Genomic DNA, 113,474 nt, shown 5'->3' with positions numbered 1-113,474 from the left:
TGGATATTCAGTCCAAGCAGGTGACGAAGGCGGTGGGGCTGACCGTACCTCAGGTGGTCATCCTGAAGACGATCAAGGACAACGGGCCGACCACCTCGAAACGCCTGGCCGAAGGCGCAAACCTTTCGCCCGCGACCGTGGTGACGATCCTCGACAAGCTGGAAGCGAAGAGACTGGTGGAACGCCGGCGTGACACGCGTGACCGACGAGTGGTCTACACCAGCCTTACGGATGCCGGAGAAGAAGCGCTCAGAACGGCACCGCCATTACTCCATCACGCCTTCTCCGCACGCTTCGACAGGCTTTCGCCGGAAAGGCGCCGACAGATCATCGAAGCATTGGAAGACGTGGCGGAAATGATGGGCGCGAAGGATATGGAAGCGGCGCCGGTGCTGCACGCCGCTTCACTGGAAAGCATTGCAGAAGCAACGTGATCCTGCCGGCCAACTCGCGTTCTCGTCAGGACTCGATCATTGCGCAATGACCGTCAACGGTCCAATTCGGATGCCCCGAGGTCCGTGGCGGGCGCGGTTTTATCCGCGCGAACGGCATTGCGGGCCATAACAACCCAAGCATGGCAGATGGCCGCAAAAAGAAAACAGACCCATCCCGACAATTCGAAAATTTCCTCAAGATGCTGGCTGTATTGAAGGGTCAGGATTTTCTTGTCGAGGAAATCGCCCACCAGAACCGAAGCGGCCCCTACGACGAGGAAGAAAAAACGCCACGTGCCGGCGAAATCAAGAAGCGTTCGTTTCCTGTTCGGAATTTGCGTGAACCAGACGCGCGCCTGAAAAGCCAACGACACAAGGATGCCCGCGACGATAACGATTTCAAGCCCGCGCGTCAGGGCGAAAGGCACCCCGTAAATGCCGCCCCAGGCAATCTCTCTTCCGCAGAACCATATGGCGAAGCCGGTCAGAACGACGCCGAGCCAGCGTTCGAACATGCCTATTTCCGCCCGCCGAAAAGCGAGCATCCAAACACCGGCGGAGAGCACCAAGACCAGCGCCTGAGCCGTTTCGAACGGCCCGGTTTCGGAAGGGTCCCAACCCGCACCGGTCGAAATCTTGTAGAGAACGGCGTTGAACGCCAGCACCGACAAGATGAAAAGGCTCGCTCTATTTCGGCCCATATGCACGTATTCTCATAAGCTTCCGGCCCGCGGATTCGCTTTTTCATAATTGCAAGGACGACTGACAACGCCCAAGGGATGCTATTTTCCGTCGACGGCTAACAGTCACAAATGCCAGGCAACGTTCACGTTTAGCTGATTCGTCAAGGCGCGATCGATCCACGCCCCATATCCGCAAAACAGATCGAACCGCCGTCGAAGGTGCCGCGGCAAGCCCGGCTCTCGGTCCGGTTCATCCAGAATATCGTGAACGGTTCGGAATATTCCGGCAATCCCGGGAAGCACCGACAATTACGGTGCCGCTCGCTCAACGATATCCGGGAAAATTGGTGGAGCCGAGGGGAATCGAACCCCTGACCTCTGCAGTGCGATTGCAGCGCTCTCCCATCTGAGCTACGGCCCCACTTTGGATGTGGCGGCATTTAGGGGAGTGCCGCCACACCTGTCAAGGGAACATTTCCGTCACGGCGCGACGTCGGCGAGCGCATGAATTTTCCCTCGCTGCTTGCAGGCGCGGCCCACGACCGCTACATGAATGAACAATCCAATTCGCCTTGTTTCCTGCGGGAGTTCCCCGGTCTATGCGTGCAATCCTCGACGTCCTTCTCCTGGTGCTTGATCTTTACACCTGGGTCATTATCGCCAGCGCCATTTTCTCCTGGCTTTACGCATTCAATGTCGTGAACCCGCGAAATCAGGTCGTCTCGATGATCGGCCAGGCTCTCTATTCCCTGACAGAGCCGCTGCTGCGGCCCATTCGCAATATCATTCCCTCAATCGGCGGGCTTGACCTTTCCCCCATCGTTTTGCTGCTCGGCGTCTTTCTCGCGCAAAACGTCATTATCCGTTACGTCTACCCGAATGTTTTCTAGCTGGCCGTGACAATCACGTCCGGGCGTCCCTGGCAGGAAACGGACCGCGGCGTCCGCCTTTTCGTGCGCGTCACGCCGAAAGCCGCGAAGGATGGGATCGACGGGATAAGGACGCTCGACGACGGGCGGGCCGTCATTCAGGTTCGCGTAAGGGCAGTTCCGGACAAGGGCGCCGCCAACAAGGCCGTTCTGACCGTGGTTGCCAAGGTGCTTGGTTTGTCGAGGTCCTCGGTAACGCTGGAAAGCGGATCCACATCGCGGATCAAAACACTGCGCGTTGACGGAGATGCGCAACGAATTGCCGCATCGCTGACAGCCTTGACGGGATCGGGCTGAGTAGGGTGCCACATCGTTCGGCCCGAGCTTTCGAAGCCTCAAGGCCGCAAGCACCATGCCGTTTCAGGAGATACGCATGACCGCCAAAGTCATCGATGGAAAAGCCCGTGCCGCAACTATCCGCGAGTCCGTCAAGGCGGCAGTAGCAGCCATCAAGGCCGGCCACGGGTTCGAGCCCGGACTTGCGGTTGTGCTGGTCGGCGAAGATCCGGCGAGCCAGGTCTATGTCTCGAGCAAGGTGCGCCAGACAGAAGAGTGCGGAATGCGCTCGATCGAGCATCGCCTCCCGGCGGATACGCCCGAAGCCGAATTGCTTGCGCTCGTTCGCTCGCTTAACGAAGACCCCTTCGTGGACGGCATTCTCGTGCAGATGCCGCTTCCGTCCCATATCGATTCCGATGCTGTGGTGCTCGCTATCGACCCGGCCAAGGATGTCGACGGTTTGCATCCCGAAAATGCCGGACGCATCGTGCTTGGCAAATCCGGCCTCGTGCCTTGCACTCCGCAGGGCTGCATCATCCTGACCAAAGACGCGCTTGGAGACGATTTATCCGGCATGAACGCCGTGGTGCTCGGCCGCTCGATCCTGGTCGGCAAGCCGGTGGCACTTCTCCTGCAGAACGAAAATTGCACCGTAACGATGGCGCATTCGCGCACCAGGGACATCCCGGCGCTTTGCCGGCAGGCGGATATCCTCGTCGCCGCGGTCGGGCGGCCCGCGATGGTCAAGGGTGACTGGATCAAACCGGGAGCGACGGTGATCGACGTCGGCATCAACCGCGTCGCGGCACCGGAAAAGGGTGAAGGCAAGACAAAGCTCGTCGGCGACGTTGCCTATGCGGAGGCAACCGATGTGGCAGGCGCCATCACGCCCGTGCCCGGCGGCGTGGGCCCAATGACGATCGCCTGCCTGCTGGCGAACACGGTGCGGGCTGCATGCCGGATCCGGGGAATTGAGGAACCAGCCCTTTGACCCGATGCTCGGCGCCTCACTCGTCCTCGAGCTTTCGGGCCTCGTCCGGCAACATAATGGGAATGCCATCGCGCACCGGATAGGCAAGCTTCGCCGCGCGCGAGATCAGCTCCTGCTTTTCGGCATCATACTCAAGCGTCGTCTTGGTGAGCGGGCAGACAAGCAGCTCAAGAAGCTTCCTGTCGATCGGCCTGGGGGCCGCGCCTTCCGGCGTGGCATCGGTATCACGCATAAGAACCTCGCTCCCGATAATATTTTCTACTGCAGACGGCCGCCATCCTCGCCACCGCGCGCAAGATGCACTTCCGTCAACGCAACGAGAGCATCCGCCCGCGCCTTCAGATCCCCGGCTTCGAGAAGCATCTGCTTTTCCGCGGGTCCGTAAGGGCTCATCATCGAAAGGGCGTTCACGAGCACTTCGGTGCCCGCGCCACGGATGCTTTCCCAATCCGCTTCCAGGTCGTTGGCGGTTAGGTAATCATCCAGCGTCTTGATAAGCGCGTCGCGATCCACCTGATTTTCGCCATGGCCGGGGCGGAAATCGTCGGCAAAACGCTCAGCCGATATGGACGCTATGCGAAAAGGAGTTACCGATTCCAGTTCCTCCACCACATCGAAACGGGCAATGCCCGTGAGCGTAACAAGATAGCGCCCGTCACCCGTTTCCTGAAAGGCGACGATCCGTCCCGCACAGCCCACCTTGCGCAGCGGCGGAACCTCCGCGCTTACGGCACCCTGCACTTCGTAATCCGGCTGGATCATGCCGATGATGCGATCCCCCTTCAGTGCGGCATCGATCATCGCCACGTAGCGCGGCTCAAAGATATTGAGCGGCATCTGGCCCTGCGGAAGCAGCAACGCCCCCATCAGCGGAAACAGCGGTATCGTCTGCGGTAGATCCGCCGGCTTGTCAAAGCTGGCATTGCCCGCAAGCATCGAATTCTCCTCAAGGTACAGCCAGGCGCACAGCAAAAAACGCTAAAGACGAAATGCAGCGCCGTCAGCACCCGATACGATTACGAAAACAGAATGGACGACAATTTGCGCCGGCCATAGTTCGTCGCCGGATCCTTTGCGCCCCAGGCGTCGAAGAACTGAACGAGCTGCTTGCGAGCCTCATCATCGTTCCATTCCCGGTCTCGGCGAACGATTTCAAGAAGATGATCGACCGCTCCGGTCTTGTCACCGCGTGCATTCAAGGCGACGGCAAGGTCGAATCGCGCCTGATGGTCGCTCGGATCGTCTTCGACACGCGCCTGCAATTCCGCAAGATCTCCCAGAGACTCCGCCTGTTCCGCCAGTTGGATCGCCGCGCGGGCGGCAGCCACGCTCGGGTCGTCCGCAGCCGCCTCCGGCACCATCCCCAGGGTTTGCTTGGCGCGTGCGAAATCGCCAAGCCCAAGATAGCATTGGGCAAGCCCTGCAAGCGCCGTCGGGTTTTCATTTTCCATGGACAAAACAGCGCCATAAAGCTGTGCGGCTTGGCTCCAGTCCCGAGCCGCGCGGGCGGCCTCGGCTTCCTCCAGAAACTTTTCGGCATCGGAAGGGCCGACCGGCCCCGCCAGTTTCTCGATAAAGCTCTTGACCTGGCTTTCCGGCTGGGCGCCCATGAAAGCATCGACCGGGCGACCATCCTTGAATGCCACGACGGCGGGAATCGACTGGATGCCCATCTGGCCCGCGACCTCGGGATGCTCGTCGATGTTCATCTTGGCAAGAACGACAGCGCCCCTGGCGTCGTTCACGGCCTTTTCCAGCGTGGGCGTCAACTGCCGGCACGGCCCGCACCACGGCGCCCAGAAATCGACGAGGACCGGGCGGGAGTGCGACGCTTCGATGACGTCCTGCATGAACGTCTGCGTCGTTACATCGCGAACCAGGTCGCCACCGCCTCCGCCGTTCGAGCCGGAGCCGCCTCCGTTCATACCGCCGTTACCCAGGGTCCCGCCAAGGGAGCCGCTCACTGAAAAGCCCTGACCGCTCATCGTCTTTACTATCCTGTGGATCCCGGAGCGCGTCTCGACCATGAGGCAACGGACGACGCGCGTCTCACTCGTTGACTTTTCGCATACACCTTGCCCAAACAGGAAACCGATTTGGACAAGCAAGCTTCAAAAGAACCGCGCATCTCGCTTCACGCGGCGAATTGTTCAAGGCCTAACATGGGGCGAGAGCCGTTGAAATACAAACCGGCGTCTTTTCGATCACGACGCCGAATGACTAACGGCGATGACAAGCGGGTCGTGACCGCAGGCACGAACGAATTTCAGGAGATCTTCATTCGATATGGCCGTCGTCGCATCGTTTCGCAGCGGGTGATAGTTGAGCAGAGGCTCTCGCATCATCGCTTCATCCAGAACAGGCGTGACGCGCCGCGCATCACGATCGTTGATCAGGGCGAACGGCGTTACGGACCCGGGCTCCACACCAAGCGTTTCCATCAACAAATCCGCCTTGCCGAATGACACCCGGCCCTGCGCACCGATCTTCTGGTGGATCGTCTTCAGGTCGACTTCCGCGTCGTGCAGCAGAACCACGAGGAAAAGGCGCCCCTTCTTGTCCTTCAGGAACAGGTTTTTCGTATGTCCGCCCGGGATTTCCGCGTGCAAGGCCGAAGACTCCGCCACGGTAAACACCGGTTCGTGATCGACGGTACTCGTTTCGATTCCCAAGTCGGCCAGAAACGCAAGAAGATATTCCCGGGTGGACGGCATGTGGCAAACCTTGTTCTTTTCAGCGCAGCAGTCTTCGAAAGCCGCCCGACATTGCAAACTGTGGAGTTTTAGCCGTTGCGGCTTGCCCTCATCAAGCCCCGGCTGAAGGAGCCCAGATAGGGCAATCCGAAAATGTCCACCGTTCATCCACAAGCGAGAACGGATTGCTTATTCGTGAAAAATGGTGGTTGCATTCACGCGCGGCTTGGTTCATATACAGCCCACTTCGGCGCGGACATGACGCCTTGCCGGACGGAGCGTGCGGGTGTAGCTCAGGGGTAGAGCACAACCTTGCCAAGGTTGGGGTCGTGGGTTCGAATCCCATCGCCCGCTCCAAATTCCTTTCCCAGAATTCGGTATATTTACAGACTCGCAATACATTTGCGGGTCGTTTTTGTATTGTCTCCGATGGATTGCAGCCGGATTTCGTCGACACAAAAAGAAGCCTGCACATCCAGCGCACGAGCCTCCATTATCCAGTCCCACGCTTCAGGCAGGCAGTGCCAAATTTCAGTTCCCAGCCTTCGTCGTCGCGACTCGAGGTTCCCCTAAAACGAGGACCGAGGCAGCGAGAAGCCCGGCAGAGTACAGCGCACACTCCGACCGCGCGGCCAGGCGAGTACCTGACGCCGCATCCAAATGAAAACCGCCCGCCGGTTACCCGACGGGCGGTCGAAAAATCGCAGGATCTGAGACCCTTCGGGCGATTATTACTTCTTCAGAAGCTCAACCGGATCAGCGTCTTCGACGTTGGTCCAATGGTTGTTGGCTTCCTTGATCTTGCCCGGGATGTCTTCGTGCCACAGCTCGACGACCTTCTCGTTCAGGTTCAGGTAGAGCTTGCCGTCGACGATCTTCCAGAGGCGCGGGTCACCGTCGAACTTCAGGCCGAGGGACAGGCCGTAGGCGCAGTACCCGCCGTACTGCGGAGCGTACTTGGCCGGATCGGCGTCGAAGGTCGCCTTGTTTTCCTTGCTGGTGAAGCGGTAAACGGCACCGTTGTAGACCGAGGTGATGTCGGTGCGGCCGTCCTGCGGCTCACCGGCCTTGAAGTAGGAAACCGGATCGACACCGCGCAGGGCGAGGCCCGTGGAGGTGGCGTTGACGTCGAAACCTGCGGCCCAGGCGTTGACGGTGAAAGCGGCGACGGCGGCAGCCGTGATCAGACCGGTGCGGATGAAGTTCTTCATCTGGAGTTCCTTTCCGACGGCACCTACCCGCCCAAGGGCGAACGCGATGCCGCAATTGTGTACCAAACGGTTCCGAATTGGTCGTGCAATTCGACCGAATTCGTGGCACAAACTATCTTTAGGAACCATTCGGTACAAAACACATGCGCGTGATTTCGATTTGTAGCTCCCAATCCGATGCAGGCTTGTCGTCAGCCCGCCTCTCGCGCTTGCCGAAATCTCGTATTTTCACAAAATGGTGGGAAGAAAGGCGAAACGGGCGATCCTCACCCCTCACGCCGGAGCCGCCTGCTCATATTGGAAATTCAGATGGGTCGACCGCGCCAATTCGAGACTGATGCCGCCCTTGAACTGGCGATGCGGGTGTTCTGGTCGAAAGGTTACGAAGCGACGACGCTTCCGGACCTTCTCGGCGCCATGCGGATATCCCGCGGTTCGTTTTACAAGGCTTTTCATGACAAGCGAGCGGTCTATCTCGCGGCATTGGAGCGGTATAACCGAACGAGGGTCGAAGAGACCGTCACCATGTTGCAGTCGCCGGGCACGGGAACCGGAAAGGAGCGCATCGAATCGCTTTTCAAGGCGCTTTCCGAACGTCCGGACAGAAGCGGCTGCTTTCTTTGCAACGCCGCCGTGGACCGAGCGCCGCACGACCCCGAAATCGAAGGACGCGTCAACGCGATGGTGCAACGCCTGGAGCAGGGGTTTCGCCGTGCGCTCGAAGGGGACAGACCGGATATCGAACCTTATTTACTCGATGAGGCCGCGAAATCGCTTGTCGTGAGCTATCTTGGCCTGCAGGTGCTCGATACTGCCGGGCTGAACGCACAAATGGCGGAGAGCTGCCGTTTGCAGGTGAAGAGGATGCTGGAGGCGGCCGTCGGAGAGGGCAAGACCGCACAGAGGTCGGCAGCAACTGCGGTCAACGCAAATCCTTCAGGAAATGATAGCGCCTGATACCACCGCCGACCGTCTTGTTGTTCGCGGCATCGGCGACTTCTTCCCTCGCAAGCGTATATCCGGCTTTTTCATAGAATTTCAGCGCCGCTGGCTGCAATTCGGATGTGCTTAGAACCAGGCGGCCGAACCCCTTGTCCCGGACCACATCCTCGGCATGCGAGATCATGCGGCTTGCCAGTCCGCTGCCTCTAAATTTCGGCGCGAGATACATTCGCCGAAGCTCCATCTCGCCGCTTCCGGCTGGCTCAAGCCCGTAAAAGCCGGCAAGCTGACCGCCACTTTCCACGACCCAGAAGCTACCCTGACGCTCACCATAATAGTCTTCGATCCGGTCGACCTCCGCGGCCAGGGACAGTTCGATATAGCGTTCGAACGCGTCCTGCCTGTCCGAGGGGGCAAGCTCCCTGTTGATGAGAATAAAAAGCGCCCGAACATCTTCCGAATCCGGGCGCTGAAACGGGCGTATCGATATTCCGTCCATATAAGCCCTCGCTGTCGCCGCCATAAAATGCGACAGGCGAAAGCGGGAAGCGAAACACAATCAGGCGATCATCAGCCTGGCAGCGGGATAGGCGAGGTATCTCCAAGGATCGACCAGCCGCGCTGGACCGAGGGACGATTCGCAATTTCGACATACCACCGGCGAACGTTCGGATATTCGTTCAGGTCGACCGTCTGCATGGGATGGCGAGCAACCCAGGGCCAAATCGCCATATCCGCGATCGTATAGTCCTCGCCCGCGGCATAGGCGGCTTCGCCCAGGCGTCGATCGAGAACGGAATAAAGCCGCTTTGCCTCGGTCAAATAGCGATTGGCGGCATAGTCGGATGCGCCGGGGTTATAGTGAATGAAATGCATGGCCTGGCCGAACATCGGCCCGACACCGCCCATCTGCCACATGAGCCACTGGATGACGCTCCAGCGTCCCGCTTCATCTTTCGGCAGGAACTTCCCGCTCTTTTCGGCGAGATAAAGCAGGATCGCGCCGGATTCGAAGATTGTTTGCCCCGTGTCGCGATCGCGGATCGCGGGAATCTTGTTATTCGGGGAAAGCAACGTGAATTCGGCCGAATACTGCTCGTTCTTCGCCAGGTCCACGCCCTGAATCTCATAGGCAAGGCCCATCTCTTCAAGCGCGATGGAAGGCTTGCGCCCATTTCCGGTGGTCCAGGTGTAAAGTTCGATCATGTGAAAGCTCGGCTCCGGCTGCGGATTGACCCGCCACAGCACGACAGGCGGACATCTCCTGTGGTCATGACGGCAGTTTCACAGGCACTTATGGGATTATGGTTTCTATTGTAAACTTGATATATGTCTGATATCGCAATTTCGTGTATCCGGCCGGTAACCGGAATTCCGTCGGCCCGTTCATGAAGGAAAATCGGCATGCCGCTCAAAGTCCGCAAGAACCGTGGCCCCAAACCACCTCAAGAATGCGCCCTCACCGAATGCATGACGATTATCGGAGGGGCCTGGACCACGAACGTCATCTGGAGCCTGCGGGCAGGGCCGCGCCGTTTCAGCGAGCTGAAGATCGATATTCCTCCCATTTCGCCGAAGGTTCTTACCCAGCGGCTGAGGGAGCTCGAGGAGCGAGGCGTCATATCACGGCAGGTCAAGCCCACCTCGCCGCCCTCCGTGGAATATTCGCTCACCGAACTGGGCGCGGAGTTAATCCCCGCCATCGAGGCGATCGTCAACGTCGGATACAAGCTGAAGCACGAAGGGCGGATGCCGAATATCCAGCCGCAAGCGGCGGAATAGAAAGGCGCCGCCCCCCACGCGCGAACCGGCGCCTTATGTAAGCCGCGCGGCTTCAGGCCGGCGTGGTGTGGAATATCTTGGTCAAAAGACGCCAGCGACCATCGATCTTCATCAGCGTGATCAAGTCGACATAGCCAGTCGAACCAAGGACGCCGCTGACACGAGCAAAAGCGGTGTTCGGGCCTCCGAATTCGATGGAATGTATCGTTGCGATCTTCTCTTCTCCCCGGCTTGCCGGGGATTCACGCTTTTCGATAACGGGGATGTATTCATCCATCGTGCGCGTCATCACGCCGCCGGCATCGGTCGACATGGCGTATAGCGCGCTCTCGTGAAACACTTCCGCGATACGTTTTTCGTCGGTGTGGTGCAGAGCATCCAGGTAGGTTTCAAGAACCTGCAGGACTTGCGAATAATCGTTGCTCATTGAGGAACTCCGGAAATTTCGAGAAGTCGATCCGCCGGAGAGCTAGGCAATAAGCTTTATAATGTAAACTTGGTTTCCATTGGAAATTGCAGAATCGGGTATCCGCCGGGTAACGCGTTCTGAGCAGCCCAAGGGCAACATCAAAGCCTTCTCAATCGCGGGTTCCCGGGCGGGCTTTACTGTCCACCGTGCGCATGAGCCAGGCTTCCGTTTCCAGAAACAATTCGGGCCGATTCGTCGCAATGGCGAGTATCATCGCACCTTGCAAGCTGGCGATCACCTGCCCCGCCTTTAGTGAAGCCGCAGGCTGGTCCGAGCCCGCGGGGATCAGGGCTTTTTCCGTCCAGCCGACAAGCCAGTCGAAATATGTCCCGATCCTTTCGGCCAGAGGCTTCGGCAGGTCGAGCGCCTCTCCCCCCAACACGCAGGCGAGGCAGACCTTGCCCTCCTTGAGCGTGGCATCGTGATAGCTGGCACAAAGACGGGAGATCCTGTCGGCAACCGTCTCGTCAGGATCGTCGGGCGCACCTATCTGCGCGGCAAAACGTTGCTGATACCGCTCGATGACCGCATGGCCGAGATCCACCTTATGCGGGAAGTGGTAATGCACGCTTGCGCTCTTGATGCCGATCGCCGTTGCGATTTCGCGAAAGCTGACCGCCTCGAATCCACCCTCCCGCATGCGCGCTTCCGCCACATCGAGGATTTCCGCCGGCCGTCCTGAATAATCTGACAAGGTCATCCCAAAGGTATCTATCACCCGATAGGTGTTGACAAGAGGCTGCATTTGCGCATTTTATCTACCTATCGATAGATAGTTAATATCGATGGAGAAAATTCCCTCATCATCACAGGAGTTTAGCCAATGAAACAAGGATGGCTACGCTCGCTATTCCGGCCGAATCCAACAACCAAGGAGAAGCAGATGAAGGTTTACGAGTTCAAGGGTTTCGCGAATCCGGCGCGTGTTCGCATCGCACTTCACGAAAAGGGCCTGTTCGACGAGGTCGAATTCGTTCACGTCGACGTACCGGGCGGCGAGCATCGCACGCCCGAGTTCCTGGCGAAGAACCCGTCAGGCGTCGTTCCCGTCCTGGAGCTTGCGGACGGGACGCAGATTTCCGAAAGCACGGCGATCACCGAATACCTCGATCATGCCGCCGGCGAGCCGACCCTGACCGGCAAGGGTGCAAAGGAGCGCGCTTATATCCACATGCGTCAGCGCAAGATCGAGGCCGGGCTTCTGGAAGCGATTTCCCATTATTTCCACCATGCGACCGAAGGCCTCGGCCCGCAGAACTACGCCCACAAGAACAAGGAATGGGGCGAATACCAGAAGACGGTCGTCCTCAAGACCATGAAGGCGATGGACGAATATCTTGCAAAAAACGCATATCTCGCCGGCGGTGAATTCAGCGTCGCGGACATCACGGGAATGGCGGGCTTCGCGTTTTGTGATTTCGTCAAAGTTGAAACCCCGGCCGAACTGACGCATCTGAACGCATGGAAGCAGAAGGTCTTCTCGCGTCCGAGCGCGAGTGTCGCCGCATAAGGCAACGATAGCCGAGGGAACAATCAGCCATGGAACTCAATGCCGATTTCTCGAAACGTGTCTCGATGCACGCCGAGAAGATCGAGTGGCAGGATTCGCCAATCAGGGGCGTATCCCGCCGAATGCTCGACCGGATAGGCGACGAGGTCGCCCGTGCGACGACGATCGTGCGGTATGACCCGAACAGCAAGTTCTCTGCCCATGTGCATACCGGCGGAGAGGAGTTCATCGTCCTGGACGGTGTTTTCCAGGACGAACATGGCGATTATCCCGTGGGCACCTACGTGCGCAATCCACCGCAGTCGAAACATACGCCAGGGTCCGAACCAGGTTGCACGATCATGGTAAAGCTCTGGCAGTTCGACCCGCAAGACCGCACCCACATCCGCATCGACATGAACAAGATCGGCTCCGTTGCGGACCCTGATCGGCCCGGCGTTTGTGTCACGCCTCTTTTCAAGGACGAGCGCGAAGACGTGCGCCTGGAACACTGGGCGCCCGGTGCGGAGGTCACGGTCGAGGCGGATGGGGGGGCGGAGCTTTTCGTCCTTGACGGGAGCTTTGAGGAAGCCAGAGAAACCTTCAGCCGCCATTCATGGCTGCGGGTGCCGATCGGCGGCACGGCTACCGCCAAAGCCGGCCCGGAAGGTGCGAAGGTCTGGATCAAGACGGGCGGCCTGAGGTTCGTCGAGCCGCCGAAGGCCGGTTGAGGAACGATATGGACGAATGGCGCTGCAAAGGCCGTTCGTCCTTGTCGGCGTTGACAAACTTCGCTGATAATACGGCATGACACGCCGTAATCTACCATCATTCAAAAAGCTGCGCGCCTTCGAGGCCGCCGCACGCCACCTCAGCTTCAAGCTCGCGGCGGAAGAACTTGCCGTAACGCCAAGTGCTATAAGTCATCAGATCCGCGCTCTGGAGAGCGAACTGGGCGAAGCCTTGTTCAAGCGCCATACGCGTGCCCTGAGCCTGACCGATGCCGGCGCCGCCTATGCCAACTCATTGAAAGCGGCATTCGACGACATCGATGCAGCAACGGCTCGAATTCGCGCCCATCCGCGACGCACCTCGCTCCGCGTTGCGCTCTTGTCCTCTTTCGCCACCAACTGGCTCGTTCGGCGCCTGGGCGCATTCAGCGCCCTCCATCCGTCGATCGAGGTTTTCTTGCTTCCCTCTGTCGGCCTGGCACGCCTGGAGCATGGCAATGCCGATATCGCGATACGTTACGGTAAAGGCGATTGGGCAGGGCTCGATGCCCGCCTTCTAGCTGCGGAAACCCTTACGCCAGTGTGCAGTCCAGCCTACAGGAGCGCCAACGGGGGGATGCGAGCCGTCGAAGACTTGAGCAATTGCACGCTGCTTTTCTCCCATTCCGAAAATCCGATGGAATGGCCGTCGTGGTGCGGGGTGGCGGGCATTGAACTCGCCGGCGCAAAATGCCGTTATCTCCACGACTACAACATCGTCCTTCAGGCTGCGGAAGACGGACTTGGCGTCGCCATGGGCCGGCGCTGGCTGATCGGCGACCGGATTCGAAAAGGCAGGTTGGTCGTGCCGTTTCCAGACATGACATTTGGCGGAAAGATCGGACATTGGATCGTAACAAGCGGCAAACCGACGCCGGAAGCCGCCATGTTCGCCGACTGGATCTCCAAGGAGGCAGCAAACGTGACGAGTGAACTGGATTTATCCGTTCCCTGAAAACTTCGCGTTCGTCGCATGAAATGAATTTCCATATGGTCTCTCCGAGTTTCCCTGGAGAAAGATCATGCCAAGTACCATTGCCGCCCGGCTCGAATCCCTGGGCCATCGCCTCCTCTCGGCCTCGGCGCCGGCAGCGAACTACGTGCCGACCACGCGTCATGGAGGGCTTCTCCTCGTTTCCGGCCAGATCTGCCAGGAAAACGGCGAAGCAAGGTACATCGGGAAACTCGGCAAGGACATTTCGCCCGAAGACGGCCGCAAGGCTGCCGAACTCTCAGCCCTCAACGTGATCGCCCATATCGATGCCGCGGTCGGTGGCGATATCGAACGCGTCGAGCAGGTGCTGCGCCTCGGCGGCTTTATCAATTCCACACCGGAATTCACCGCCCAACCGCAAATCCTGAACGGCGCATCCGACCTGATGGTCGACGTGTTCGGCGAGCGTGGACGCCACGCACGAACGACCGTTTCGGTCGCATCCCTGCCGCGCGGCGTCGCGGTGGAAATCGATGCGATCGTGGCGATAAGGAACTAGGAATATGACCTTGTCCGAAAACGATGTCGAGCGGTTGCGAGCGGACACGCCCGGCGTCGAAAACGTCACCCATTTCAATCATTCGAGCTGCTCTCTGCCATCGAACCAGGTGCTCCGGGAGGTTGTCGGCCACCTGTACCGGGAAGCCGCATCCGGACCGAGCGAAGTGGGCATTCTGGCGGCTGCCGACGTGCAGGCGACGCGCGATGCCGCAGCTCAGCTTCTGAATGCCTCTCCAGGCGAAATCGCGCTTACCGGCAGCGGATCGCAAGGGTGGGGTGCCGCATTCGCCGCCTTGCCGCGCCTGAAGCCCGGGGACCGGCTGCTGACCTCACGGCACGAGTGGGGCGGCAATCTTTCCATGATGAGGCGGGCCGCCGAGCGTTCGGGAGCAACCGTCGAATTCATTCCATGCCGCACGGACGGAACCGTATCTCCCGAAGCGCTCGCGAATATGATCGATGAACGGGTGAAACTGGTCGCACTGACATGGCTGCCGGCGAATGGCGGCCTGATCAACCCCGCCGCCGAACTGGGAAGGATTACCCGCGCCGCCGGAGTTCCCTATTTCGTGGATGCCGGCCAGGCACTCGGGCAGTTGGAAACCGACGTGAATGCGATCGGCTGCGATGTCCTGAAGGGGGCCGGGCGAAAGTTTCTGCGAGGGCCGCGCGGCACGGCGATCCTCTATGTACGGGATTCGTTTCTCCGTTCGCTTGACCCGATGACCTGCGACGTCCTTTCGGCGCCCTGGCTGGATGGAGGACCCAGGCTGAGGGAGGATGCAAGGCGCTTCGAAACATCCGAAAACTCCTTTGCCTTGCAACTCGGCCTTGGCGAAGCCATCAGGCAGGCGCTCGAAATCGGCATCGCGAACATCCGCGACCGGATCGAGACGCTTTCGCAGAAACTGAGGGCCGAGTTGTCGGAGATGGCAGGCATTGCTCCGCTTGATCTTGGAACCGAGAAATCGGGGATCGTGAGTTTCTCGATTCCCGGCATGCCGGCGGCGGAAGTGCGAGGCCATCTTGCGCGCAACAACATAAACGTTGCAGCGATCGCCGCCGCATATTGCCCTGTGGACATGGCCGAGCGTGGCCTTTCAGAAGTCGTCAGGGCATCGGTCAGCTACCTTACGACGGAGAGTGAGATCGACCGCCTGACGGACGCCTTGCGCCAACTGCGGGCAACCCGATCCCGCGACCTCGCCCCGCAATCTCAGTAACCCGCCGCCAATGAGCCCTGCCTGCGCGGATCGCTGGCGCCTTGCAGGAAATCCTCACCGATCAGGATCGACTGCGTCGAGCCCATGGCGTTCTTCACTGCAATCGTGTGGCCCATCGCCTGAAGCTTTTCGATCGTATCGGGCGAAATGCCCTCTTCGACACGAATTTCGTCGGGAAGCCACTGATGGTGGATACGCGCCGCCGCCGTTGCTTCGGCGACATTCATTCCGTGATCGACCACATTCATGATGACCTGAAGGACGGTCGTTATGATCCGGCTGCCGCCCGGCGAGCCCGTCACGAGGAAGGGTTTGCCATCGCGAAATACGATGGTCGGGCTCATGGAGGAGAGAGGACGCTTGCGCGCCTCCACCGCATTGGCGTCACCGCCGATCAACCCGTAGGCGTTGGGCACGCCCGGCTTTGCGGAAAAATCGTCCAGTTCGTTATTGAGCAGAACACCGGTTCCCGGTGCCATCATCCGTACGCCGTAGGAGAAATTGAGCGTATAGGTGTTCGAAACCGCGTTGCCTTCGGCATCGACCACGGAAAAATGCGTCGTCTCGTTGCTCTCGTAAGGTGTCGGGTCGCCAGGCTTTATTTGCGCGGATTCCGATGCCGCGTCAGGATCGAAGTCGCGCATCCTCGCTTGCGCATATTCGGGTGAGGTCAAGCCTTTGACCGGGACGTCCACAAAATCGGGATCACCCAGATATTCGGATCGGTCGGCATAAGCACGCGTCATGGCTTCGGCCATCACATGAATTGTCTTCGCCGAGTTATGGCCGCTGGACGCAATATCGAAGGGCTCGAGCATGTTCAGGATTTCGACGATATGCACACCGCCCGAGGAAGGTGGCGGCATGGAGGCGATCTCATAGCCACGATAGGAGCCGGTGACGGGCTCGCGCCAGACGGTTCTGTAATTTTGCAGGTCTTCGGCGGTCATTACCCCGCCGCCGGTCTGTACCCGTTCGGCAATTGCCCTGGCGACCTCTCCCTCATAAAAGGCCGCTGGGCCGTCCTGCGCAATTTTTTCAAGCGTATTCGCCAGATCCGGCTGCCTCAGAATATCGCCTGGCTCATAAAATCCACCGGGCTTGTAAAAAACGTCGCGCGCAGCTTCATCTCTGGAAAGCTGCGTGAACACCTGCTTGAGAGAGCCGGAAAGATCGTCCGATACCGTAAATCCGTCTCGTGCAAGCTTGACCGCCGGTGCAATCACTTCAGCCAACGACAGCCTGCCGCTTCCGAATCTGCGATGCGCCTCGTAAAGGCCCATCACCGTTCCGGGCACTCCGACGCCAAGGCCCGAAAAGCGTGACTTCTCGCTGTCGGCATTACCCTCCTCATCGAGAAACATATCCCGAAAGGAAGCCACAGGCGCCATTTCACGATAATCGAGCGCGAGCGTTTCACCGGTTTCCGCCATATGGACGATCATGAAACCACCGCCGCCCAGGTTCCCGGCCCGGGGCAAGGTGACCGCAAGCGCAAAACCCACGGCAACCGCCGCGTCCACCGCGTTGCCACCCTTTTTCAGGATTTCGACACCAACCTTGGTCGCAAGCGCTTCCTGGCTGGCGACCATGCCGTTCTGCGCAAAAACCGGGTGGAATCTATCAAGACCGGAAAGGATCGGAGTTGATTGCGTGAAGGCGGGAGAGGGCGCCAAGGCGACGCCGACGATTGCGAACGCAGCGAAAAGTTTCCTGATCATTGGTTTCATGAAACGGCTTTCCTCATCCCTTGCGTGAATAAATATGCGGCATCGGGAAAATCCCAGCGGATCGATTTTGACATTTGGCACCCATTCGCAGTTGGACTCGTGATCAAATGTCAAAATCAAAAGATCCGCTGGAAACAAATATTTAGCTAGTGGTTTTTGAAATTCCAACATTTGCAATAGAGTTCGCGGGAGGGGAATGCAAATGTTGGAATCAAACCACTAGTCTGTCGCGAGCGGCTATCGCAGGCTACCCTTGGTATGAATTTTCGCTTGTTGTTTCGTTCGGCAATGGAGTCCTGAAATGCGTCTGCCAGACAAGGCAAATTTCTGCATCGACCTTTCTCGCGAACTGATATTCGCCGCGGCGGTATTCGCGCTTTTATCAACATCGGTGGCCGAAACATGGGCAGCGGGCGACCCCGCGGAGGGCGAACGCCTTGCCCGGCAGTGGTGTTCTGCTTGTCATGTGGTCGCCGATGATCAGAAGAGCGGGACGGAAGCCGTGCCGAGCTTTACCGAAATTGCCGAAACACGCGGCTTCAACGAGGCGACACTGGCAGGCTTCCTAGCCGATCCGCACCCGAAAATGCCGGATATGAGCCTGACCACCCGTGAAATATCAAACCTCACAAGCTATATCCTGAGCCGCGCCAGATAGCCCCGAAACCAGCCGCGCGGCAACTTTTCTGCAAACCAAAAGGGGCGCCGATGGCGCCCCAAATGATCCCGTGACCGTGCATGGTCAGCCGTTGGCGTAATACTGGCCGCCGTTGATCGACATCACCGCGCCCGTCATGAAGCCTGCCTCATTGGAGGCCAGATACCGGACGGCCGCGGCGATTTCCTCCGCCTTGCCGAGGCGCCCGACCGGGATACCGGAGATGATACCCTCAAGCACTTTTTCGGGAACCGCCGCCACCATGTCCGTATCGATGTAGCCGGGGCAAATCGCGTTCACGGTGATACCCTTGCGGGCATTTTCCTGCGCAAGCGCCTTGGTGAAACCGATAACGCCCGCTTTCGCCGCGGAGTAGTTCGCCTGGCCAAGCTGGCCTTTCTGCCCGTTGATCGAGGAGATATTGATAATGCGGCCATGGCCGCGCTCACGCATTCCCTCGATCACAGGCCGCGTCATCGTGAACATGCTGTCGAGGTTGGTGCGGATCACCGCCGACCAGCTTTCGTAGTCCATCTTGTGGAACCAGCCGTCGCGGGTGATGCCGGCGTTGTTCACCAGAACCTCGACCGCACCCAGATCCGAAACGACCTTTCCGACGCCATCGACGCAAGCCTGCGGATCCGAGACGTCCCACTTGTAGACGTGGATGCCCGTTTCGGCCTTGAAGGCTTCCGCGGCTTCCGTGTTGCCGGCATAGGTCGCGGCCACCGTGTAGCCGCCATCCTTCAGACCCTTGGAGATCGCGGCGCCGATGCCTCGCGTGCCGCCCGTGACGATCGCAACGTTACTCATTCCGTTTCCCCCTGAAGGCTGATTGTTTGCCGGGTGTAAATACCCGGTTTTTCTGGCGGGAGCGGTTCACCCCCGCCATGACTTTTGTCAAACCCGGCTGATACGAAAGGCTATTTTCGCCCTACCGCTCAACGCAAAGGGCGATGCCCATTCCACCGCCGATACAAAGGGTGGCAAGGCCCTTCTTCGCGTCGCGCTTGCCCATCTCGTGCAGGAGCGTCACGAGAATGCGTGCGCCGGAAGCCCCGATTGGGTGACCTATGGCGATCGCGCCGCCGTTGACGTTCACGATATCGGGGTTCCAGCCAAGGTCATTGTTGACCGCGCAGGCCTGGGCGGCGAATGCCTCATTCGCTTCGACGAGGTCGAGATCGTCGACCTTCCATCCGGCTTTCTCCAACGCCTTGCGCGAAGACGGGATCGGCCCTGTACCCATGATCGAGGGATCGACACCCGCCGTCGCCCAGGATGCGATGCGCGCAAGCGGGGTGAGGCCACGCCTGGAAGCTTCAGCCGCCGTCATGAGAACAAGAGCCGCAGCGCCATCGTTGATGCCCGAAGCGTTGCCGGCCGTGACGCTGCCGTCTTTCGTGAAGGCGGGACGCAGCTTCGTCATGCTGTCGAGCGTCGCGCCATGGCGGATATATTCATCGTCCTCGACGAGCTTCTCGCCCTTGCGTTCCTTGACGGTGACCGGGACAATCTCGTCCTTGAACCGTCCCGCCTTTTGCGCGGCTTCCGCCTTGTTCTGGGAGGCAAGCGCGAATTCATCCTGCGTGTCGCGCGACACCTGGAACTTCTGAGCGACGTTTTCCGCCGTCTGGCCCATGTGGTAGCCGTTGAAGGCATCCCATAGGCCATCCTTGATCATTGTGTCGATCATCTTGTAGTCGCCCATCTTGTGACCGGCGCGAAGATGCGCGCAATGCGGCGACATCGTCATGTTTTCCTGGCCGCCGGCAACGATGATCGACGCATCGCCATTGGCAATCTGCTGCATGCCGATCGCAACGGTGCGCAGGCCCGATCCGCAGACCTGGTTGAGCACCCAGGCGGTGGAGCTTTCCGGAAGGCCGGCGGCGATCGCCGCCTGGCGGGCCGGGTTCTGTCCCTGTCCGGCCGTCAGAACCTGGCCGAATACGAGCTCGTCCACTTCCGCAGCGTCGACCTTGGATCTGTCGAGCGCTGCCTTGATCGCAACGGCTCCAAGTTCATGCGCCGGCATATTGGCAAACGATCCGTTGAACGATCCGACCGGCGTGCGCGCGGCGCCCACAATCACAATGTCATTTGAAGCGCTCATGAAAACCTCCGCAATGATGTCCTCCCGGGACGCGGGCACGCCGCCCCCTTGTTCTGTTTTCGCAACGCACCCATCCCTTCGACTAGAGACCGTCGGCCCGAGTTAGTCAACCTGATGTGCGCAAGGTCCGTCGTTGATATTCCGTCGCCCGCCTTATCCTCTTTCCTGCCTTTCCTCGCCTTGCCGCGCCATTCGCAATTGATCGCGTTCGCAAAGCGGGTGCTGAAAAGATATGTAAAAACTATGGTGCGAACGGCCAAGGTTGGCTTATCGTGGCCGTGGAGGAAGCAGGACGGTCGGCAACGGCGCGATCCGGACCTGCCTATCGAAACGCCTGGAACGCGCAGGATCGGATCCGAAGAAACATGGCCAAGACGAAAGAGCCGACAGTCATCAAGAAATACGCCAACCGGCGACTCTACAATACCGGAACGAGTACTTACGTCACGCTTGAAGACCTGGCGGTGATGGTAAAGGACGAGGAGGATTTCATCGTCTTTGACGCCAAGACCGGTGAGGATATTACACGTTCTGTCCTAACTCAGATCATCTTTGAACAGGAGAACAAGGGGCAGAACCTTCTGCCGATCGCTTTCCTGCGCCAATTGATACGGTTTTACGGCGACAGCCTGCAAAATGTCGTGCCAAGCTACCTGGAATTTTCAATGTCGGCACTAACGAAAGAACAGGACAAGCTTCGCGAGCAGATGTCGCAGGCTTTCGGCACGACGGCACTCGGCGCGATGGAAGAGCAGGTCAAGCGCAATACGGAGATATTCGAGCGCGCGATGCGCATGTTCATGCCCTTCGGCGGTGCCGGCGACGATGCGGACAAGGCGGCAACGAAATCGGGCGGGGAATCCGCCGACGACCTTGACGATCTGAAGAAGCAACTTGCCGACATGCAGAAGAAGATCGACGCGCTTGCGGGCGACAAGAGCTGAGCGATGCCACCAGGCCGTTCGCCTGGCGGCTATTGAAAGATGTCTGTCAGCCGCAGTCAGGCGTCTTTCCTATCGCCTCGATGCCGGCTACGGCAGCCGCCTCGTCGTTATCGGAAGTATCGCCGCTGATCCCGACCGCGCCGAGGGCTTCTCCGCCTTTGCCGTCGCGAATGAGCACACCGCCGGGAACGGGCACGATCGCGCCGCCGGATGCGCCATTGAGCGCCTGGACGAAATGCGGCCTCGTTTCGGCATTCGCGTTCAGCCAGCGCGTGCCGGTTCCAACGGCAAGAGCGCCATAGGCTTTGCCGGATGCGATCTGCGGACGCATGATCGACGAGCCGTCCTGCCTGGAAAGGGCAACCAGATGCCCACCGGCATCGAGCACGGCGACGGTCAGCGGCTTGAGTTTCAATTCCGCGCCCTTGGCGAAAGCGGCTGCAATCACCTTTTCCGCCATGGAAAGAGTGAGTTTGCTCATCGGCGATTATCTCCTTAGGGTCCAGGCGTTAATGTCATTGTGATCCCGGCGGTCTGGCTATCAGTTCGCAGGGGTCGGTGACAGACTGCATTTCGAAAAACAGTCGTTCCCGGCCGGAACGAACAACAACAGGATAGAGGTCGGATATGCGCGATTTCCATGCCCCCGGACGTTCGGCGGTCTACGCGGCGAATGCAATGGCGGCGACATCGCATCCCTTGTCCACAACAGCGGCACTGGAGACACTTCAGGCCGGCGGCAACGCCGTCGATGCCGCCGTTGCCGCCGTAGCGGTGCAATGCGTGGTCGAACCGCAAATGACCGGCATCGGAGGCGATTGCTTCGCCATAATCGCCGAACCGGACGGAAAACTCCATGGCCTCAACGGCTCGGGACGCGCGCCGAAAGCCGCCAGTTCGAAAAAACTGATCGAGCTTGGCGAAACCGCGATCGAATTAACGTCTCCGCATGCCGTTACCGTGCCCGGCGCGGTGCGCGCGTGGGAAGCCATGCTTCAGCGCCATGGCACGAAGTCGCTCGGCGACGTTCTCGTCCGCGCGATTCAATATGCTCGTGAAGGATATGCCGTCACGCCTCGCGTTGCTTTCGACTGGTCGAAAAACGTCGAAAAACTCTCCGCCGACGAAGGCTCGAGAGCGGCTTATCTCATTGACAGAAAGCCCCCTCGCACCGGCGACGTCATGCGCCATCCGGCGCTTGCCGATACTCTGCAGCGCATCGCCGAGGAAGGCTCAAAAGCGTTTTATGAAGGCGCCGTCGCCGAGGATATCGTAGCGGCTCTGCGCGCCAAGGGCGGCCTGATGACCATGGAAGACATGGCGCAGATGCAGGTCGACGACATGACGCCGGTCACCCGTGACTATCGCGGCCTGACCATCGCGGAGCTGCCGCCCAACGGCCAGGGCTTCATTGCGCTCGTCATGTTGGGAATTCTCGAGAGGTTCGACCTTCAAAAGCTCGACCCCAACGGCGCGCAACGCTTTCACCTCGAGTTGGAAGCAGGCCGCATCGCCTACTCGCTGCGCGACCGCTTCCTTGCCGATCCTGATTTCATGCCCCACGATCCGGCGGAACTTCTGAGCGACGAACATATCGCCCGGCTTGCCGGGCTCATCGATCCCAACTCCAGGATCGCCGATCTTCCACCGAGTGTTCTCGGCCCGCGGTCCGATACCGTTTATCTGACGGTCGTCGATGAAAACGGGCTGGCGGTCTCGCTCATCAACTCCGTCTACAAGGATTTCGGATCGGCGATAACCGCGCCGAAGTCCGGCGTTCTTCTGCAAAACCGCGGCGCTTGCTTCCGTTTGGAGCCCGGCCACCCGAACACCATCGAAGGGGGCAAGCGTCCTCTGCATACGATTATCCCGGCGATGGTGATGGCGGAAGGCCGCCCCTATATTTCCTTTGGTGTCATGGGCGGCGGATACCAGCCCTGTGGCCATGCCCATGTACTGAACAACATCGTCGACTTCGGGATGGACGTTCAGGAGGCGATCGATGCGCCTCGCATGTTCTTCGATGAAAAGAGCTATGCGTTACACGCCGAACGGTATGTCCCAGAAGCAACATTGGAAGGGCTCAGCGCCCTCGGTCATACCGTCGAGCGTGTGTCGGGTGCAATTGGCGGCGCGCAGGCAATCCGCATCGACCGTGCCCGAGGCATTCTCGAAGGCGGGTCAGACCCTCGCAAGGACGGAATGGCCGCAGGCTATTGATATGGAGGCGGCACCCTAGTGGTTTGATTCCAACATTTGCATCTCCCTGCCGAAAGCTCGGTCGCAAATGTCGGAATCTTTAAAACCGCTAGCTTAACATCTGTATCTAGTGGATCTTTTTGATTTTGACATTTGATTGAGAGCCCAACTGCGAACGGGCATCAAATGTCAAAATCGATCCACTTGGGGCGCCGCAGCCATTTTTTAGGCCGAACGGGCGAGCACGCGCCCTGCCCGCATCCGGCGCGGGCTCGCTTCCGTTTCACGGTAAAGACGTACAGCGGCTTCAGGCTCCGATTTTCTGCGAAGCCGAACGTCCGGCCAGTCGTCCCGAACGGCGATAAGCTGGGTCAGGAATGCGGAATTAGGCCGGTATCGTTGGAAGGAAACCGGTGCATCGCCCGCAACCGGCTGGACGGGAGAGGCCGAAGCCGGAAGATTCTTGCGGACAGTGCCTTTTTCGGTCGCCCCCGTAGCTTCACCGCCGCCGGCATCGTCACGTCGGAATTCCTGTCTCGCGTTGGTGCGGATTACGGGATCGATACGCATTGTCGCCTCCGGAACCGTCCCAAATCGGGACGGATTTTCTTCCTTTGGCGTTCACAATGCGATTCCCGTGCCGAATTTTAAGATTTGATTAAGATTTTCAGGACGAACGGGTCAAAGGCGGGGATTACCATGGCCGAAGGCGATATCCCGGCGAGCACCGGCAATCGTGATGCTGAAGCCCGCCACCACATCTATGAGCGCAACAACCGTCAGAATGAAGAAGACCGAATGCGCGGCTTCCCGCACGGACAGGAATTCAACCAGATAGGCGACGAAAACCAGCACGGAAAGTATGTGGTCGACCATCGCGACTACCCCGGTCCGGGTCGCTTTCAGGATCTCGACGAAAAGCAGAACGAGCGCGGCGATTATCATCAGGTCGCCAACGATCAGCGTGAAGCGCGCACCTGAGACCAGCTCAGCGGTGAAGATCGGCGCAGTCCATGGATCTCCGGGAAAAGACCCGAGAACGCCGAACGCAATGATATTGTAAACGGCCAGCGGCACGAGTGTCAGTGGAACGGATACGATCATCGGCATGAAGCTCTCCGGCGGTGCACAGCGGTTCCATTTCTGGATTTATAGTCAATTTGCGAAATTGCCATGATGCGAGGCTTGCTTCTTCCGGGATCGAAAACACGAAAAGGCCGGCGCGGGGCCAGCCTCTCGTTATTTCGATCCGGCAACTGCCAGCACGCCGGAGCAAATCCTGGCCGCCAAATCCGATCCGGATTTGGCGGGACATGCTCTAGCGCGGCAACGCCTTGCTCGAAATCCTCTTCGCTCAGACGTCGTCCTTCGGCTGAAGGATCTGACGGCCCCGGTACATGCCGGTCTTGAGGTCGATGTGATGCGGACGGCGAAGTTCGCCCGAATCCTTGTCCTCAACATAGCTCGGCTGCTTCAGGGCGTCCGCGGAGCGACGAAAGCCGCGCTTCATACGCGACGTTTTTCTCTTCGGAACAGCCATTGTTATTCTCTCCGTCGTGCAACGTGTCCCTGACCCGGACCGGGACAACCCGGGGCGCAAGTACGTGCAGGGTGCAGGAATGGCGGGCGTTATACCGAACCTCGCCGCACTTTGCCATCCCCTTCATGGAAAATTCTTCGCATCTATTCCCGCACCCCGGAGAAGATACATTCCACATGCGGGCCGATGGCCCGCGCGCGCGCCTGATTTGTTCGCGCAAGGCGCCCATGTCCCGGCGAAGGCTTGGCCGGATTTCTGGTCAGCGGACTGGGAAGGGCGGTGGCAAGGCGCGCGGCCTCATTGGCCGAGAGCTTCGATGCAGGCTTGCCGAACCAGGCCTGTGCGGCGGCTTCGGCTCCGAATATACCCTCCCCCCATTCAGCGACATTCAGATAAAGCTCCAGGATGCGCCGTTTCGGCAGTATCGCATCGATCATCAGGGCAAGCGGCAGTTCGAGCCCCTTGCGGACATAGCTTCGGTCGCTCCAGAGGAAGAGGTTTTTGGCAAGCTGCATCGTGATCGTCGATGCGCCACGCGGGCTTTCGCCCTCGCCCAGAGCCTCGAACTGCGTACCGAGAGCCTGCCAATCCGCGCCGTTATGGGCGCAGAATTTCGCATCCTCGGAAGCAACGACGGAGCGGATCAGATGCGGCGAAATGCTTTCCAGCGGCACATAGATACGCTCGACCCACAAGAGGCTCGCGTAACGGGCAAGCATGAGCGTGCTGACCGGTGGCACGACGGCATATAAAATGGTGAGCGCAACGGGCAGAAGCAGGATGGTGACTGCCAGGCGAAAAAGCCATTTGCGAATGCGTGCGGAAGATGTTCGCGAGGTGGCTTTGGCGGCCTTTTTCACGGCGCATACTCCGGGCAAGGGACCGGGCGGCCACTTTTTCTCGCGGACATTCTCAAGACGTTCAGTTTCGCTTTTTCCAACGCTGTCAGATCCGCATCGATGCCTACGACCGCATATTCGCTTTTTGCATAGCGGCTGGCGAGTTGGCGCACAATCGCCATGGAAATGACGCCCGCGCCGTTTCCGATCCACGCAGGTCGAAGGATCAAGCGTTTTATCGCGATTAGTCCGTGGGGGGAGATTGTGCCGGAAGGGGCTGCGGCCTGAGGCGGCGAGCCCCCCGCTCCTTCGGCACGCCGGCCACGACCGGCTCATCTCCGACGTAGGTTCGCCGCACGATCGGGATTGCATCGCGCTCATTCGAAAGAATCAGTTGGAAGACCATATGCGTGTCGTTGAGAAAACTCAGTTCCGCGCCTATCAGGTATGTTTCCCACATCCGGCAGAAGCGCTCATCGTAGATCTGTCGCGCCTTTTCCCGGTTCTTCTCGAAGCGCCGGCGCCAGTGCCGCAGCGTATAGTAGTAGTGCAGCCTCAGGATCTCGACGTCGGACACCCATATGCCGAGCCGCTCCAACGCGGCGAAGGTTTCCGACAGCGCCGGGACATAACCTCCGGGGAAAATATATTTGCGTATGAAGGGACTGGTCGTTCCCGGGGGAGAACTGCGCCCGATGGAATGAATGACGGCATGCCCGCCGGGAGCGAGCACCTCCTTCACTTTCCTGAAGTATTCCTCAAGGTGGCCGATGCCGACATGCTCCATCATTCCGACGGATATCACCCTTTCGAACTGGCCCTCAAACTCCCGGTAATCCTTTAGAACGAAGTTCACACGTCCGTCGACGCCAGCGTCCCTCACGCGTTCTTCGGCAATCGCCACCTGCTCCGGAGAAACGTTGAGCGAGGTGACATGCGCGCCGGCCCTGGCCATCTCTATCGCGAGCGAGCCCCAACCGCCGCCGATTTCGAGCACTTTCATCCCCGGTTCGATCGCCATCTTGTCGACGAGGCGCGCCAGCTTCAACGCCTGCGCATCCTCCAGGCTGTCCTCCGGATCGTTGAAATAGGCGCAGGAATAATTAAGGCCGTCATCGAGGAACAGACGATAGAAATCCGTGTTCAGGTCGTAGTGATGACGCGCTTGCTTTTTTGCCCGGTCGACGTCGTTCTTCTGCTGATGGCGGCGAAAGACCATCCAGAGCCTGTGCAGCGCGGTCTGGATCGGGTGGCCGTACAGGCCATCCAGATTGACGGAATGCAGGTAAAGCAGGTCGTAAATGGTGGTCCCGTCTTCCAGCGTGAGCCGGTCGTCCATATAGGCTTCCGGAGCGTAGAGTTCGGGGTTGAGGAACAAGGTATAGGCAAGCTTCCGGTCGTGCAGCCGGACGGTTGCCGTCGGACCGTTTGTTCCCGGTCCGAACTCATGCAACTCGCCATCAGCATCGAATACTCTGAGCCGGCCGCGTTTCACGAAGCTGCGCAACAGGTTCGCCAATAACCACATGGTCGCGGAGTCCCCATTCGAGTTTCCGCTAAGATAGAGGCGAAATGATGCGTATGGCAACCTTAAGACGCTTATCGTAAAGGCAATTCGCCTTCCAGTACGATTCCCGAACCACAACCGGGCGGCGCTGTTGACGTCCGCGAAATTTCATATCACTGAGACAGCAATGACGATCCGCGATCCGGACGGTGAAAATTGACGATCGATCTCGAATCCCTCTTCGAAGCCACCGCAAGCACCATGAACAGGCGGCTGGATGCGGTACTTGACGCCCGGCCGCATGATGGCGAGCGTGAACGGCCCGCAAGGCTCGTCGAGGCGATGCGTCACGCGGCACTCGGCGGCGGCAAGCGGCTTCGCCCTCTCCTCATGATCGAGACGGCAAGAGCCTTCGGACGGTCCGACCACGGCGTGCTGACGGCAGCTGCCGCCCTTGAATGCGTCCATTGCTATTCTCTGGTGCATGATGACCTGCCGGCGATGGACGATGACGACATGCGGCGCGGCCGCCCGACCGTGCACAAGACCTTCGACGAGGCGACCGCGATCCTGGCCGGCGATGCCCTGCTGACCATCGCTTTCGACCTGATAGCGGATGAAGAAGTCCACGCCGATGCCGGCAAGCGGCTTGCGCTTTCGCGGGATCTCGCCCGCGCGGCGGGGCTTGGGGGCATGGCGGGGGGGCAGATGCTCGATCTGGAATCGGAAAATCGCGCGAGAAGCGAGGACGAGATCCGAACCTTGCAGTCAATGAAGACAGGAGCCCTGATCCGCTACGCAACGCGCGCAGGCGCAAGTCTCGCGGATGCCAGGCCGGATGATGTCGCCCGCATGACGCGTTTCGGCGAATTGATCGGTCTCGGATTTCAGCTTGCCGACGACCTTCTCGACGTTGAAGGCGATTCCGTGACGCTTGGCAAAACCGCCGGCAAGGATATTGCGGCGGGAAAGGCAACGCTCGTCGCCCTCAAAGGCGTCGACTGGACGCGCAACGCGCTTAAGGAACTTGTCAGCGAGGCGGATAGCCTTCTGTCTCCGCTCGGCGAGAAAGGCGCAAGGCTCTCGGCGGTTGCGCATTTTGTGGCGGAGCGCCGCGCCTGACGGGTTCAGACGCAGCGCCTTCACACTCTAATTCTTCCGGCTGACGAACCAGACATTGAGCGGGTCGTGATCGAAGACGTGCTTTTCGATCGACGCGAACCCGGCCTCTTCCAGCGTTCGTTTCGCCGTTTCCCAGCCCCACATCGTCCCGAGCCCTTCACCGCCCTGCCCAAGCGAGACAGGCATGCAATGGCAGCACGAGACGGTATAGAGAAACGCGGCCATTGGGAAATCGAGATTGTTCTCAAGTCTCGCCGAACCGGCGATGTCCTGCATCAGATAGATACCGCCGGGCTTGAGCGCATCATGGAGCGAACGGACAAGCGCGGCCGGGTCTTTCTGATCATGCACCGCATCGAAGCTGGCGATGAAATCGTAGCGCTCCTTTTCGTCATAGCTCGATAGATCCCGTTTCTCGAAATGAATGTTCTCAAGGCCTTTCGAACGCGCTTCCGTCTTGGCGAATGCGATCGCATCCCCGCACAGATCGTATCCGACGAACCGGCTTTCGGGATAGCGCCTTGCCAGTTCGATCAGGGCGAGGCCGCGTCCGCAGCCTGCGTCGAGAACGTCGATACCGTTGGCGAGGCGGCTTTTCAGATCCGGCGCCAACGTATCGAGAAGTCCATCGATCTGCGCGACGACCGTCTGCCCGCTGTCCTCGGCCATGAAGTCATGAAAGCACGGATAGTCGGAGTAGGACGTGCCTTCACCAGTTGCGAAGCAATCGATGATGCGTTCCTCCACTTGACCGAGCAGCGCGATCGTCTGGGCGTAGACGGCCAAGTTGCCAAGCTCCCCGGAGCGGGTGATCGAAGCCGCGCGGCTGGCGGGCAGGCGGTAGGTCTTCGATGCCGGCTCGTAGGAAACAACACCACCCGTCACCATGGCGGCAAGCCATTCCCGGACGTAGCGTTCATTGAGGCTGGCGGCATCGGCGATCTCGGTGCTCGTTGAGGCAGGCAGCCCGGCAAGCGTGTCGAAAAGGCGGGTTTTGTGGCCGATGGAGATCATGACGGCCAGCGCGCCGTGGTTCAGAATCTCGCCGATACGATCCGCAAAGGCTTCTGCGGCAACGGTTTCTTTCGGCTCGAATTGGTCCAGTGCAAGTGACATGGCGGGTCTCCGTTCGTCGTTGTCGAATGCGGACGGACCTTGCTTGCAAACGCCATGGCGGTTGAGTGCCGATCGGGACATAATCGGGCCGATCGTGCCAATCGGGAGGATGAATCCGGTGCAGCGCATTGCTCGAACGCCCGTGTCGGTCTGCCTTATCGCCCTGCCGGAAACGACCCCGGCGGCCCTGTTTTCGCTGTTCGAGGTGCTGTCGTCGGTCGGTCTTGCATGGCCGGCGGTAACCGGCGAAGGCGAACCTCACCCCGGCTTTGGCGTCCGAATCGTCGCGCAGACGGGCGGTGTGGTTAAATCCGGAATGGGTATTCCCATTTCCCCGCATGCCGCTTTCGACGACATAGAAAGCTCCGATATCCTCATTGCCACCGACCTTGATATCGTCTCGGGAATGGACCCTCGGGGGCGCTGGCCGGAGGCCGTCGCCTTCATCCGCCGCATGCACGAAGGCGGCGCACTCGTCTCATCGGTGTGCACCGGCTCGCTCCTGCTCGCCGAGGCAGGGCTGCTGGACGGACACGAAGCGACAACGCATTGGGCGGCGGCGGGCATGATGGAGACTTGCTACCCGAACGTCTGTCTGCGGCCCGAACGCATACTCGTTCACTCAGGCGAAGCGCATGGCGTGGTGACGAGCGGCGGCGCATCGTCCTGGATCGACCTCGCGCTTTATCTCATCGCACGCTATTGCGGGCGGGAAGAGGCGATCAGGACGGCGAAAATCTTCCTTCTCGGCGATCATTCGGAAGGCCAGCTTCCTTATTCCGCTTTCATCCGCCCGCGCGCGGACGGGGATGCCGTCGTCACCGAGGCGCAGGGCTGGCTGGCCGACAATTATCAAAAGCCTCACCCGGTCGCCGAGATGGTTCGCCGTTCGGGCCTTGCCGAACGCACCTTCAAGCGGCGCTTCAAGCAGGTAACCGGTTATTCTCCCGTCGACTACGTTCAAACACTGAGGATCGAGGAAGCCAAGCAGATGCTGGAGACGGGCGACCTGCCGGCGGATGCGATCGCCTATGAGGTCGGCTACGAGGACCCCGCCTTCTTCCGGAAGCTCTTCAAACGCATGACGGGCGTCACGCCTTCACGATACCGCCGTCGCTACCAGACGATCGTCCAGCGCCTGGACGCTGCGGAATGATCGCGGATTAGCCGATACCGTTCAAAAAGGCGGTCATGTGGAACTTCGCCTGACCCGGCGATTGAAGGAATTCCCGACCGAACGGGCAGGCGCGCCGGGCGAGGCAACCGGAAAAGCAATCGGCTTCCGGGTTTCTTGCCAGATGATCCCGGCAACGGGGCACGTCATAACCCGCTTCAGCCGACAGCGCCCCGGCTGGGCAGGCGGAAAGGCAGGGCTTGTCCCGGCATGTTTCGCAAGGGCCGGGTTTTCCGTTCAACTCGAATGTCCCGAAAACCTCCGGCGACAGGAATGCGGCGCGAAACCCCGCCCAGGGGCCATAGGTCTCATGCGCCAGAACACCCATCGGCGATGGGGAGAAGCCACCGGCCTTCATCGCCCATTGCTGGAACGGGTGCCACGGCGGGCCGTCGAAAGGAAAGACGACGCCGAAGCCAAAGTCCCCGGCGATCTTGCGCAGAACCCTTGCGGTATACCGGTCGAGAGGATCGGGCACGCCGTCAGATGCTTCGGGCGATTTTTCAAAAAGCTGGAAGAGCGCCGGTCCGGCGCTGCCGATCAGGAGCAGGGTTCGCGTCGGCATTCCGCCTGCCGCATCCGGCACGCCATCTTCAGGCTGCGGATGAAACCCGCCGAGCCCGAGAAAACCCGCGCGAGCAAGGGCTTTTGAAAGCGCCGTCGCCCGCGCGATATCCATGACGCTTCAGCCGCGCTTGTCGCGCTTGGCGAGCGTGCGCAAGCGCAGGGCGTTCAGGCGGATGAAACCAGCGGCGTCCTTCTGGTCGTAGGCGCCGTGGTCGTCCTCGAAAGTGACGAGCTCTTCCGAATAGAGCGAATAGGGCGACTGGCGCCCGACGACGATGACATTGCCCTTGTAGAGCTTCAGGCGCACCTCGCCGGTCACCTTTTCCTGGCTCTTGTCGATCGCCGCCTGCAGCATCTCGCGCTCCGGCGAGAACCAGAAGCCGTTGTAAATCAGCTCCGCGTAACGCGGCATCAGCTCGTCCTTGAGGTGGGCCGCACCCCGGTCGAGCGTGATCGATTCCATGGCGCGATGCGCATCGAGCAGGATCGTGCCGCCGGGCGTTTCGTAAACGCCGCGCGACTTCATGCCGACGAAGCGGTTTTCGACGAGGTCGAGCCGGCCGATGCCGTTGTCGCGGCCATAGTCGTTGAGCTTCGCGAAGAGCGTTGCCGGAGACAGCTTCTCGCCGTTGAGCGAAACCGCGTCACCCTTTTCAAAGCCGATGGTGATTTCCGTCGGTTGGTCGGGCGCCTCCATCGGATCGATCGTGCGCTGGAAGACGTAATGGGGCGGCTCTTCCCAGGGGTCTTCAAGCACTTTGCCCTCGGACGAGGAGTGCAGCATGTTGGCATCGACGGAGAACGGCGCTTCGCCGCGCTTGTCCTTCGGCACCGGGATCTGGTGCTTTTCGGCGAAGTCGATCAGGTCGGTCCGCGACTTGAAGGTCCAGTCGCGCCAGGGCGCGATCACCTTGATGTCGGGATCGAGCGCATAGGCAGACAGTTCGAAGCGCACCTGATCGTTGCCCTTGCCGGTCGCGCCATGGGCGATGGCATCGGCCCCGGTTTCATGGGCGATCTCGATCAGCCGCTTGGAAATCAGCGGACGGGCGATGGACGTGCCGAGCAGGTAGACGCCTTCATAGACGGCATTGGCGCGGAACATCGGGAAGACGAAATCGCGGATGAATTCCTCGCGCAGGTCGTCGATGTAGATTTCCTTGATGCCGAGCATCTCCGCCTTCTTGCGGGCGGGCTCCAGCTCCTCGCCCTGGCCGAGATCGGCGGTGAAGGTCACGACCTCGCAACCGTATTCCGTCTGCAGCCACTTGAGAATGATGGAGGTATCGAGGCCGCCCGAGTAGGCGAGCACGACCTTCTTGATGTCACCTTGCGCCATTTGCCTTCGTCCGATCGCGTGCGTTTGTGTTTCTTGAGCCGGTTTTGCGGAATTCGGCGCAATCTAGCGGGACGTGGCGGCAACGCAAGTGTGCAGTTCGGCGAAATCGCCGTGCGTGGCGTTTAGAGCGCGTCTTGTTTAATCGGACTCACCGGACGCGCTCCATCTATTTGATAGTTCGCATGTCCTTGTCCCGAAACCGGTTCCCACTTTTGGGGGACATGCTCTAATGGAAGTTGCGCCCCTTGGGCATGGCGGCGCGCGCACCGCGCAATCCTTCCACGTCGGCTGCGATTTCCGGCACGTCCTGCATGAGTTTCACAAGCGTTGCGGCGGGGCGCACCTTGTGGCGCTGCTCGGGAACGGGGTGCTTCACCTCATCGGCCCGGGCAAGGCCTTCGTCGCAAAGCGCATCTTCCGAGAGGGCCGAAAGCAGGGGTGTCGCATCCTCCAGCCGGTTGGCGATCACGTGGATCACGCCCTGATCCGACTGCACCTTGCCGGAAACCCTGATGAACCGCGCGCCGAGAACGACGGCGCGGAACCGCTCGAACACCTTCGGCCAGACGACCACATTGGCAATTCCCGTCTCGTCCTCGATGGTCATGAAGATGACGCCGCTTGCCGTGCCCGGGCGCTGGCGCACCAGCACCAGGCCGGCAACGCTCGTCCAGTGGTTGTTGCGCATGGTCCGCAAGCCTTCGCAGCGCAGAACCCGCATGGCATCCAGCTTCGGGCGCACGAAGGACGCCGGATGCGCCTTCAGCGACAGCGTCAGCGTGCGGTAGTCGGCCACGACATGCTCGCCCGGCGGCATCGGCGGCAGATCGGCATCGGGCTCCTTGCGCAAATCGCCAAGAGCCGCCTTGTCGAACAGCGGCAGGCGCTGCAGGGTGCTGCCTTCCTCAAGCCCCTGCGCCGCCCAAAGTGCAGCCCGCCGGTCCAGCCCGAGAGAGCGAAAGGCGTCCGCCTCCGCCAGCCGCTCGATAACGGAGCGCGACAGGTTCGAGCGCAGCCAGAGATCGCGCACGGAATCGTAACCGCGCCCGCGATTTTCCACGAGGCGGCGCATATCCTCCTGTCTGAGGCCTTTCACCTGCCGGAAGCCGAGGCGCACCGCCTTGTCGCTTTTCACCGTGGCACGCATTTCGGCATGAACGGGATGCAGGCGCCCGGCCGCGCGCACGCCCGGCTCAAGCGTCGCGTCCCAGTCCGACAGGTTGATGTCGACCTCGCGCACCTCCACGCCATGCTCGCGGGCATCGCGCACAAGCTGCGCCGGAGCGTAGAAGCCGAGCGGCTGCGCGTTCAAAAGCCCGGCCAGGAAGACATCCGGATAGCGCGCCTTTATCCAGGCCGAGGCATAGACGAGCAGCGCGAAGCTTGCCGCGTGGCTTTCGGGAAAGCCGTATTCGCCGAAACCCTCGATCTGGCGGAAGCAGCGCTCGGCGAAATCGCGCTCATATCCGTTGGCGATCATGCCCTCGATCATCTTCGTCTGGAAGGTGCCGATGGTGCCGACCCGCTTGAAGGTCGCCATGGCCCGGCGCAGGCGGTCGGCCTCGCCCGGCGTGAAGCCCGCCGCGACGATGGCAATCTTCATGGCCTGTTCCTGGAAAAGCGGCACCCCCTTGGTCTTGCCGAGAACCTCCTCCAGTTCCTTTTTCGGGTAGGTGACCTTTTCCAGCCCCTGCCGGCGGCGCAGATAAGGGTGCACCATGTCGCCCTGGATCGGGCCGGGACGCACGATCGCCACCTCGATGACGAGATCGTAGAAATTGCGCGGTTTCAAGCGCGGCAGCATGGTCATCTGCGCCCGGCTTTCCACCTGGAAAACGCCGACGGAATCCGCCCGGCACAGCATGTCGTAGACTTGCCCCTCCTCCGGCGGGATCGTGGCGACGGAATAATCCTCGCCGTAGTGATCCCGTAAAAGATCGAGCGCTTTTCTCACCGCCGTCAGCATGCCGAGAGCCAGCACGTCGATCTTCAGCATGCCGAGCGATTCAAGGTCGTCCTTGTCCCATTCGATGTTGGTGCGGTCCTCCATCGCGGCATTCATCACCGGCACGACCTCATCAAGCCGCCCGCGTGTGATGACGAAGCCGCCGACGTGCTGCGAAAGATGCCTTGGAAAGCCGATGATTTCCTTCGAAAGCCTAGCCACGCTGGCAAGGCGCGCATCGGCCGGATCGAGGCCGGCTTCCTTCAGTTCCTTTTCCGCGACGCCGCCCGACGACCAGCCCCAGATCGTGCCGGAGATGCGCGAGAGCACATCCTCGCTCAGGCCGAACACCTTGCCGACCTCGCGCACGGCGGAGCGCGAGCGATAGGTGATCACGGTGGCGGCGAGACCCGCGCGCTCGCGCCCGTATTTTTCGTAGATGTACTGGATCACCTCCTCGCGCCGCTCATGCTCGAAATCGACGTCGATATCCGGCGGCTCGCGCCGCTCCGGCGAGATGAAACGCTCGAAAAGAAGGTCTGCGCGCTCCGGGTCGACCTCGGTGATGCCGAGGCAGAAGCAGACGACCGAATTCGCCGCCGAGCCGCGCCCCTGGCAAAGGATGCCGCGCGAGCGTGCGAAGCAGACGATGTCATGGACGGTCAGGAAATAGGGCGCGTATTCAAGCTCCGCGACGAGCTTGAGCTCGTGGTCGATGGCGCGCGAAACCTTTTCCGGCACGCCGCCGGGATAGCGGCGCCTCGCCCCTTCGCGCGCAAGACGCTCAAGCTCGGCCTGCGGATCGACCCGCCCGCCCCAGGATTCGTCCGGGTATTCGTACCTGAGCTCGTCGAGGGAGAAATCGACCTCCCGCATGACCCGCATGGTTTCGGCGACAGCGCGCGGCGCCTCGCGGAAGAGGCGAAGCATTTCCGCCTCGCCCTTCAGATGGCGCTCGGCATTCGCCTGGAGTTTTCGCCCCGCAGTTTCCAGCGTTTCATGCAGGCGGATGCAGGTGATGACATCCTGCAAGGGGCGACGCCCGGGCACATGGTAGAGCACATCGTTGGTCGCCATGAGCGGCACCCCGCCCGCCCCGGCGATCTTCCCAAGACGCGCAAGCCGCCTTTGGTCGAAAGCGCCGTAACCCAGATGAACGGCAAGCCGCACGGCCTTGCCGAAGCGCTCCGTCAGCCTTCCGAGCAGGGCCGGCAGGGCCGCGTCTTCTTCCGGGACTGGCAGGGGCGCAAGGACCATCCCCTCGCCCCAGGCAAGAAGATCGTCGAGCGCAAGATGGCACTCGCCCTTGGGCGCGCGCCGGTTGCCGACGGTGAGAAGCCGGGTCAGGCGCCCGTAGGCCTCGCGGTCGCACGGCCAGGCGAGAATACCGGGCGTTCCATCGACGAAAGACAGCCTGCAGCCGACGACGAAGGCAAGGCCCGCTTCCTTCGCCGCCATATGCGCGCGCACCACGCCGGCAAGCGAATTGCGGTCGCAAATGCCGATCCCGGCAAGCCCCAGTTCGGCGGCGCGCGACACCATCTCCTCCGGGTGCGAGGCCCCGCGCAGGAAGGAGAAATTCGTCGCAGCGCAAAGTTCCGCGTAAGCCATGGCGCTCACCCGAACAGCCCTTGCAGATACCAGCGCGGCGCCTCCGTTTCCCGCTCGTAAAGCCCCTCGCGGTAAAGCCAGAAGTGCCGCCCGGCCTCATCCTCGACGCGGAAATAATCCCGCGTGAAGAGGCTGTCCCCGCCGTGCCCGCCCGGCCACCACGGCGGGGCGATGCGCTCCGGCCCCTCGGATGCCGCAACCTCGTAAAGCGCCTTGCGCCAGCGAAACCTTAAAGGAGGGCCTTCCGGCACCATGGCGATCGCCTCGACCGGCTCCGGCGGATCGATGAGCCTCAAGGGGCGGACAAGCGGCATATCCTCGCCGTCGGGCGCCTCGCCCGACCAGACGAGCACATCGTCACGCACCGTCGCGGCGGGCACGAGCGCCTGACGCGCTTCCGGCAGATGCCGGTCGCAAGGCAGGAAGCGGGCGACGCGCGCGAGGCCGAGCCTTGCCCCCAGCCTGTCGACAAGATCGGCGAGATCGTCTTCAAGAGCATCTCCCCCGGCCATATCGGCCTGGGACGGATCCTCGCGCTGCGCCTCGATCACGCCGAGGCGGATGAGATCGAAACCGAAGCCGGCGTCAAGCTCGTCGCCGAGATTGCCGAGCTTTTCGCTGAAAAGCGAAAGCACGCGCTCAGGCGTGCGCAACGGCCGGCTGGTCCCCACCATGACGCGGCTGACCACCCCGTCGACGCGGAAAAGCGCAAGCTCGAAGGCCCGTCCGCCCTCACCGCGCCGCTCCAGCGCACCCGCCAACTGCCGGGCAAGGGAAAGGAGGACGCCCTTCACATCTTCAGTGCGCGAAACAGGTTCGAAGAAACGCCGCTCGGCGGCAAGCGCAGGTGCGGCCAGACGCGGGGAGATCGGCTCATCCTCACCCCCCAGCGCCTGGTCGAGACGGCGGATGAGGCCGGTGCCGAACCGCGCAGCGAGCGGCGCGCGGGGGCGGCCCAGAACGTCTTCCACGCGCTTCAGCCCGACCCGCTCCAGCCGGGCGCCCGCATCCTCTTCCAGGCGCAGGGCGGCGAGCGGCAGAGGGGCTATCGCCTCGCGCGCGCCACCCGGCGGAACAATCGTGACAGGAGCGCCCGCTCCATTCACGGGGAAACGGGCAACGGCCCATGCCGCACCGACCGTGTCGGCGATGCCGATACGCACCGAGAACCCCTGGGTACCGAGGCGCGAGGTGCAGTCGGCGGCAAGCGCCGCTTCGCCGTCTTCGCCGTCCTTTGCGAAAAGATGCGCACAGCCGGTGATGTCGAGCAAAAGACCGTCCGCCCCGTCAAGCGCAACGAGCGGCGTATAACGGTCGCACCAGTCGGCAAGGGCGGCGAGAAGAGCGGCATCCGCAGCCTCGTCCGCCTCCTCGACAAAAAGGGAAGGAATGCGCGCGCGCGCATCGGCCAGCGCCTCGCCCTTTCTCAGGCCAAGCTTCACGGCAGCCGCGTTCAGGGCGTAAATGCGCTCGGCATTGCGGATACGGCCGGAGATCGCGCGTGGGCGCGCCTCGGCATCAACCGAGTTCCTGTCATGGAAACGATCTGGCGAACGCCACGACCTGCCCGCCTGCCGGCGCTCCAACCGGTCGGTCGGGAGTGTCGGAAACCAGAGGCTCAAGATCCGCTGGCGTGACGAAGCTGCGGCGCGCATGATCCCACTCCAACTCCACCTCGCCGGGCCGCCCGTCCCGGTTCTTGGCAACCAGCACACGCCAGCCCGGCCGTGCGACCGGCCGCGCGCGGCCCGCACCTGCCACGCGGGGACGAATGCGCGGCGAAACACACAGGCGGGTCGTTGCCGCCGTCGGGTCTCCGGGGCTTGCATGACGCAGCAGGAACACCGTCGTCCCGCTCGACTGCGCCTTCAGCGCAAGCCTTCGCGTCGCCGTAAGGTCGAGCGCTTTCGGCGCGCCATGCACCTCTCCGGCAACGGCGAGGATTGCCCGCGACCTCGCCCCCTCCTCCAGTGCCCAGAGCGCATCCTCGACCCGCCTTGGCGTCACCAGCAGGATGCGCGCCGGATCGAGGCCGAATTCGGCAAGCCCGGCGGCAAACGGCGTGCCGGCCTCGCGCATCGCCTGCGGATCGGCGACCCAAAGCAGATCGCCCTCCCGCTCCCGCGACAACAGGCTCAGGAGGCCCGCGGCAAAGCCGGAAAGCGCGCCCGCCGTCCGGGTCTCGGCAGCCGTTATCTCATGCAGCGTCCCGCGGCAGAGCCCCGGCTGCGCGAACAGGCGGTCGAAACCATCCACCCCTGTGGGAAGACGTGCCGGCCCCTGCGTCATTGCGGCGTCGGCAGGGGCCGGCGCGAACTGCGCCTTGAGGGCGGGGCGACCCTCGATCGCCGCGATGCGGCGGCGCAGTTCGGCAATATCCGTCCGTTCCGGGATGGGCATGTCCACGGCAATCGCTATGCTGTTTGTTCCTGTTATGTTCTTATTGATTCCGCCATTTGCCCCAAGAGTCAAGCGGCCATTTTCCTCATCGGCATTCAGCCCGCTGCCAGCGGGAATGCCCGGCCGCAAATCTTCAAGCAGATGTGAACTCAGACGGAAGAAGCAGATCATCGCCAAAAGTACGGAAATTTAATCCCTCCCGGCTACCCTGCGGAAACCTCACCCGCGGAAGGTGAGGCAGAGAGAGGGAATTTTGTTGCGCGTCTCTCCCGCCGCATGGGCTGAACGCATTCTGCCCTCGTCCGTGCACATACGGGCGCGGCCCCATCTCGCGCGCCTGGAAACGATCCTCAATGGCACGGATGACCGCGACGGCGCCCAGCGCCAGGCGCTCGTCGTCTTCGCCATCCGGGTGATGGGCGCATTACTTGCCTATGTCTCGCAGATGATCCTCGCTCGTCTGATGGGCGGGCACGAATACGGCATATTCGTCGTCGTGTGGACGCTTGTCGTAATCTTCGGAATCATCTCGCCGCTTGGCTTCTCCTCCTCGGTGGTGCGGCTCATTCCCGAATACCGCGAACGCGGCAACCACGCCGCGCTGAACGGCCTCCTCAAGGGCAGCCCTCTGTTCGGCCTCGCCTCCGCCAGCCTCATCGCCGGGCTCGGATGCCTCGGCATCTGGCTGTTCGGCGATTTCGTTACCTCTTATTACGTGCTGCCGCTATATCTCGCCGCCATCTGCCTGCCGCTCTTCACCTTCGGCAGCATCCAGGACGGGATCGCGCGCGCCAACGACTGGATGCTGACCGCAATCCTGCCGACCTTCATCTGGCGCCCGCTGGCGATCCTTGCCGGCATGCTGGCCGCTGTCGCCCTCGGCGCGCCCGCAACGGCCGAAACCGCCTGCCTTGTCGCCATCGCCGCGACATGGGGCGTGGCCGTCATCCAGATGCTCGTGCTCCAGCGCCGCCTGAAAGGCGTGACCACTCCTGAAAAACCCAGTTATCCGGTCGGAAACTGGCTCGCCATTTCCCTGCCCATTCTGCTCGTGGAAGGTTTCTTCCAGCTCATCACCAGCGCCGATGTGGTCATGGTCAGCTTCTGGCGGCCGCCTGACGAAGCCGCGGTCTATTTCGCGGCCTCCAAGACGCTTGCGCTTGCCCATTTCGTCTATTTCGCCGTGCGCTCGGCAACGGCGCACCGGTATTCGCGCCTTTATCATTCCAACGATCGCCAGGCTCTTGCCGCGCTTGTCGCCGATACCGCGCGCTGGACATTCTGGCCGACGCTCGCGCTCGGCATCGCGCTGCTCATCGCCGGTCCATTGCTGCTTGCGCTATTCGGCCCCGGCTTCGAGGCGGGCTATCCGGTGCTCGCCATCCTCATGGTCGGCGTGATGGCGCGCGCTTCCGTCGGCCCGGTCGACGCGCTGCTGACGATGGCGGACCAGCACAAACGCTGCGCCGCCGTCTATGCCGCCACTTTCGCCCTCAATGTAGCCTTCAACATCCTGCTGATCCCCCGCTTCGGCATCATGGGAGCAGGTGTCGCCACGGCCGCCGCCATGGTTTTCGAAGCCACCGCCCTCTACCACCAGGCCCGCGCGCGCCTTGACCTTCATACTTTCGCTTTTCACCGTCCCCCGTCGCGAGAGGCGGGCCGATGAGCGCTTTCGAGACGCTCGCCCTCGATCCGGGCGAAGCCGCGCATCATCGCGCCGCATGGGCCGCGCTCGCTGATAGCGCGGTTTCGCCAAACCCCTTCTTCGGACCCGATTTCCTGCTGCCTTACCTCGATGGCATGGCGAACCGCCCCGCCCGCCTTCACGTCCTCAAGCGGACTTCGGATGGCGCGTTCCTTGCCGCCGCGCCTTTCGCGCGCAGGCGTTTCGGCCTCGTTTCGCTGGTCTTGAGCGCGGAAGCGGGAGACTATGGCCCGCTTGGCACTCCGCTCGTCTCGCCGCAATGCCCGCAGGATGAATTCGGCCTCTGGCTTGAGGCCATCGCCAACACGGCGAAAACCGAGCTTCTCGTTTTTCCCTATCTGAGATCCGATGACGCCGCAGCCCGGCTTCTCAAGGAGGCAGCCGGCGCGAGCGGCTGGACCATAGAAGAATGCGAGAAGGAGGAACGCGCCGGACATGGCACCGGCGAAGCGGGAGAAGCCCAGGCAAAGGGCATCGCCAAAACCCGGCGAAAGGAACTCGACCGTCAGTTTCGCCGCCTGTCGGACATGGACGAAACGCATTTCGAAAGCATCGAAAGCCCGGATTCCGTTATACGGGCCTTCAAGACGTTCCTCACTCTGGAAGCAAGCGGATGGAAGGGCCGGCAGGGCACCGCACTCAACGCCACGCCCGAACGGGCACGTTTCGCCCGCGAATTTGTGGAAAAGACTGCACGAAACGGAAACATCCGTATCGACGCGCTTTTTCACGGCGGCGAAGCCATCGCCATGCTCGTGCTTGTACGTTCGGGATCGCGCATCTTCGCCTGGAAGATCGCCTATGACGAAACTTTCGCGCGTTATTCGCCCGGCGCCCAGCTGGCGCGAATGTCCATGCGCGCCAATCTCGAATCTTCCGAAATCGAGGAAGCCGATTCGCTCGCCATTCCCGGACATTCCATGATCGCCCCGCTCTGGCGCGGCACGGTCCCCTATTCGACGACTGTGATCCATAAAGGTGCCGTCGCAACGCTGCGCGCAAAGCTTTTGCGCCGCGATATTGCCGCCAGGAAAGCGTTGAAGCTCAAAGCCAAGGCCATCTTGAAGCGATAGCCCGTTACTCCTCGTCGGTTCCAGCCTCGATCCGCGCCCGGTCGCGCAAAACGCGGCGGATCACCTTGCCTGTCGTCGTCATCGGCATGCTGTCGACGAAGGCGATTTCGCGTGGATATTCATGCGCCGACAGCCTGTTTCGCACGAACTCGCGAATCTCGTCCTCAAGCTCCGGCGAAGGCGAAACGCCTTCTTTCGGCACGATATAGGCCTTCACGATTTCCGTACGCACCGGATCCGGCTTGCCGACGGCGGCGGCCAATGCCACGGCGGGGTGCGAAATCAGGCAATCCTCGATTTCCGCCGGCCCGATACGGTAGCCGGCGGACGTGATGACGTCATCGTCCCGGCCGACGAAATGGAAATAACCGTCCTCGTCGCGATAGCCCTGATCGCCGGTGAGCAAAAAGCCGCCCGCGAATTTTTCGCGCGTCGCATCCGGACGGCCCCAATATTCCAGGAACATGACCGGGTCCGGACTGCGGACCGCAATCTGGCCGAGCTCGCCGTCGCCAAGTTCCCTGCCCGAATTATCCACGATCGACACCTCGTGGCCTGGAACCGGCTTGCCGATGGCACCCGCCCGGCTCACGCCCAGTGCAGCGCAGGAGGCGAGCACCGCGTTGCATTCCGTCTGGCCGTAGAATTCGTTGACCGAAAGCTTCAGACAGGATTCCGCCCAGTCGAAGGTTTCGCGGCCCAGCGCCTCTCCGGCGGAGCCGATCGTGCGCAACTTGAGATCATGCTTTTCAAGCGGCGCCTCGACCGTTCTCAGCATCTTCAACGCGGTCGGCGGAATGAAGGCATTGCGAACGCCAAGCTCGGCCATGAGCGCGAATGCCCTTTCCGGGTCGAACTTGTCGAACCGATAGGAGACGATCGGCACGCCGAAGTGCAGCGCCGGCAAGAGCGCGTTCAACAACCCGCCCGCCCAGGCCCAATCCGCCGGCGTCCAGAAGAGATCGCCTTCAAGCGGCATGAACTCATGCACCATCCCGATGCCCGGCAGATGACCGGGAAGCACGCGATGACCGTGAAGCGCGCCCTTCGGCGGGCCCGTGGTGCCGGAGGTGTAGATCATCATCGCCGGATCGTCGGCGAGCGTGTCTTCCACCTCCAGGCTTTCCGACCCGCCATCGATCAGCCCCTTGAAGCCGACGGCGCCGTCCTCCGGCCCATCGGTGGAAACCAGAAGCCTGAGATCCGGCAGATCCGAGCGGATCTCTGCAAGCTTGGCAAGGCCCGCCCGATCCGTAAGCACCGCTTTCGCCCCGGAATTCGCAAGCCGATAGCGCAAAGCCTCCACACCGAAAAGTGCGGCAAGCGGCACCGCGACGGCCGCAAGCTTGTAGATGGCAAGATGGGAAATCGCGGTTTCCGGCATCTGCGGCAGCAACAGCGCGACGCGGTCGCCCCGTGCCACACCATGCGCTTTCAGCGCATTTGCCAGCCGGTTGGAACAGCTCATCAGCCGGCCATAGGAATAGGTCTCGATCCGGCCATCCTCGTGCCGGTGCAGGATGGCATCGCGCTCCGGCTCGGCCCTTGCCCAACGGTCGCAGACGTCCGCAGCGATGTTGTAGTGCCGCCCGAGGCGCCAGGCGAACCGGCTCCTCAGGCCGTCATATGTGTCAGCGTCCGGCAGCATGTCTCACGTCCCGGCTGAAATTACGGTGGTCACGGCGCTGCCAGAACCAGCGACCAGAAGACCTTGTACTTGGAGCCCGGCACATAAGCGGTGGCAATGCCCATGCGGGTCGACTTTTCGTCCAGCATCACGGCGTTGTGCTTGGGCGATTCCCGCCAGCCGGAAAACGCCTCCGCGAGCGTACGGTATCCCGCACTCACGTTTTCAACCGCATGAACCTGGCCGACGCCTTGCCTCACGAGGCGTTCGGACAGTCTGTTGCCCGGCTGCAGCGAGGCCTTGACGTCATTCGCGTTCGCCATGGCCTCGGCCTGCGCGCTGGCGACGCGCTGCAGGGCGGGATCGATGGCGACGGGCGATAGCCCGTTGTTCGTGCGGTAGTTGGAAATCATCCGCGCGGCGGCGTTCACGTCGATCGTGGCCGTGGGAGATGCCAGGTCCTGATAGAAGGGCGGCGTTGGCCCGGTCGGGCCGGCGCAGGCGGCGAGTGCCAGCGAAAGGGCGAGCAAGCAAGCTCGCGATAAAGTGTTTGTCATGCGGGATCTTTTCCGGGTGCGGGCGGTTCTTGCGCCCGTTGAGGGGTCATCATGGATTCCAGCCGGTCCATGTCGCGAAGGTGCAGATCCCGCTGCGGGAACGGGATCTCGATACCTTCTTCGCGCAAACGTTTGAAGATTGCGAAACGAAGGTCGGAGCCGACAGTCAAAGCATAGTCGATATTTCCCAGGTAGCAGCGCAGCTCGAAGTCGAGCGAGCTTTCGCCGAAATTCATGAAAAAGACCACGGGCGCGGGGAAAGCGAGAACGAGGTTATGATCGCGCGCGCAAGCAAGCAGGATTTCCTCCACCTGCTGCGGGTCGCTGTTGTAGGAAACGCCAACCGGCACCGAGACGCGGCCCATTGCGTTTCCATGCATCCAGTTCTTCACGACGCCGGAAATCAGGTTCGAATTCGGGATCATCACCGTGGAGCGCTCGAACGTCTCGATTTCCGTCGCCCTCACGTTGATCTTTCGCACATAGCCCTGGTCCGTGCCGACGACGACCCAGTCGCCAACCTTAATCGGGCGCTCGGCCAGCAGGATAAGGCCGGAGACGAAATTGTTGACGATCCCCTGCAGGCCGAGACCGACACCCACCGACAATGCACCTGCCACGATCGCGATATTCTGCAGATTGAGGCCTGCGGCGGACAGCGCCATCAAAAACGCGATTATATAGCCGACATAGCCGAAGCTCGTTGATATCGAGCTCTTCAGTCCCACGTCGAGGCGCGTGTGCGGCAGAAAGCTGTTTTCGAGCCATCTTTGCAGCGCCCGCGTTGCCGCGACGATGATGACAAGCAGCAGGATCGCGCTGAAAACGGCGGAAAGCGAAAGCGTGACGGAGCCGAATTGCAGGCCGTAGACGATCCTGCGGATCATGCCGACAAGATCGCCGGAACTGAAGCCCCAGGGGATACTGATCGCAAAGACGGCGATCACGATCAGGACGAGGCGGCCGAGCCCGCTGAGGACCACGCCGATCTGCTCGATACGATTGCCGCGAAGCGCCAGCGTTTCGCCGAGCGTTTTCCCGATCCGCGACGACGGCTTGAAGCCCGCCGATATCGTCGTGTCGGTCACGAGCAGCAGAAGATGCATCGTGCCGAGCACGATCAGCGTCCAGGCGATCTGGATCGCGACGTACCAGCCGAGCCAGATATAGCCGACAAGCGGAGCGGCGAGCGCGGCAAGGGATGCCGCCCAGAAAACGGGAACCAGCCAGCGCCAGAGATAAGATATGCTGGATTGTGTTTCCGGAAGATCCTCCGCGGCGCCCATCCCCCTGGCAACGACGCGCAGGGAGCGCATGACGAATAGCGCCACGGCAACCGCCAGGATACCGCTCATCAGGAGCTTTATTTCGCTTTCGGCGGAAACGACGTCGAGCACCCCGGATATGAGGACCGACAGGGCGGAAACCGCGCCCGCGCCCAGGATCAGCCAGGAAAGGTCGCGCGCCGCGGCATCGTCCACATGCACGATCCGCCAGGCCGGCAGACCGGGCGCGAAAAGCGCGCGCGTCAGTCCGTGCACATAGGCGTAGACGACGATCGCCGTGAAGACCGAGCGCATCACCTTGTCCGCGCGGTCGGGCGAAAGATCGAAGGCGTTGAGACCGAAGTAGATCGCAAGCCCAAGGGCAAGCGGCAAGGCGGTTGCAAGCAGGGTGATTGCCAGGGCTGAGACGGCGCGGCGATGATCCTGTGGATCCGTTATCGCTTCAGGGCGGTTGCCGAGGCCAAGAAGCCGCCGCCGGACAGGCCAGACGAAAACGACCGCCGCAATCAGCAGCAACACCGTGAGTATGGCGGCGAAGGGCCCCGCGCGGGCCGAAATCAGCTTTATCCAGTCCTGGAAGAGCTGCGACAGCCCGGTTGCAACTTCAGGCGATTCCTCAAGCGCGGTTTTCCAGAGGCCCGGATCGGCCAGGCTCTTGGTCGGAATGAACAGAAACTGCTCCAGCAGCGTGCGCCGTTTGGCCGCGATACGCGTGACGAGATCGTTCGCCTGAATCTCCAGGACCTGCGCCTGCTTGATGAAGGCGGTCAGCACGGAGCGGGCCTGGTTAAGCTGCTGACGCTGTTGGGCAAGGGTTTTCGTATCTTCGACGCCGTCTTCCGGCAAGGCCAGCCCCGCGAGCCTGCGCTCTACCGATTCCAAGAACGGCCTCAGTTGCGAGACAAGTGTTCGCGCCTCATCGGCGATCGCAAAGACGCGCTCCTGCAGGTCGGCGAGAGCGCGAAAGGAAACATCGTCGCGCTGCAAGGCAAGCTCGATGGAGCTGAGGCGCGTCTCCCACCCCGAAATGCGGAGGCCGACCATGTCGGCCGCGCTCTGGTCGATAACCGTAGAGCCGCTCAAAAGGCCGCTCAGATCGAGGCCGGTGCTCCTTCGCGTTGGCGACCTCTGATTTTGCAAAGCCGGGGACAGGCTGTCCTGAGGGGAGACTTCCCCCGGCTGCTCGAGGGACGGTAGAACCGTTTGCGGGCGTTCGATCGTGCCGTCAGGCCGAAGCGTGCCCGCCCCCTCCGAGGATTGCGCCACCGCGCCTGGCTCTGCCAGCACCATGAAAAAAAGTGCGGCGCATGCGCCGATCAGGCGATGGACCAGAATTTTTCGCATCGCGCTCCGGCGTCCGCCCATCATTGTGAAACCACGCAGAATTTCAAATCTTCACCACCGCTTCCAGGCTTCGCATCAAATCTCAGGGTGCGGATGATAGCGACCATTCCAGCAAAAAAAACACCGGCCTTGTGAAAAGGCCGATGCCGAGGCTGCAGAACGTGCTTTTTCTTCTCGTCAGGAGTGTTTGGAGGCCTCCAGGACGTCTTCGAAAGTGCGCAGACCCGTCGTCGGTGCGCTTACCAGCACCGCCATGTTGCCGGGTGCATGCTGGTTCTTCCACATTTTGGTGTGCGCCTTGGGGATCTGCTCCCAGGGGAACACCTCCGACATGCACGGGTCGATACGCCGGTCGATCACGGCGTTATTGGCTTCCGACGCCTGCTTGAGATGCGCGAAATGCGACCCCTGGATGCGCTTTTGCCGCATCCAGACATAGCGCGCGTCGAACGTCAGGTTGAATCCGGTCGTCCCTGCGCAAAAGACGACCATGCCGCCGCGCTTCACCACGAGCGTGGAGACCGGGAAGGTCACCTCGCCAGGGTGTTCGAACACCATGTCGACGTCGTTGCCCTTGCCGGTGATGTCCCAGATAGCCTTGCCGAAGCGGCGTGCTTCCTTAAGCCATTCGGCGTATTCCGGCGAATTGACCTTCGGCAGCTGGCCCCAGCAGTTGAAGTCCTTGCGGTTGATCACTCCCTTGGCGCCGAGCGAGAGCACGTAATCCCGCTTGTCTTCATCGGAGATGATGCCGATGGCATTGGCGCCGGCGGCCGCCGCAAGCTGGACGCCGAAAACGCCCAGACCGCCCGACGCACCCCAGACGAGCACGTTCTGACCGGGGCGCAGCTGATGCGGCTGATGACCGAAAAGCATGCGATAGGCGGTGGCGAGCGTCAGCGTGTAACAGGCGCTTTCCTCCCACGTCAGATGCTGCGGGCGCGGCATGAGCTGCTGCGACTGCACCCGGGCGAACTGTGCGAACGAGCCGTCCGGCGTCTCGTAACCCCAGATGCGCTGGGTCGGCGAGAACATCGGATCGCCGCCATTGCATTCCTCGTCGTCGCCGTCATCCTGGTTGCAGTGGATGACGACCTCGTCGCCCACCTTCCAGCGCTTCACCTTGGAGCCCACGGCCCAGACGATGCCGGACGCGTCGGAACCCGCGATATGGAAGGGCTGCTTGTGAACGTCGAACACGGAAATCGGCTCGCCGAGAGCCGCCCAGATGCCGTTGTAGTTCACGCCCGCCGCCATCACGAGGACAAGCACCTCGTTGCTGTCCAGTTCCCAGGTCGGCAGAACTTCCAGTTGCATGGCCTCTTCCGGGGGCCCGTGCCGCTCACGGCGGATCGACCAGGCGTACATGTTCTTCGGAACATGCCCGAGAGGTGGAATTTCGCCGACTTCATAGAGGTCTTTCACCGGCGCCTCCACTGCTGCCTGCCGATTGTCGTTGGCTTCGGCGGCTTGGCTCATCGTCATATTACCTTTCCCGTCCGTTTTATGGCTCCGGCCGCATGTCTCAGCCGGTTTGCGTTGAGCAGGCGCGGCGTCCGGCGATATTGCAACGCATCATCTACGCAGCACCGATTTCGCCTGATCGCGAAATTATCGTGCGAGAACACCCGCTCACGCTATAAGACTATTGCTTATATTGCCCAATTACCCAAGACTGTTTTTTGCATTGCATATAAATCTGCCTGTGGGGCAGGCCTGAAATCCTTCGCACTTGCAGCAAAACAGCAGAAGTTTCAGGCGTCTGACGGACACCTTCGCCGGGTGCCGCCGAAAGAGAGGAGAAAGGCTGGGAAATGAGCGAGAAGACCATTGGAAGCCGCGAGAACCGCCACGAACGCGACAGGCCGTGGATCTTCCGCACCTATGCCGGGCATTCCACGGCCGCCGAATCGAACAGGCTCTATCGCTCCAATCTCGCCAGGGGCCAGACCGGCCTTTCTGTCGCCTTCGACCTGCCGACCCAGACCGGCTACGACCCGGATCACGCGCTGGCGCGCGGCGAAGTGGGCAAGGTCGGCGTTCCGGTAGCGCATCTGGGGGACATGCGGGCGCTGTTTGCCGAAATACCGCTGGAGCGGATGAACACGTCCATGACAATTAACGCTACGGCACCCTGGCTGCTCGCGCTCTACGTCGCCGTGGCGGATGAGCAAGGCGCGGACCGCAAGCTTCTTTCCGGCACCACGCAAAACGACATCATCAAGGAATATCTTTCGCGCGGCACTTACGTGTTTCCCCCCGCGCCCTCCATGCGGCTGACGACGGACGTGATCGCCTGGACCTACTCCGAGATGCCGAAATGGAACCCGATGAACGTGTGTTCCTACCATCTGCAGGAGGCGGGCGCGACGCCGGTGCAGGAGCTTTCCTTCGCGCTGGCCAATGCGATCGCCATTCTCGACGAGGTAAAGGCTTCCGGCGCAATCTCGGATAAGGATTTCCCGAAGGCGGTCGGGCGCATCTCCTTCTTCGTGAACGCCGGCATGCGCTTCATCACCGAGATGTGCAAGATGCGCGCCTTCACAGAGCTTTGGGACGAGATCTGCCGCACCCGCTACGGCGTCGAGGACGAGCGCTATCGCCGGTTCCGCTACGGGGTGCAGGTAAACTCGCTGGGGCTGACCGAACAGCAGCCGGAAAACAATGTCTACCGTATCCTGATCGAAATGCTGGCCGTCGTTCTGTCGAAGAACGCGCGCGCCCGCGCCGTCCAGCTTCCGGCCTGGAACGAGGCGCTCGGCCTACCGCGCCCGTTCGACCAGCAATGGTCGCTGCGCATGCAGCAGATCGTCGCCTATGAGACGGACCTTCTGGATTACGCCGATATCTTTGACGGATCGCGCGAGGTCGAAGCGAAGGTTGAGGCACTGAAGGCCGAAGCGCGCGAAGAGCTTGAGCGTATCGAGGCGATGGGCGGCGCGGTTGCGGCGATAGAATCGTCCTACATGAAGCAGAAGCTCGTCGAATCGAACGCTTTGCGCCTTGCCGGCATCGAGGCGGGCGAGCAGGTGGTCGTCGGCGTCAACCGCTGGACGGAAAGCGAGCCTTCGCCTCTTTCCACCGGCGAGGACGGCGGCATCCTGACGGTTCCCGAACATGTCGAGGAGGAAGCCGTCGGCGCTATCAAGGCCTGGCGGGAAGCCCGGGACAATAATGCCGTGAAATCAGCGCTCGCCGAGCTTCGTTCCGCCGCGGCGGAGGGTCGCAACATCATGGACGCCTCCATAGCAGCGGCGAAGGCGGGGGCCACGACCGGGGAATGGGGCGCGACCTTGCGCGAGGTCTTCGGCGAATACCGCGCACCGACCGGCGTCGGCAAATCCGCCCGCGACGACGGGGCCCAGCTTAGCGACGTGCGAGAGGCCGTCGAGGCGGTTTCCTCGAAACTCGGGCGGCGTTTCAAGTTTCTCGTCGGCAAGCCGGGTCTCGACGGCCATTCGAACGGTGCGGAGCAGATTGCCGTTCGCGCGCGAGATTGCGGCATGGAAGTCGTCTATGAAGGCATCCGCCTGACACCGGCGCAGATCGTCAACGCCGCGCTTGAGGAAGGGGTGCATGTCGTCGGCTTGTCGATCCTTTCCGGATCGCATCTGGCGCTCGTGCGCGAGGTGATGGAGCGCATGCGCTCAAACGGTCTTGACGACGTACCGGTCGTTGTCGGCGGCATCATCCCCAACGAGGATGCGCAGGCCCTGCGCGCAATGGGCGTCGCGGCGGTCTATACGCCCAAGGACTTCCAGCTTACCGACATCATGGCCGATGTTGTCAGGATCGTCGAAGCGCGTCTCGATCAGGCCGCCTGACCGCCGCAAGCAAATGCGTGCTGGTGGGGGATAAGACCCCCATCAATTAGCCTCGCCCTCCGATTCCGGCTCTTCCGTATTCTCTACGGGCGGACTATCGGGCGAATCTGCCGGCTGCTCGTCGGACTCGCCCGCGCTTTCATCGAGACGGTCCATCCAGTCGAACGAGCCAAACCAGTATTCGCGTGCTTCCGCAAGCCGGCCGCTCGCCTGGTTCTCGATAATCCAAGCGTTTATGAAATTCACGAAACGCTGGGAATCGGGCCTGACCGCCACCGCTTCCGACGTGCCGAACAGACTGTCGCTGCCAAGCAGGAAACGGTCGGGATTCCTCAGCATGATATAAGTCGGATAGGGCGTTGGGACGATAATCGCATTGAGTTCGCCCTTCTCGAAGGCATCGCGCGCAGCCGCCTCGTCGGCAAGCGCAACGATCTCGGCCTGATTGAAAAGGCGTCCGGCGAGCGTCTCGGCAATGGAATCATCCATCACGCCGACCTTGTATCCTTCCACGTCATATTCACCCTCGTCGGCACCTTCCGGCAACGTGCTCTTGTCGACGACGAGCCAGTAATCGGTTTCCCCATAAGGAATCGAGTAAAGCAGGGAGCGTGCGCGTTCAGAGGTTACCGAATAGGCGGAGACGATCACGTCGATATCTCCGATGAGAAGGTGATTCGAAAGATCGTCGAACGGCAGCTCGACGAAATCGGCATCGACACCCAGCACCCCGGCAAGATCGCGCGCGACATCCACTTCGAAACCCAGAAGGGTACCATCCGCGTTCCGGCCAATCCACGGCAGGAAGTTTTCCTCGGCGATACCGATGCGCAGGCTGCCGCGCTTGATCGCATCTTCCATTGCATCGGCATGGGCGCTCCCCGCCATGGTCATGGCCAGCAACGCCGCGCCGGCCAGCCCTGCGATCGTATGTCTTGCGGCACTCAAAAATCGTTTCATCTCGTTGATCCTTCGAAATCAAATCCTCAAGCCTTAACGGCGGCGTCCTTGGCCCCGCCCACTACTGGGACGCGGCCTGCCTCCACCGGGGCGCGCACCGGGCCGATTGCCGCCGGGCGGCCTGAAATTGGGAGGCCTTTGGCCGGGTGGACGAGCTGAAGGCGGCCTTGGGCGTCCGGGTGGGCGCGCACCGGGCGGTCTTTGCCCCGGCGGCCGCGCTCCAGGTGGCCTCGGCCTGTTGGGCGGCCTTGCTCCCGGCGGGCGCTGACCCGGCGGGCGGGCTATCGGATGTTCGGGTCTCGGAGGCCGCCAGCCGGGTGGACGCTGGCCCGGTGGTCTCCAACCCGGCGGACGGTTGCCGGGCGGCCTCCATCCGGGCGGCCGATGGGGAGGCCGGTAAATGGGTGGCCGGGGACGATAGATCGGCCGGTAGACCGGATAGGAATCCCAGAAAAGCGGCAGCCCAAGGGTCAGCCCTATCGCGGGAAGCGCACGGCCATAGTAAGTGCCCTGAACCGCGTAGTTCAGATATTTGCCTGCCACATAGCCGCGCTGTCCGGCAAAGTCGATATCGCACCAAGAATAGCCGGAATTGCAGGAATAGACGGTAACGCTCGCGCCGGCGGGAACCGTGGTAAGCACCTGGTAGTTCGTGCCGGGGCCCGCCCGGAGGTTGACGCTTGAGGATGCAGTGGCAAGCTCCGCGGCGAGCGAGGGCGCGGAGGACAAGACACATAACGACAGGCTTAAAAACTTCACGTAAGCGAAAGGATGTCTACACCATACATTTTGAAACATCTTGTCGCCTCCAGAACACATATAGAAATCAATACGAAGTGGCAGTTTACATAAGTATAGTGAATTGAAGAATACGTAATCCGCCATAGCGGACCGTCTGGCAATCGCGCCGGAGCGACCCATCTTCTGGCAATGGCACGCGAATTATGCTGGAGGACGGGCCGATGAAACGCACCACCACCGAATATCCGCCCATCGGCAGGCGCGCATTCCTGCTAGGCGCGGGCGCAAGCCTCCTGAGCCTGCCCGCACTTGCCCACCATGGCTGGCGTTGGGCGGAGGATGGCCAGTTCGAACTGACCGGATTGATCAGGGAAATCTACATCGGCCCCCCACATGGCATTCTCGAAGTCGACGTCGATGGAGAAATGTGGCGTGTGGAACTCGGCCCCTCGTCGAGAATGCGCGGCGCAGGGCTCGAGGAGGGAACGTTGAGCGCCGGCCAGGAGGTGCTGGCATCCGGTCACCGCTCGAAAGACCTTTCGGAAAACAGAATGAAGGCGGAAAGAATCACCGTGGCCGGTGTAGTCTACGACATGTATCCTAGGGTCTATTGAAAATCAGGTTTCGGGCGTGGCGCGTGATGGATTTCGGATCTGAAAAGGCGAAGAGAACGCCGTGATGCATTCCACCACAAGGGCGCTTCAACGCATTCAGAGCCAAAATCCACCGCGTCCCGAAGGGATATGGCGAAAATCGCTCATCTTGGCGTCGCGGAACCTTGAAAGGGGCGGCCCTTCCGGCGGTCCCGATCCTGAAGCTGAACGATTTTCGCTCATACCACGCTCCAAATCCTGATTCTCAATAGACCCTAATCGATCCGGCTGATTCCCTTGGACCTTTCCACTCTCGCAGACGCGCTGCAAACCTCCCAGGCCGCCCTCCTCATGAAGAGCGAGCCGTGGCTTTATCCGTTCGTAAATTTCGCGCATATCCTCGGGATCGCGCTTCTCTTCGGCGCGATCCTGCCGCTCGATCTGAGGCTCATGGGGCTTTGGCGGTCGATCCCCCTTGCCGAGTTGAAGCGAATTCTGGTGCCAGTGTCCGCGTTTGGGCTGCTTGTCGCGGTTTCGACCGGCGTCCTGATGATCTCGGTGAAGGCGTCGGAATATCTCGCCATGCCGGTCATGCAGGCGAAACTCGCGTTGATCGCCATCGGCATCCTCAATGCGCTTGCGCTCAGGATCGTGCCGGCGTGGCGCCTGCTGGCTCAGGTGGATTCGCGCGGTACGATCTCGCGCTTTCGCTGGGCCGGGTTCATGTCCGCCACGATCTGGATCGCGGTGATCGGCTGCGGGCGGGCGATCGGCTATCTCTGAGACATCGCGAATCACGCGTGACAACGGGGACGCCTCGGGCTATTCAACGCCCATGTTGCGCCGCCTCTACGACTGGACCATGTCACTCGCCTCCGGCCCGCGTGCACCCGCGGCACTTGGCACGGTGTCCTTTGCGGAAAGCTCCTTCTTTCCCATCCCACCGGATATCCTGCTGATTCCGATGGTGATCGCCCGGCGCGAACGGGCCTTCGCCTATGCCACGATCTGCACGGTGACCTCCGTCGTCGGCGGAATGTTCGGCTATCTGATCGGCGCGTTTCTCTTCATCCAGTTGGCCCAGCCGATACTGGAATTCTATGGCTACCTCGACAAGTTCGAGCACTTTCGCGAAGACTTCAACGCCTACGGCTCGTGGATCGTCTTCATCGCCGGCCTGACACCCTTTCCCTACAAGGTGATTACCATCGCCAGCGGGGCCACAGCGCTGAACCTGCCCGTCTTTATCGTGGCGAGCATTCTTTCGCGCGGCATCCGTTTTTTTGCGGTGTCGGGGCTTCTCTATCTGTTCGGACCCCCGATCCGCGATTTCATCGAAAAGCGGCTCGCACTGGTGTTCACGCTCTTCGTCATCGCCCTTGTCGGCGGCTTCGTGGCGATCAAATATCTTTAATGGATCGAACTGCATGACCTCGCCGCAAACGTTGAGATTGTCCTCTCTTGTCCTTCTGATCCTCGCCGGCTCCGCGACCATCGCCGCCGCCTGGGGGTTCGAGCTCATCGGCGGTTACGTGCCCTGCAGGCTATGTCTGGAACAGCGGGTGCCGTATTACGTCGGCCTGCCGGTGGCGCTTCTGGCACTTGGCCTGATCTTGCGAAACAATGCGGCGGCGTTGAGCAGCCTGCTTCTTCTGGTCGTTGCCGGCGTCTTCGCCTATGGCAGCGGCCTCGGCATCTACCAGGCTGGGGCCGAATGGGGCTTCTGGCTCGGGCCCAGCGACTGTGGCGGCGGCACGGCGGCGCCCACCTCCGCCGGCGACCTTCTGACCGCGCTTTCGAACACCCGCGTCGTCAGCTGCACCGAAGCGAGCTGGCGGATGCTGGGCCTTTCCTTCGCGGGGTGGAACGCGGTCGCATCCGGCGCGGTCGCAGTGCTTGCCATTATCTCGCTTGTGGCGCACCGTCGGGCGAAAGCCTGAAATCCGTTAAAGGGGCGCTATTGCGATGACCAGCCGCGACGAACGCCATCGGCAAAAGGTGGAAGAGGCCAAGCGCGCGCTTGAGGCGGTTCACCGCGACAGCGACACGATAGGCCAGTCGGCGCTTGCGCGCACCGCCAACCGCGTGCGGGATCATTTCGCCGCCCAGGACAAGGAAGAGGACGACCCGATCGAGGTTTGGGGCTCGCGTATCGGCAGATTGGCGGGCCTGATATTCGCGATAGGCCTCGTGATTTATCTCGCCGTCACCTATCTGTGAAAGATGAAAGACGCAGCACGGTCCTGGGCGGAGAAAACCGCGCCTTCGGTGGACGATTTCGCTGAAATCGCCGAGGCGGCGTTCAATGGCCTGCCGGAAGAATTCCGCGAGCTCTGCGGCGATATTCAGATCACCGTTTCCGATTTCGCGGAAGACGACGTTTTGGAAAGCCTCGACATCGAAGACCCGTTCGGCCTCCTTGGCCTGTTCGAGGGCGTGGGGCTGGCGCATGGCGGGGCAAACAGCTTCACCGGACAGATGCCGAACCGCGTCTGGCTCTACCGCCGCCCTATCCTGGACTATTGGGCCGAGCATGACGACACCCTCGCTGAGGTGATCGCACATGTCCTGATCCACGAAATCGGCCATCATTTCGGCCTGTCGGACGAGGACATGGAGGCGATAGAAGCAAGTGCGGATTGAACGCCTGCCGCAGAACGCGCGGGGATGAGCCGGGTGCATGACCCAGGCAGGCCGGATCAACCGCGCTCCATGCCCATGTCATGCAAAAGGGTTTCGCCTTCTTGCAGGGCGCTTGCGGCTTCCGCCCCTTTTCCTTCCATCTTGAGCAGGTTCCCCAGTTTTTTGAGGCAAAGCGCATAGAGCGGCCGCATGCCCAGAGCTTCCGCCGCATCCTTTGCCGCGCGCAGATGCGAGATCGCATCTTCCCGGCAATCCTCCACCGCCATGGACGCACCCAGCAGGTATCTCGCCCACGCTCCATGGGAAACTTCGCCCGTCGCGCTGCAATGGCGGTATAGCCGCTCGGCGATATCGCAGGCCTTGGAAGTCCGCCCCGCGTTCAGCTCGACTTCGCCGATCCAGCGCAGGCAAAAGGAACGCATCGCGGTCAAATGCATGGATTCGGCCTGCCGAAGCGCTCGTTCGGCGAGCTTTTCGGCCTCCTCGAACCTGCCTTCAAGGCTATAGGCATAAGCCAGAGAGGCGGTCACGCGCGGAACGAGGATCTGGATGTCGACTTCCTCGCAAAGCGCAAGCGACTCCTCCAGAAATGGCAAGGACGGCTTCGCTTTTCCGCGAATATGGTCGACGTGGCCGAGCGCCAGGTACCCCTGGATCACGTCGAACGGCCGCCCGTACTGCCTCGCGATGGCGATCGCTTCGTTCACCGGCGCCTGGGCATCCTTGAATAGGCCCTGCTCGGCGAAGCAAAGGGCGAGATAGCAGCGTGAGACGACCGACGGCAGTGCGAACATCCCGAACCTGTTGCCGACCTCCCGGCCTTCGAGGTCCTTCACGTTCGCGCTCAGATAGTCGGCGGCGGTCTTGAATTTGCCGGTCGAGTAGTTCGAGATGCCGAGCGTGAAGCGTGTGGTCACCATCAGACCGAAATCATTGAGGTTTCCTGCGATATCCAATGCCTGCCGGCCCTCGCGGATGGCATCTTCCCACTCGGCGACGAGCCAGTGATAATGCGAAAGATAGGAATGGGTTCTGGCGATCCTCGAACGGTCGCCGAGCGTGGTGGCGAGCGCTAGGGCTTCGCTCAGGTGCGGCAGGATCTCATCATGTCGGCCCAGCGGCATCAGGGCGTTGCGCAGATCCAGCCTGACATCGATCGCATCCTCCATCACGGCCTGCTTGTCCGGCATCCGGTTGATCACCGACAGGCAGTCCTCGAAGCATCTGGACGCCTGTTGGCAGGCGGAACTTGCCATGGCCCGCCGCCCGGCGGCCCGAAGATAGTCCCTGGCCTTGACCAGATCGGCCGCGTGCTCCGCGTGAAAGGCAAGCTTGTTGAGGACCGTATCGCTTTTATCCCGATAAAGCTCTTCCAGTGCCGCCAGGATCTTTGCATGTATCTTCCTGCGGTCTCCCTGCACCATGGTGTGATAGGCGACATCATGGGTCAGTGGATGCTTAAACTTCAGAAGCGTTCGTTCGGTCTGCGCTTCGATCATCAGAAAGTGCATCTCGATCAGATGTTCCAGGATCGGCCAGATGGACTCGTCGTCCAGGTCGGCGATCCTCGCGAGAAGGTCGCTCTCGAATTCGTAGCCGAAGGCCGCCGCATCCTGCAAAAGCCGTTTTTCAACGGCCGGCAGACGGTCGATGCGCATCGCGATCACATCCTGAACGCGTGGCGGAATGGTCTGTTCGCCTATTTGCCGACTGAGCTCGAATTTGCCGTTTTCCGAAGAAAGATATCCCTCTTCAACGAGCGACCTTACGCTTTCTTCCAGGAAGAACGGATTGCCGCCCGTCCGTTCGATGAGGGAATTGCGCAGATCCTTCAGCGCCGCTTCCCGACCCAGCAGCGCATCCAGGAATTCATCGGCCGATCCGCCTTTCAGGCAGTCGAGCGGGATCTGAAAATAATGCAGATTGCCATGCCAGCCGTGGGAATATTCCGGGCGATAGCCCAGGATAATCAGAACGCGGAGGTCGAAGATGAACCTGATCGTTTCTCCGACGATCGCCTGGCTGTCGGCGTCGATCCATTGAAGGTCGTCGATCACGATGACCGCCGCAGCCGATCGGCTGACCTTGCCGAGAAGCGAATAGAGGATATGCGCCAGACGCCGCTGTCTCTGATCGGCCGTCAGCGCCTCCCAGCCCGCACCTTGCTTGACGTTGTAAAGCGCCAGAAGTGTATTCGTGAACTTGTCAGTCGCAAGATCATATTGCTGCAGCTTTTGGGTCACTTTCTCCCGGATGTGCCGCTCGTAGTTGTCCGTCTCTCGAAATTTCTCGTGTTCGAAACCGAAGATCCGGTCCAGGATTTCCTTCACCCCGGCATAGGGCGCCGGCTTGTTGTGGGAAATGCCACAGACCTTCATCGTCACCCATTCGCCAGGGGCCCGCATACGCAGGAATTCGCCGATAAGACGCGACTTGCCGACCCCCGGCTCGCCTACGATCGAAACCACGCGGCCTTCCCCCGAAGCCGCCTGCGACGCCGCGTGATTCAGAATGCCCAGTTCCGCTTCGCGGCCGACGAAGGCAACCGCGGGCCCCTGCAAGGACGTCCGCCCCGCCGAGCTGTCGACCGACAATAGCTCGTAGATCTCCACCGGATCTTCGAGGCCGCGGACCTCGACTTTACCTTTCGAGGTCGCCTGCGCCCGGTCGCGCACGAGGCGCCATGTATTTTCCGAAACGAGGACCGTGCCGGGGGACGCCATCTCCTCCATCCTCGCGGCGAGATGGGCCGTGCGCCCGAAGGCGGCATATTGCAGATCAAGCCCCTCTCCCCGCTCGCTCACCACAACCTCGCCGGAATTGATGCCGACGCGAACCGAAAGCGAGCGCGCCCCCTTCCCGGGCTTGCGAGCGAACTCTTTCTGAATGGCGAGGGCGGCGTGACACGCACGAAGCGCATGGTCCTCATAGGCGAGCGGCGCGCCGAAAATGGCCATTATGCCGTCGCCCATCGCCTGAACGACCGTGCCTTCGAATTTGCGGACAGAGCTCGTCAGCCGGTCCAGCACGCCAACAAGCAGTTCCTTCGCCTTTTCCGGGTCTCTTTCGAGCAGCCGGAAGGAGCCGCTCAGATCGGCGAACAGGATGCTGACGATCTTGCGCTCCTCGGCGAGCGATCCCTTGCGGAGATTACGCCAGGATACAACTCCGGGCTGGGCTTTATGACCAAGTTCGACTCCGCAATCGGAACAGAATTTCGCATCCGCTGCGCAGCGCGCGCCACACGCGGGACAAATGCGCAAGAGCGGCGCTCCGCAATTGCTGCAGAACCGCCCCGTATCCGGATTTTCCGACCTGCACGCATTACAACGCATGGTTTCACCTGCGGCAGTTCCCGGAATTTTCTGATCATTGACGGGAATGTACGTTTCATAATACCATTTATTGTAATCTTAGCATGAAATTCAGCAGTTTAAATAGTCGGAGGAAAGTCAATGTTCTCGTTTCCTCGCATGGTAAATTTACTGGCTATGTGTTTTTGTCTTGCTTATGCCCAACCGGCATCTGCGCAAACTCAGACGCTCAGTGAAGAGCTTGCCAAGGAAATCGTCGCAATCGTGGATACCCGAACAGCCTTCGTTTCCAGCTATGTGGCCGGCGACGTCGACGGCATAGTGGCGGCATATGACGACGACGCCACATTTGCGGGAACCCTGCAGCCGTTCTGGCTTGAGGGGCGTGACGCAATTGCCGATCTCTGGCAGCGCTATTTCGCCGCCTGGCCGCAGCGCAATCTGATTTTCCGCCAGCCTGCGGTGAGGTTTTACGGCGATGCTTCGGTCGAAACGGGCTACATGGAAATGTACATGAGCCGCCCCGAGGCCGGTACGGTCGCGACATACATCCGCTATTCGATAACCCGGATCAAAACCGACGAAGGATGGAAGATCGCCAACATGCATGTCACGAAGCTGCCGGGCACCAAATAAAACACGCCGGCAACCCGCCTGAGCAGCACTGAATGCGATTTGATTCCGCGCGGTGGGTTTGAGTCCGCGCGACGTCGGGTGCCAGCCGGGAAGATGCTCCTTCCCGGCGACAGTTTCGCGATTTTCGCTCGGAATTACTCCGACAGGCCGGCTTTCAGGTCGGGCCACTTCTTCTCCGCAAGCGCGATACGGTTTTGAAGATCCGCCTTGAATTTCTTCGAAACGTCGACGTTGTAATTGAGATAGAGCTTCCCGTCGACGATCGAGAATGCTTCCGGCTCGGTCTTCACCAGATAGCCGTTGCCCGCACCGAACGCGCAATAACCGCCGTAGGCCGGTGCGAATTTCTCGGGATTCGCGGCAAAAAGGTCCCGGTTTTCAGCGCTGGAGAAAAGCCATTTGGCACCAAGGTAGTCATGGCTGTAGCGCTCATCGCCTTTAACCGGCTTGCCCTGCTTGTGGTAGGCGACCGTATCGTAACCGCGGATCGCGATGTTGCCGTCCGAATAAAGCGTGTTGACGAGGGTTTCGCCGTAAAGCACTTCATCCGCGAAAGCCGGCGAGGCGGCCATACCGAATGCCGCGATTATCAGGCCGGCAAAAAAACTCCTGCACATTCCGATCACTGTTTTACCTCTTTAAAGGGTCTTCATCTGGCAGAGAATAAGCAGATTCACCGAATGCCAGGATCGAAAACCGATATATACTTGAAGGTTTTCACCAGAGGGCGCGGTGATCTTGCTTGTCCCATGCGTAACAACGAAGCCGACGGAACGGCAACAACACTTTGCGCTACTCACGAAGACGTGCGTCAACGGCACGAATGCGCGATCCGGCAGCGGATATCCCCGGCGCGGGCGCGGGAGGGTATGATGGAGACCAAGCATGGAAGGAACGGATTGGTGCCCCCTTCCGGGGTCGAACCGGAACTCCCTCGCGGGAACTGGATTTTGAGTCCAGCGCGTCTACCAATTCCGCCAAAGGGGCACGGGAATCGATCTAGCAGATCGCAACGAAATAGGAAAGACCGGGATATTCTTTCTCCAGAGCGCTTTCCACGAAACCGGGATCGCGTTCGCGACGGGAATTCGGCCCGGAATCGATATCTTGAGCATGCCCTTGTCGCGAAACCCGCTTCAGGTTTTGCGGGATATGCCCTGGTTCAAACTTATGAACGCCCGGCAGTGACGCGGAAAATATAAAAACCAGGCAAAAATGGCGCACTGGGCGCGCTTTCGAAGTGGATTGTGACAGCGGTGACGGATAGATGGTTTGGAATGACGATGGAAACATTTGAAACCGAACTGAAACTTGAGCTTGACCGGGCCTCGTTCAAGCATGCCAGTTCGGCCGAACTACCATCCGGATACAGTGCCGGCCGGCCAGTTACGCGCAATCTTCGTTCGATCTACTTCGACACGTCCGACTGCCGCCTGCGCAGGGCGAAATGGTCGCTTCGAGTACGCAAAGTGGGCCGCGACTGGGTGCAGACCGTCAAGAGCGGAACGGCCGTCAGCGGCGGGTTGTCGCGCCCGCACGAATACGAGATTCAGGTTTCCGGCCCCGTGCCCGAGCCGGACAAAATAGAGGACGAAGCGCTGAAATCCGTCCTTTCCAGCCTCATTGGCGCGGGCGAGCTGATACCGCAATTCGAAACCGTCATCCGCCGCACCACCAGGATGATCGAGGGCGGCGGCGGCACGGAAATCGAACTGGCACTCGACGACGGGCAGATCGTATCCGGCGAGCGGCAGTGCCCGATTACAGAAGCGGAACTTGAGCTCAAATCCGGGTCCGTCGACGCCCTGTACGATGTCGCCAAGGCCCTGGTGAACGGATCGCCCGTTCGTTTTTCGCAATCCAGCAAGGCGACGCGCGGATATGCTTTTGCCGCCGGCGAGAAAAGCGGCCCACCGAAACCGAAAACCGCCGGAGAAATCGATATTTCGCACGGCGATACGGCGGAAATCGCATTCCGCGCGATCCTGCGTTCCTGCTTCGACCAGATCGCCCACAACCGCATCGTCGTGCTTGAAACCGAAGACCCTGAAGGTCCGCATCAACTGCGCATCGGGCTGCGCCGCTTACGCAGCGCATTCAATGTGTTCAAGAAAATCATCGATCCGGCGGCTTCCGACGAACTCGACCGGCGCGCCAGGGCGATCGGGGCGGGTGTCGGCAACCTGCGCGATCTCGACGTGCTGATCGACGAAATCGTCGCGCCGCTTGAGGCGGAAATGCCCGGATCGGTTCAGGCGAACCCCTTGATTTCACACATCGGGGACGAACGGGAAAAGGTGCGTGAAAACGTCAGGCGGATGCTTGGCGATCCCAAGACCAACGATTTCCTGTTCGATCTCGCCGCCTATACGGAAGGTCGCGGCTGGCTGACGCGGCAGGCGATCGAGCAGACCGCCGCACTTGCCGGTCCCGCGCCCGAATTTGCCGCCAGGGCTTTGAATAAACAATGGAAAATAGCCGCCGAATATGGCCGGAGGATCGAAGAACTCAAGATCGAGGAGCGGCACGAAATGCGCAAGGCGCTGAAGAAGTTGCGCTACACCGTCGAGTTCTTCCGGCCGCTTTACAAGGAAAAGACCGTAAAGCCTTTTCTTGAGAAAATGAAAACACTGCAGGACATGTTCGGCTACCTGAACGATGTCGCCATGGCCGAAAAGCTGACCGGACTGCCGCAGGCCAAGGGCCAGAAAGGCGCAAGCATTTGTCTTACAACGGGTTTTGCCATCGGCTGGCATGAGGCCAGAGCGACGGGCGCATGGACACGAGCCAAAGAACTTTGGGACCGGACGCGCAAGGCCGACAAGTTCTGGACCAAATGATTCAAGCGGCGAGGAGAATTCCCCGGCGGGCACATCGGACGCCGCCGGGGGTATTCCGGGTGTTTTAGAATTCCCTGACGGATTTACGCCATCTCCGGCTCGCGCACCTTGCGGCCGTGGACGAGTTCGGCCGCGACAGTTGCCACATGCCGGCCCTGGAAGCGGGCGAGAGACAACTCCTTCTCGCTCGGCTGGCGCGAGCCGTCGCCGCCGGCAATCGTTCCGGCACCATAGGGCGATCCGCCACGCACTTCCGAGATATCGAGCAGCTCCTGGGCGGCGTAGGGCAGGCCGACGATCACCATGCCGTGATGGGCGAGCGTGTTCCACGAAGAAAGGATCGTGGATTCATTGCCGCCGCCGGTAGCGGTGGAGGTGAAGACGGAGCCGACCTTGCCGACGAGCGCGCCCTTTGCCCACAGACCGCCGGTCTGGTCGAGGAAGTTGCGCATCTGGGCGGCCATGCTGCCGAAGCGGGTGGGCGTGCCGATGATGATGGCGTCATAATCGGCAAGTTCCTGCGGATCGGCGACGGGCGCTGCCTGATCGAGCTTGACGCCGGCGCCTTTCGCTACGTCATCCGGCATCAGTTCGGGCACGCGCTTCACGGAAACTTCGACGCCGTCGACGGATTTCGCACCGTCCGCAACCGCGCCCGCCAGGCCTTCGATGTGGCCGTAGGACGAGTAGTAGAGAACCAGAACCTTCGTCATTTCAAACTCCAGAATCTTTCGCTGCGCTTCGCGGGACGGACAGACCCGCGAGCCTTCATTCGAGAGCGAATATGCGGTTTCGGATCTGGATACGAAGGGGCCGATATCTGGATGCAGTGTTCAACCTGAGTGAACAGTTAAGGCAAACTGCCGGAAGTCCGCCAAATGCCTGAACAACGCACGCAACAGCACCGGGCTTCACGCGGCGAACAAATCAGTTTGATCGGGTCGTTTGCAGTCAGTTTTCGACCACAAGCTGCATGCGCGCGGCAACGAGGCGGGACTGCGTCAGGTGGCTCGGGCGGCCGTCTGGCTCGGCGTTGAGCGCCTCGACCACGAGGACAGGCTGGCCCACGGCGATCTCCAGAAGCTTCGCCTCCTCCGGGTCCACGATCTCCGCCGAAATCCGTGTTTCCTTGCGCCGGTAATCGCCAGCGCCTGCGCGCTCAAGCGCAATGGTGACGCTGCCCGTCTCGACGAAATCGGCTGCCAGGTTCGGGAATCTTGCGCGGTCGAACCAGCTGCTCGAGCGGGTAAGCGGGATGCCATCGGCATCGCCGATGGTCTCGATGCGCAGGAGCGGCGTGCCTTCCGCAACGCCAAGCCGTTCCGCGATATAGGCGCTCGCGGGCTCGACGGTGGAAGACAGAAGCCGGCCATGCGGCTCCCGCGACTGGGCGGCGATTATTTCCGAAAAGCGGGTACGTGGCGAGATGGGGTAGTCGATCAGCCTGTCGGCGACGAAAGTGCCGCGCCCCTGATCGGCGCGCAGAAGGCCGTCCGCCGTCAGGCTGGCGATAGCACGGCGCACGGTATGCCTGTTCACGCCGAAACGCGCGGCAAGGTCCGTTTCCGTCGGCAGTTTTCCGCCGTTGGCGCCGAGACGGCCCGACAGGATTTCGGCGCGAAGCTGCTCGGCGATCTGCCGCCAGATCGCCACGCCGCTACCGCGCTCGATTTCGGGTTTTTCCGCTCCGCTCGTCATTGGCCTGTCATAGAGGGGCTGGACCAAAATGCAAATTCGTCTATACAAATAGACAAATCAGATCGACGGTGGTAGGGGGTATGGAAATTCAGGGGGAGGATGAGGCGTTGTTCAAATCCGGCGCTTCGGCACCCTCACCCTTCGAGGGCGAGGGATAGGGAAGAGTTCGCATCTTCCGCCTGAGCGCCTGCCGAATTTCTATACCTTTCGGCAAGCCCTTGGGCTCAATCCGAATAAACCGAAAGTCGTTCGCATAGAGCGCGACCTGACGCAGGAAAGAGAAACGGCATGAGCGAGGCACGGGATGACGACGCCGCGCCGAAAAAAATGGGCGATCCGCGCCGCAAGGCCGTGATGGCGCTGCTGGCGCGTAGCGACACGGAGCGGCTGGCGAATGCCTGGGAAGCGCTTTCGAACAAGCCGGCCTTCCGCACGCTGCGCGCGCCCGAAACCGGCCTTGTGATGATGCGCGGGCGCGCGGGCGGCGGTGGACGGCCCTTCAACCTCGGCGAGGCGACGGTGACGCGCGCCGTTGTCACGATCGAAAGCGGAGAGACCGGCTATTCCTACGCGCTCGGCCGCGACCGCAAGAAAGCGCTCTATGCCGCCCTGTTCGACGCGCTCTGGCAGACGGAAAAGCACCGCGACGAAGTGGAACGCGGCCTGATTGCCCCGCTTGCCGAAGACCTTGAGGCCGCCGACGCGACAGCGCGCGCCGAAACGGCGGCGACCAAGGTCGATTTCTTCACCATGGTTCGCGGAGAGGACTGATGAGCGCACTGCTTGAAGCCGCAGCGCCGCTTCCGGGCCTGCCCGACCCGGTGCACGATTCCCAGGCGACTTTCCGGACGGTGATGAACGCGCTGGCCCGGCCCGGCCAGCCGCAAAAGCTCGACACGGGCGATTTTAAAGCCCCCGCACCCCTTTCGAACACGGCGGCGGCTATCGCGCTTTCTCTAGTCGACTACGACACGCCGGTCTGGCTCGATTCCGCGCTTGCCGGGTCTTCGGAAGTCAGGCAGTTCCTGCGCTTTCACACAGGCTGCCCGATCACCGCCGACCGGGGTGAGGCGAGCTTCGCGCTCATCAGCGACGCGGAGCGCATGCCGCCGCTTGCAAGCTTCAACCAGGGCACGCTCGAATATCCCGACAGGTCCACGACGATCATCGCCATGGTCGACAGGCTGACGGGGCCGAAGGCCGTGACACTTTCCGGTCCCGGCCTGAAGACACCTGCCGGCTTTGGCGCAAACCCCCTGCCGCTTTCCTTCTGGGCGGAGCTCGCCACGATCCACGCGCAGTTTCCGCGCGGCGTCGACATGCTCTTCGTCACCAAAAAGCAGGTTGCCGGACTGCCGCGCTCAACCCGCATCGAAACAAAGGACCGCTGAGCGATGTATGTTGCCGTCAAGGGCGGAGAAAAGGCGATCCGCAACGCACACCGCCTGCTCGCGCACGAGCGGCGCGGCGACCGAGCCGTCCCGGACCTGACACTTGCCCAGATCGTGGAGCAGATGGCGCTTTCGGTCGCCCGCGTGATGGCCGAAGGTTCGCTCTACGACATGGAGCTTGCGGCCCTTGCGATCAAACAGGCGCGCGGCGACCTGATCGAGGCGATCTTTCTGATACGCGCCTACCGCACGACGCTGCCGCGCTTCGGCTACTCCGAGCCTCTGGATACCGCGAAGATGCGCGTGCGAAGGCGGATTTCGGCGACCTACAAGGATCTGCCGGGCGGCCAGCTTCTGGGTCCGACCTTCGATTACACGCACCGCCTGCTCGACTTCAAACTGGCGGCCGAAGGCGGCGAGGCCCCCGGGACGCCGGAACTGGCGGAGGCGGCAGAAGAAGACATGCCGCGCGTGACCGACCTTCTGGGCCATGAAGGCCTGATCGAGCCGGACGTGCCAGAGGGCGAAATTGAAGACAGCGAAACGGGCGACCTGACGCGCGAGCCGCTGTCGTTTCCGGCAGGCCGCGACATCCGCCTGCAGAACCTTGCGCGCGGCGACGAGGGCTTTCTGCTCGCGCTCGGCTATTCCACGCAGCGCGGTTTCGGACGCACGCACCCCTTCGCCGGCGAAATAAGGCTTGGCGAGGTGGAGGTTGAATTCTTCGCCGAGGAACTGGGCTTCGCCGTGCCGCTGGGGCGGATTTCGGTAACCGAATGCCAGATGATCAACCAGTTCCAGGGTTCGGCGAAAGCGCCGCCGCAGTTTTCGCGCGGATACGGCCTTGTCTTCGGGCAAGGCGAACGCAAGGCGATGAGCATGGCGCTGGTCGACCGGGCGCTGCGCTCCCGCGAGCTTGGCGAGGAAGGCGGCGCGCCCGCGCAGGACGAGGAATTCGTGCTGTCCCACTCCGACAACGTGCAGGCGACCGGCTTCGTGGAACACCTGAAGCTGCCGCATTACGTGGACTTTCAGGCAGAACTTGCGCTTGTCCGGCAAATGCGCCGCGAGTGGGAAGAGCGAAACCGGAAGGACAAGGCCGACGCACAGGAGGCGGCGGAATGAACGCTCAGGCGGACACCGCCACCCAGGCGGGCGAGGGCGAATACAACTTCGCCTATCTGGACGAGCAGACGAAACGCATGATCCGCCGGGCGATCCTGAAGGCTATCGCCGTGCCGGGATACCAGGTGCCGTTCGCCTCAAGAGAAATGCCCATGCCCTACGGCTGGGGTACGGGCGGGGTGCAGGTGACGGCCTCCATCCTGGGCCGGGACGATGTGCTGAAAGTCATCGACCAGGGATCCGACGACACGACGAACGCGGTCTCTATTCGCGCGTTCTTCGAAAAGACGGCGCAAGTCGCGACGACGACGCGAACCGACGAGGCGACGATCATCCAGACACGCCACCGCATTCCCGAAAAGGCGCTCAAGGAAGACCAGATCATCGTCTATCAGGTGCCGATCCCCGAACCCTTGCGCTTTCTGGAGCCGCGCGAAACCGAAACGCGCAAGATGCATGCGCTTGCCGAATATGGCCTGATGCATGTGAAGCTTTACGAGGACATCGCCCGGCACGGGCACATCGCCACCACCTACGCCTACCCGGTGAAGGTGGACGGGCGCTATGTGATGGATCCTTCGCCGACGCCGAAGTTCGACAACCCGAAAATGCACGAAATGGACGCGCTGCAGCTTTTCGGCGCGGGCCGGGAAAAGCGCATTTACGCGATCCCGCCGCATACCGCGGTGGAAAGCCTCGACTTCGAGGATTACCCCTTCGAAATCCAGAAATTCGACCGGCCTTGCGCGATCTGCGGGGCGGAGAACGTCTATCTCGACGAGGTCGTGCTGGACGATCGCGGCGGGCGGATGTTCGTTTGTTCCGATACCGACCACTGCGAGGAACGGCGCGCGGCGGGCCATACGGGCGAGGCTGGCGGAATCCCGCTGAAAGGCGAGGAGACGGCGCGATGAGCGCGAAGCCTTTACCGGACGAAGAGCCGCTTTTGCGCGCAAGCGCGCTGACCCGCCTATACGGCGAAAGGATCGGCTGCCGGGATGTTACCTTCGAGCTTTACCCCGGCGAGGTGCTGGCGATCGTCGGCGAAAGCGGATCGGGCAAGACGACGCTGCTCGATTGTCTTTCGACGCGCCTGGCGCCGACGGCGGGCATCGTCGAATACCGCATGCGCGACGGCACGATGCGCGATCTTTTCCGGCTCACGGAGGCCGAACGCAGGCTTTTGATGCGAACCGACTGGGGCTTCGTGCACCAACATGCCGCCGACGGGCTGCGCATGTCCGTTTCCGCCGGGGCGAACGTCGGCGAACGGCTGATGGCGGTGGGCGAACGCCACTACGGCGACATTCGCGGCACCGCGCTCGACTGGCTTTCGCGGGTGGAGATCGACGAAAGCCGTATCGACGACACCCCGCGCGCCTTTTCCGGCGGCATGCGACAGCGCCTGCAAATCGCGCGAAACCTCGTCACGAACCCGCGCCTCGTCTTCATGGACGAGCCGACCGGCGGGCTCGACGTTTCCGTGCAGGCGCGGCTGCTCGATCTTCTTCGCGGGCTCGTCTCCGATCTCGGGCTTTCGGTTATCATCGTCACGCACGACCTTGCCGTCGCAAGGCTGCTTTCCCACCGCATGATGGTGATGCGGCACGGCAAGGTTATCGAAACAGGGCTGACCGACCGGGTGCTCGACGACCCGCAGGCGCCCTACACCCAGCTACTCGTTTCCTCCATATTGCAGGTTTGACCATGCGCACGAGACTTCGCCTCGCCGATGTCGGCAAAAGCTTCAAGATGCACCTGCAGGAGGGAGCGGAGCTTCCCGTCGTCGCCGACGTCGGTTTCTCCGTCGCCGCCGGAGAATGCGTGGTGCTGGGTGGACCGTCGGGGGCGGGGAAAAGCTCGATCCTCAAGATGATCTACGGCAATTACGCCTGCGAGAAAGGCCGGATCCTTATAACCGCCGACGGCGGGGAGACCGTCGACATCGCGGCCGCGCAACCGCGCCGCATGCTGGCCTTGAGGCGTAGCACCATCGGCTACGTGAGTCAGTTCCTGAAAGTCATTCCCCGCGTGGCGGCGGTGGATATCGTGGCCGAGCCGCTGGTTTCGCAAGGGGCTGCGCGCGACGAGGCGCGGGAAAAGGCGATGACGCTGCTTCGCCGCCTGAATGTGCCCGAGCGACTGTGGCGGCTCGCGCCGGCGACCTTTTCCGGCGGCGAGCAACAGCGCGTCAACATCGCGCGCGGCTTCATCGCCCATTATCCTGTCCTGCTGCTCGACGAGCCGACCGCCTCGCTCGACGCCGAAAACCGGGCCGTGGTGGTGGATCTCGTGCAGGGAAAGAAGGCCGATGGGGTCGCCATGCTCGCCATCCTGCACGATGAGGACGTGCGCGAGAGGATCGCCGACCGGATCATCGACGTAAGCGCCTTCAAGGCGGCGGCGTGACGAAGGGCGCAAAACCGAATTTCATCATGGCGCCGACACGGCGCTGCCACAAGCAAATGGCAAGTCGCGTCGATACGAGGAACACCAACAGGCATTTTCCATGCGTTACGCAATCTATTATACACCACCTCACGACAACCCGCTGACGCGGCTCGGCAGCCATTGGCTCGGCCGCGATGCGTTTTCAGGCGAAAAGTTTACCCAGCCCGCGCTAGAGGAAGTTTCGCGAGAGCGGCTTCACGCGCTCACGCCCGACCCGCGCCGCTATGGCTTCCACGGCACGATGAAGGCGCCGTTTGCGCTGGCCGACGGGCGCAGCGAGGACGAGTTGCGCGACGCTTTCGCCGAATTCTGCGAGCGCATGCCGGCGTTCGACCTTCCGGGCCTTGCCGTCACGAGGCTCGGCTCCTTCCTCGCGCTGACGCCGGCAGCACCCCTTGAAACGCTCGACGTTTTCGCGGCAACCTGCGTGGAAACCTTCGACGCCTTCCGCGCGCCGCTTTCCGACGCGGATCGGGAGCGAAGGCTTGCCTCCGGCCTGTCCGACCGGCAGGCGGCTTATCTCCAGCGCTGGGGCTACCCATATGTTTTCGACGAATTCCGCTTCCATATGACGCTTTCGTCCAGACTGGAGGACGAGCGGGAAGCCGAATGCCTCAAGCGCGACGCGACGCGCTATTTCGCCTCCGTGACCGAACGGCCCCGGGCGTTCGCCAGCCTTGGCCTTTTCGCCGAGCGGGAACGGGGCGGCCCCTTCACCATTATCGACTTCAGGCCGTTGAAGGCCGGAGTGTCGACGCGCGAGGCCCAACAGGGAACCGTAAATGTCTGATCATGTCTTTTTGAACGCCCGGCTCGTCCTCCCCGACGATGTCATCGACGGAAGCCTTTCCACCCGCGACGGCAGGATCGCCGCCCTTGCCACCGGACCTTCGGCGGCCGCCGGCCACGACTGCGAGGGCGACTACCTGCTGCCGGGCCTTGTGGAACTCCACACCGACCACCTGGAAACCCACTATGCCCCGCGACCCAAGGTGCGCTGGAACCCGGTTTCGGCCGTACAGGCGCATGATGCCCAGATCGCCTGTTCCGGCATCACCACAGTGTTCGATGCGCTGCGCATCGGCATGGACCAGGAGGCCGACCTCAAGATCGACGACATGCGGCACCTGGCGGACGCCATCGAGACGGGGCTGGCCGAACACCGCCTGCGGGCCGACCATTTCATCCACCTGCGCTGCGAGGTTTCCTCGTCCGACGTCATGGATGCCTTCGCAAGATTCCACGAAGACCCGCGCGTGCGCCTGATCTCGCTGATGGACCACACGCCGGGCCAGCGCCAGTTCACCTCGCTCGACGCCTACCGTGTCTACTACCAGGGCAAGAGGGGGTTCAACGACGAGCAGATGGAAGCCTATATCGCCAAGCGCCAGGCACAGGCGAGCAAGCTCACCCCGGACAACCGGAAAAACATCGCCGCGAAAGCCGCCAAGCGCGGGATCATCGTCGCAAGCCATGACGACGCGAGCGAAGCGCATGTGGCGGAGGCGGTTGCGCTCGGCACCGCGATCGCCGAATTCCCGACGACGGTGGAGGCCGCGAAAACCTCCCATCACGCAGGTATGAAGGTGCTGATGGGCGCGCCCAATGTGGTGCGCGGCGGCTCGCACTCCGGCAATGTCTCGGCACGGGAACTGGCTGAGGCGGGTTTCCTCGACGTGCTGTCCTCCGACTACATCCCGATGTCGCTCCTGCAGGCGGCTTTCCAGCTTGCCGAGGAGGTGGAGGCGATCACGCTTCCCCGGGCCGTGCGGATGGTGACGAAGACACCCGCCGAGGCGACCGGCCTCGACGATCGCGGCGCGATAGAGGAGGGGCGCAGGGCGGACCTCGTGCAGGTGCGCCTTGTCGGCAACGTTCCGATCGTGCGCGGGGTGTGGCGCGAAGGCCGGAGGGTGGCGTGAGGCGATGAACAAGCTTGCGGAAGAGACCCCGGCGACTGACGGCAGCGGGCGCATCGGGCCGGGGCGTCTCGTGCTTGTCGTCGGCCCGAGCGGAGCCGGCAAGGACACGCTGATGGAGGGCGTGAGGAAGGCCCTTGGCGGCGATCCGGCCTGCCACTTCGTCCGCCGCCTCGTGACGCGCGACGCGGATCCGGGTTCGGAAGATCACGGCACGATCTCCCGGCGGGACTACGAGGCGCTTGCGTCAAACGGCGGCGCAGCGCTCCACTGGGAAGCGCACGGGCACGGCTACGTGCTTCCCGTTGCGCTTGACGCCGATATCCGGGCAGGGAAAACCGTGTTCGCCAACGGATCGCGCAAGATGATCGGCAAGGCCCGCGAAAAATACGAGACAGTTGTCACGCTTCTGATTACCGCGCCACGCGAGGTGCTGGCTGAACGGCTTCTGGCGCGCGGACGGGAAACGCGAGAGGAGATCGCCCGCCGCCTCGACCGCGCCGACCTGGACTATTCCGCAGGTGACGGCGTGATCGCCATAGAGAACACCGGCAGCATTAGCGACGGGGTAAGGCTGATCCTCAAGCGTCTCGGTTACTGAGCGGGAGCGCCCTCCGGCTCAGGCTGCGGCTGCGGTTCCTCGCCGGCATCCTGCCCGGCGCCTTTGCCGATGCCGAACGACCCGAGGAAACCGCGCGGCAGGCCGAAGCCCTGCTCGACCGCCTCAAGCACCTCCTTGTCGTCCACCTTGCCCTCGATCACGTCCTGCACGTCGATGCGCGTGCTGCCGCCCGTGGCACGCTGGATGACGCGGTTCGCGGTATCGGCGAGGGTTTCATCCGGTTTCGCCTTCAAGGCCTCGAACAGCCCGCCGCCAAGCTTTTGAAGCTGCTGGTAGGCGGCCTGCGGATTCTCCAGGATCCCCTCGATATCGGGGTAGATGCGCGGCTTCGCCCAGGGGCCCCGTACGACGACGGGAACGCCGAGGCCGTCAAGCTCGCGCCTCTCGCCCTTTTGCGTCGGCACCGGCGGCTGGCCCTGAAGCGTGGGGACGACCTTCGGCTCGAAACGCCAGTCGAGCATCTTTTCCGGCATGTCGACCGAACCTTCGCCGGTGAGGCGAATGAGCGGCCCCGCCATCGCAAGGTCGGTTGAGCGGGCAATGCCGTTCATCACTTCGAAGGAGGCCGAAAGCTGGGTGAAATCGGTCTTCTGTTCGTCGTTGCCGGCCCAGCCGAGCAGGGTTTCGACGGTGAGCCCGCGCACCATTTTCGGAATATTGATGCCGAGGATCGCGCCGTTCGCGAAGTCGAAGCGCGCCGTGCCGCCAAGGGCGGACACAAGCTCCGCCTCGTTCTTGCCGCGAGCGGAAAGATCGATCGAGGAGGAAACCGTACCCTCCAGCCAGTCGAACCCTGCCAGCGCCTTGAGGAAGGGGCGGGCCTTGAGGCCCGAAAGGGTGAATGTTGCCTGCACGGCGGCGACCTCGCTCGTGCCGTCGAGACGGACTTCTCCCGCACCCGTTCCGCCGTAAATCGCCATTTCCCGAAGGCTCGCCTGAAGGGCGCCCTTGACAATGTCGAGATCGACCCTGCTTTTGCCGACCTCGATATCGCCAAGGCGTATTCCCGCCGCGCTCAGATCGAGATCCGCGTCAACGGCCCCAAGGCCCGAGAAATCGACCGGATCGCGGCTCCAAGTCTCTTCACCGCCGGGAACGCGGGCCGCCACCCGTTTCGACCGGCCTGCATCGGGCGAGGCTTTCCGCTCGAGATAGGGGTCGAGAACAAGCGCATCGACGGCAAGTCTTGCCGTAACCTTCGGCGGAGAGGAGAACGCAAGTGCCCCATCGCCCCTGCCCCTGATCTCGTCGAGCTCGAAACTCGCATCAGAAAAGCGGATGTCACGAGCGCCAGCGGCGAGCTTTCCGGCAAAGCGAAAATTCTTCAACCCGCCGCCAGGACCGACGGGACGCCCGAGCCAGGCGGCAAGCCCGCGCAGGTTCGGCGTCGAAAACAGAACGTCGCCGTCGATCGCGCCGTCAAGCGACGCGGCCCCATCGAAGCCGACCGACGCACGATCGCCGGAAAGCGTAAGCTTTACCGGTGCGCCGAGCCCGGCAAGCATGGGCGCGGGCGTTGCCGAACCTTTCAACGTGAAGGCTTCCCCACGCCAGCCGAGCCCGCCGGAAACGGAGACCGGCTTGTCGAACCCGTCGAAAACGATGTCGACCGCGATATCCTCGATCCGGTCTGCCGCCTCATCGCCACCCAGCGCACGGCCAAGGCCAAGGCCCGAAAGCGAGCCACGTTCGAGATCGATGCGGCCGTTCACATCCAGCGAGCCGAGCAGGCTCGCCTGATCCGCGCCCGCACCGCGCACCGCGATATCGGCCGAAATGGTGCCGGATGCCGCCTCCGAACGCCCGGCGAGCACCAGAGCGTCGGCAAGATCGATGCCGGAGGCTTCAATCCGGGCGGCGAAGCTCGGCACGGGCTGACCAAGCTCGATACGGCCGGAGCCGGTTGCGGCGACCTCGCCGATCCCGGCCATTACTTCGCTGACCGTCACACGATCCGCGGACGCCCCGACTTTCGCGGTAAAGGCGAATGCACCGGGATCCGCCGGCGGAGATAACCCGGCAGCCCGCAGAAGCGCCAGGGAGGAATCCCCATCGCCCTCTATTTCCAGGTCCGCAGAAGGCGCGCCGGAGACGGTGCCGGCAACGGTGAATTCGCTTTCAAGCACCTTCAGAGCAAGCTCGACCGCCGAAGATCCGCCCTTCGACAACGCGAGCGGCGCGGCGATTTCGCCCTCCGTCTGCAGCCTGATACCGTCATACGTGAAGGCGCCGGAAAGGCTGGCCGGGCCGTCCAGCGCGGGCAGGGCAAGCTCCAAATTCGCATCTTCCAGCCTGTAGCGGCTGCGCTTTCGCGCATCCGCATAGGTGATCGTGGCGTTTTCGATGGTCAGCCTGTCAACGCCGATGCGCTGAAGAAACGGAGCGGAGGCTCCGTCCTCGCTTTTCGGCACGGTCTCCGCCGCTTCGCCGCCGGGGGCGCCCTCTTCGCCGTTTCCATTGGCCTTGACCGCGACATTCCAGCGATCGTCGAAAGGAAAGCGGCGGCGCGGCGCCCAGCTCGTGACACCGTCCGGGCCGATTTCGAGAAGGATTTCAGGATTTTCCAGATCGATATGGGTGATCTGAACGCGCCCGCCGAAGAGCGCCCCCCAGGACAGGCCGAAATCGATCCGCCCGACCTTGGCGAATTCCACACCGTCGGCGCCCGCCGCCCCCGATATGCCGACGTTTTCGGCGATCAGGCCGAAACCGGGCACGAGCGAAAGGTTCACATCGCCGTCAAGGCGCAAGCGCCAGCCCGTCGTCTCCTCGAACCTTGCCACCACTTCCCGCCGGATCGCATCCTTCGGAAGGAGGAAAGGCACCACGATAACAACGAGTGCAAAGACCAGAAGGATGCCGGCAAGCCCGGCGAAGAGGCGCTTCACGTAAGACCTCCAGAATACAGAATCAGCGACATTCTAAGGCAAAGCGTGGCCTTATGGTGACATCTTGAAGCGCCCATGCATATACATTCGCGCCAAGGGAACCTATATCCAAGGCCGCAGTGAGCATTTAACGATTTGCAGCGCCGTCGTAAAAATGCGCCATGTTAAGGAGCAAGGAGGAAGAACATGCCAGGCATATTCGACGCCGAGCGACGACAAGATGGCACTTTTTCCCTGCGGCCCGAACGGGTTGGGTCAAAATCGCTTCTGAATATGGCGCAAATGCTCGAAAGTGAACGGCACTGTCTTGCGCTTTGCGTCTGTTCAGAAACGATTTTGGCCTCCAACGCTGCTGAACATCAAATCCTCACTGCGACCTAGTGCAGCCGTTTGACGCAACGGCACCATGGCGACAAGATATGCGCTCGGACAGGGAAGGGCCATGCTCACATCGATCAAGCGTTTCATCAAGCAGGTTACCTACGGCGAAAGCGATAGCCTCGTCTTTCAGGAGGACGACCACAGGCTCGCGGCGGCGGCGTTGCTCGTGCATATCATCGCGGTGGACGGCATTGTCGACGATTCGGAGCGGGAAACGCTGAAAAAGGTCCTTAAATCGGCCTACAAGCTGACCGACGACATGGCGGGCGAGCTGATCCGCGAAGCGCATCAACGCGACAGCGAGGCGGTCGACCTTTATGGCTTCACCTCGGTTCTCAAACGCAAACTCGACAGCGAGGAGCGCCTCAAGGTCGTGGAGATGATGTGGGAACTCGTCTATGCCGACGGAATGGTGCATGAATTCGAGGACAACACCATCTGGCGCGTGGCCGAACTTCTCGGCGTTTCCTCGCGCGACCGCCTTTCGCTGCGGCGCAAGGTGGCCGGCGAACAGGACTTGAACCTGAACGGGAGCGAGGACGACGAATAGCGCTGTCCGGCCCACGTTCCACCACCCTGTGGCGATCTCCCGAATGGGTCTGGACCGGAAAAATTGCGGCGATATACTCCGGTCCATGTTTCTTGATCCCAAAGACCTTGCCGGCCGCCCCAAGATACTCACCATCCTTCACCAGGAGCATTCGACACCAGGCCGCGTCGGCCAGGAGCTTCTGAAAAGAGGGTTCGCCCTCGACATCCGCAAACCCCGTTTCGGCGACACTTTGCCTGAATCGCTGAAGGACCATGCGGGTGCCGTCATCTTCGGCGGGCCGATGAGCGCCAACGACACCGACGCCTTCATTCAGCGCGAGATCGACTGGATCGACGTGCCGCTGAGGGAGGAAAAGCCGTTCTTCGGCATCTGCCTCGGCGCGCAGATGCTGGTGAGGAATCTTGGCGGGCATGTGGGAAGCCATGACGACGGGCTTGTCGAGATCGGCTATTACGACATCACCCCGACGGATGCCGGCAAGGCGCTCATGAAATGGCCGAAGAAGGTCTACCAGTGGCACCGCGAGGGCTTCGAGCTGCCGAAGGGAGCCGAACTTCTGGCCGGCAGCGAAACCTACCCCAACCAGGCGATCCGCGTCGGCAGGAATGCCTTTGGCATACAGTTCCACCCCGAGCTTACCTACAAGATGATGGTGCGCTGGACGACGCACGGTGCGCCGCGCATGGACCTGCCCGGCGCGCGCCAGCGGCGCGACCATTTCTCCGGCCGCTTCGTCTTCGATCCGCCGCTGAAGACCTGGCTCGACAATTTCCTGGATCTGTGGATCGGCACGGCCGAAAAGCCGGCACAGGCCAACGAAATGCGCGAAGCGGCGGAGTAAGGCCGCTCCACTTTCAAACTGGCTGAAGGGAGGGCGCAGTGATGCGAGACCGCCTTTCCGTCGTCGTCGGCGACATCACCAAGCTTGAGGTCGACGCCATCGTCAACGCCGCCAACGAGCAGCTCTTGCGTGGCGGCGGCGTGGACGGCGCGATCCACCGCGCGGCGGGGCCGGAACTGCAGGAAGAATGCCGCAAGATCGGCGGATGCCCGACCGGCGAAGCACGGATCACCAGGGGATACCGCCTGCCCGCACGCTACGTGATCCACACCGTCGGCCCGGTCTGGCACGGCGGAAACAAGGGCGAGGCCGACCTTCTGGCCGCCTGCTACCGAAACTCCATCTTGCTTGCCAATGCCCATGGGCTTTCGAGCATGGGTTTTCCGGCGATCTCGACCGGCATTTACGGCTATCCGGCGGATGAGGCGGCGGCGATCGCCGTGAGGGCGACCATGGATGCACTGCCGGAGCCTGGGGCCAGCCCGGATAAAGTGATCTTCTGCTGCTTTTCGGAAGAAAGCGCCGCGCATCATCGAGCAGCGCTGGATGCAATCCTCCAGTAGGAAAACGCGGGCGATGAACACCCGCACCTTTCGTCAGTTTCAACCCGCAATGACGACCAGAAGGTCCTTGGCGTCGATCTGCACGCCCGGCTCAACGAGAACTTCCGCGACCTTGCCGTCCTTTTCCGCATGAAGGGCCGTTTCCATCTTCATCGCCTCGATGGAGACCAGAACGTCGCCCGCCTTGATCTCCTGCCCCGGCTTGACCGCGACCGTGGAAATGACGCCCGGCATCGGCGCGCCGATGTGGGCGGGATTGCCCTCTTCCGCCTTGCGACGCGCAGCCGCCGCATCCGCACCATGCGCACGATCCGGCACCTTCACGTTGCGCGGCTGGCCGTTCAACTCGAAGAAGACCTTCACCTGGCCCTTCTCGTCGGTCTCGCCGATCGCCTGGCAACGCACGACGAGCGTTTTTCCCGGTTCAAGGTCGACCAGAATTTCCTCGCCCGCCTCAAGCCCGTAGAAATAGACCGGCGTGGGCAGGACCGACGTCGGCCCGTAGGTCTCCTGCGCCTTCATGAAATCGGTGAAGACCTTGGGGTACATGAGGTAGGAGGCAAGGGCGGCGTCATCGATGTCGACGCCGGTTTTCTCCGCCGCCTCCTTGCGCCGCGCCTCGAGATCGTCATCCTCAAGCAGCGAACCCGGACGCACCGTGATCGGCTTTTCGCCCTTCAGCACCTTCTTCTGAATACCTTCCGGCCAGCCGCCGGGTGACTGACCGAGATCGCCGCGCATGAGCTGAACGACGCTGTCGGGGAAGGCGACATCCTTCTTCGGATCGAGGACATCGTCAGGCGTGAGACCCTGGCTCACCATCATCAGCGCCATGTCGCCGACGACCTTGGACGACGGCGTGACCTTGACGATGTCGCCGAACATGAGGTTTGCGTCGTGATAGGCCTGCGCGACATCGTGCCAGCGGGTGTCGAGGCCGAGCGAGCGGGCCTGCTCCTTCAGGTTGGTGAACTGGCCGCCCGGCATCTCGTGCAGGTAAACCTCCGAAGCGCCGGATTTCAGGTCGCTTTCGAAGGCGCGGTACTGGTTGCGCACCGCTTCCCAATAAAAGGAAATCTCGCGGATCGCCTTCGGGTCGAGCCCGGTGTCGCGGTCCGTGCCGCGAAGCGCTTCGACGATGGAGCCAAGGCAGGGCTGGGAAGTCATGCCCGAGAGCGAATCCATCGCCGCATCCACCGCGTCGACGCCGGATTCGACCGCCGCAAGCACCGTCGCCGCTGAAATGCCCGAGGTGTCATGCGTGTGGAAGTGGATCGGGATGCCGACTTCCTCCTTCAGCGTCTTGAAAAGCACGCGGGCGGCCTGCGGCTTCAGGAGCCCCGCCATATCCTTCACGCCAAGGATATGCGCACCGGCCTTTTCCAGATCCTTTGCCAGCGAAACAAAGTACCGCAGATCGTATTTCGGGCGGGCGCTGTCGAGGATATCGCCCGTGTAGCAGAGCGTACCCTCGCAAAGCTTTCCCGCCTCGCGCACCGCATCCATCGACACGCGCATGTTCTCGACCCAGTTCAGACAGTCGAACACGCGGAAAAGATCGACGCCGTTTTCGGCAGCCTGCGCGACGAAGAATTTCACGACGTTATCGGGATAATTGGTGTAGCCGACGCCGTTCGCCCCGCGCAGCAGCATCTGCAGGAGAACGTTCGGCACCTTTTCGCGGATAAGGCGCAAACGCTCCCACGGGTCTTCGGTCAGGAAGCGCATGGCGACATCGAAGGTCGCGCCGCCCCAGCATTCAAGCGAGAAAAGCTGCGGCAGGGCGGAGGCGTAGGCATCCGTTATGCGCAAAATATCGAAGGTGCGCATGCGGGTGGCGAGCAGCGACTGGTGGCTGTCGCGCATGGTCGTATCGGTAATGAGCGCGCGCGTCTCGCCCTTCATCCAGTCCGCGAAACCTTCCGGCCCCAGCTCGTCGAGAAGCTGGCGCGTGCCGCTCGCAGGTTTCGCGTCATATCGCGGCACCTGCGGGGCGGCGGCTTCGGCCAACGGGCGCAGGCGGTCGCGCGTTTCGGGATGGCCGTTCACCGTCACATCCGCGATATAGGTGAGAAGCTTCGTCGCCCGGTCCTTGCGGCGGACCTGCTCGAAAAGTGCCGGCGTCTCGTCGATGAAGCGGGTGGTGTAGTTGTTCGACCGGAAATCCGGATGGCCGATGATGTTTTCCAGGAACACCAGGTTGGTGGCGACGCCGCGGATGCGGAATTCGCGCAGCGCGCGATCCATGCGCTGTGCGGCCTCTTCCGCCGTCGGCGCCCAGGCGGTGACCTTTTCAAGCAGCGGATCGTAGAACCGGGTGATGACCGCGCCCGAATAGGCCGTGCCGCCGTCAAGCCGGATGCCGAAGCCGGTCGCGCCGCGATAAGCGGTGATGCGGCCGTAATCGGGAATGAAATTCTGTTCCGGGTCTTCCGTCGTGATGCGGCACTGGAGCGCGTGGCCGTTCAGCCGGATGTCGCCTTGAGCTGGAATGCCGGAACCCGGATCGCCGATGATCGCGCCGGAGGCGACGCGGATCTGCGCCTTGACGATGTCGATGCCCGTCACCTCTTCGGTGACCGTATGCTCGACCTGGATGCGGGGGTTGACCTCGATGAAATAGACCTTGCCCGTGTCGGCATCCATCAGGAATTCGACCGTGCCGGCGCCGACGTAGTCCACCGCCTCGCCGATCTTCAGGCCGTAGGCGCAAAGCTCCTCGCGCTTTTCGGCATCGAGATAGGGAGCGGGCGCGCGCTCAACGACCTTTTGATGGCGGCGCTGGATGGAGCAGTCACGCTCGAAGAGGTGAACCAGATTTCCGTGGCGGTCTCCCAGGATCTGCACCTCGACGTGGCGCGCGCGCTCCACGAGCTTTTCCAGATAGACCTCGTCCTTGCCAAAGGCGGCCTTGGCCTCGCGTTTCGCCGCCGTGACGTCGCGGGCAAGCTCCTTCTCGTCCCGGATCACGCGCATGCCGCGCCCGCCGCCGCCCCAGGACGCCTTGAGCATGACCGGATAGCCGATGTAGGCGGCGAGCTTCTTCACCGTCTCCATATCGTCGGGCAGCGGATCGGTCGCCGGCATGACCGGCACGCCGGCATCGAGCGCGATGTTGCGCGCCGAAACCTTGTTGCCCAGCGCACGCATCGTTTCCGGCCGGGGGCCGATGAAGACGATGCCGTTCTCCTCGCAAGCCTCGACGAACTCCGGACTTTCGGAAAGCAGCCCGTAACCCGGGTGTATGGCGTCCGCGCCCGAAAGCTTCGCCACCCGCATGATCTCGTCGATGGACAGATAGGCCTCGATCGGGCCAAGCCCGGCACCGATCTGATAGGCCTCATCCGCCTTGAAACGGTGCAGCGCCAGCTTGTCCTGCTCCGCGAAGACGGCAACCGTCTTCATGCCAAGTTCGTTTGCCGCGCGGAACACGCGAATGGCGATTTCAGACCGGTTGGCGACGAGAATCTTGCGAATGGCCAAAGGCGTCCTCCCATACGAACAAAAATAACGTCGCGGACCTTCTACTAAAGGATAGGTCCCAAGGGAAGCGCCGCACAATTTTTGGTGCAGAGCAAAAACTTTGTCCGCAAACGAGACAATTTCCTTCGCCGATCCGGAATTGGATTGTTCGACCAGCTTCCCGGAAATCAAAATCTCGTGGCTTCGATCCTGAAACCTACAATTTATCGGCGAACCAAAACCGGAACATTTTACCAACAGCGATTCGTACGGCAGATGTTCCGCATTCCGCCCAATCGTTAACAAGATCCTGTCAGATTTATCGATTCACTTAACGAAAATTTTGCACTTGACCGGTTTCCGACCTGAATCCGCCTGAGCTTGAAAATTCCGCTAAGATTCTGAGCGGATTCACGATTTCGCGCCAAGCCAGCCGCCGCATACAAGATTTCGTAGGGAACGAAAGCGGAATCTCCAAGAGTCTGCGATTCGGTCGGCATTTGTTCCAGACTCGTTCTTTTTACGAGTCTCGTGCCGCCGATTCGCGCAATGCGGGCATTCGCCGGACATGATTCGAGCCACACCGCAACGCGCAACAAAACGCGCAACAATCGGCCAGCGTCCGGACAAGGCGCATCAACGATCCGGAAACCACGGGAAGCGCTTTTGCTTAAAAAGGGGCGCGACACGGCCCGAACCAATATGCTAGGAAACCTGTACGGTAATTCCTCCAAGCGCATTCAGCCGGAACGCAAGTTCGAGCGACAGGCCAAGACGTCACCAGCCCAAAATGTTTCAGTCAGGATATTCGCCGCTACCGCCGGCCGCGCGCGCCCGCACCGTTACCGCCGTTTTGGGGCCGACGAACACGGGCAAGACGCATCTGGCGATCGAACGCATGATCGCACAGCCGTCCGGCCTTATCGGCCTGCCGCTGAGGCTCCTGGCGCGCGAAGTGTTCGGCCGGCTGGTGCAGCGGGTGGGCGCGGATGCCGTCGCGCTGATCACGGGCGAGGAAAAGATCGTCCCGCCGACCCCGCGCTTCTGGGTTTCCACCGTGGAGGCGATGCCGCTCGACCTCGACACGGAGTTTGTCGCGATCGACGAGGTCCAGCTTGCTGGCGACCTTGAACGCGGTCACGTGTTTACAGACCGCCTTCTCAACCTGCGCGGCCGGTCGGAAACGCTGCTTCTGGGCGCGGCGACGGTGCGCCCGCTGCTTGAGAAACTTATCCCCGGCATCAATGTGGTCACGCGACCGCGCATGTCGGTGCTGACCTATGCGGGTTCGAAGAAAATCACACGCCTTCCGAGGCGCTCCGCCGCCGTCGCCTTTTCGGCGAGCGAGGTCTATGCGATCGCGGAACTGATCCGCCGCCAACGCGGCGGAGCCGCCGTCGTTCTCGGCTCGCTGAGCCCGCGCACGCGCAATGCGCAGGTGGAGCTTTTCCAGAACGGCGATGTGGAACACCTCGTGGCGACCGACGCCATCGGCATGGGCCTCAACCTCGATGTCGACCACATCGCCTTTGCCGGCAACCGCAAGTTCGACGGCTATCAATACCGCCAGCTCACGCGCTCCGAGATGGGTCAGATCGCCGGCCGGGCCGGAAGGCACACGCGTGACGGCACATTCGGCGTGACGGGGCGGGTCGACCCGCTCGACAACGAACTGGTGGACGCGCTGGAATGCCACCGCTTCGATGCGCTGAAGGTGCTGCAGTGGCGCAACCCGCAGCTCGATTTCACCTCGCTTGACCGGCTGATACGCTCGCTGGAACAGCCGCCGGGCGAAGAAGGCCTTGCCAAGGCCCCGCCCGCGGAGGACCAGAGCGCGCTGGAACACGCCGCGCGCGACCCCGACATCCGCCGCATCGCCACCTCGCGAGAGCGGATCGAACTTCTGTGGGACGTCTGCCAGGTGCCGGACTACCGTAAGATCGCGCCCGCAAACCATGCGGACCTGATCGCTTCGCTTTACGGTCATATAACGCGGGATGGTGTCATTCCCGACGAGTGGTTCGGCGCGCAGGTTTCCTTCGCCGACCGGATCGACGGGGACATCGACACGCTGGCGAACCGGATCGCCCATATCCGCACATGGACGTTCGTCGCCAACCGCGCGGACTGGCTTGGCGACCCGGCTTATTGGCAAGGCGTCACGCGTAGCATAGAAGACCGTTTATCCGATGCCCTCCATGAAAAGCTAACGCAGCGTTTCGTGGATCGGCGAACCAGCGTATTGATGCGACGTTTGAGAGAAAACGCGATGCTCGAAACGGAGATCAACCAGACCGGCGACGTCCTTGTCGAGGGTCAGCACATCGGCCAGTTGCAGGGTTTCCGGTTCGCGCCGGACGCCGCAGCCGAGGGACCGGACGGCAAGACCGTGCGCGCGGCGGCGCAAAAGGCGCTGGTGAGCGAGATAGAAAGGCGCGCGGAAAAGCTTTCCAAGGCGCCGAACGAGGAATTCGCGCTTTCCACCGACGGGACGATCCGCTGGCAGGGCGAAATCGTGGCGCGGCTGATCGCCGGCGAAACGGTGCTTGCGCCAGGCTTCGTTATCCTTGCCGACGAAACGCTGACGGGGCCGTTGCGCGACAAGGTGCAGGAGCGGATTTCGCTCTGGATCAAGGCGCATATCGGTACGCTATTGAAGCCGCTTCACGACCTGGAGGCGGCAGAAGGCATGGAAGGGCTTGCGCGCGGCGTCGCCTTCCGCATCGTCGAGGGACTCGGCATCCTGGAGCGCCAGGACGTGGCGGAAGACGTGCGCCAGCTCGACCAGGGCGCGCGGGCATCGATGCGCAAACTGGGCGTCCGCTTCGGCGCCTACCACATTTACGTGCCCGCCCTGCTGAAGCCGGCGCCAAGCCAGCTCATCGCCCAGCTTTGGGCGCTCAAGCACGGCGAGCCGGATATGCCCGGCCTCAACGAACTGCCGCAGCTTTCGGCCTCCGGGCGCACGTCGATACCGGTCGATCCCGAAATCTCGCGCGATCTTTTCAAGGTCGTCGGCTTTCGCGTGTGCGGGCCGAGGGCCGTGCGCATCGATATCCTGGAACGGCTGGCCGACCTGATCCGCCCGCTGATCGCCTGGAAGCCGATCGACAAGTCTGTCGAACCGCCGGAAGGCGCGATCGCAGAGGGCGGCGGATTCACCGTGACCGTGGCCATGACATCGCTGCTCGGCTGCGCGGGAGAGGATTTTTCAGCCGTGCTTAGATCGCTCGGCTACCGGTCGAGCCCGCGTGAGGTGACGCGACCGACAAAGGCGAAGCCGGAAGACGGCGCGAGCGCCGAAACGCCCGCATCCGAAGAGAAACCGGCGCAGGAACCGCAACCGGTAAAGGCGGAAGCCCAAAGCGGCGAGGAAACGCCAGAGACCACCGAAGCTGTAACCGATCCGGCCGAAGCGGCATCGCAGGAAGCCGAGGCCCCGCAGACCGAAGAGGCCCCGGCGGCAGCGCAGGAAGAGACGCCTGCGGCATCCGACGCCCCGGCCGAAGCACCGGCTGCCGAAGCGCCCGCCACGGAAACAGCCGCCTCCGAAGGCGCTCTTGCAGAGAGCGCTGAGGGCGAGGACACGGTCATGGAAACCTTGACCGTGGAAGTGTGGCGGCCCGGACGCGGCGACCGACGCTCCAGGAACCGCCAGGAAGGCCAGCGCCAGGCAGGCAGGCATGCGGACGGTGGCACGAGAGACGGCAACGGAGAGGAAGGCCGCGAAAACCGCAACGCCAGGGGCCCGCGCCGAGGCAAACCCGGACGCAGCGGGCCCGGCCACGGGCCAGGCAAGGGCGCGGGCAAGGGCGCGGGCAAGGGCGGCGGCAAGCCCCACTCCGGCCAGCGCAAATCCGCACCGCCCAGGGAAAAGCGTGCCGACCCGGATTCACCTTTCGCGGCACTGGCGGCCTTGAAGGCCGATCTTGAAAAGGGCGGCTCCGGCAAATCGTGACGGGAGTGCGCGGTGAGCGAAGCGGCATCAGCACAGCGCATCGACAAATGGCTTTGGCATGCGCGTGTGACCAAATCGCGCAGTCTGGCCCAAAAGCTCGCCGTTTCAGGCCATGTCCGGCTCAACCGTGAAAAGGTGGACGCGGCCAGCAAGACAGTGAAGGTCGGCGATGTCCTGACCGTCGCTCTGGAACGGCGCGTGCTCGTGTTGAAAATTCTCGCGATCGGAAGCCGGCGCGGCCCCGCAGCCGAGGCCCGGCTTCTATATGAGGATCTTTCGCCCCCGAAACCCGCACGCCCCGCCGGGACCACCCCCGCTGATGGGCGGCGCGAGGCGGGCGCGGGCCGGCCGACAAAGAAGGAACGGCGACAGATAGACGCTTTTCGCCGGTCGGAAGACTGAAATTTCGCTAAAATGCCGCTGGTTAGAATGATTTCGTTTCGAGGCCCGAAAATGTCGCCTCAAGCAGCCTTGCGGGCGCGGCGCAAAGGCGTTACCCAGTCGCCCGACAGGAAACTTTGACACCGGCCCGTCTCATCGGCTTGCTGAAGGCGGGATCGGGGATAAATGACAGATCAGGAGCCGCCCCGCGCGGGAAATCCCGCACCGGGTGCCGCGGTGCGGGCCGGCCCAGAATGCACGCCGGACACCTTCGAGGCGTGGCGTGTACGAGAGGAACGCGATGACCTACATCGTCACCGACAATTGCATCAAGTGCAAATACACCGACTGCGTCGAGGTCTGCCCCGTGGACTGTTTCTACGAGGGCGAGAACATGCTGGTCATCCATCCGGACGAATGCATCGACTGCGGCGTGTGCGAGCCGGAATGCCCCGCAGAGGCGATCAAGCCCGACACGGAGCCGGGCCTGGAAAGCTGGCTTGAGATCAACACCAAATACGCCGCCGAGTGGCCGAACATCACGGTGAAGAAAGATCCGCCGGCCGACGCCAAGGAATTCGACGGCAAGGAAAACAAGTACGAGCAGTATTTTTCGCCGGAACCGGGACAGGGCGACTGACCCGTTAGAATTACCCTACGTAATCTTCAAATGCCGGATCGTCGCAGGCGATTCGGCATCCTCATTTTGACGAAGACTTTGAATTCCACAATTTTTTGTGCTATATAAGTATCACAGTCGATGATAACCGAATCCCCCTCCCAACGGAGGTTTTTTTATGATCGCAATCCGAACCCCGGTTGCGAAGGCGGCTAGGACCGTAAAATCCCCAGGTATGTCGAGGCTCGGAGCTTTTATCGGCTGACCATCGTAAAACGCGGATCCTTCGCGGCAAGCCCACCTGCCGATCGGGATCAATGCGTGTCTTTATCCTTCGGAGCGCCATCGCAAGGACGGCGGCTCTCCTTTCGGCCGATGATGGCCGGCAACTGCGCAGGAGTGACAAAACCATATGGCAACGACCGCTAAGAAGGCCGCGCAGCGACAAGGTTTCAAAACAGGCGAGCATATCGTTTATCCCGCCCATGGCGTGGGACAGATCACAGCAATCGAAGAACAGAATGTGGCAGGCTTCTCCCTCGAACTGCTGGTGATCAGCTTCGAGCAGGACAAGATGACGCTGCGCGTGCCTGTGGCGAAGATTCCGTCCGTCGGCATGCGCAAGCTTTCCGACGCCGCCACCGTGAAGAAAGCGCTGGAAACGGTGCGCGGACGCCCGCGCGTCAAGCGCACCATGTGGAGCCGCCGCGCCCAGGAATACGAGGCGAAGATCAACTCGGGCGACCTTATCTCCATCGCCGAAGTGGTGCGCGATCTCTACCGTTCCGACAGCCAGCCCGAGCAGTCCTATTCCGAGCGCCAGCTCTATGAGGCTGCGCTCGACCGGATGTCGCGCGAAATCGCCGCTGTCAACAAAACCTCAGAGACGGAGGCGGTGCGCCAGATCGAGCAGAACCTGGCCAAATCCGAAAGCCGCAAGGCTGCTGCCGCAGCGGCGGCCGCGGAAACCGATGGCGAGGACGACGAGGACGCCCAGGAAGAAGCCGCCTGAGGCAAAGTTGCGCGAAATCGCCAACGCATTTCAGAAAGCCCGGCAATGCGCCGGGCTTTTTGATTTGGAAAACAGACTACCGGCGCTGCCTGTCTGCCTGCTGAGCGCAGCATGCGGGGAAAACGGCGCCCTGGCGATTTCTGCGATCACGAAAAGGCGCAGAACACCTTAAAGCCCGCCGGCCGGCCGCACGAAAGAGGGTGAGACCGCCATGCGCGAGAAAGAATTTCAAGGTTCAGCGGAGCTATTCGCGACAAATAGCATGCTTTGGTGCCGATTTTCACTTTATTCAATGCAATTGAAGTATCAATTGGACTTGAATTTTCCAGATAATTAATTATCGTCGATGTCCATATTATAATAGTTATGGACTTGAACCGTTATTCATATTACCATTTTAGGATAATAATAATTGAAAATAGGCGCTACAGCTCAAAAAAGCGATAAATACGTTCAATAAGAAACGCTGATGATATCGCACAAAAAATTGTCTTTGAGCTGATCCCTCACGAGACGCATCATTTAACAAGCGCGGAAATGCGCGGTCGACCGGACAAATGCCGGCTGGCGGATCAAGCTTCCGGGACTGTCGCATGCAGGATGTGTGGCTTCCTCCCGCCCGGAGCTGATCCAGGAAACCGGAGACCGCGTAGGACGATCATACACCGACCACAACGAACGCCCGCATGAGGCGAGGAGGTGGTAATGAGTTCAGCACGGATACATGGAAGCCGGAGACAGCTCGTCAAGGCGGCGATGAACGCGCCTTACCTTTCCCGCGAGGAAGAACACGAGCTGGCGCTCAAATGGCGTAACGAAGGCGATCAGGCGTCGCTCGACCGCCTGTCGCTCGCTCACATGCGGCTCGTAATCGCTGTTGCCGCAAAGTACCGGAATTTCGGACTTTCGATGGGAGATCTCATTCAGGAAGGCCATGTCGGCCTGCTGGAGGCGGCGTCGCGCTTCGAGCCCGAACGGGAAGTGCGCTTCTCCACCTATGCGACATGGTGGATACGCGCATCGATCCAGGACTATATCCTTCGCAACTGGTCGATCGTGCGCGGCGGCACATCGTCCACGCAAAAAGCGCTGTTTTTCAACCTTCGCCGGCTTCGCGCGCGCCTCTCGCGCGGGACCTCACGGCTCTCGGAGGACGAGATCCACACGCAGATCGCCGATGCGGTGGGCGTGAAAGTGGGCGACGTGGCGCTGATGAGCGCGCGTCTGTCCGGACCCGACACGTCTCTCAACGCGCCGGTCGTGGAATCCGACGGCCAGAGCGCCGACCGGCAGGATTTCCTTGTCTCGGAAGACCCGCTCCCGGAAGAAACGGTCGGCAACGTGATCGATACGGAGCGGCGGTCGAAATGGCTGCAGAGCGCACTCGGCGTGTTGAGCGAGCGCGAACTGAAGATTGTGCGCGAACGCCGCCTTTCCGAAGAAGGCGCCACGCTGGAGGCGCTTGGCCAGAAGCTCGGCATCTCCAAGGAGCGGGTGCGCCAGATAGAAAACCGCGCACTTGAAAAACTGAAGGATGCCTTGCTCAAGGCGCAGCCGGACAGGATAGCCTATTCCGGCTGAAAAACTCCGAGATAACCGGTAAGAACCAAACCCCGGAAGCGCCGCTTCCGGGGTTTTTTGACACTAGAGCATATCCCGCGAAATCTGAGTCGGAATTTGTGACAAGGATATGTTCAAGTTATTGATTCTGGAACGATTTCTTGCCACGAAAGCGACCCCGCTTTCAGGAAAAGCGCTCCGCGCGTCTGGATGGATCAGTCGATGACGATTTTCAGCGGCGTGCCCGCCTCGATGGGGCGGCCCGGCTCAAGCTGATTGAGCACGGTGAAAAGTTCGAGGCGGCGGCTCGGCTCTATTCCGCTCATGGCGACGGCCAAGCGCTCCGGAGTGTCGCCCGCTTTCGCCCGCACGACCCTGATCCGAAGCGGCTGGAGGCGGGCGCGCTCGGTCGGCGTGAGCTGGCGGAAGCTTTGGACCGTTTCCTCATAGGCCCGCACGAATGCATCCTTCGGAGAGCGGGTGGCGAATATGAACCTGTAACCCGTGCGGCCGATGCGAATGACGGCAATCCTGAAGGACCAGCCGTCGGTGAGCGCGGAGGCAGTCACCGCGGGCAGGCCGTTGATCGTATCCGCGCGCACGCTATCGGCGATCAGGCCGTTGATCCAGCCGCTGCGCATATAGGCTTCGAGCGAATCGAATTCCGTCAGGTCCGCGCCGTCGAAGCGAACGGCAGTCCCGTCCGCATGGCTTGCCAGCACGGCTTCCGGCGAGTTTTCAAGGATATAGCCCGGCGGGACGGAGAAACCTATGCCAAGCGCCTTGTGAAGGAACGACCGTCCGCGAATGAAGCCCTCCAGCGGATCGTCGCCATAGAGCATTCCATCGATCTTCGTCAGATACGCCTCGCGGTCTCGCTCGCCGATTCCCGGCGCGCCGATCTGGCGTGCTTCGCGCACGGCAAGCGTCACGCGCTCGGGCGTGGACGGATGGGACGACAGGAAATCGGGAGCGGTCGATGTGTCGCCCTGTGCGGTCAGGAAATTCGAATAAGCCGCCATCGACTTCAGAAAGCGGGCCGCGGCAAAAGGATCGTACCCCGCGCGCGAAAGCGTCCTGACGCCGATCGCATCCGCCTTCAACTCCTGAACCTGGGAGAACCGCGCAAATGACAGCTGCGAAGAGACGAGGGCGGCCCGCGCCTGATCCGGATTGCGCACCACATTGACCAGGACGCGCGAGGCAAGCTCCGTGGCTTCGGCGCGCTGCTGACGCTCGATCGCGTGGTTCGCCGTTACATGCGCCATTTCGTGAGCCAGGACGGCAGCGACTTCCGACGTGTCGTTGGCGAGCGCCAAAAGCCCGCGCGTGACATAAAGATACCCCCCGGGCAGCGCAAATGCGTTGACGGTCGGTGAGTTGAGAATCGTCACCCGATAAGTGCGGGAAGGGTCGTCAGAAGCCTCGACCAACCGGCCGACGACCTGAGCCACGGCGCGTTCGGCGCCCCTGTCCTCGTAAACGCCGCCATAGGTGGCTACGACGCGCGGGTGCTCGCGGGCACCCAGCTCCGCCGCGACGCCCGGACGCAGGGACCCCGGCCGCGCCACGCCAAGCTGCGAGCCTCCGGTGCCTGTCAGCTGACAAGCGCCGACAAGAAAGGCAAGACCCAGCGACGCGAACGCCCTGAGCCAGCCTGAGCGGCGCGAATATAACCTCTTTCCTGTCATTTGCCGACGTCGGATCCCGATGTCAGTTGCTCCAGTTGGGCCGGATGGTCGAGAACGAGCAAAGGTCCCCGGTCCAAAGTGACGAAACCGCGCAGACGCACCCGCTGACCTTCCAGAGCGGCGATATCGACGCCGGCGGCATCAAACGCTGTTTCACGTCCGACATCAATGGTCGCCGTGAAATCGCGAGACCACCGATAGCCGAAATTCAGATAATGTGTCCGTCGGGTTCGCCCAACCGACACCACACGCCCTTCCACCAGCGCGAAATGGCCAACCATACGCGAAATGGCATCCGGGTCGCTGGCGGGCAGGACCGAAAAACGCCGCCAAAGGCCCTTGCGCCCGGCGCGCGCCTTGCCTTCCAGCGCTAAAAGCGGCGTCAGACAATCCACCGTGGACGTTCGCGGATCGACCAAGGCGGCGCCGGATGCGACAAGTTTCGCCGCCAGCCAGGCGCCGCTTTCAAGCTCCACCAGATCCCCCAGCTTCCGCTCCCACCGGTCCGTGCGTTTGGCCTTCCAATGAAACATATAGGGTGCGAATTCGCCTCCTTCGGATATTTCAGCGCCGGAAAACCGCCCGCCCGCCAGAATATCCGCTTGAAGATAGATCTCGCCCGTACCGGTCACAATCGCTCCATCGCGGGAAATGTCCACACCGGCGATCTCAAGGCGGCTCGCCTGCGGCCCGTTGCAAGCATCCGGCAACGCCAGATCCTGTGCCGCAAAGCACTGGACGGTCGAGGTAAACAGCACTGCGATAGCAAATCCGATTTGAATTTTCAGCCCGCACGGCAGGTCTCTTGCCCGGCCCGCAAACGCCCTTTTCGCCTTCATCCCGCTCCTGCGCCACGTCCAGCCAGGGAATTGTTACAACCCTGCGGGGACGCCGATAACCGCCTTCTGCCACTCAACCGGCCCAAGGCGGCATTCCATAGCCCCCGCGTAGAGCGATTCCCTTGCCACATATTGCCACCGATGGTGGCGGCAGCGAGGCAACATTCGCAAATCGACCGCCCAAGATACCGAAATACGCGACCGCGCCCTGACCAATCAATCGCGCCGGCGATGACCGCCCTTCCCGTTATCGAGAACCCCAGGTTATGGTCTTGCGCCTTGAGTCGCGAGACGATACTGGACAGCCGGGATGCGATGGGGCATTTAGGAACCCTGATCAGGGCCCCGTAGCTCAGCAGGATAGAGCATCAGATTCCTAATCTGAGGGTCGCAGGTTCGAATCCTGCCGGGGTCACCATGGCTTTCGCGTACTCAGCGCTTGGCGCAAACGGCGGGCGCATATCCGGTCGAGCGCGGATGCGCCCAGGTGCCGTTGGCCGCGCGAAACACCCTCGCCAAGCCCGCTTCGATTCCTGCCCTCCGACGTGACGTTTCGCGAAAGCGGAGGCGCTTTCGCGAAACGGAAAAGGCCAAGAGACCGATAGTCTCCAACCCACTGCAGCGTTTCAGCGCCTCACGGCTTCAAACGCTCCGCCGGGACTGGAGCATCGTCGTATCCGCCCCAAACCGACTGGTCGAACTGGACAACCGCACCCGTCATCATTCCGCTGTCGTCGGAAGCCATCCAGAGCACGGCCTTCGCCACTTCTTCGGGCTCGAGGATGCGGCCGAAAGGCTTTCCCGCCGCCGCGCGGTCGATGAACTCCGGATCGCCGGTCTCACTGAGAATCAGCGCGCGCTCGTGATCCGAATTCATCCAGCCGATGTCGAGCTGGTTGACGTGAATGCGGTTGCGCATGAGCGCAAAGCCGGCATGGCGGGTGAGCGTGGCGAGCCCGCCTTTCGAAATGGAATAGGGGGCGAGGAACGGCTGGCCCGCGCGCCGCGACGTCGTTCCGATGTTGACGATCCGCCCTTCAACGCCCTCGCGGTCCATCACCTTCGCCGCGTCCTGGATCAGAAAGAACGGAGCGCGCGTGTTCACCGCGATCATGCGGTCGAAAAGTTCCGGCGTGGTGTTGAACATATTGCCGCGGTCGGTCAGCCCCGCGGCATTGACCAGAATGTCGACCCGCCCGAAACGGGCGTCGACCTGCGGAATGATCCCGCGAACTTCGTCGATATCCGCAAGGTCGGCGGCGATCATGATAACGGGTACTCCGGTCGCGGCTTCCAATTCGCCCGCGACCCTTTCCCCCTTTTCAACGCCACGGCCGACAATCGCGATCCCGGCGGCGCCTGCCTCGGCGAACAGGCGCGCGATAGCCGCCCCCAGACCCTGCGTGCCGCCGGTGACGACGGCGATCTTTCCATCGATACGATTCATTTTTAAAACCTCATGATCGGCTGTGGCGGAAACCGGCGGCTTTTCCCAGCGACCGGGCGCGCCGGCGCACACTGAAGATTGCGATCTCGCGGAATATATATTGAAATGATTTTATAATTGCAACAAGTATTGCCATTCCGTCTTGTAAGCAGCACAGGGCTTCAATACGGAAATCCGCAGGAAAGGGCGCGCGAAGCTTTTGCCCGCGCACGATCCGGCCGTCGCGCACCCGGAAAAAACGCCGAAGCCAATGCGCCGGCCGATTACAGGCTCAGCGGCGGCGCCCACCCCCTCGCGCCCGCCCGCCGCCGGACGGCGGTCGGCGCGTTGCGGCACGGTTGCGGTTGACCTGCCGATTGCCGGCCTGCCTTGCGCGATGATCGCGCGACAGGTGCGAGGGCGCTTTTGCCGGTCTCGCGGCAGGCCGTTGCGCGGGACGCTGTGCCGCTGGCCGCTGCTGGGGCCGGTTGGCCGAAGGCCGCTGGGATGGACGGTCTGCTGACGGTCTCTGCGCTGGTCTCTGAGCAGGCCTCTGGGCCGGTCTCTGGGTCGGGCGTTCCGCCGAGGGCCTTTGTGCGGGCCGGGTGGTTGCCGGCCTGTCACGCGACGGACGGCTGGCGATCGCCGCCCCTGTGCCCGCGCCGCCGATGGCCGCCGCCGCACCACCGGCACGGTCGCGCAGTTGCTCCCGGCTTGGCCGGTCCACGCTCGACCAGCGCCCTCCATCGAACTTTTGCCAATTGTCGCCCTGACGGCGATAGACGCTGCCGTCGCGCCCGGCGAATACATCGCCCCGACGGCCCAGGTTGGCGGCACGATTTCCGGCTGACGCCCTGTTCCAGCGGTTCGTCGCGAGATCGCGGCCGGTGGTCCGCGCACGCGCCCATTGCGGACCGCGTGTCACGCCGCTACCCTTCCACGACCCGTAAATACCGTGGCCGCCGACATAGACCCCGCCACGGCCCGTGACCGGGTTATAGGCGGCGATGAAACCTGCCGAGCCGCGCGGACCATAGATACGCCCGCCGCGAATATAACCGCCGGTTCTGGGATTGTAGATCGCGCCGCCCGCGATGCCGCGATAGGGACCGTAGGCATATCCATAGCGCCCGTAGAGCCCGCGAACGGGGTTGTAATAGGCGCCGATGCCATAGGTGACCGGCCTTGGAAAATAGATCCCCGGCCTGTACCAGGGCCAGTTGTACCAGGGCCGATAGCGCCAGCCGGTTCCATAGACGATCGTGCCCCAGGCGAGGAAGCCCGCCAGATAACCCATCGTGTAGCCGAACCAGACGGCGCCCGGCTCCGTTTCATAAACGCGCACATAAGTGGCGTTGTAGACGGGTGACGATGGAGGAATGGTATAGATCTCGTTGGGCACGGACGTCGCGACCTGGAACGGCCCGGCAGGATTGTCCCCGACAAACCAGACGCCGTCCTGCAGCACGTAGTATTTGTCGCCAACCTTGATTACCTGATCGCTGGTGTTGACGGCGTAGGACATCTGCGTGCCTTCGATCGGCTGGAAATCCGGGTCGCCCGCATAGGCCACATCGGCACTCACCGTTCCCGTCTCCACACGCGCGGTGTGCGGAATGCTTGCCTTGAGCCGGGCCTGATCCGCCTCCGACGTTCCGGGTACCGAAGCGCGAACCGAATAATAGGAGGCATCTTCCGGGATGTTCAGGAAGTCCTCCGGAAGGTTCGGCGTGGTGAAGACCCACGGGCCGTCAAGCGAGGCCGACTTGAACCAGCGGCCCGAGACGAGGATGTACCAGGTCTCAGTCTCGGCGAGATAAAAGACGTCGCTTTCCGTGTTCGACGCCCATTCGAGGCGCGTTCCGGGCACTGCTTCGAGCTTCGGCTCACCTTCGAAGACGATCATTTCCGCCGGCCTGTCGGAATAAAACACCTCAGGCGTCGCACCGTCCTCCGGTGGGCTTGGCGGAATGGCGCCGCGCGCATCCGCCCAGTTTTCGTCATTCGGCAGTTTGGTGAGGGGATCGGCAAGGCTGTCCGTTTCCCGCCAGCCCGTGGAAATATCGGTTGTCGTCAGCCACGACTTGTCGTTGCGCAGATAAAGCGATCCACCGTCGTCGAGCTTGAAAACGTCCCAGTTCGTATTGACCACGAAGGAAAGCCCGCTTGCCCCCTTTACCGGGGCGAAGATCGCCTCCCCGTCGGTCTGGACGAGGATCGCGGGCTTGGTGGAGATGAAGATCGGCGGCGGGTCGGTGCCGAGGTCGGACACATCGTCCATGCGCTTGTATTCGGCGAGGCTCGCCGTAATCCGGTCTTCCTTCACCGTTATGGGCCCCGTGGGCACCAGCTTGCCAACCTGGAGCGAAAGGTCCGCCATCGCCTCGCGGTCGAGGGCGGAAAAATTCAACTCCGTAACGGTCAGGTCCTCGATCAGCACATCGCCTTCCTCGCGATCCGCATAGGTTTTGCCGGTGAGGCCGATGACACCGAAAACCGGCGTCGCTCCTTCGCTCGCCACGTATTCGGCTGCGACGAGCGCGTCGAGCGTCCGGAAGTTTTCCCAATCGGAGACTTGCGGCTGATAGAGAATAAGCGTCGCCCCCTTGTCGGTCGTGTAGGTGCGTGGCCAGCCCTGCGCATCCTCATCCTGGGCGTCCGTCATTTGCAGGTAGCTGCCGCTGACAAACCCCGCGTTGCCCTGATAAGTGATGGAGCACCATGCGCCCGTCTCGTCGCAGTCGCCAAGGTCAACCTCCGTGCCCTCCGGCAAGGTTCCAAAGGACTGGAAGCCTGTTCCGGGCCCGGAGCGGAAATTGACGTTGGCTGTCGTCACGGCGGGGGCGGCAAATGCCGTTTGAAGGGCAAGAGCATTGGATACGACAATGGCGATAAACTTGCGCATGAACTCACCCTCTGAAAACTATTTAATAAATCCTATCACCTTCCCTAACGTCGTAAACAGTAATAACAGATTCAACTATTTCAAAATTATAAGGAAATGAAATTCTCATACATCGGAAGGCACGGGCTTTGGCGTCACCTCGCCTCCAAAAAGCGAAGACACTACGAGACCGGCCTGCCCGATCGCCAAGGGCAACAAACTCATGACGCCGGCAAGCAGCAACCCTTCCGCACCCGGCGAGGGAAGCCCCAGGATGGCGGAAAGGCCGGGATGCCAGATTGCCAGCGCGACCAGGCCCAGGCACAGGCCGAGCGCACCCCACACGTAGGGATTGCGTGTGATGTCGTTCAGGAAAACGCCTTGCGCCGCGCGCCTTACGTTGAAAACGTTCCAGAGTTGCGCAAGTGCGAGCGTTACGAACGCAACCGTAACGGCCTCCGCCGGCTCAAGGCCGAACAGAAAGAGCGCCAGAGCGAAGGCGCCCAGCGTTGCCCCCATGATCGTGACGCCAAGCGCCCCTATCAGCGCCCACCGCCTTGCGTCGACGATGGGTTCGCGCGGGTCCCGCGGCGGCTGGCGCATGATGCCCTCCTCCCCACGTCCTAGGCCAAGGGCGAATGCCGGGAATACGTCCGTCACGAGGTTGAGGAAAAGGATCTGCAGCGGCAGGAGCGGCACGGGAAGGCCCGCGCCGACGGCGATGCCGACGAGAAGCACCTCGCTGACGTTGCACGACATCAGGTAGATGACGAACCTGCGGATATTTTCAAAAATGATCCGGCCCTGGCGCATCGCGGCGATGATTGTCGAAAACGCGTCGTCCTTGAGGACCATATCGGCGGCCTCGCGCGCGACCTGGGTTCCGCGCTGGCCCATGGCGATGCCGATATCGGCTTTCCTCAGGGCCGGCGCGTCGTTCACCCCATCGCCCGTCATGGCCACGACATGGCCATTGTCCTGGAAAAGGGATACGAGCTTCAGCTTGGTATCGGGCGCCACGCGCGCGAAGACATCGGCGTTCGACAGGCGTTCGCGCAATTCCGGATCGGTGTTTCGCGGATCGAGATCCACCAATTCGCGGCCCGTGAAAACGGACAGGGCAGACGAGGCAAGGCCCGCCTGTTTGGCGATGTTCGCCGCCGTTTCCGCATGATCGCCCGTCAGCATCACGACGCGCACGCCTGCCTCCCGGCTGGCCTTGATCGCGGCCGGCACGTCCTTGCGCAGCGGATCGAGGAAGCAAACGAGCGCAACGAGCGTCAGCCCTTCGTACGGATTGTCCGTCTCCGACTTCGCGGATTTCATGGCGAGCGCGATCAGGCGCAATCCATCCTTCGCGGCGCGGCCGTTGCGCTCGATCCAATGCTCGCGGTCGCCATCGTCGATGGCCTCGTCGCCTTCATCGGTCAAAACCCGATCGCAGACTTCGATCACGGCTTCGGGCGCGCCCTTGACGGCGTAGAGGTTACCGCCTTCACCGGTATGCACGGTCGCCATCATCTTGCGGTCCGGGTCGAAAGCGTAACGCTTCACCTCCCTGAAACGCTCCGCCAGCGAGGCACGCGTCATCCCGGCCCCGCTTGCCGCCTTCAAAAGCGCGATCTCCATGGGGTCGCCGGTGACAGAACCGTCGGAGCCGTCCCCCAGTTCCGCCGTATTGCAAAGCACGCCTATCGCGAGCGCCTTCGAAAGAGCTGCGTCCTTTTCGGGATCGAGGGTGTCCGTCCCGGCTGAAAATCCGATCTTACCATTACTGCTTTCGGCCTTAACATCCCGCTCCGCCAAAAAATAACCGGTCACGGTCATTCGATTTTCGGTGAGCGTGCCGGTCTTGTCGGTCACGATCAACGTCGTCGCGCCAAGAGTTTCCACGGAGGAAAGGTGCGTGATGATCGCGTTTCGCTTTGCCATGCGCCACATGCCGCGCGCAAGGCTAAGGGTTGCGACGACAGGCAATCCCTCTGGAATGGCGGCAACGGCAAGCGCCACACCCGTCTGGACCATGTCGGCGATCTGATGCCCCCGCAGGATGCCCGCGATGCTGGTGAGGGCCGCGAGCGCGAGGGTGAGCCAGACCAGCTTTTGACCCAGTCTGTCGAGCCGCCTTTCAAGGGGCGAGCTTTCGGAATCCGCGGTCTGCGCAAGCGCGCTGATGCGGCCGAGCTCGGTTTCCATTCCGGTCGCGACCGCAATCCCCTCGCCCGTGCCTTGCGTGACGGCCGTGCCGCCGAAGGCCATGTTCAGCCGGTCGCCGATCACCGTATCGGGCGCGAGCGTCGAAATATCCTTCGTAACGGGCACGGATTCCCCGGTCAGGAGCGACTCGTCGCAGCGTAGGTTCGACGCTTTGAAAATACGCAGATCGGCGGTGACGATGTCTCCGGCTTCAAGGACGACGATATCGCCGGGTACGAGTTCATGCGCATCGACCTCGCGCAGCTTGCCGTCCCGGCGCACGCGCGTGCGAACCTCCGTAAGGCGCATCAGGGCCTCCATCGACCGCGTCGCGCGCAATTCGGTGAAAAATCCGATCGCGCCGTTCAGCAGGAGAACGACGACGATCGCGATGCCCTCGGCGAAGTCGCCGAGGACGAAAGACAGCGCGGCGGCCGCGACAAGCAGCCAGACGATGATGCTTTTGAACTGGTTGGCAAGGATACGGAGCGCGCTCTTCGCTTCCTCCCGGCGGAGCCGGTTGGGCCCGTAAACGCCAAGCCGCCTTTCAACCTCGCGCGAAGCGAGGCCGGTTTCGGGCGCGGCAGCGAGGTTTCCCGCCACTTCCTCCGCTTCCAGCGCGAAGGGAGCCTTCAATTCCTGATCCATGAACCCGGGCAATCCCAACTTGCGTAGGCCGAGGCGAAAATCCGTTCGGATCAGGAAAGGCTATCACCGGACGTACGCGACCGGGGCGACAAAAATTGTCGCATTGCCTGCGAGGATATCAGGCAGCTTCTTGTCGCGGACTCTTCGTCTTGTCCGCCATGAAACGCACGATCGGCTCCGGCTCACGCTCCTGCGGCACCTGGAGAAGGCGGATGCGGCGCGCCGCATCGCCGATTGCGGTCGACGCGGTTGCCCACACGAGAAGGGGCGCAAGCAGAAGCGGCAGCACGATCGGCAGAAGCCAGTAGACCAGTTCCGGGACCTGAGTGTAGGCGAAATAGAGCATCGCTCCGCCGAAAACGCTCATCCACCATGTGCCGAGAAAACTCTCCCTGACCGATAGGGATCCGTCGTCGCGGTCAGTGCTCGGCCAGCCGGAATCCGCGCCGAGCAGCACCTGCATGACCGACCGGCTCTGAAACATCATCAGGATGGGCGCAAGCAGCGAGGTCAGGACAAGCTCTGACACGGCACTCGCGACAACCTGCAGCGGACTTCCATACGCCCTGCCGGTGCCGGAGAGGAACGCGCGAATGACGAGCAGCACCTTCGGCAGGATCAGCAGCGCGACAACGCCAAACAAGAGCGCGAGCGCCATTTCCGTTTTTGGATGGGGGAATACCGGAAAGGGCGACCTGCCGTCGAAATAAACCGGGGGCGGGGCGAACATAGGGGCAACGACGCTTGCCAGCAGGAACAGGAGCCATAGCGGCGAGCACAGATAGGCGAAGATCCCCTGAAGGATGGAAATCCGGCTCCACATCCTGAAGCGGGCCGCCCCCAGCACGCGCGCGTGCTGCAGGTTGCCCTGGCACCACCGGCGGTCGCGCCTGGCGTATTCGATGGCGTTCGAAGGCGCTTCCTCGTATGAGCCTTCAAGGTCGGGGTCGAGACGCACAAGCCAGCCTTCGCGCGCCAGCATCGCCGCTTCGATGGTGTCGTGACTCAGGATATCCCCGCCGAACGGTGGCCGGCCTTCAAGCGCGGGCATTCCGCAGGACGCGGCGAAGGCGCGGGTGCGAACAAGCGCATTGTGGCCCCAGAACGGGCCTTCACCGCCCTGAAGCGCCGCGACCCCGCGCGAGAAAACCGGCGAATAGAAGCTTGCGGAGAACTGCAACGTCCGCCCGAACAGCGTGCGGCGGCCGAGGATCTGCGGCACGGTCTGAAGCAAGCCCAGCTTCGGCTCGCCCTCCATCCGGCGCACCATTTCCAAGATCGTTTCGCCCCTCATCAGGCTGTCGGCGTCAAGCACCAGCATATAGTCGTAAGCGCCACCGGAATGGCGGACGAACTCGGCAAGATTGCCCGCCTTGCGGCCTGTATTCGGCGAACGGTGGCGATAATAAAGCCGTCCGCCCGCGCCAAGACGGACAACGAAACGGCGGTAGAACTCTCTTTCGGCTTCTGCGTTTTCCCGTTTCGTGGAATCGGAAAGGACGTGGAAGTCAAAAAGATCCAGAACGCCGAGCCTGTCGAGCGAGCGATACATGGCCTCAAGCCGGCGAAACACCGCTTCGGCATCCTCGTTATAGACAGGAAAAAGGATGGCCGTGCGCCCCTTTGGCCGTCCTTCGATCCGCCGGACCGTATCCGCCTCGTATAGGAGGCCGAGCAAGGCCGTGCAGCCACCCCAGGCGAGCCAGAAGCCGGTGACCGCGACGAGCGCCACGCGCACGACGTCCAGCCAGTCGAACCCGTCCGCGACGACGACCGTGCCGAACATGGCGGCCGCACCGAAGGTGAGGCCCGCGGCAAGCACGATCGCGCCGATACGCCTGCTCGCGATACGCAGGCGGCCCGTCCAGGACATGAAACGCGACGGCGGGGCGAAGTGCATGGGTTTCCTCAGCCGGTGACGATCCTGCGGATCGTCATCAATATCCGCGAAACTACGCCGACGCGGCGAGGCCGGCAAAAGCTCCGCACCGGCATGACAAGCGGCGCGTGGGGCCGCGGCAGACACAAGACCGAATAAACCCGCGCGCGAACCGCCGGATCCGTTCCGTCATCGACAAGTTCGCCGATGGAACAGGCAGATCCCGCGTCGAGAAGCGCCCGGTGAACGGCGGCGCCGATTTCCTCATCCGTCAGGTCGGGACGGGCGATATCGGAGCGAACGACGCTTAGCGCTTCCGCCTCCGAAAGTCCTGCCTTCGCCGGCAATGCCTGTTTTGCAAGCACTGTCATACCTCTCCGTTCCACTGATAGGACCAGATCTCCGAAACGAGCCTGTTCTCAAGCAATAGCCAGCTCCTGAGTTCTACGGGTGTGTCCGTATCCTCCCGTTCAACGTCCACGATCAACCGCCAGTTCCCCGTTTGCTCGAGTTTTTGCAAATCCTGATGGCGGATTTCGGCGCCGCTTACTTCCGTCTTTGCTGTCAGCGGGCTGTCGACCCCGAGCTTTTCGATGCCGCCGCCCGCGAACTCCACGACGAACTTGCGATGATCCGGGTCGATTTCCGACGCCGCTGTTCCGCCATGGCCGGTCCGCGTCCGGACGACACGCGCCTTGGCCGCGTCGCCTTCCACATCGCCCGCCCACGTCATCCGGTAGCGAAAGGTGAACTCGGCGCCGGCTTCGGCGCGCGCCTGCGGAATCCAGAACGCGGCGATATTGTCGTTGACCTCCCGTCCGGACGGGATTTCCGCTAGCATGACCGCACCCGCACCCCAATCGCCGATTGGCTCTATCCAGAGGGAGGGGCGCCTTTCATAGCGCGCTTCGGTGTCGAGATAGCTGTCGAAGGCCCGGTCCCGCTGCAACAGCCCGAAACCGCGGACGTTCCTTTCGCCGAAGAACGAAAGGCTCAGCTTGCGGGGGTTGGAGAGCGGACGCCAGATCCGCTTGCCATCATCGCGCAGGATCGCCAGTCCGTCGCTGTCGTGCACCTCCGGGCGATAATCGTCAAAGCCCGTATCGTCGTTCTCGCCGAAAAGATACATTGACGTGAGCGGCGCAATACCGAGGCGCGAGACATCATCCCGCAGGAAAAGACGCGCATCGACGTCGACGGTCGTTTCCGCGCCCGGCGAGACGACGAAGGAATAGGCGCCCGCGACGCTGGGGCTGTCCAGCTCGGCGTAAATCCTGATCTCTCGTGCGCCGGTTTCCGGCTTCTCGATGAAGAACCGCGTGAACTTCGGGAACTCCTCATCGGTTCCGGCTGCCGTATCGACCGCAAGGCCGCGCGCGGAAAGCCCGTAGACGTTGCCGCGGCCAAGCGCCCGGAAATAACTGGCGCCGAGAAAGGCGATAAGTTCGTCGCGATAGTCCGTGGTGTTCAACGGATAGTGAAGCCGGAAACCGGCGACGCCGGGCAGCCTCAGCCCGTCGAACGCCTTTTCGTCCAGCGGATGGCGATACTCGAAGTCGGCCGCCGAAAACATCAGTCGCCGGGCGTTGCCGCCGTCCACTTCGAAAATCCGCACAGGCGTCTTGAAAAGCCAGCCCGGATGGAAAGCGTGCAATTCGAAATTCGCATCCCCATCGCCCCAAAGGGCGTTTTGCGGGCGGAAGCGGATTGCACGATGCTGGTCATAGGAGAGGTTCGCGATAGCCTCCGGAATTTCGGAGGACGGCGGATCGTAGGCCTCGTTCGCGCGCTCACGGGCACGTTCGACCAGCCATTCCCAGGAAAATTCGAAGCCGTCCACGGAGGAATTTTCGATTGCCTGGACTGCGGGAACACGAATCACGTTCCCTGCGGAAATCAGTCCGATAATCGCAGAACAATTCGCCAAAAAGGCACGGCGATCCATTACGGCTTCCCTGTTGTCGGTTTATTCACGCCAGGCACATGTCAGCGCCTCACGGTCCAGACGCTCATTCTCAAGTTGCGGTATAAGCTGCGGATTTGAGAAAAATGCGGCGAACCTCAGTCGTTTTGTTGCCAATTCAAATTTTTTAGCGCCTCATTTTCGTGCAAACTCCGCGATCAACGGCTCAACCGGGCTGCTGGAGCATGGTTTCGTTCGAAAGATTGTTCCGCGGGGCCAGGCACGAGCCTGCATTGCAATTCATTTTCAGAGGGCTGCGGATGGATTATTCGATGCCAAAGCTTTTGCAAGAGGCAAATTCGATTGGAGAAGAACAAAATGACGCGAGTGTTCGTCGATGCCGACGCCTGCCCTGTGAAGGAGGAGACGGTGCGCGTGGCCGACCGGCACGGGCTTGCGGTTTTCTTCGTCTCCAACGCCTGGATGCGCCTGCCCGACGGGCGCGAGGTCGAGCGGGTTATCGTGCCGGAAGGTCCGGACAAGGCCGACGACTGGATTGCGGACGAAGCAATGCCGGGCGATGTTGTCGTGACGGCGGACGTGCTGCTCGCCGCGCGCTGCGTGAAGGCAGGCGCGCTGGTGATCGGGCCAACGGGCAAGGCATTTAGCGAAGACCGTATCGGCATGGCGCTGGCCATGCGCAACCTGAATACGGAACTGCGCGAAGCCGGCGTGATCCGCGAGGGCGGGCCCTCCTTCTCGAAGGCCGACAGATCGAAATTCCTGAACGCGATGGAGACCACCGTGCGCGCGGCGAGGCGCATTTCTTCTTCCCGGTAGACAAAAAGGGCCGGCGGTCTTGCCGCCGGCCTATTCTGCGCGCAATGCGACAAACGCCTACTCCGCCGCATGCGACATGGCGTGTGGCGCAATGTTGTGGTTCACCCGGAAAAGGTTCTTCGGGTCGTATTTCGCCTTGATGTCGGCAAGACGGATCATGTTGCCGCCATAGGCGCCGCCCACGCGGTCGGCTTCGTCGTCCGGCATGAAATTCACGTAGACGCTACCGACGGAATAAGGCTCCGCCGCCTTGAAGAAGTCCCGCGCCCAGCGAATGCAGGCCTGGTCCTTCGCCGGGTCTTCCCAGCGCGTGTGCACGTTCATGGTGTAGTGCGACTTGCGCTGCGGGAAGGCGGTGGCATCTTCCGCGACGCGCGCCATGGCGCCTCCGAGATGAGCAACGAAGATCTCGCATCCAGGATCGGGAAGGGCGTGGATCGCCTTCGTCAGGATGTCGATGAAGCCATCGGGGATATCTACGAAGTCGTGGCTCTTCCAGTAGTTGCGCGAGCCCGGCGTCAGCAGCGGGTCGAACGCCGTCTGCCAGCCTACGAAGGGATGCGGGCCTATGACATCGGCGATCGGATTGCCGAGCGAGCGCAGCTCACTGAGCGCCTTTTCGCCTTCCTTCATGTCGCCGCAATAGCAGGCAGCGAAGACGAAAATCTCTTTCCCGTGCCATTCCTCGGGCAGGAACGGCAGGGGCGGCGCCTTGCGGCTGACCGTCCAGATCGTCAGTTCGTCGGGAGCCGCCCGCGCGATCCTGCGGTATTCGCGCAGCAATGCCGGCGCATCCTCGAACGGATGCACGATCAACCCGGACAGGACCTCGGGTCCGACCGGCTTCGCATCGAATTCGAAGGAAGAGACAACGCCGAAGTTGCCGCCGCCGCCCCGGATCGCCCAGAAGAGGTCGGGATGTTCGCTATTGCTTGCACGCACCATGTCGCCGTTGGCGAGAACGATGTCGGCGGATTTCAGGTTGTCGATCGTCATGCCGTATTTTCGCGAGAGCCAGCCGAAGCCGCCGCCGAGCGTCAATCCGGCAATGCCCGTCGTGGAATTTATGCCGACGGGAACGGCCAGAGCATGCGCCTGCGTTTCGCGGTCGAGATCGCCGAGCGTCGCCCCCGGCTCGGCTCGGACGGTTCTCGACTTCGGATCGACGTGAACAGATTTCATGAGCGAGAGATCGAGCATCATCGCCCCATCGACAACCGCATGCCCGGCGATCTGGTGTCCGCCGGAGCGCACGCTCATCAAAAGTTCATTGTCGCGGGCGAAATTTACTGCTTGCCGGATGTCGCTCGCGCCGAGCGCACGCACCACGAGCGAGGGCTTGCGGTCGACCATCGCGTTCCAGATCGTGCGCGCCTCGTCGTAGCCCGGCTCATCGGGCAGGAGAGCACTTCCCCTGAGCGCGCCCCTCAACCCTTCCAATGCTTCGTCGGATACCGATTTCCGGCCGCCATTCAGCGCCTTGGTAGCAATAGTCATGGTTTGGCCTCCCCCTTTTTTGGAGATCCATTGAAGACCTGACCTGTGTGTGGACAACGGCGAAACTCTAATACGAAACGGCCTTAAAAACGAGGCATTTCTTCAAAATAGAATGCAACGTAACCTATTGTTTCAGTCTGACAGTAATCTTAAAGCCTCATTTACATATACCGCAAATTGTATATCGGCATTATATTACATAAAATCAGGTCAACATTATTGACCGTTCTATGGATTATACTGCGTAATTTTTGCAAGCTCATTCCTCACGCACCTCAACCTTTTTCGCCGCCCTGCTCGCGCCTCGCCGTGCTTTCCCGCGCGATCACATCGAAGCCCAAATCGACATTGGCCTCCGCCGACCGTCCCCCTTCTATCGCCTGGATCAGCATGTCCGTGCCGCGCACGCCCATTTCCTCGCGATATGTCCGCACACTCGTGATCGAAGGGCATGACGCAGCCATCATCTCCAGATCGTTGAAGCCGCAGATGCCGAACTCGTCCGGCACGGAAATTCCCTGGCGCTGGCATGCGAAAAGCGCGCCCAGCGCCAGGTCGTCGTTGTTGCAAAGCACGGCATCCAGATCGGGTCGACCGGCCTTGAGCTCCAGAAGCATCCCGCTGCCGAGGGTGACGGTCGACCGCTGTGCGGTGGTACGCTCCAGCCCCTCGTCATACCGACCCGCAGCGCGCAATGCTTCACGATACCCCTCAAGGCGGCGTGCCGTCCGCGGGTCCATCCGCGCGCCGATGAAGCCGATCCGCTCATAGCCCTTCGCGATCAGGTGCTCCGCCGCAGCCCTTGCCGCATCCCGGTGCGAAAAGCCGACCATCATGTCGACCGGATCGGGGCCTGTTTCCATGATCTGAACGACCGGGCAGGCTACGTCCTCTAGAATCTGCCTCGCCTCGTCGGACTGGTCGATGCCCGAAACCATAAGGCCGGCCGGACGCTGGCTGACGAATGTCTGGAGAAGCTTTTCCTCTTCCTTTTGCGAGTAGCGCGAATTGCCGAGCTGGATGCGGTAGTTCGTTTCCTCCACGCGGGCGTAGATGCCGCGCATGACGTCGGAAAACACGTTGTTCGTGACGGAGGGAATGATGACGCCGATCACGTCCGTGCGCTGGGAAGCCAGCGCCCTCGCCGCCGGATCGGGAACGTAGCCCAGGTCGCCGACCACCTGCTCGATGCGTTTGACGACTTCCTTTGAGACCATGCCCGGACTGCGCAGCGCGCGCGAAACCGTGATCGGGCTAACCCCCGCCTCCCTGGCGACATCCGACAGGGTTACGCGTCCGCTTTTGCGCCGTTTCTTCATGGAAGCCACCCATCCTGCCCGATCATTTTACCTCAAAAGCGATTGACAATGATAGCGCTATCATTTTGTTTGAGTTGCAGGACGCCAGTCCGATCCGGGGGAACACGAACCTGACGCTGGGTAAAAAAATCCAATCCTGACAATACCTTGAACACGGCGGTATTTGAAGGGAACGGATTTTTGCGGCTGGCAGTCCAGTTTCCGGCCGGACCACGTTCGCTCTGCCGCCACTAAAGGTTTCAAGGCCCGCACCGCGGTGACTTATGAATAAAGGAGGAATGCCCATGTTGAAATCCCTCGCCAGGATCGCGCTCGTCGGCGCGGCGGCGCTGTCCATCACATCCGGGGCGATCGCTCAGGAATTCAGCTTCAAGTTCCAGTCGAGCGACCCCGCCGGCAACCCGAACTTCGAACTCAAGAAGGACTGGGCCGAGCGCGTCAAGGCCATGTCCGGCGGCCGCCTGGAAATCGAGATGCTTCCGGTCGGCTCCGTCGTCGAGCACAACGAGACCCAGGACGCCGTTTCGGCCGGCATCCTGGACGGTCACATCACCGACACCAGTTATTTCGCCGGCAAGGATCCGGCCTTCGGCCTGATCGCCAATCCGGTCGGCGCCTGGTCAGATCCCTCCGAAATGCTCCGCTTCGTCGAATATGGCGGCGGCAAGGAGCTGATGAACGAGCTGCTGGAGCCGCGCGGCCTACATTTTATCGGCGCGACGACGCCAGGTCTTGAGGCCTTCATCTCCAAGAAGCCGCTCAATGGCGTTGCCGACCTCAAGGGCCTGAAGATGCGCGCGCCGGAAGGTCTGGTGCAGGAGGTTTTCGCGGCCGCCGGTGCCGCGCCGGTCAACCTGCCGGGCTCGGAGGTTTTCACTTCGCTTGACAAGAACGTCATCGATGCTGCGGACTACACCGTCTTCTCCACCAACCAGGCGCAGGGCATGCACGACGTGGCCAAGCATCCGGTCTATCCGGGCTTCCACTCCATGCCGCTCGTCGAGGTTTCGATGAACAAGGACAAATGGGATGCGCTGCCTGACGATCTCAAGGCCATCCTCGAGGTTTCCGTCCGCGATTTCGCCCGCGACATGACCTCGCAGCTCGCCATGAAGGACCTCGTGGCGGTGGCCGAGGCGCGCAAGGGCGGTGACATCACCATCCACAACTGGTCGGCCGAGGAGCGCGCCAAGTTCCGCGCGATCGCCAAGGCGCAATGGGAAAAGGTCGCGTCGCGCTCCGACAACGCGCAGAAGGTCTATGACGTGCTGACCAAGTACCTGACGGAGCAGGGCCTCCTGTAATCAGGACCCCCGACCGAAAGACGACGACAGGCCGGCGGCGGCATCATCGCCGCCGGCTTTTTCCCGGAGAGAGGATGCGACCATGACCGATCCGGACGCACATCCGCAAACACCCCCGGCAGCGGACGAAGGCCTCGCCGAGCGCGAGATCAAACATGCCGTGCCCGAGGCAGGCCTGATCGGCAGGGTGATCGACCGGCTGGGTATCGTCTTTGCCCTCGGCATCATCGCCGCCATGGCCATCCTGATCATGGAAGTGGTGCTGCGTTACGCCTTCAACGCGCCGACGATCTGGGCGCATGAGACCACGATCTTTCTTTGCGCCATCGCCTTCGTCTACGGCGGCCTCTATAGCGCCGCGCGCGACAGCCACATCCGCGTCGTCCTCGTTTACGACTACGTGCCGAAACCCGTTCGCCGTGTTCTGGACGTGTGCATTTCGCTTGCCTGCATGGTGGCGGCGCTTTTCTTCGCCTACGCGAGCGTGCTGATGGTCAAAAAGGCGGTTCTCTTGCCGGACGACAGCTTCCGGCTCGAGACGAGCGGAAGCGCCTGGAACCCGCCGACGCCGGCGCTGCTGAAAATCTTCCTGCTGGTCGTGATGGCCGTGATGGCCGTTCAGTTTCTCGTTCTTTCCTGGAACTACGCCCGCGGCATGGGCGCGAAAAAAGAAAAAGCCTGACCCATGGATTTTCTCGACCTCGGCTTCAGCCTGAAGGACCTCGGCATCGAGTACGGCACGCTGGCGATGTTCGCCATGCTATTGACGCTGCTTTTGACAGGCATGCCGCTCGCCTTCGTCACGCTTCTCGTCGCGCTCATTTTCACGCTCGGCTGGTTCGGCCCTCTCGCCGTACCGCTCATCACCAGCCGCGTCTTCTCCTTCGTGTCGTCCTTCGTTTTCGTGTCCGTGCCAATGTTCGTGCTGATGGCGGCGATCCTCGACAGGTCGGGCATCGCGCGCGACCTTTTCGACGCAATGCGCCTCGTCGGCGGCCGGCTTCGCGGCGGCGTGGCGATCCAGACGATCTTCGTCGCCGTCATCCTCGCGGCAATGAGCGGCATCATCGGCGGCGAGGTCGTGCTTCTCGGCCTCATCGCCCTGCCGCAGATGTTGCGCCTCGGTTACGACCGCAATCTCGCCATCGGCGTCGTTTGCGCCGGCGGCTCGCTCGGCACCATGGTGCCGCCGTCGATCGTGCTCATCATCTACGGGCTGACGGCGAATGTTTCCATCGGCGACCTCTTTACCGCCGCCTTTGCGCCGGGGCTGATGCTGGCGGGATTTTACGTCGCCTATGTTCTCATCCGCTCCTATCTGAACCCCGCGATCGCCCCGATACCCGAGCCGGATGACGTTCCCTTCGCCGAAAAGATCGTGCTCCTGAAGGGCCTCGTCCTTCCGCTCATGGTCGTCGCCTTCGTGCTTGGCTCCATCTATGGCGGCATCGCATCGGTAACCGAGGCCTCGGCGATCGGCGTCTTCGGCGTGACCATATCCACCATCCTCAGGCGCGAGTTCTCCTTGAAGCTGATGAAGGACGCGGCCCTTCAGACCCTTGCCACCTGCGGCATGATCGTGTGGATCGGCATCGGCGCGAGCGCGCTCGTCGGCGTATTCAACCTGATGGGCGGCATACAGTTCGTCTCCGGCCTCTTCACCGGGCTGTCCGACAATCCCACGGTCGTCCTGCTCTTCATGATGCTCGTGCTCTTCGTGCTCGGCATGTTCCTCGACTGGGTGGGCATCGCACTTCTCACCATGCCGATCTTCGTGCCCATCATCACGCAGCTCGGTTTCGATCCGGTCTGGTTCGGGGTACTCTTCTGCATGAACATGCAGGTCTCGTTCCTGTCGCCGCCTTTCGGGCCGGCGGCCTTTTACCTGAAGAGCGTCGCCCCGGCGAACATCTCGCTCGGCGACATTTTCAAGTCGCTTTGGCCTTTCATTTGCCTGCAGGTACTGGCCGTGGCTATCCTCATCGTCTTCCCGGGCATAACAGGGCGGTAAGCGATGAAGATCACCGGCGTCGAAACGATCCGCCTCGACGAGTTTCCAAACCTCGTCTGGGTGCGGATCGCAACCGATGCCGGGATCTTTGGCCTTGGCGAAACCTTCTTCGGCGCAAGCGCGGTCGAGGCCTATATCCACGACTGGTGCGCCCCCAAGCTGATCGGGCGCGATGCACTCGCCATCCAGGCGCGCGCCAACGAGATGACGGATTATCTCGGCTGGCGCGGCGCGGGCGTCGAGACCCGCGCCTATTCGGCGGTCGACATCGCTCTTTGGGATATCTTCGGCAAGGCGCATGGGCGCCCCATCGCCGACATGCTGGGCGGAAGATCGCGAGATGCGATCCGCACCTACAACACCTGCGCGGGCTACAAATACGTGCGTGACGCAAGCGCACAGACCGTCGCCAACTGGCACGCCGGCGAAACGGACGGCCCTTACGAAGATCTTGAAGCTTTCCTGACGGATGCGGGCACCCTCGCGAAATCCCTTCTCGACGAGGGCATCACGGCCATGAAGATCTGGCCGTTCGACATCGCGGCGGAGCGAAGCGGCGGCTGGGATATTTCGCCCGATGAACTAAGAGGGGCTCTAAAACCCTTCGAGCAGATCCGCGAGGCGGTGGGCGAGGCCATGGACATCATGGTCGAATTCCACTCGCTCTGGTCCCTGCCCATGGCGAAGAAGCTTGCCCGTGAGCTTGCCCCCTTCAAGACCTATTGGCACGAGGATCCGTTCCGCCTCGACAACATTGCGGACCTCAAGGACTACGCCGCCTCAACGGAAGCCTTCGTCTGCGCATCGGAAACGCTGGCCTATACGCACGCCTTCCGGGAATATCTGGAAAGCGGGGCGGCGGGCGTGGTCATGCTCGACCTTTCGTGGTGCGGCGGGATTACGCAAGCCCGCAAGATCGCCGGCATGGCGGAAGCCTACAAGGTGCCCATCGCCCCGCACGATTGCACCGGGCCGGTGGTCTACGCCGCGTCCTGCCAGCTTTCGCTCCATGCGGCGAACGCGCTCATTCAGGAATCCGTGCGCGCGCTTTACACCGGCTGGTACACGGAAGTGGCGACCGGCCTTCCGACGGTCGAAAAGGGCTTCATCACGATCCCGGAAGCGCCCGGCCATGGCGTAGACTTCCGCGATGACGTTTTCGAGCGCCCCGACCTGAAAAGGCGGCTCAGCGGCAGGCTCGACTGACGCGCCGCGTTTGATCTCCCCTCGCGCCACGCAACCCTTACGCAAGGTTTTCTTGTGTCTAATGGCCGCGTGCGTTTGAATCGCCACGCAGTCACAAGGGACGGACCGCCGATGAACGACCCCGAAAGCGTGCTTGCCGCCTTTTCCGGACGGAACGGCATGTGGCGCGGCATCGCCCCGCTCGCCGCTATTACGGCTGGCGTCGTGTTTATGATCGCCGGCTTTTTCGATAGCGGCTGGTGGATCGGGTTTCTCGTATGCCTCGCGGTCCTTGCGGTTGCGCTGCACGACGTGCGGCAAAGCGGCTATGCGGTCTTGCGCAATTATCCGGTCACGGGCTGGATCCGCTATCTGTTTCAGGCGCTCAGACCTTACTTGCGCTCCTATATCGTGGAAGGTGACCTTGAAGGACGCCCCTTCAATCAGGATCAGCGCAGTCTCGTCTACGAGCGCGCTCGCGACGAGGAGGACAACCACCCGTTCGGGACGGAGCTGGACGTCTACCAGTCGGAATACCGCTGGCTCGCCCATTCCATGGCGCCGGTCGAGCCGGAAAGCGAGGATCCGCGCTTCGAGATCGGCGGGCCGCAATGCGCAAAGCCTTATTCATCCTCGATTCTCAACATCTCGGCGATGAGCTTCGGCTCATTGTCGGCACGCGCCATTGAGGCCTTGAACACGGGCGCGCGCATGGGCGGCTTCGCCCATGACACGGGCGAGGGGTCGATAAGCCCGTACCACCGCAAGGGCGGCGGCGACCTGATCTGGGAAATCGGCTCGGGCTATTTCGGCTGCCGGGCGAAAGACGGGAGCTTCGATCCGGAAAGGTTCCGGGATGCGTGCGACGATCAAGTGAAGATGATCGAGATAAAGCTTAGCCAGGGCGCGAAGCCCGGCCATGGCGGTATCCTGCCGGGCACAAAGGTGACGCGGGAAATTGCGGAAACGCGCGGCGTGGTTGAGGGCGAAGATTGCATATCCCCGGCGGCGCACAGCGCTTTTTCAACACCTCGCGAGATGGTGGAATTCGCCGCCCGCCTGCGTGAACTTTCCGGCGGCAAGCCTGTCGGCATCAAGCTTTGTGTCGGTCATCCACATGAGGTCTTCGCCGTCATGAAGGCGATGTTGGCGGCGGGTATCTATATGGATTTCATTGTCGTGGACGGGGCGGAAGGAGGAACGGGGGCCGCTCCGGTCGAGCTTTCCAACTACGTCGGCCAGCCGCTTTACGACGGTCTTGTGATCGTGCGGAACGCGCTCGTCGGTTCGGGCCTGAAGGACAGGATTCGCCTCGGCGCCTCCGGCAAGGTCTATTCCGGCACCGGCATCGCGCAGACGATCGCGCTGGGTGCGGACTGGGCGAATGCCGCGCGCGCCTTCATGTTTTCCGTCGGCTGCATTCAGTCCATGCGCTGTCACGAAGGCACATGCCCAACGGGCGTCGCGACGCAGGACCCGCGCCGACAGCGCGGCCTTGTCGTTGCCGAAAAGGCAGTGCAGGTCGCGCGCTTCCACCGCAAGACGGTGGCGGCCGCCACCCATATCGCGGGCGCCGCGGGGCTGAAGCGCATTCACGATCTGGAGCCGCACCACTTCTTCCACCGCATCAGCCCGACGGAGGCACGAACCGTCGACCGGATCTATCCGTTCATAGGCATCAACCAGCTTGTCGAGGCGCCGGAGGAAACGCCCTACGATTTGTGGTGGCAGGCGTCAGATCCGGACACATTCGCCATGGCGAGGGATGTTGCGGAGGCGCATCGTGCGACCGGCCTTTCCGGCTTTCAGCGTATTTGACGCGGACCTTCCGCTCATCGCGCGGTAACGCCTCCATCGATCACCATTTCCGAACCGGTCACGAAGGCGGATTCCGGCGACAGGAGATAAGCGACCATGGCCGCGATTTCCTCCGGCCTGGCAATACGGCCAAGCGGGATCTGCCGCTCGAGAGACGCGCGGGCGCGCACAGGATCTTCCGCGCCGTCGATCAGATCGTCAACCATCGGCGTATCCACGAAGGCCGGGTGGACGGAGTTGCAGCGCACGCCGTTCTTGCATCTGGCGCAATACAGCGCGACGGACTTCGTAAGCAGGCGCACGCCGCCCTTCGAAGCATTGTAGGCGGCGAGATTATACCCGCCGATCAGGCCGGAAACCGAGCTCATGTTGACGATCGAGCCGCCGCCCGTGTCCTGCATCAGTGGAATCGCATGCTTGCAGCCCAGGAAAGTCCCGTCGAGGTTGACGGCAATAACCCTTCGCCACATGTCGAAATCCGTCTCCTCGACGGTTCCAGCCTCCAGGCAGCCCGCGCCGTTGACGAGCCCGTCCAGTCTCCCGTGGCTGTCCTCGATCTCGTCGAAGACCGCGATCCAGTTGTCCTCGTTGCGCACATCCAGCGGCATCGCAATCGCCTGCGGGCCGATTTCGAAAGCCGTTTCCTCAGCCGCCTCCAGGTTGACATCGGCAAGGACCACGAAGCCCCCTTCGTCCGCGCAGCGCAAAGCGCATGCCGCGCCGATGCCCGACGCACCACCCGAAATCAGGATAACCCTGCCTTTCAAGCGATCCAGCATGTCCGATTGATCCACCCGAAGCCGACCGGCGAATTCTAAGACCATTCGTAGATTTTTCGAGGCTTATGCAGACAGGATCGCGCCACTTTCGGTAATTCCCGACGCGGAAGAAGAAACTGGGACGGTTCTTGTCCGGTTCCACTCCGTTCACTGCCGCAATACGGCTTTGTTCGGCTGGGCTTTAGCATTTCTCCGACGCGACTATGGCAGAATCCTTAATACTGACGTATCGTTATTTTCCAGCTATCGGCATGAAAATACAAAGGAACGCCCGCAGGCCGGAACCAGCGGGTGAAGGAGGCGCGGAATATGGCGTTATCGCTTTTCGAACGCCTGGGTGGCTTCGCTCCGGTGAGCAGGATCGTACTGAACTTCTATTACAAGGTAGAGGAATCGGAAAACCTTGCGAAATATTTCGAAGACGTGGAGATGGGCCGTCTGATCGACCATCAAACCAAGTTCATGGCAAGCCTGATGGGCGGGCCAGCCAGTTACGACGACGCCACCTTGCAGCGCATTCACGAACCGCTCAGGATCACCGAGGAAGCATTCGAGGAGATGGCGAGCGTCCTGCAGGAAGCGCTTGAAGACTTCGACTGCACACCGGAAGATGTGGCTTCCGTCCTGCAGGAATTCAGGCGCCGGCGGCGGATGGTGGTGCACCCATGACCGGCCGCGGCGATCTCTGGCGGAGCCGGACATGAACCTGGAACGTTTCAACGAACTTCTGTTGAAGTCCATCGGCGTGGGTCTGGCCGTTGCCGATGCCGAAACCTTCGAGGTGCTTGTCACGAATGACTGCTGGGACGACTGGTTCGGCAAATCCGGGAAAACGACGACCCTCAAGGAAGTCTTTCCCGAATTTGATGTGGAGCGGCTACAGCAGCGCCTCGCTGCCGAAAAACCTTACCTGCTGGATGCCGCCGCGCCATCGGGCAAACGCAAGATCAGCCTGACCGCGAAGATAAGCCGACACAGCCGCAACGATCTCGACGTCCTCATGGTCGAATGCCAGAACGTCACGAAGATCAAGGAAATGGAGTACATGATCCAGTCGTACTCCAGCATGGTCGAAAAGCAGAACCGTGAGCTTCGCCGCGAGAAGGAACGCGTGGAGAAGGTTCTTCTCAACATTATGCCGAAGACGATCTACGACGAATGGAAACAGTTTGGCGTCACCGCGCCGCAGCGCTACGACAATGTCTCAATTCTGATGCTGGATTTCGCCGGTTTCACGGACATGGCCGTAACCGAGGATCCGCCGGCGCTGATATCGGAACTCAACGACATCTTCACCTCGTTCGACCGGATCGTGGAACAGTTCGGTTGCGAACGGCTAAAGACGGTGGGCGATGCCTATATCGCGGTTTCCGGAATTTCCGAAGCCTCGCCGGATCACGCCAGCAACATCGCCGCCGTGGCCTTGCGGATCCTGCACTTCCTCGACCGGCGAAACGTGACCCATCATCAGACATGGCGATGCCGAATGGGCCTTGCGACCGCCCCGGTCGTCGGGTCGATTGTCGGCGTGCAGAAATACGTTTACGACCTGTTCGGGCCCGGAATGAATTTGGCCGCAAGGCTGGAAGCGCTCGCCGACCCCATGCAGATCCTCCTGCACGAGGAATTCCGCATGCTTTTGGACCGCAGCTTCGTCGTGAAGGAAATCGGCCCGGCAAAAATCAGGGGCTTCAGCGAAAAAACGATCTTCGAACTCGTCGGCAGCGACGAGCTATAGGGGTTGGGAAAGCAGCAGTCCATGCTGACCGATGCGTTTCTGGGTCTCGGCGCTCGGCATGCCAGTTTATGTTCCCGCGAGACCTCATCCCGTGTAGTCCGGGCCGGGCTTGGCTGCAAGGTTATCCGAACTGATACTGGGCACTGCGAGCCACACGGAAGGCTTTGATATTGAGAGAATTTTTATTTTAAGGCTAATGCCGCGCGGCCAATGAACGATCTGAAACTATTCCTCGGAAAGGAAGACCCAATATTGCACGTTGGGCGAAATGTGCGCTCTTCCGGTCTTGCTTGCAAGATTTGGGCAATCGCAAGTGAGATGGGATACTCATTTACCGTGATGACAGCAATGTCACATCCTCGCGATAGTGTATCTTTTACGTTACATCAATCCTTATTTTTCGAGCGTATCCTATCATATACGCAACGGAAGGTATGGCGATGAAAGTTATTCCGTTTAAAAATTTTTTTCGATATGGAGTTTTCGCCTGCTCGGTGGTTAGCCTCACCTTAACGGTTTTAACAGGCTTTGCCCAAGCTGCCGATCTTCCCGCGGCGGAGCCGGCTCCGCCGCCTGCCGCAGTAGAGGTCGATACCGGTTGGACCTTCACCTTCGCACCTTACCTTTGGGCGTCGGGTATCTCCGGCAATGTTGCGACATTGCCGCCCGCACCTCCTGCAAGCGTCGACGAGAATTTCATCGATATTCTCAAGGATCTGAAGTTCGCAGGGATGGTCTTCGGCGCTGCGA

General features: G+C 61.7%; 102 protein-coding genes and 4 tRNA genes (2 of these 106 running past the window's edge). 55 read left to right on the top strand and 51 right to left on the bottom strand.

Going from position 1 to position 113,474, the window contains the following annotated elements:
- Positions 1 to 434, top strand: the 3' portion of a protein-coding gene (locus tag HPQ64_RS04880) for a MarR family winged helix-turn-helix transcriptional regulator (RefSeq protein WP_172887219.1). It extends 61 nt beyond the left edge of the window; the window shows 434 of its 495 coding nt (coding positions 62–495); its start codon lies off the left edge, out of view; it ends in the stop codon at positions 432 to 434.
- 53 nt (positions 435 to 487) lie between these two features.
- Here HPQ64_RS04880 and HPQ64_RS04875 read toward each other — a convergent pair whose 3' ends face one another.
- Together HPQ64_RS04875 and HPQ64_RS04870 are read right to left on the bottom strand one after the other, a co-directional pair.
- The gene (locus HPQ64_RS04875; RefSeq protein WP_172887218.1) at positions 488 to 1,135 is read right to left on the bottom strand and encodes a hypothetical protein; all 648 of its coding nucleotides are present in this window, start codon (positions 1,133 to 1,135) and stop codon (positions 488 to 490) included.
- Between the two features lie 327 nt (positions 1,136 to 1,462).
- Positions 1,463 to 1,538 (bottom strand) — tRNA-Ala (locus tag HPQ64_RS04870).
- 178 nt (positions 1,539 to 1,716) lie between these two features.
- Here HPQ64_RS04870 and HPQ64_RS04865 point away from each other — a divergent pair.
- From HPQ64_RS04865 to folD, 3 genes are all read left to right on the top strand, one after another.
- Positions 1,717 to 2,007 (top strand): YggT family protein, encoded by a 291-nt coding sequence (locus HPQ64_RS04865; protein WP_172887217.1) that lies wholly within the window; start codon positions 1,717 to 1,719, stop codon positions 2,005 to 2,007.
- A 6-nt stretch (positions 2,008 to 2,013) separates the two neighbouring features.
- The gene (locus HPQ64_RS04860) at positions 2,014 to 2,343 is read left to right on the top strand and encodes a DUF167 family protein (protein WP_343035920.1); all 330 of its coding nucleotides are present in this window, start codon (positions 2,014 to 2,016) and stop codon (positions 2,341 to 2,343) included.
- A gap of 76 nt (positions 2,344 to 2,419) precedes the next feature.
- Positions 2,420 to 3,316, top strand: a complete 897-nt coding sequence (gene folD / locus HPQ64_RS04855; RefSeq protein WP_172887216.1) for a bifunctional methylenetetrahydrofolate dehydrogenase/methenyltetrahydrofolate cyclohydrolase FolD — start codon at positions 2,420 to 2,422, stop codon at positions 3,314 to 3,316.
- A 16-nt stretch (positions 3,317 to 3,332) separates the two neighbouring features.
- On the opposite strand, the gene HPQ64_RS04850 is transcribed toward folD, so the two are convergent.
- The 4 genes from HPQ64_RS04850 to HPQ64_RS04835 form a co-directional block, all read right to left on the bottom strand.
- Complete coding sequence (locus tag HPQ64_RS04850; RefSeq protein WP_172887215.1) at positions 3,333 to 3,548, bottom strand: Trm112 family protein; 216 nt, start codon at positions 3,546 to 3,548, stop codon at positions 3,333 to 3,335.
- A 26-nt stretch (positions 3,549 to 3,574) separates the two neighbouring features.
- Positions 3,575 to 4,252: an LON peptidase substrate-binding domain-containing protein gene (locus HPQ64_RS04845; protein WP_172887214.1), complete on the bottom strand. Its 678-nt coding sequence runs from the start codon at positions 4,250 to 4,252 to the stop codon at positions 3,575 to 3,577.
- Between the two features lie 80 nt (positions 4,253 to 4,332).
- Positions 4,333 to 5,301: a thioredoxin gene (trxA, locus tag HPQ64_RS04840; RefSeq protein ID WP_172887213.1), complete on the bottom strand. Its 969-nt coding sequence runs from the start codon at positions 5,299 to 5,301 to the stop codon at positions 4,333 to 4,335.
- 219 nt (positions 5,302 to 5,520) lie between these two features.
- Entirely contained in the window at positions 5,521 to 6,030 is a 510-nt protein-coding gene (locus tag HPQ64_RS04835; RefSeq protein WP_172887212.1) for a prolyl-tRNA synthetase associated domain-containing protein, read from the bottom strand.
- Between the two features lie 261 nt (positions 6,031 to 6,291).
- Between HPQ64_RS04835 and HPQ64_RS04830 the strand changes: the two genes are divergently transcribed.
- A tRNA-Gly gene (locus HPQ64_RS04830) sits at positions 6,292 to 6,366 on the top strand.
- A gap of 374 nt (positions 6,367 to 6,740) precedes the next feature.
- Here HPQ64_RS04830 and HPQ64_RS04825 read toward each other — a convergent pair.
- Entirely contained in the window at positions 6,741 to 7,220 is a 480-nt protein-coding gene (locus HPQ64_RS04825) for a YHS domain-containing (seleno)protein (RefSeq protein WP_172887211.1), read from the bottom strand.
- Positions 7,221 to 7,529: 309 nt separating this feature from the next.
- On the opposite strand from HPQ64_RS04825, the gene HPQ64_RS04820 reads away from it, so the two are divergent.
- Complete coding sequence (locus tag HPQ64_RS04820) at positions 7,530 to 8,177, top strand: TetR/AcrR family transcriptional regulator (RefSeq protein WP_172887210.1); 648 nt, start codon at positions 7,530 to 7,532, stop codon at positions 8,175 to 8,177.
- Here the strand turns inward: HPQ64_RS04820 and HPQ64_RS04815 are convergent.
- Both HPQ64_RS04815 and HPQ64_RS04810 read right to left on the bottom strand, forming a co-directional pair.
- Entirely contained in the window at positions 8,143 to 8,661 is a 519-nt protein-coding gene (locus HPQ64_RS04815; RefSeq protein ID WP_172887209.1) for a GNAT family N-acetyltransferase, read from the bottom strand. The genes HPQ64_RS04820 and HPQ64_RS04815 overlap by 35 nt on opposite strands.
- Positions 8,662 to 8,732: 71 nt before the next feature.
- Positions 8,733 to 9,410 (bottom strand): glutathione binding-like protein, encoded by a 678-nt coding sequence (locus HPQ64_RS04810; protein ID WP_343035919.1) that lies wholly within the window; start codon positions 9,408 to 9,410, stop codon positions 8,733 to 8,735.
- 156 nt (positions 9,411 to 9,566) lie between these two features.
- Between HPQ64_RS04810 and HPQ64_RS04805 the strand changes: the two genes are divergently transcribed.
- Positions 9,567 to 9,944, top strand: a complete 378-nt coding sequence (locus HPQ64_RS04805; protein WP_172887208.1) for a winged helix-turn-helix transcriptional regulator — start codon at positions 9,567 to 9,569, stop codon at positions 9,942 to 9,944.
- Positions 9,945 to 9,996: 52 nt separating this feature from the next.
- Here HPQ64_RS04805 and HPQ64_RS04800 read toward each other — a convergent pair whose 3' ends face one another.
- The gene (locus HPQ64_RS04800; RefSeq protein ID WP_172887207.1) at positions 9,997 to 10,371 is read right to left on the bottom strand and encodes a nuclear transport factor 2 family protein; all 375 of its coding nucleotides are present in this window, start codon (positions 10,369 to 10,371) and stop codon (positions 9,997 to 9,999) included.
- A gap of 151 nt (positions 10,372 to 10,522) precedes the next feature.
- Complete coding sequence (locus tag HPQ64_RS20565) at positions 10,523 to 11,113, bottom strand: TetR/AcrR family transcriptional regulator (protein ID WP_172887206.1); 591 nt, start codon at positions 11,111 to 11,113, stop codon at positions 10,523 to 10,525.
- A 183-nt stretch (positions 11,114 to 11,296) separates the two neighbouring features.
- Here HPQ64_RS20565 and HPQ64_RS04790 point away from each other — a divergent pair, with 183 nt between their 5' ends.
- From HPQ64_RS04790 to HPQ64_RS04770, 5 genes are all read left to right on the top strand, one after another.
- Positions 11,297 to 11,923, top strand: coding sequence for a glutathione S-transferase family protein (locus HPQ64_RS04790; RefSeq protein WP_172887205.1), 627 nt, complete (start codon positions 11,297 to 11,299; stop codon positions 11,921 to 11,923).
- A gap of 29 nt (positions 11,924 to 11,952) precedes the next feature.
- Positions 11,953 to 12,633, top strand: a complete 681-nt coding sequence (locus HPQ64_RS04785; protein WP_172887204.1) for a cupin domain-containing protein — start codon at positions 11,953 to 11,955, stop codon at positions 12,631 to 12,633.
- 76 nt (positions 12,634 to 12,709) lie between these two features.
- Positions 12,710 to 13,627 carry a LysR substrate-binding domain-containing protein gene (locus HPQ64_RS04780; RefSeq protein ID WP_172887203.1) on the top strand — a complete coding sequence of 306 codons (918 nt, stop codon included), beginning with the start codon at positions 12,710 to 12,712 and terminating at the stop codon, positions 13,625 to 13,627.
- A 67-nt stretch (positions 13,628 to 13,694) separates the two neighbouring features.
- The gene (locus HPQ64_RS04775; protein ID WP_172887202.1) at positions 13,695 to 14,165 is read left to right on the top strand and encodes a RidA family protein; all 471 of its coding nucleotides are present in this window, start codon (positions 13,695 to 13,697) and stop codon (positions 14,163 to 14,165) included.
- Positions 14,166 to 14,169: 4 nt separating this feature from the next.
- On the top strand, positions 14,170 to 15,390 hold the full coding sequence (locus HPQ64_RS04770) for an aminotransferase class V-fold PLP-dependent enzyme (protein WP_172887201.1): 1,221 nt from the start codon (positions 14,170 to 14,172) through the stop codon (positions 15,388 to 15,390).
- On the opposite strand, the gene ggt (HPQ64_RS04765) is transcribed toward HPQ64_RS04770, so the two are convergent.
- A complete protein-coding gene (gene ggt / locus HPQ64_RS04765) occupies positions 15,384 to 17,120 on the bottom strand; it encodes a gamma-glutamyltransferase (protein WP_172887200.1) in 1,737 nt (578 codons plus the stop codon). The genes HPQ64_RS04770 and ggt (HPQ64_RS04765) overlap by 7 nt on opposite strands.
- 301 nt (positions 17,121 to 17,421) lie before the next feature.
- Between ggt (HPQ64_RS04765) and HPQ64_RS04760 the strand changes: the two genes are divergently transcribed.
- Entirely contained in the window at positions 17,422 to 17,778 is a 357-nt protein-coding gene (locus tag HPQ64_RS04760) for a c-type cytochrome (protein WP_210260092.1), read from the top strand.
- Between the two features lie 84 nt (positions 17,779 to 17,862).
- Here HPQ64_RS04760 and phbB read toward each other — a convergent pair whose 3' ends face one another.
- Both phbB and HPQ64_RS04750 read right to left on the bottom strand, forming a co-directional pair.
- Positions 17,863 to 18,591: an acetoacetyl-CoA reductase gene (phbB, locus tag HPQ64_RS04755; RefSeq protein ID WP_172887199.1), complete on the bottom strand. Its 729-nt coding sequence runs from the start codon at positions 18,589 to 18,591 to the stop codon at positions 17,863 to 17,865.
- A 121-nt stretch (positions 18,592 to 18,712) separates the two neighbouring features.
- On the bottom strand, positions 18,713 to 19,894 hold the full coding sequence (locus tag HPQ64_RS04750) for an acetyl-CoA C-acetyltransferase (protein ID WP_172887198.1): 1,182 nt from the start codon (positions 19,892 to 19,894) through the stop codon (positions 18,713 to 18,715).
- 365 nt (positions 19,895 to 20,259) lie between these two features.
- On the opposite strand from HPQ64_RS04750, the gene phaR reads away from it, so the two are divergent.
- Entirely contained in the window at positions 20,260 to 20,838 is a 579-nt protein-coding gene (phaR, locus tag HPQ64_RS04745) for a polyhydroxyalkanoate synthesis repressor PhaR (RefSeq protein ID WP_172887197.1), read from the top strand.
- A 46-nt stretch (positions 20,839 to 20,884) separates the two neighbouring features.
- On the opposite strand, the gene HPQ64_RS04740 is transcribed toward phaR, so the two are convergent.
- Positions 20,885 to 21,319, bottom strand: coding sequence for a GlcG/HbpS family heme-binding protein (locus HPQ64_RS04740; RefSeq protein ID WP_172887196.1), 435 nt, complete (start codon positions 21,317 to 21,319; stop codon positions 20,885 to 20,887).
- 146 nt (positions 21,320 to 21,465) lie between these two features.
- Here HPQ64_RS04740 and ggt (HPQ64_RS04735) point away from each other — a divergent pair, with 146 nt between their 5' ends.
- Entirely contained in the window at positions 21,466 to 23,058 is a 1,593-nt protein-coding gene (ggt, locus tag HPQ64_RS04735; protein WP_172887195.1) for a gamma-glutamyltransferase, read from the top strand.
- A 204-nt stretch (positions 23,059 to 23,262) separates the two neighbouring features.
- Here ggt (HPQ64_RS04735) and HPQ64_RS04730 read toward each other — a convergent pair whose 3' ends face one another.
- The 6 genes from HPQ64_RS04730 to HPQ64_RS04710 all read right to left on the bottom strand — a co-directional run bounded on the left by HPQ64_RS04730 (position 23,263) and on the right by HPQ64_RS04710 (position 26,944).
- Positions 23,263 to 23,607 carry a hypothetical protein gene (locus HPQ64_RS04730; protein WP_172887194.1) on the bottom strand — a complete coding sequence of 115 codons (345 nt, stop codon included), beginning with the start codon at positions 23,605 to 23,607 and terminating at the stop codon, positions 23,263 to 23,265.
- 111 nt (positions 23,608 to 23,718) lie between these two features.
- Entirely contained in the window at positions 23,719 to 24,147 is a 429-nt protein-coding gene (locus HPQ64_RS04725; RefSeq protein WP_172887193.1) for a hypothetical protein, read from the bottom strand.
- Between the two features lie 244 nt (positions 24,148 to 24,391).
- Complete coding sequence (gene rpmF / locus HPQ64_RS04720) at positions 24,392 to 24,577, bottom strand: 50S ribosomal protein L32 (protein WP_172887192.1); 186 nt, start codon at positions 24,575 to 24,577, stop codon at positions 24,392 to 24,394.
- A 143-nt stretch (positions 24,578 to 24,720) separates the two neighbouring features.
- Positions 24,721 to 25,437: a monofunctional biosynthetic peptidoglycan transglycosylase gene (mtgA, locus tag HPQ64_RS20345; RefSeq protein ID WP_343035917.1), complete on the bottom strand. Its 717-nt coding sequence runs from the start codon at positions 25,435 to 25,437 to the stop codon at positions 24,721 to 24,723.
- A complete protein-coding gene (locus HPQ64_RS20340) occupies positions 25,434 to 25,598 on the bottom strand; it encodes a hypothetical protein (protein WP_246270294.1) in 165 nt (54 codons plus the stop codon). Before HPQ64_RS20340 ends, mtgA begins: the two co-directional genes overlap by 4 nt.
- 62 nt (positions 25,599 to 25,660) lie before the next feature.
- Positions 25,661 to 26,944, bottom strand: a complete 1,284-nt coding sequence (locus HPQ64_RS04710) for an SAM-dependent methyltransferase (RefSeq protein WP_172887190.1) — start codon at positions 26,942 to 26,944, stop codon at positions 25,661 to 25,663.
- Positions 26,945 to 27,184: 240 nt separating this feature from the next.
- Between HPQ64_RS04710 and HPQ64_RS04705 the strand changes: the two genes are divergently transcribed.
- Positions 27,185 to 28,045, top strand: a complete 861-nt coding sequence (locus HPQ64_RS04705; RefSeq protein WP_172888510.1) for a polyprenyl synthetase family protein — start codon at positions 27,185 to 27,187, stop codon at positions 28,043 to 28,045.
- Positions 28,046 to 28,072: 27 nt separating this feature from the next.
- Here HPQ64_RS04705 and HPQ64_RS04700 read toward each other — a convergent pair whose 3' ends face one another.
- Positions 28,073 to 29,161, bottom strand: a complete 1,089-nt coding sequence (locus HPQ64_RS04700; RefSeq protein ID WP_172887189.1) for a class I SAM-dependent methyltransferase — start codon at positions 29,159 to 29,161, stop codon at positions 28,073 to 28,075.
- A 118-nt stretch (positions 29,162 to 29,279) separates the two neighbouring features.
- On the opposite strand from HPQ64_RS04700, the gene HPQ64_RS04695 reads away from it, so the two are divergent.
- Positions 29,280 to 30,317, top strand: coding sequence for a GlxA family transcriptional regulator (locus tag HPQ64_RS04695; protein ID WP_425483793.1), 1,038 nt, complete (start codon positions 29,280 to 29,282; stop codon positions 30,315 to 30,317).
- 7 nt (positions 30,318 to 30,324) lie between these two features.
- Here HPQ64_RS04695 and HPQ64_RS04690 read toward each other — a convergent pair whose 3' ends face one another.
- The 5 genes from HPQ64_RS04690 to HPQ64_RS20335 all read right to left on the bottom strand — a co-directional run bounded on the left by HPQ64_RS04690 (position 30,325) and on the right by HPQ64_RS20335 (position 38,197).
- Positions 30,325 to 31,014, bottom strand: coding sequence for a hypothetical protein (locus HPQ64_RS04690; RefSeq protein WP_172887187.1), 690 nt, complete (start codon positions 31,012 to 31,014; stop codon positions 30,325 to 30,327).
- 6 nt (positions 31,015 to 31,020) lie between these two features.
- Positions 31,021 to 32,241, bottom strand: coding sequence for an argininosuccinate synthase (locus tag HPQ64_RS04685; protein WP_172887186.1), 1,221 nt, complete (start codon positions 32,239 to 32,241; stop codon positions 31,021 to 31,023).
- A 226-nt stretch (positions 32,242 to 32,467) separates the two neighbouring features.
- A complete protein-coding gene (locus HPQ64_RS04680; RefSeq protein WP_172887185.1) occupies positions 32,468 to 35,797 on the bottom strand; it encodes an error-prone DNA polymerase in 3,330 nt (1,109 codons plus the stop codon).
- Between the two features lie 5 nt (positions 35,798 to 35,802).
- On the bottom strand, positions 35,803 to 37,383 hold the full coding sequence (locus HPQ64_RS04675) for a Y-family DNA polymerase (protein ID WP_246270531.1): 1,581 nt from the start codon (positions 37,381 to 37,383) through the stop codon (positions 35,803 to 35,805).
- Entirely contained in the window at positions 37,331 to 38,197 is an 867-nt protein-coding gene (locus tag HPQ64_RS20335) for an ImuA family protein (protein WP_246270292.1), read from the bottom strand. Before HPQ64_RS20335 ends, HPQ64_RS04675 begins: the two co-directional genes overlap by 53 nt.
- A gap of 256 nt (positions 38,198 to 38,453) precedes the next feature.
- Here HPQ64_RS20335 and HPQ64_RS04670 point away from each other — a divergent pair, with 256 nt between their 5' ends.
- Entirely contained in the window at positions 38,454 to 39,866 is a 1,413-nt protein-coding gene (locus HPQ64_RS04670) for a lipopolysaccharide biosynthesis protein (RefSeq protein WP_172887183.1), read from the top strand.
- Positions 39,863 to 40,978, top strand: a complete 1,116-nt coding sequence (locus HPQ64_RS04665; RefSeq protein ID WP_172887182.1) for a GNAT family N-acetyltransferase — start codon at positions 39,863 to 39,865, stop codon at positions 40,976 to 40,978. The genes HPQ64_RS04670 and HPQ64_RS04665 overlap by 4 nt, the downstream gene beginning before the upstream one ends.
- Positions 40,979 to 40,982: 4 nt before the next feature.
- Here HPQ64_RS04665 and HPQ64_RS04660 read toward each other — a convergent pair whose 3' ends face one another.
- The 4 genes from HPQ64_RS04660 to ccrA all read right to left on the bottom strand — a co-directional run bounded on the left by HPQ64_RS04660 (position 40,983) and on the right by ccrA (position 47,271).
- Positions 40,983 to 42,626 (bottom strand): AMP-binding protein, encoded by a 1,644-nt coding sequence (locus HPQ64_RS04660; protein WP_172887181.1) that lies wholly within the window; start codon positions 42,624 to 42,626, stop codon positions 40,983 to 40,985.
- 29 nt (positions 42,627 to 42,655) lie between these two features.
- Positions 42,656 to 43,162 (bottom strand): CAP domain-containing protein, encoded by a 507-nt coding sequence (locus HPQ64_RS04655; RefSeq protein WP_172887180.1) that lies wholly within the window; start codon positions 43,160 to 43,162, stop codon positions 42,656 to 42,658.
- A complete protein-coding gene (locus tag HPQ64_RS04650; protein ID WP_172887179.1) occupies positions 43,159 to 45,792 on the bottom strand; it encodes a DUF3772 domain-containing protein in 2,634 nt (877 codons plus the stop codon). The genes HPQ64_RS04655 and HPQ64_RS04650 overlap by 4 nt, the downstream gene beginning before the upstream one ends.
- Positions 45,793 to 45,969: 177 nt before the next feature.
- Positions 45,970 to 47,271, bottom strand: coding sequence for a crotonyl-CoA carboxylase/reductase (ccrA, locus tag HPQ64_RS04645; RefSeq protein WP_172888509.1), 1,302 nt, complete (start codon positions 47,269 to 47,271; stop codon positions 45,970 to 45,972).
- A gap of 335 nt (positions 47,272 to 47,606) precedes the next feature.
- Here ccrA and HPQ64_RS04640 point away from each other — a divergent pair, with 335 nt between their 5' ends.
- Positions 47,607 to 49,616 (top strand): protein meaA, encoded by a 2,010-nt coding sequence (locus HPQ64_RS04640; protein WP_172887178.1) that lies wholly within the window; start codon positions 47,607 to 47,609, stop codon positions 49,614 to 49,616.
- Positions 49,617 to 49,658: 42 nt separating this feature from the next.
- On the opposite strand, the gene HPQ64_RS04635 is transcribed toward HPQ64_RS04640, so the two are convergent.
- Complete coding sequence (locus HPQ64_RS04635) at positions 49,659 to 50,576, bottom strand: substrate-binding periplasmic protein (protein ID WP_172887177.1); 918 nt, start codon at positions 50,574 to 50,576, stop codon at positions 49,659 to 49,661.
- A gap of 33 nt (positions 50,577 to 50,609) precedes the next feature.
- A complete protein-coding gene (locus HPQ64_RS04630) occupies positions 50,610 to 51,374 on the bottom strand; it encodes an SH3 domain-containing protein (protein ID WP_210260091.1) in 765 nt (254 codons plus the stop codon).
- A gap of 164 nt (positions 51,375 to 51,538) precedes the next feature.
- Here HPQ64_RS04630 and HPQ64_RS04625 point away from each other — a divergent pair, with 164 nt between their 5' ends.
- From HPQ64_RS04625 to HPQ64_RS04600, 6 genes are all read left to right on the top strand, one after another.
- Entirely contained in the window at positions 51,539 to 51,931 is a 393-nt protein-coding gene (locus HPQ64_RS04625; RefSeq protein WP_210260090.1) for a DUF6152 family protein, read from the top strand.
- A gap of 276 nt (positions 51,932 to 52,207) precedes the next feature.
- Positions 52,208 to 52,693, top strand: a complete 486-nt coding sequence (locus HPQ64_RS04620) for a hypothetical protein (RefSeq protein ID WP_172887175.1) — start codon at positions 52,208 to 52,210, stop codon at positions 52,691 to 52,693.
- A 52-nt stretch (positions 52,694 to 52,745) separates the two neighbouring features.
- Entirely contained in the window at positions 52,746 to 53,324 is a 579-nt protein-coding gene (locus HPQ64_RS04615) for a YqaA family protein (protein ID WP_172887174.1), read from the top strand.
- A 13-nt stretch (positions 53,325 to 53,337) separates the two neighbouring features.
- Positions 53,338 to 53,850: a disulfide bond formation protein B gene (locus tag HPQ64_RS04610; protein ID WP_172887173.1), complete on the top strand. Its 513-nt coding sequence runs from the start codon at positions 53,338 to 53,340 to the stop codon at positions 53,848 to 53,850.
- Positions 53,851 to 53,875: 25 nt separating this feature from the next.
- Positions 53,876 to 54,130, top strand: a complete 255-nt coding sequence (locus tag HPQ64_RS04605) for a hypothetical protein (protein WP_172887172.1) — start codon at positions 53,876 to 53,878, stop codon at positions 54,128 to 54,130.
- A 3-nt stretch (positions 54,131 to 54,133) separates the two neighbouring features.
- Positions 54,134 to 54,553: a metallopeptidase family protein gene (locus tag HPQ64_RS04600; RefSeq protein ID WP_172887171.1), complete on the top strand. Its 420-nt coding sequence runs from the start codon at positions 54,134 to 54,136 to the stop codon at positions 54,551 to 54,553.
- 56 nt (positions 54,554 to 54,609) lie between these two features.
- Here the strand turns inward: HPQ64_RS04600 and HPQ64_RS04595 are convergent, their stop codons facing one another.
- Positions 54,610 to 57,888, bottom strand: coding sequence for an adenylate/guanylate cyclase domain-containing protein (locus HPQ64_RS04595; RefSeq protein WP_172887170.1), 3,279 nt, complete (start codon positions 57,886 to 57,888; stop codon positions 54,610 to 54,612).
- 120 nt (positions 57,889 to 58,008) lie between these two features.
- On the opposite strand from HPQ64_RS04595, the gene HPQ64_RS04590 reads away from it, so the two are divergent.
- Complete coding sequence (locus HPQ64_RS04590) at positions 58,009 to 58,503, top strand: YybH family protein (RefSeq protein WP_172887169.1); 495 nt, start codon at positions 58,009 to 58,011, stop codon at positions 58,501 to 58,503.
- Positions 58,504 to 58,637: 134 nt separating this feature from the next.
- Here the strand turns inward: HPQ64_RS04590 and HPQ64_RS04585 are convergent, their stop codons facing one another.
- Positions 58,638 to 59,075 carry a YHS domain-containing (seleno)protein gene (locus tag HPQ64_RS04585; protein ID WP_172887168.1) on the bottom strand — a complete coding sequence of 146 codons (438 nt, stop codon included), beginning with the start codon at positions 59,073 to 59,075 and terminating at the stop codon, positions 58,638 to 58,640.
- A gap of 328 nt (positions 59,076 to 59,403) precedes the next feature.
- Positions 59,404 to 59,490: transfer RNA gene (locus tag HPQ64_RS04580), tRNA-Leu, on the bottom strand.
- Positions 59,491 to 59,786: 296 nt separating this feature from the next.
- Here HPQ64_RS04580 and HPQ64_RS04575 point away from each other — a divergent pair.
- The gene (locus tag HPQ64_RS04575) at positions 59,787 to 61,343 is read left to right on the top strand and encodes a CYTH and CHAD domain-containing protein (RefSeq protein WP_172887167.1); all 1,557 of its coding nucleotides are present in this window, start codon (positions 59,787 to 59,789) and stop codon (positions 61,341 to 61,343) included.
- Between the two features lie 83 nt (positions 61,344 to 61,426).
- Here the strand turns inward: HPQ64_RS04575 and wrbA are convergent, their stop codons facing one another.
- Both wrbA and phnF read right to left on the bottom strand, forming a co-directional pair.
- Entirely contained in the window at positions 61,427 to 62,056 is a 630-nt protein-coding gene (gene wrbA / locus HPQ64_RS04570) for an NAD(P)H:quinone oxidoreductase (protein ID WP_172887166.1), read from the bottom strand.
- Positions 62,057 to 62,294: 238 nt separating this feature from the next.
- Entirely contained in the window at positions 62,295 to 63,041 is a 747-nt protein-coding gene (gene phnF / locus HPQ64_RS04565) for a phosphonate metabolism transcriptional regulator PhnF (protein ID WP_172887165.1), read from the bottom strand.
- A gap of 288 nt (positions 63,042 to 63,329) precedes the next feature.
- Between phnF and phnG the strand changes: the two genes are divergently transcribed.
- The 9 genes from phnG (at position 63,330) to phnN (ending at position 70,528) form a co-directional block, all read left to right on the top strand.
- Complete coding sequence (gene phnG, locus HPQ64_RS04560; RefSeq protein ID WP_172887164.1) at positions 63,330 to 63,812, top strand: phosphonate C-P lyase system protein PhnG; 483 nt, start codon at positions 63,330 to 63,332, stop codon at positions 63,810 to 63,812.
- Positions 63,812 to 64,432: a phosphonate C-P lyase system protein PhnH gene (gene phnH / locus HPQ64_RS04555; RefSeq protein WP_172887163.1), complete on the top strand. Its 621-nt coding sequence runs from the start codon at positions 63,812 to 63,814 to the stop codon at positions 64,430 to 64,432. Before phnG ends, phnH begins: the two co-directional genes overlap by 1 nt.
- A gap of 3 nt (positions 64,433 to 64,435) precedes the next feature.
- Positions 64,436 to 65,557, top strand: a complete 1,122-nt coding sequence (locus tag HPQ64_RS04550) for a carbon-phosphorus lyase complex subunit (RefSeq protein WP_172887162.1) — start codon at positions 64,436 to 64,438, stop codon at positions 65,555 to 65,557.
- Positions 65,554 to 66,471, top strand: coding sequence for an alpha-D-ribose 1-methylphosphonate 5-phosphate C-P-lyase PhnJ (locus HPQ64_RS04545; RefSeq protein WP_172887161.1), 918 nt, complete (start codon positions 65,554 to 65,556; stop codon positions 66,469 to 66,471). The genes HPQ64_RS04550 and HPQ64_RS04545 overlap by 4 nt, the downstream gene beginning before the upstream one ends.
- Positions 66,468 to 67,262, top strand: a complete 795-nt coding sequence (gene phnK, locus HPQ64_RS04540; protein WP_172887160.1) for a phosphonate C-P lyase system protein PhnK — start codon at positions 66,468 to 66,470, stop codon at positions 67,260 to 67,262. The genes HPQ64_RS04545 and phnK overlap by 4 nt, the downstream gene beginning before the upstream one ends.
- 2 nt (positions 67,263 to 67,264) lie before the next feature.
- A complete protein-coding gene (gene phnL, locus HPQ64_RS04535) occupies positions 67,265 to 67,966 on the top strand; it encodes a phosphonate C-P lyase system protein PhnL (protein WP_172887159.1) in 702 nt (233 codons plus the stop codon).
- Positions 67,967 to 68,066: 100 nt separating this feature from the next.
- Positions 68,067 to 68,798: a DUF1045 domain-containing protein gene (locus tag HPQ64_RS04530; protein ID WP_172887158.1), complete on the top strand. Its 732-nt coding sequence runs from the start codon at positions 68,067 to 68,069 to the stop codon at positions 68,796 to 68,798.
- The gene (locus tag HPQ64_RS04525) at positions 68,791 to 69,930 is read left to right on the top strand and encodes an alpha-D-ribose 1-methylphosphonate 5-triphosphate diphosphatase (RefSeq protein ID WP_172887157.1); all 1,140 of its coding nucleotides are present in this window, start codon (positions 68,791 to 68,793) and stop codon (positions 69,928 to 69,930) included. Before HPQ64_RS04530 ends, HPQ64_RS04525 begins: the two co-directional genes overlap by 8 nt.
- A 4-nt stretch (positions 69,931 to 69,934) precedes the next feature.
- The gene (phnN, locus tag HPQ64_RS04520; protein ID WP_172887156.1) at positions 69,935 to 70,528 is read left to right on the top strand and encodes a phosphonate metabolism protein/1,5-bisphosphokinase (PRPP-forming) PhnN; all 594 of its coding nucleotides are present in this window, start codon (positions 69,935 to 69,937) and stop codon (positions 70,526 to 70,528) included.
- Here the strand turns inward: phnN and HPQ64_RS20690 are convergent.
- On the bottom strand, positions 70,522 to 73,437 hold the full coding sequence (locus tag HPQ64_RS20690) for an AsmA family protein (RefSeq protein ID WP_172887155.1): 2,916 nt from the start codon (positions 73,435 to 73,437) through the stop codon (positions 70,522 to 70,524). The two genes, phnN and HPQ64_RS20690, sit on opposite strands and share 7 nt — an antisense overlap.
- A 442-nt stretch (positions 73,438 to 73,879) precedes the next feature.
- Here HPQ64_RS20690 and HPQ64_RS04510 point away from each other — a divergent pair, with 442 nt between their 5' ends.
- The 3 genes from HPQ64_RS04510 (at position 73,880) to HPQ64_RS04500 (ending at position 75,775) form a co-directional block, all read left to right on the top strand.
- Positions 73,880 to 74,368, top strand: a complete 489-nt coding sequence (locus tag HPQ64_RS04510; protein ID WP_172887154.1) for a tellurite resistance TerB family protein — start codon at positions 73,880 to 73,882, stop codon at positions 74,366 to 74,368.
- Positions 74,369 to 74,453: 85 nt separating this feature from the next.
- Entirely contained in the window at positions 74,454 to 75,212 is a 759-nt protein-coding gene (locus HPQ64_RS04505; RefSeq protein WP_210260089.1) for a glutamine amidotransferase, read from the top strand.
- A 41-nt stretch (positions 75,213 to 75,253) separates the two neighbouring features.
- Positions 75,254 to 75,775: an O-acetyl-ADP-ribose deacetylase gene (locus tag HPQ64_RS04500; protein WP_172887152.1), complete on the top strand. Its 522-nt coding sequence runs from the start codon at positions 75,254 to 75,256 to the stop codon at positions 75,773 to 75,775.
- A gap of 39 nt (positions 75,776 to 75,814) precedes the next feature.
- Here the strand turns inward: HPQ64_RS04500 and pyc are convergent, their stop codons facing one another.
- Positions 75,815 to 79,258, bottom strand: coding sequence for a pyruvate carboxylase (gene pyc, locus HPQ64_RS04495; RefSeq protein ID WP_172887151.1), 3,444 nt, complete (start codon positions 79,256 to 79,258; stop codon positions 75,815 to 75,817).
- Positions 79,259 to 80,027: 769 nt separating this feature from the next.
- On the opposite strand from pyc, the gene HPQ64_RS04490 reads away from it, so the two are divergent.
- The 5 genes from HPQ64_RS04490 (at position 80,028) to HPQ64_RS04470 (ending at position 86,788) form a co-directional block, all read left to right on the top strand.
- Complete coding sequence (locus tag HPQ64_RS04490; protein WP_210260088.1) at positions 80,028 to 83,195, top strand: helicase-related protein; 3,168 nt, start codon at positions 80,028 to 80,030, stop codon at positions 83,193 to 83,195.
- Positions 83,196 to 83,207: 12 nt separating this feature from the next.
- Complete coding sequence (locus tag HPQ64_RS04485; RefSeq protein ID WP_172887150.1) at positions 83,208 to 83,597, top strand: S4 domain-containing protein; 390 nt, start codon at positions 83,208 to 83,210, stop codon at positions 83,595 to 83,597.
- A 280-nt stretch (positions 83,598 to 83,877) separates the two neighbouring features.
- Positions 83,878 to 84,216: a ferredoxin FdxA gene (gene fdxA, locus HPQ64_RS04480; RefSeq protein ID WP_172888506.1), complete on the top strand. Its 339-nt coding sequence runs from the start codon at positions 83,878 to 83,880 to the stop codon at positions 84,214 to 84,216.
- 391 nt (positions 84,217 to 84,607) lie between these two features.
- Positions 84,608 to 85,207 carry a CarD family transcriptional regulator gene (locus HPQ64_RS04475; protein ID WP_172887149.1) on the top strand — a complete coding sequence of 200 codons (600 nt, stop codon included), beginning with the start codon at positions 84,608 to 84,610 and terminating at the stop codon, positions 85,205 to 85,207.
- Between the two features lie 705 nt (positions 85,208 to 85,912).
- Positions 85,913 to 86,788, top strand: coding sequence for an RNA polymerase factor sigma-32 (locus HPQ64_RS04470; protein WP_172887148.1), 876 nt, complete (start codon positions 85,913 to 85,915; stop codon positions 86,786 to 86,788).
- Between the two features lie 194 nt (positions 86,789 to 86,982).
- On the opposite strand, the gene HPQ64_RS04465 is transcribed toward HPQ64_RS04470, so the two are convergent.
- Positions 86,983 to 88,458 (bottom strand): M48 family metalloprotease, encoded by a 1,476-nt coding sequence (locus HPQ64_RS04465; RefSeq protein ID WP_172887147.1) that lies wholly within the window; start codon positions 88,456 to 88,458, stop codon positions 86,983 to 86,985.
- Complete coding sequence (locus HPQ64_RS04460; RefSeq protein WP_172887146.1) at positions 88,455 to 89,297, bottom strand: hypothetical protein; 843 nt, start codon at positions 89,295 to 89,297, stop codon at positions 88,455 to 88,457. Before HPQ64_RS04460 ends, HPQ64_RS04465 begins: the two co-directional genes overlap by 4 nt.
- A gap of 341 nt (positions 89,298 to 89,638) precedes the next feature.
- Here HPQ64_RS04460 and HPQ64_RS04455 point away from each other — a divergent pair.
- A tRNA-Arg gene (locus HPQ64_RS04455) sits at positions 89,639 to 89,715 on the top strand.
- 216 nt (positions 89,716 to 89,931) lie between these two features.
- Here HPQ64_RS04455 and HPQ64_RS04450 read toward each other — a convergent pair.
- The 6 genes from HPQ64_RS04450 to HPQ64_RS04425 all read right to left on the bottom strand — a co-directional run bounded on the left by HPQ64_RS04450 (position 89,932) and on the right by HPQ64_RS04425 (position 100,170).
- Positions 89,932 to 90,744 (bottom strand): SDR family oxidoreductase, encoded by an 813-nt coding sequence (locus HPQ64_RS04450; protein ID WP_172887145.1) that lies wholly within the window; start codon positions 90,742 to 90,744, stop codon positions 89,932 to 89,934.
- A gap of 271 nt (positions 90,745 to 91,015) precedes the next feature.
- Positions 91,016 to 93,628, bottom strand: a complete 2,613-nt coding sequence (locus tag HPQ64_RS04445; RefSeq protein WP_172887144.1) for an SH3 domain-containing protein — start codon at positions 93,626 to 93,628, stop codon at positions 91,016 to 91,018.
- Between the two features lie 105 nt (positions 93,629 to 93,733).
- On the bottom strand, positions 93,734 to 96,451 hold the full coding sequence (locus tag HPQ64_RS04440) for a cation-translocating P-type ATPase (RefSeq protein ID WP_172887143.1): 2,718 nt from the start codon (positions 96,449 to 96,451) through the stop codon (positions 93,734 to 93,736).
- A 118-nt stretch (positions 96,452 to 96,569) separates the two neighbouring features.
- Positions 96,570 to 98,351, bottom strand: a complete 1,782-nt coding sequence (gene mdoH / locus HPQ64_RS04435; RefSeq protein WP_210260087.1) for a glucans biosynthesis glucosyltransferase MdoH — start codon at positions 98,349 to 98,351, stop codon at positions 96,570 to 96,572.
- Between the two features lie 8 nt (positions 98,352 to 98,359).
- A complete protein-coding gene (locus HPQ64_RS04430; protein WP_172887142.1) occupies positions 98,360 to 98,701 on the bottom strand; it encodes a hypothetical protein in 342 nt (113 codons plus the stop codon).
- Positions 98,698 to 100,170: an OpgD/OpgG family glucan biosynthesis protein gene (locus HPQ64_RS04425; RefSeq protein ID WP_343035913.1), complete on the bottom strand. Its 1,473-nt coding sequence runs from the start codon at positions 100,168 to 100,170 to the stop codon at positions 98,698 to 98,700. The genes HPQ64_RS04430 and HPQ64_RS04425 overlap by 4 nt, the downstream gene beginning before the upstream one ends.
- 441 nt (positions 100,171 to 100,611) lie before the next feature.
- Between HPQ64_RS04425 and HPQ64_RS04420 the strand changes: the two genes are divergently transcribed.
- Positions 100,612 to 101,073, top strand: coding sequence for a YaiI/YqxD family protein (locus HPQ64_RS04420; RefSeq protein ID WP_172887140.1), 462 nt, complete (start codon positions 100,612 to 100,614; stop codon positions 101,071 to 101,073).
- A gap of 57 nt (positions 101,074 to 101,130) precedes the next feature.
- Here the strand turns inward: HPQ64_RS04420 and HPQ64_RS04415 are convergent, their stop codons facing one another.
- Both HPQ64_RS04415 and gntR read right to left on the bottom strand, forming a co-directional pair.
- Positions 101,131 to 102,570: an FAD-binding oxidoreductase gene (locus HPQ64_RS04415; protein WP_172887139.1), complete on the bottom strand. Its 1,440-nt coding sequence runs from the start codon at positions 102,568 to 102,570 to the stop codon at positions 101,131 to 101,133.
- 275 nt (positions 102,571 to 102,845) lie between these two features.
- Positions 102,846 to 103,889, bottom strand: coding sequence for an HTH-type transcriptional regulator GntR (gntR, locus tag HPQ64_RS04410; protein WP_172887138.1), 1,044 nt, complete (start codon positions 103,887 to 103,889; stop codon positions 102,846 to 102,848).
- Positions 103,890 to 104,173: 284 nt separating this feature from the next.
- On the opposite strand from gntR, the gene HPQ64_RS04405 reads away from it, so the two are divergent.
- The 5 genes from HPQ64_RS04405 to HPQ64_RS04385 all read left to right on the top strand — a co-directional run bounded on the left by HPQ64_RS04405 (position 104,174) and on the right by HPQ64_RS04385 (position 110,207).
- Positions 104,174 to 105,193 (top strand): TRAP transporter substrate-binding protein, encoded by a 1,020-nt coding sequence (locus tag HPQ64_RS04405; RefSeq protein WP_246270286.1) that lies wholly within the window; start codon positions 104,174 to 104,176, stop codon positions 105,191 to 105,193.
- 82 nt (positions 105,194 to 105,275) lie between these two features.
- Positions 105,276 to 105,875: a TRAP transporter small permease subunit gene (locus tag HPQ64_RS04400; RefSeq protein WP_172887136.1), complete on the top strand. Its 600-nt coding sequence runs from the start codon at positions 105,276 to 105,278 to the stop codon at positions 105,873 to 105,875.
- A gap of 3 nt (positions 105,876 to 105,878) precedes the next feature.
- Entirely contained in the window at positions 105,879 to 107,204 is a 1,326-nt protein-coding gene (locus HPQ64_RS04395; RefSeq protein WP_172887135.1) for a TRAP transporter large permease, read from the top strand.
- 3 nt (positions 107,205 to 107,207) lie between these two features.
- A complete protein-coding gene (locus tag HPQ64_RS04390; RefSeq protein WP_172887134.1) occupies positions 107,208 to 108,410 on the top strand; it encodes a mandelate racemase/muconate lactonizing enzyme family protein in 1,203 nt (400 codons plus the stop codon).
- A 111-nt stretch (positions 108,411 to 108,521) separates the two neighbouring features.
- Positions 108,522 to 110,207 carry an FMN-binding glutamate synthase family protein gene (locus HPQ64_RS04385; protein ID WP_172887133.1) on the top strand — a complete coding sequence of 562 codons (1,686 nt, stop codon included), beginning with the start codon at positions 108,522 to 108,524 and terminating at the stop codon, positions 110,205 to 110,207.
- A 14-nt stretch (positions 110,208 to 110,221) separates the two neighbouring features.
- Here HPQ64_RS04385 and HPQ64_RS04380 read toward each other — a convergent pair whose 3' ends face one another.
- A complete protein-coding gene (locus tag HPQ64_RS04380) occupies positions 110,222 to 110,986 on the bottom strand; it encodes a glucose 1-dehydrogenase (RefSeq protein ID WP_246270280.1) in 765 nt (254 codons plus the stop codon).
- Positions 110,987 to 111,295: 309 nt separating this feature from the next.
- On the opposite strand from HPQ64_RS04380, the gene HPQ64_RS04375 reads away from it, so the two are divergent.
- The 3 genes from HPQ64_RS04375 to HPQ64_RS04365 form a co-directional block, all read left to right on the top strand.
- Positions 111,296 to 111,655 (top strand): group I truncated hemoglobin, encoded by a 360-nt coding sequence (locus tag HPQ64_RS04375; RefSeq protein WP_172887132.1) that lies wholly within the window; start codon positions 111,296 to 111,298, stop codon positions 111,653 to 111,655.
- A 31-nt stretch (positions 111,656 to 111,686) separates the two neighbouring features.
- A complete protein-coding gene (locus tag HPQ64_RS04370; protein ID WP_172887131.1) occupies positions 111,687 to 112,724 on the top strand; it encodes an adenylate/guanylate cyclase domain-containing protein in 1,038 nt (345 codons plus the stop codon).
- 494 nt (positions 112,725 to 113,218) lie between these two features.
- A protein-coding gene (locus tag HPQ64_RS04365; RefSeq protein ID WP_172887130.1) for a porin family protein crosses the window boundary here: on the top strand, positions 113,219 to 113,474 show its start. The gene runs 533 nt beyond the window's last position; 256 of the gene's 789 nt are visible here — the first part of the coding sequence; it begins with the start codon at positions 113,219 to 113,221; its stop codon lies off the right edge, out of view.

The organism is Hongsoonwoonella zoysiae (genome assembly GCF_013266695.1).
Taxonomy (GTDB): domain Bacteria; phylum Pseudomonadota; class Alphaproteobacteria; order Rhizobiales; family Stappiaceae; genus Hongsoonwoonella; species Hongsoonwoonella zoysiae.
The sequence above is the reverse complement of the archived record's forward strand: the minus strand, read 5'-3'. Positions and strand labels throughout refer to the sequence as shown.

Excerpts from the sequence above, each read along its gene's own strand:
- HPQ64_RS04875 (WP_172887218.1), bottom strand. The coding sequence starts at position 1,135 with ATGGGCCGAAATAGAGCGAGCCTTTTCATCTTGTCGGTGCTGGCGTTC.
- HPQ64_RS04865 (WP_172887217.1), top strand. The coding sequence starts at position 1,717 with ATGCGTGCAATCCTCGACGTCCTTCTCCTGGTGCTTGATCTTTACACC.
- folD (WP_172887216.1), top strand. The coding sequence starts at position 2,420 with ATGACCGCCAAAGTCATCGATGGAAAAGCCCGTGCCGCAACTATCCGC.
- HPQ64_RS04850 (WP_172887215.1), bottom strand. The coding sequence starts at position 3,548 with ATGCGTGATACCGATGCCACGCCGGAAGGCGCGGCCCCCAGGCCGATC.
- HPQ64_RS04845 (WP_172887214.1), bottom strand. The coding sequence starts at position 4,252 with ATGCTTGCGGGCAATGCCAGCTTTGACAAGCCGGCGGATCTACCGCAG.
- trxA (WP_172887213.1), bottom strand. The coding sequence starts at position 5,301 with ATGAGCGGTCAGGGCTTTTCAGTGAGCGGCTCCCTTGGCGGGACCCTG.
- HPQ64_RS04835 (WP_172887212.1), bottom strand. The coding sequence starts at position 6,030 with ATGCCGTCCACCCGGGAATATCTTCTTGCGTTTCTGGCCGACTTGGGA.
- HPQ64_RS04825 (WP_172887211.1), bottom strand. The coding sequence starts at position 7,220 with ATGAAGAACTTCATCCGCACCGGTCTGATCACGGCTGCCGCCGTCGCC.
- HPQ64_RS04820 (WP_172887210.1), top strand. The coding sequence starts at position 7,530 with ATGGGTCGACCGCGCCAATTCGAGACTGATGCCGCCCTTGAACTGGCG.
- HPQ64_RS04815 (WP_172887209.1), bottom strand. The coding sequence starts at position 8,661 with ATGGACGGAATATCGATACGCCCGTTTCAGCGCCCGGATTCGGAAGAT.
- HPQ64_RS04805 (WP_172887208.1), top strand. The coding sequence starts at position 9,567 with ATGCCGCTCAAAGTCCGCAAGAACCGTGGCCCCAAACCACCTCAAGAA.
- HPQ64_RS04800 (WP_172887207.1), bottom strand. The coding sequence starts at position 10,371 with ATGAGCAACGATTATTCGCAAGTCCTGCAGGTTCTTGAAACCTACCTG.
- HPQ64_RS20565 (WP_172887206.1), bottom strand. The coding sequence starts at position 11,113 with ATGACCTTGTCAGATTATTCAGGACGGCCGGCGGAAATCCTCGATGTG.
- HPQ64_RS04790 (WP_172887205.1), top strand. The coding sequence starts at position 11,297 with ATGAAGGTTTACGAGTTCAAGGGTTTCGCGAATCCGGCGCGTGTTCGC.
- HPQ64_RS04785 (WP_172887204.1), top strand. The coding sequence starts at position 11,953 with ATGGAACTCAATGCCGATTTCTCGAAACGTGTCTCGATGCACGCCGAG.
- HPQ64_RS04780 (WP_172887203.1), top strand. The coding sequence starts at position 12,710 with ATGACACGCCGTAATCTACCATCATTCAAAAAGCTGCGCGCCTTCGAG.
- HPQ64_RS04775 (WP_172887202.1), top strand. The coding sequence starts at position 13,695 with ATGCCAAGTACCATTGCCGCCCGGCTCGAATCCCTGGGCCATCGCCTC.
- HPQ64_RS04770 (WP_172887201.1), top strand. The coding sequence starts at position 14,170 with ATGACCTTGTCCGAAAACGATGTCGAGCGGTTGCGAGCGGACACGCCC.
- ggt (WP_172887200.1), bottom strand. The coding sequence starts at position 17,120 with ATGAAACCAATGATCAGGAAACTTTTCGCTGCGTTCGCAATCGTCGGC.
- HPQ64_RS04760 (WP_210260092.1), top strand. The coding sequence starts at position 17,422 with ATGCGTCTGCCAGACAAGGCAAATTTCTGCATCGACCTTTCTCGCGAA.
- phbB (WP_172887199.1), bottom strand. The coding sequence starts at position 18,591 with ATGAGTAACGTTGCGATCGTCACGGGCGGCACGCGAGGCATCGGCGCC.
- HPQ64_RS04750 (WP_172887198.1), bottom strand. The coding sequence starts at position 19,894 with ATGAGCGCTTCAAATGACATTGTGATTGTGGGCGCCGCGCGCACGCCG.
- phaR (WP_172887197.1), top strand. The coding sequence starts at position 20,260 with ATGGCCAAGACGAAAGAGCCGACAGTCATCAAGAAATACGCCAACCGG.
- HPQ64_RS04740 (WP_172887196.1), bottom strand. The coding sequence starts at position 21,319 with ATGAGCAAACTCACTCTTTCCATGGCGGAAAAGGTGATTGCAGCCGCT.
- ggt (WP_172887195.1), top strand. The coding sequence starts at position 21,466 with ATGCGCGATTTCCATGCCCCCGGACGTTCGGCGGTCTACGCGGCGAAT.
- HPQ64_RS04730 (WP_172887194.1), bottom strand. The coding sequence starts at position 23,607 with ATGCGTATCGATCCCGTAATCCGCACCAACGCGAGACAGGAATTCCGA.
- HPQ64_RS04725 (WP_172887193.1), bottom strand. The coding sequence starts at position 24,147 with ATGCCGATGATCGTATCCGTTCCACTGACACTCGTGCCGCTGGCCGTT.
- rpmF (WP_172887192.1), bottom strand. The coding sequence starts at position 24,577 with ATGGCTGTTCCGAAGAGAAAAACGTCGCGTATGAAGCGCGGCTTTCGT.
- HPQ64_RS20340 (WP_246270294.1), bottom strand. The coding sequence starts at position 25,598 with ATGGCGATTGTGCGCCAACTCGCCAGCCGCTATGCAAAAAGCGAATAT.
- HPQ64_RS04710 (WP_172887190.1), bottom strand. The coding sequence starts at position 26,944 with ATGTGGTTATTGGCGAACCTGTTGCGCAGCTTCGTGAAACGCGGCCGG.
- HPQ64_RS04705 (WP_172888510.1), top strand. The coding sequence starts at position 27,185 with ATGAACAGGCGGCTGGATGCGGTACTTGACGCCCGGCCGCATGATGGC.
- HPQ64_RS04700 (WP_172887189.1), bottom strand. The coding sequence starts at position 29,161 with ATGTCACTTGCACTGGACCAATTCGAGCCGAAAGAAACCGTTGCCGCA.
- HPQ64_RS04690 (WP_172887187.1), bottom strand. The coding sequence starts at position 31,014 with ATGGATATCGCGCGGGCGACGGCGCTTTCAAAAGCCCTTGCTCGCGCG.
- HPQ64_RS04685 (WP_172887186.1), bottom strand. The coding sequence starts at position 32,241 with ATGGCGCAAGGTGACATCAAGAAGGTCGTGCTCGCCTACTCGGGCGGC.
- HPQ64_RS04680 (WP_172887185.1), bottom strand. The coding sequence starts at position 35,797 with ATGGCTTACGCGGAACTTTGCGCTGCGACGAATTTCTCCTTCCTGCGC.
- HPQ64_RS20335 (WP_246270292.1), bottom strand. The coding sequence starts at position 38,197 with ATGCCCATCCCGGAACGGACGGATATTGCCGAACTGCGCCGCCGCATC.
- HPQ64_RS04665 (WP_172887182.1), top strand. The coding sequence starts at position 39,863 with ATGAGCGCTTTCGAGACGCTCGCCCTCGATCCGGGCGAAGCCGCGCAT.
- HPQ64_RS04660 (WP_172887181.1), bottom strand. The coding sequence starts at position 42,626 with ATGCTGCCGGACGCTGACACATATGACGGCCTGAGGAGCCGGTTCGCC.
- HPQ64_RS04655 (WP_172887180.1), bottom strand. The coding sequence starts at position 43,162 with ATGACAAACACTTTATCGCGAGCTTGCTTGCTCGCCCTTTCGCTGGCA.
- HPQ64_RS04650 (WP_172887179.1), bottom strand. The coding sequence starts at position 45,792 with ATGCGAAAAATTCTGGTCCATCGCCTGATCGGCGCATGCGCCGCACTT.
- ccrA (WP_172888509.1), bottom strand. The coding sequence starts at position 47,271 with ATGAGCCAAGCCGCCGAAGCCAACGACAATCGGCAGGCAGCAGTGGAG.
- HPQ64_RS04640 (WP_172887178.1), top strand. The coding sequence starts at position 47,607 with ATGAGCGAGAAGACCATTGGAAGCCGCGAGAACCGCCACGAACGCGAC.
- HPQ64_RS04635 (WP_172887177.1), bottom strand. The coding sequence starts at position 50,576 with ATGAAACGATTTTTGAGTGCCGCAAGACATACGATCGCAGGGCTGGCC.
- HPQ64_RS04630 (WP_210260091.1), bottom strand. The coding sequence starts at position 51,374 with ATGTTTCAAAATGTATGGTGTAGACATCCTTTCGCTTACGTGAAGTTT.
- HPQ64_RS04625 (WP_210260090.1), top strand. The coding sequence starts at position 51,539 with ATGAAACGCACCACCACCGAATATCCGCCCATCGGCAGGCGCGCATTC.
- HPQ64_RS04615 (WP_172887174.1), top strand. The coding sequence starts at position 52,746 with ATGTTGCGCCGCCTCTACGACTGGACCATGTCACTCGCCTCCGGCCCG.
- HPQ64_RS04610 (WP_172887173.1), top strand. The coding sequence starts at position 53,338 with ATGACCTCGCCGCAAACGTTGAGATTGTCCTCTCTTGTCCTTCTGATC.
- HPQ64_RS04605 (WP_172887172.1), top strand. The coding sequence starts at position 53,876 with ATGACCAGCCGCGACGAACGCCATCGGCAAAAGGTGGAAGAGGCCAAG.
- HPQ64_RS04600 (WP_172887171.1), top strand. The coding sequence starts at position 54,134 with ATGAAAGACGCAGCACGGTCCTGGGCGGAGAAAACCGCGCCTTCGGTG.
- HPQ64_RS04595 (WP_172887170.1), bottom strand. The coding sequence starts at position 57,888 with ATGCGTTGTAATGCGTGCAGGTCGGAAAATCCGGATACGGGGCGGTTC.
- HPQ64_RS04590 (WP_172887169.1), top strand. The coding sequence starts at position 58,009 with ATGTTCTCGTTTCCTCGCATGGTAAATTTACTGGCTATGTGTTTTTGT.
- HPQ64_RS04585 (WP_172887168.1), bottom strand. The coding sequence starts at position 59,075 with ATGGCCGCCTCGCCGGCTTTCGCGGATGAAGTGCTTTACGGCGAAACC.
- HPQ64_RS04575 (WP_172887167.1), top strand. The coding sequence starts at position 59,787 with ATGGAAACATTTGAAACCGAACTGAAACTTGAGCTTGACCGGGCCTCG.
- wrbA (WP_172887166.1), bottom strand. The coding sequence starts at position 62,056 with ATGACGAAGGTTCTGGTTCTCTACTACTCGTCCTACGGCCACATCGAA.
- phnF (WP_172887165.1), bottom strand. The coding sequence starts at position 63,041 with ATGACGAGCGGAGCGGAAAAACCCGAAATCGAGCGCGGTAGCGGCGTG.
- phnG (WP_172887164.1), top strand. The coding sequence starts at position 63,330 with ATGAGCGAGGCACGGGATGACGACGCCGCGCCGAAAAAAATGGGCGAT.
- phnH (WP_172887163.1), top strand. The coding sequence starts at position 63,812 with ATGAGCGCACTGCTTGAAGCCGCAGCGCCGCTTCCGGGCCTGCCCGAC.
- HPQ64_RS04550 (WP_172887162.1), top strand. The coding sequence starts at position 64,436 with ATGTATGTTGCCGTCAAGGGCGGAGAAAAGGCGATCCGCAACGCACAC.
- HPQ64_RS04545 (WP_172887161.1), top strand. The coding sequence starts at position 65,554 with ATGAACGCTCAGGCGGACACCGCCACCCAGGCGGGCGAGGGCGAATAC.
- phnK (WP_172887160.1), top strand. The coding sequence starts at position 66,468 with ATGAGCGCGAAGCCTTTACCGGACGAAGAGCCGCTTTTGCGCGCAAGC.
- phnL (WP_172887159.1), top strand. The coding sequence starts at position 67,265 with ATGCGCACGAGACTTCGCCTCGCCGATGTCGGCAAAAGCTTCAAGATG.
- HPQ64_RS04530 (WP_172887158.1), top strand. The coding sequence starts at position 68,067 with ATGCGTTACGCAATCTATTATACACCACCTCACGACAACCCGCTGACG.
- HPQ64_RS04525 (WP_172887157.1), top strand. The coding sequence starts at position 68,791 with ATGTCTGATCATGTCTTTTTGAACGCCCGGCTCGTCCTCCCCGACGAT.
- phnN (WP_172887156.1), top strand. The coding sequence starts at position 69,935 with ATGAACAAGCTTGCGGAAGAGACCCCGGCGACTGACGGCAGCGGGCGC.
- HPQ64_RS04510 (WP_172887154.1), top strand. The coding sequence starts at position 73,880 with ATGCTCACATCGATCAAGCGTTTCATCAAGCAGGTTACCTACGGCGAA.
- HPQ64_RS04505 (WP_210260089.1), top strand. The coding sequence starts at position 74,454 with ATGTTTCTTGATCCCAAAGACCTTGCCGGCCGCCCCAAGATACTCACC.
- HPQ64_RS04500 (WP_172887152.1), top strand. The coding sequence starts at position 75,254 with ATGCGAGACCGCCTTTCCGTCGTCGTCGGCGACATCACCAAGCTTGAG.
- HPQ64_RS04490 (WP_210260088.1), top strand. The coding sequence starts at position 80,028 with ATGTTTCAGTCAGGATATTCGCCGCTACCGCCGGCCGCGCGCGCCCGC.
- fdxA (WP_172888506.1), top strand. The coding sequence starts at position 83,878 with ATGACCTACATCGTCACCGACAATTGCATCAAGTGCAAATACACCGAC.
- HPQ64_RS04475 (WP_172887149.1), top strand. The coding sequence starts at position 84,608 with ATGGCAACGACCGCTAAGAAGGCCGCGCAGCGACAAGGTTTCAAAACA.
- HPQ64_RS04470 (WP_172887148.1), top strand. The coding sequence starts at position 85,913 with ATGAGTTCAGCACGGATACATGGAAGCCGGAGACAGCTCGTCAAGGCG.
- HPQ64_RS04465 (WP_172887147.1), bottom strand. The coding sequence starts at position 88,458 with ATGACAGGAAAGAGGTTATATTCGCGCCGCTCAGGCTGGCTCAGGGCG.
- HPQ64_RS04460 (WP_172887146.1), bottom strand. The coding sequence starts at position 89,297 with ATGAAGGCGAAAAGGGCGTTTGCGGGCCGGGCAAGAGACCTGCCGTGC.
- HPQ64_RS04450 (WP_172887145.1), bottom strand. The coding sequence starts at position 90,744 with ATGAATCGTATCGATGGAAAGATCGCCGTCGTCACCGGCGGCACGCAG.
- HPQ64_RS04445 (WP_172887144.1), bottom strand. The coding sequence starts at position 93,628 with ATGCGCAAGTTTATCGCCATTGTCGTATCCAATGCTCTTGCCCTTCAA.
- HPQ64_RS04440 (WP_172887143.1), bottom strand. The coding sequence starts at position 96,451 with ATGGATCAGGAATTGAAGGCTCCCTTCGCGCTGGAAGCGGAGGAAGTG.
- mdoH (WP_210260087.1), bottom strand. The coding sequence starts at position 98,351 with ATGCACTTCGCCCCGCCGTCGCGTTTCATGTCCTGGACGGGCCGCCTG.
- HPQ64_RS04430 (WP_172887142.1), bottom strand. The coding sequence starts at position 98,701 with ATGACAGTGCTTGCAAAACAGGCATTGCCGGCGAAGGCAGGACTTTCG.
- HPQ64_RS04420 (WP_172887140.1), top strand. The coding sequence starts at position 100,612 with ATGACGCGAGTGTTCGTCGATGCCGACGCCTGCCCTGTGAAGGAGGAG.
- HPQ64_RS04415 (WP_172887139.1), bottom strand. The coding sequence starts at position 102,570 with ATGACTATTGCTACCAAGGCGCTGAATGGCGGCCGGAAATCGGTATCC.
- gntR (WP_172887138.1), bottom strand. The coding sequence starts at position 103,889 with ATGAAGAAACGGCGCAAAAGCGGACGCGTAACCCTGTCGGATGTCGCC.
- HPQ64_RS04405 (WP_246270286.1), top strand. The coding sequence starts at position 104,174 with ATGTTGAAATCCCTCGCCAGGATCGCGCTCGTCGGCGCGGCGGCGCTG.
- HPQ64_RS04400 (WP_172887136.1), top strand. The coding sequence starts at position 105,276 with ATGACCGATCCGGACGCACATCCGCAAACACCCCCGGCAGCGGACGAA.
- HPQ64_RS04395 (WP_172887135.1), top strand. The coding sequence starts at position 105,879 with ATGGATTTTCTCGACCTCGGCTTCAGCCTGAAGGACCTCGGCATCGAG.
- HPQ64_RS04390 (WP_172887134.1), top strand. The coding sequence starts at position 107,208 with ATGAAGATCACCGGCGTCGAAACGATCCGCCTCGACGAGTTTCCAAAC.
- HPQ64_RS04385 (WP_172887133.1), top strand. The coding sequence starts at position 108,522 with ATGAACGACCCCGAAAGCGTGCTTGCCGCCTTTTCCGGACGGAACGGC.
- HPQ64_RS04380 (WP_246270280.1), bottom strand. The coding sequence starts at position 110,986 with ATGCTGGATCGCTTGAAAGGCAGGGTTATCCTGATTTCGGGTGGTGCG.
- HPQ64_RS04375 (WP_172887132.1), top strand. The coding sequence starts at position 111,296 with ATGGCGTTATCGCTTTTCGAACGCCTGGGTGGCTTCGCTCCGGTGAGC.
- HPQ64_RS04370 (WP_172887131.1), top strand. The coding sequence starts at position 111,687 with ATGAACCTGGAACGTTTCAACGAACTTCTGTTGAAGTCCATCGGCGTG.